The 114,071-nt window shown below is 68.6% G+C and carries 103 protein-coding genes, 1 tRNA gene and 3 riboswitches (2 of these 107 only partly in view); of the genes, 76 read left to right on the plus strand and 28 right to left on the minus strand.

Features of this window, described 5'->3' with window-relative positions; translation table 11 throughout:
- A riboswitch (cobalamin riboswitch) is annotated at positions 1–236 on the plus strand (it extends 8 nt beyond the left edge of the window).
- A 76-nt stretch (positions 237–312) separates the two neighbouring features.
- From ASC76_RS16230 to ASC76_RS16245, 4 genes are read left to right on the plus strand one after another with little or no spacing between them, the layout of a single operon-like run.
- The gene (locus ASC76_RS16230; protein WP_056468515.1) at positions 313–2,190 is read left to right on the plus strand and encodes a TonB-dependent receptor domain-containing protein; all 1,878 of its coding nucleotides are present in this window, start codon (positions 313–315) and stop codon (positions 2,188–2,190) included.
- A gap of 13 nt (positions 2,191–2,203) precedes the next feature.
- Positions 2,204–3,100 carry an ABC transporter substrate-binding protein gene (locus ASC76_RS16235; RefSeq protein WP_056468518.1) on the plus strand — a complete coding sequence of 299 codons (897 nt, stop codon included), beginning with the start codon at positions 2,204–2,206 and terminating at the stop codon, positions 3,098–3,100.
- A complete protein-coding gene (locus ASC76_RS25440; protein WP_056468521.1) occupies positions 3,100–4,119 on the plus strand; it encodes an iron ABC transporter permease in 1,020 nt (339 codons plus the stop codon). The genes ASC76_RS16235 and ASC76_RS25440 overlap by 1 nt, the downstream gene beginning before the upstream one ends.
- Positions 4,116–4,886: an ABC transporter ATP-binding protein gene (locus ASC76_RS16245; RefSeq protein WP_056468524.1), complete on the plus strand. Its 771-nt coding sequence runs from the start codon at positions 4,116–4,118 to the stop codon at positions 4,884–4,886. The genes ASC76_RS25440 and ASC76_RS16245 overlap by 4 nt, the downstream gene beginning before the upstream one ends.
- A 21-nt stretch (positions 4,887–4,907) precedes the next feature.
- Here the strand turns inward: ASC76_RS16245 and ASC76_RS16250 are convergent, their stop codons facing one another.
- The 5 genes from ASC76_RS16250 to ASC76_RS16270 all read right to left on the minus strand — a co-directional run bounded on the left by ASC76_RS16250 (position 4,908) and on the right by ASC76_RS16270 (position 9,505).
- Complete coding sequence (locus ASC76_RS16250; RefSeq protein WP_056468527.1) at positions 4,908–5,513, minus strand: GAF domain-containing protein; 606 nt, start codon at positions 5,511–5,513, stop codon at positions 4,908–4,910.
- A gap of 7 nt (positions 5,514–5,520) precedes the next feature.
- The gene (gene nth / locus ASC76_RS16255; protein WP_082549226.1) at positions 5,521–6,216 is read right to left on the minus strand and encodes an endonuclease III; all 696 of its coding nucleotides are present in this window, start codon (positions 6,214–6,216) and stop codon (positions 5,521–5,523) included.
- Complete coding sequence (locus tag ASC76_RS16260; RefSeq protein WP_082549227.1) at positions 6,213–6,794, minus strand: RnfABCDGE type electron transport complex subunit B; 582 nt, start codon at positions 6,792–6,794, stop codon at positions 6,213–6,215. The genes nth and ASC76_RS16260 overlap by 4 nt, the downstream gene beginning before the upstream one ends.
- The gene (locus tag ASC76_RS16265) at positions 6,791–8,146 is read right to left on the minus strand and encodes a polyhydroxyalkanoate depolymerase (protein WP_056468530.1); all 1,356 of its coding nucleotides are present in this window, start codon (positions 8,144–8,146) and stop codon (positions 6,791–6,793) included. Before ASC76_RS16265 ends, ASC76_RS16260 begins: the two co-directional genes overlap by 4 nt.
- A gap of 156 nt (positions 8,147–8,302) precedes the next feature.
- The gene (locus ASC76_RS16270; protein WP_056468533.1) at positions 8,303–9,505 is read right to left on the minus strand and encodes an amino acid aminotransferase; all 1,203 of its coding nucleotides are present in this window, start codon (positions 9,503–9,505) and stop codon (positions 8,303–8,305) included.
- Positions 9,506–9,592: 87 nt separating this feature from the next.
- On the opposite strand from ASC76_RS16270, the gene uvrB reads away from it, so the two are divergent.
- The 13 genes from uvrB to kdpE all read left to right on the plus strand — a co-directional run bounded on the left by uvrB (position 9,593) and on the right by kdpE (position 25,205).
- On the plus strand, positions 9,593–11,704 hold the full coding sequence (gene uvrB, locus ASC76_RS16275; protein WP_157615757.1) for an excinuclease ABC subunit UvrB: 2,112 nt from the start codon (positions 9,593–9,595) through the stop codon (positions 11,702–11,704).
- A gap of 198 nt (positions 11,705–11,902) precedes the next feature.
- Entirely contained in the window at positions 11,903–12,436 is a 534-nt protein-coding gene (iscR, locus tag ASC76_RS16280; RefSeq protein ID WP_056468539.1) for a Fe-S cluster assembly transcriptional regulator IscR, read from the plus strand.
- A 58-nt stretch (positions 12,437–12,494) separates the two neighbouring features.
- On the plus strand, positions 12,495–13,709 hold the full coding sequence (locus tag ASC76_RS16285) for an IscS subfamily cysteine desulfurase (protein ID WP_371262158.1): 1,215 nt from the start codon (positions 12,495–12,497) through the stop codon (positions 13,707–13,709).
- 9 nt (positions 13,710–13,718) lie between these two features.
- On the plus strand, positions 13,719–14,105 hold the full coding sequence (iscU, locus tag ASC76_RS16290) for a Fe-S cluster assembly scaffold IscU (RefSeq protein WP_056468544.1): 387 nt from the start codon (positions 13,719–13,721) through the stop codon (positions 14,103–14,105).
- A 5-nt stretch (positions 14,106–14,110) separates the two neighbouring features.
- Positions 14,111–14,434 carry an iron-sulfur cluster assembly protein IscA gene (gene iscA, locus ASC76_RS16295; protein WP_056468547.1) on the plus strand — a complete coding sequence of 108 codons (324 nt, stop codon included), beginning with the start codon at positions 14,111–14,113 and terminating at the stop codon, positions 14,432–14,434.
- A gap of 55 nt (positions 14,435–14,489) precedes the next feature.
- A complete protein-coding gene (gene hscB, locus ASC76_RS16300; RefSeq protein ID WP_056468550.1) occupies positions 14,490–15,008 on the plus strand; it encodes a Fe-S protein assembly co-chaperone HscB in 519 nt (172 codons plus the stop codon).
- A gap of 4 nt (positions 15,009–15,012) precedes the next feature.
- Complete coding sequence (gene hscA, locus ASC76_RS16305) at positions 15,013–16,869, plus strand: Fe-S protein assembly chaperone HscA (protein WP_056468553.1); 1,857 nt, start codon at positions 15,013–15,015, stop codon at positions 16,867–16,869.
- Between the two features lie 14 nt (positions 16,870–16,883).
- Entirely contained in the window at positions 16,884–17,222 is a 339-nt protein-coding gene (gene fdx / locus ASC76_RS16310) for an ISC system 2Fe-2S type ferredoxin (protein WP_056468556.1), read from the plus strand.
- A 124-nt stretch (positions 17,223–17,346) separates the two neighbouring features.
- A complete protein-coding gene (gene kdpA, locus ASC76_RS16315) occupies positions 17,347–19,068 on the plus strand; it encodes a potassium-transporting ATPase subunit KdpA (protein WP_056468559.1) in 1,722 nt (573 codons plus the stop codon).
- Entirely contained in the window at positions 19,065–21,191 is a 2,127-nt protein-coding gene (kdpB, locus tag ASC76_RS16320) for a potassium-transporting ATPase subunit KdpB (protein WP_371262141.1), read from the plus strand. The genes kdpA and kdpB overlap by 4 nt, the downstream gene beginning before the upstream one ends.
- Positions 21,192–21,206: 15 nt before the next feature.
- Positions 21,207–21,782, plus strand: a complete 576-nt coding sequence (gene kdpC, locus ASC76_RS16325) for a potassium-transporting ATPase subunit KdpC (protein ID WP_056468562.1) — start codon at positions 21,207–21,209, stop codon at positions 21,780–21,782.
- Positions 21,783–21,795: 13 nt separating this feature from the next.
- Positions 21,796–24,513 (plus strand): DUF4118 domain-containing protein, encoded by a 2,718-nt coding sequence (locus ASC76_RS16330; protein WP_056468565.1) that lies wholly within the window; start codon positions 21,796–21,798, stop codon positions 24,511–24,513.
- Complete coding sequence (gene kdpE, locus ASC76_RS16335) at positions 24,510–25,205, plus strand: two-component system response regulator KdpE (protein WP_056468568.1); 696 nt, start codon at positions 24,510–24,512, stop codon at positions 25,203–25,205. The genes ASC76_RS16330 and kdpE overlap by 4 nt, the downstream gene beginning before the upstream one ends.
- A gap of 12 nt (positions 25,206–25,217) precedes the next feature.
- Here kdpE and ASC76_RS16340 read toward each other — a convergent pair whose 3' ends face one another.
- A complete protein-coding gene (locus tag ASC76_RS16340) occupies positions 25,218–25,415 on the minus strand; it encodes a hypothetical protein (protein ID WP_235580490.1) in 198 nt (65 codons plus the stop codon).
- A 265-nt stretch (positions 25,416–25,680) separates the two neighbouring features.
- Entirely contained in the window at positions 25,681–26,145 is a 465-nt protein-coding gene (locus tag ASC76_RS16345) for a hypothetical protein (RefSeq protein WP_157615759.1), read from the minus strand.
- A gap of 76 nt (positions 26,146–26,221) precedes the next feature.
- On the opposite strand from ASC76_RS16345, the gene ASC76_RS16350 reads away from it, so the two are divergent.
- The 5 genes from ASC76_RS16350 to tsaD all read left to right on the plus strand — a co-directional run bounded on the left by ASC76_RS16350 (position 26,222) and on the right by tsaD (position 31,796).
- Entirely contained in the window at positions 26,222–26,935 is a 714-nt protein-coding gene (locus ASC76_RS16350) for an autoinducer binding domain-containing protein (protein ID WP_056468577.1), read from the plus strand.
- Positions 26,936–27,091: 156 nt separating this feature from the next.
- Positions 27,092–27,304, plus strand: coding sequence for a hypothetical protein (locus ASC76_RS16355; protein WP_056468581.1), 213 nt, complete (start codon positions 27,092–27,094; stop codon positions 27,302–27,304).
- Between the two features lie 9 nt (positions 27,305–27,313).
- Complete coding sequence (locus tag ASC76_RS16360; protein ID WP_056468584.1) at positions 27,314–28,573, plus strand: HlyD family efflux transporter periplasmic adaptor subunit; 1,260 nt, start codon at positions 27,314–27,316, stop codon at positions 28,571–28,573.
- Between the two features lie 2 nt (positions 28,574–28,575).
- Positions 28,576–30,726: a peptidase domain-containing ABC transporter gene (locus ASC76_RS16365; RefSeq protein WP_056468587.1), complete on the plus strand. Its 2,151-nt coding sequence runs from the start codon at positions 28,576–28,578 to the stop codon at positions 30,724–30,726.
- Between the two features lie 41 nt (positions 30,727–30,767).
- Complete coding sequence (gene tsaD / locus ASC76_RS16370) at positions 30,768–31,796, plus strand: tRNA (adenosine(37)-N6)-threonylcarbamoyltransferase complex transferase subunit TsaD (RefSeq protein ID WP_056468590.1); 1,029 nt, start codon at positions 30,768–30,770, stop codon at positions 31,794–31,796.
- A gap of 10 nt (positions 31,797–31,806) precedes the next feature.
- Here tsaD and ASC76_RS16375 read toward each other — a convergent pair whose 3' ends face one another.
- Entirely contained in the window at positions 31,807–32,271 is a 465-nt protein-coding gene (locus ASC76_RS16375; protein ID WP_056468593.1) for an Hsp20/alpha crystallin family protein, read from the minus strand.
- Positions 32,272–32,400: 129 nt separating this feature from the next.
- On the opposite strand from ASC76_RS16375, the gene ASC76_RS16380 reads away from it, so the two are divergent.
- The 25 genes from ASC76_RS16380 (at position 32,401) to ASC76_RS16500 (ending at position 56,110) form a co-directional block, all read left to right on the plus strand.
- Positions 32,401–33,648 carry a branched-chain amino acid ABC transporter substrate-binding protein gene (locus tag ASC76_RS16380; protein ID WP_256364463.1) on the plus strand — a complete coding sequence of 416 codons (1,248 nt, stop codon included), beginning with the start codon at positions 32,401–32,403 and terminating at the stop codon, positions 33,646–33,648.
- Positions 33,648–34,799 (plus strand): pyridoxal phosphate-dependent aminotransferase, encoded by a 1,152-nt coding sequence (locus ASC76_RS16385; RefSeq protein WP_056468598.1) that lies wholly within the window; start codon positions 33,648–33,650, stop codon positions 34,797–34,799. The genes ASC76_RS16380 and ASC76_RS16385 overlap by 1 nt, the downstream gene beginning before the upstream one ends.
- Before the next feature lie 193 nt (positions 34,800–34,992).
- Entirely contained in the window at positions 34,993–35,262 is a 270-nt protein-coding gene (gene rpsO, locus ASC76_RS16390) for a 30S ribosomal protein S15 (protein WP_056468601.1), read from the plus strand.
- A gap of 203 nt (positions 35,263–35,465) precedes the next feature.
- Positions 35,466–37,598: a polyribonucleotide nucleotidyltransferase gene (gene pnp / locus ASC76_RS16395; protein ID WP_056468605.1), complete on the plus strand. Its 2,133-nt coding sequence runs from the start codon at positions 35,466–35,468 to the stop codon at positions 37,596–37,598.
- Positions 37,599–37,608: 10 nt separating this feature from the next.
- Complete coding sequence (locus ASC76_RS16400; RefSeq protein ID WP_056468608.1) at positions 37,609–38,595, plus strand: NAD(P)H-quinone oxidoreductase; 987 nt, start codon at positions 37,609–37,611, stop codon at positions 38,593–38,595.
- A gap of 26 nt (positions 38,596–38,621) precedes the next feature.
- Entirely contained in the window at positions 38,622–39,362 is a 741-nt protein-coding gene (gene tpiA, locus ASC76_RS16405) for a triose-phosphate isomerase (protein ID WP_056470976.1), read from the plus strand.
- A gap of 43 nt (positions 39,363–39,405) precedes the next feature.
- Positions 39,406–39,834, plus strand: coding sequence for a preprotein translocase subunit SecG (gene secG, locus ASC76_RS16410; protein ID WP_056468612.1), 429 nt, complete (start codon positions 39,406–39,408; stop codon positions 39,832–39,834).
- 171 nt (positions 39,835–40,005) lie between these two features.
- A tRNA-Leu gene (locus ASC76_RS16415) sits at positions 40,006–40,090 on the plus strand.
- A gap of 93 nt (positions 40,091–40,183) precedes the next feature.
- Complete coding sequence (locus ASC76_RS16420) at positions 40,184–40,543, plus strand: NADH-quinone oxidoreductase subunit A (protein WP_056468614.1); 360 nt, start codon at positions 40,184–40,186, stop codon at positions 40,541–40,543.
- Between the two features lie 27 nt (positions 40,544–40,570).
- Positions 40,571–41,050, plus strand: a complete 480-nt coding sequence (locus tag ASC76_RS16425; RefSeq protein ID WP_056468617.1) for an NADH-quinone oxidoreductase subunit B family protein — start codon at positions 40,571–40,573, stop codon at positions 41,048–41,050.
- Complete coding sequence (locus ASC76_RS16430) at positions 41,047–41,640, plus strand: NADH-quinone oxidoreductase subunit C (protein ID WP_056468620.1); 594 nt, start codon at positions 41,047–41,049, stop codon at positions 41,638–41,640. Before ASC76_RS16425 ends, ASC76_RS16430 begins: the two co-directional genes overlap by 4 nt.
- A gap of 25 nt (positions 41,641–41,665) precedes the next feature.
- Complete coding sequence (locus ASC76_RS16435; protein WP_056468624.1) at positions 41,666–42,919, plus strand: NADH-quinone oxidoreductase subunit D; 1,254 nt, start codon at positions 41,666–41,668, stop codon at positions 42,917–42,919.
- Positions 42,916–43,401 (plus strand): NAD(P)H-dependent oxidoreductase subunit E, encoded by a 486-nt coding sequence (gene nuoE / locus ASC76_RS16440; RefSeq protein WP_056468627.1) that lies wholly within the window; start codon positions 42,916–42,918, stop codon positions 43,399–43,401. Before ASC76_RS16435 ends, nuoE begins: the two co-directional genes overlap by 4 nt.
- A complete protein-coding gene (nuoF, locus tag ASC76_RS16445) occupies positions 43,398–44,765 on the plus strand; it encodes an NADH-quinone oxidoreductase subunit NuoF (protein ID WP_056468629.1) in 1,368 nt (455 codons plus the stop codon). Before nuoE ends, nuoF begins: the two co-directional genes overlap by 4 nt.
- Before the next feature lie 4 nt (positions 44,766–44,769).
- Positions 44,770–47,085: an NADH-quinone oxidoreductase subunit NuoG gene (gene nuoG, locus ASC76_RS16450; RefSeq protein WP_056468631.1), complete on the plus strand. Its 2,316-nt coding sequence runs from the start codon at positions 44,770–44,772 to the stop codon at positions 47,083–47,085.
- A 2-nt stretch (positions 47,086–47,087) separates the two neighbouring features.
- A complete protein-coding gene (gene nuoH / locus ASC76_RS16455; RefSeq protein ID WP_056468634.1) occupies positions 47,088–48,185 on the plus strand; it encodes an NADH-quinone oxidoreductase subunit NuoH in 1,098 nt (365 codons plus the stop codon).
- Positions 48,186–48,208: 23 nt separating this feature from the next.
- The gene (gene nuoI / locus ASC76_RS16460) at positions 48,209–48,706 is read left to right on the plus strand and encodes an NADH-quinone oxidoreductase subunit NuoI (RefSeq protein ID WP_056468637.1); all 498 of its coding nucleotides are present in this window, start codon (positions 48,209–48,211) and stop codon (positions 48,704–48,706) included.
- Between the two features lie 42 nt (positions 48,707–48,748).
- Positions 48,749–49,387, plus strand: a complete 639-nt coding sequence (locus ASC76_RS16465) for an NADH-quinone oxidoreductase subunit J (protein ID WP_056468640.1) — start codon at positions 48,749–48,751, stop codon at positions 49,385–49,387.
- On the plus strand, positions 49,384–49,701 hold the full coding sequence (gene nuoK, locus ASC76_RS16470) for an NADH-quinone oxidoreductase subunit NuoK (RefSeq protein WP_056468642.1): 318 nt from the start codon (positions 49,384–49,386) through the stop codon (positions 49,699–49,701). The genes ASC76_RS16465 and nuoK overlap by 4 nt, the downstream gene beginning before the upstream one ends.
- A 6-nt stretch (positions 49,702–49,707) precedes the next feature.
- Positions 49,708–51,744 (plus strand): NADH-quinone oxidoreductase subunit L, encoded by a 2,037-nt coding sequence (gene nuoL, locus ASC76_RS16475; RefSeq protein ID WP_056468645.1) that lies wholly within the window; start codon positions 49,708–49,710, stop codon positions 51,742–51,744.
- A gap of 20 nt (positions 51,745–51,764) precedes the next feature.
- Positions 51,765–53,246 carry an NADH-quinone oxidoreductase subunit M gene (locus ASC76_RS16480; protein ID WP_056468648.1) on the plus strand — a complete coding sequence of 494 codons (1,482 nt, stop codon included), beginning with the start codon at positions 51,765–51,767 and terminating at the stop codon, positions 53,244–53,246.
- Positions 53,247–53,262: 16 nt separating this feature from the next.
- On the plus strand, positions 53,263–54,744 hold the full coding sequence (nuoN, locus tag ASC76_RS16485) for an NADH-quinone oxidoreductase subunit NuoN (RefSeq protein ID WP_056468651.1): 1,482 nt from the start codon (positions 53,263–53,265) through the stop codon (positions 54,742–54,744).
- A 4-nt stretch (positions 54,745–54,748) separates the two neighbouring features.
- The gene (locus ASC76_RS16490; protein WP_056468654.1) at positions 54,749–55,048 is read left to right on the plus strand and encodes a DUF2818 family protein; all 300 of its coding nucleotides are present in this window, start codon (positions 54,749–54,751) and stop codon (positions 55,046–55,048) included.
- Positions 55,045–55,638 (plus strand): NUDIX domain-containing protein, encoded by a 594-nt coding sequence (locus ASC76_RS16495; protein WP_056468659.1) that lies wholly within the window; start codon positions 55,045–55,047, stop codon positions 55,636–55,638. Before ASC76_RS16490 ends, ASC76_RS16495 begins: the two co-directional genes overlap by 4 nt.
- A 25-nt stretch (positions 55,639–55,663) precedes the next feature.
- Positions 55,664–56,110, plus strand: a complete 447-nt coding sequence (locus ASC76_RS16500; RefSeq protein WP_056468663.1) for a DUF1178 family protein — start codon at positions 55,664–55,666, stop codon at positions 56,108–56,110.
- Between the two features lie 9 nt (positions 56,111–56,119).
- On the opposite strand, the gene ASC76_RS16505 is transcribed toward ASC76_RS16500, so the two are convergent.
- On the minus strand, positions 56,120–56,359 hold the full coding sequence (locus ASC76_RS16505; protein ID WP_056468666.1) for a DUF2917 domain-containing protein: 240 nt from the start codon (positions 56,357–56,359) through the stop codon (positions 56,120–56,122).
- A 138-nt stretch (positions 56,360–56,497) separates the two neighbouring features.
- On the opposite strand from ASC76_RS16505, the gene gcvA reads away from it, so the two are divergent.
- Positions 56,498–57,430, plus strand: a complete 933-nt coding sequence (gene gcvA, locus ASC76_RS16510; protein WP_056468669.1) for a transcriptional regulator GcvA — start codon at positions 56,498–56,500, stop codon at positions 57,428–57,430.
- An 18-nt stretch (positions 57,431–57,448) separates the two neighbouring features.
- Here gcvA and ASC76_RS16515 read toward each other — a convergent pair whose 3' ends face one another.
- On the minus strand, positions 57,449–58,849 hold the full coding sequence (locus ASC76_RS16515; protein ID WP_056468673.1) for an FAD-binding oxidoreductase: 1,401 nt from the start codon (positions 58,847–58,849) through the stop codon (positions 57,449–57,451).
- The gene (locus ASC76_RS16520; protein WP_056468675.1) at positions 58,846–59,247 is read right to left on the minus strand and encodes a DUF2069 domain-containing protein; all 402 of its coding nucleotides are present in this window, start codon (positions 59,245–59,247) and stop codon (positions 58,846–58,848) included. The genes ASC76_RS16515 and ASC76_RS16520 overlap by 4 nt, the downstream gene beginning before the upstream one ends.
- Positions 59,248–59,266: 19 nt before the next feature.
- On the opposite strand from ASC76_RS16520, the gene ASC76_RS16525 reads away from it, so the two are divergent.
- The gene (locus ASC76_RS16525; protein WP_056468678.1) at positions 59,267–60,520 is read left to right on the plus strand and encodes a YihY family inner membrane protein; all 1,254 of its coding nucleotides are present in this window, start codon (positions 59,267–59,269) and stop codon (positions 60,518–60,520) included.
- A gap of 15 nt (positions 60,521–60,535) precedes the next feature.
- Here ASC76_RS16525 and ASC76_RS16530 read toward each other — a convergent pair whose 3' ends face one another.
- From ASC76_RS16530 to ASC76_RS16540, 3 genes are all read right to left on the minus strand, one after another.
- Positions 60,536–61,816, minus strand: a complete 1,281-nt coding sequence (locus ASC76_RS16530) for a GGDEF domain-containing protein (RefSeq protein WP_056468681.1) — start codon at positions 61,814–61,816, stop codon at positions 60,536–60,538.
- A gap of 102 nt (positions 61,817–61,918) precedes the next feature.
- Positions 61,919–62,731, minus strand: a complete 813-nt coding sequence (locus ASC76_RS16535; RefSeq protein ID WP_056468683.1) for an alpha/beta fold hydrolase — start codon at positions 62,729–62,731, stop codon at positions 61,919–61,921.
- Complete coding sequence (locus ASC76_RS16540) at positions 62,731–64,044, minus strand: O-acetylhomoserine aminocarboxypropyltransferase (RefSeq protein WP_056468685.1); 1,314 nt, start codon at positions 64,042–64,044, stop codon at positions 62,731–62,733. The genes ASC76_RS16535 and ASC76_RS16540 overlap by 1 nt, the downstream gene beginning before the upstream one ends.
- Before the next feature lie 95 nt (positions 64,045–64,139).
- Here ASC76_RS16540 and ASC76_RS16545 point away from each other — a divergent pair, with 95 nt between their 5' ends.
- The 5 genes from ASC76_RS16545 to ASC76_RS16565 all read left to right on the plus strand — a co-directional run bounded on the left by ASC76_RS16545 (position 64,140) and on the right by ASC76_RS16565 (position 71,503).
- The gene (locus ASC76_RS16545) at positions 64,140–64,604 is read left to right on the plus strand and encodes a CBS domain-containing protein (RefSeq protein ID WP_056468687.1); all 465 of its coding nucleotides are present in this window, start codon (positions 64,140–64,142) and stop codon (positions 64,602–64,604) included.
- A 77-nt stretch (positions 64,605–64,681) separates the two neighbouring features.
- Positions 64,682–65,794, plus strand: a complete 1,113-nt coding sequence (gene aroC, locus ASC76_RS16550) for a chorismate synthase (RefSeq protein WP_056470979.1) — start codon at positions 64,682–64,684, stop codon at positions 65,792–65,794.
- Entirely contained in the window at positions 65,791–66,999 is a 1,209-nt protein-coding gene (locus tag ASC76_RS16555) for an MFS transporter (RefSeq protein ID WP_157615761.1), read from the plus strand. The genes aroC and ASC76_RS16555 overlap by 4 nt, the downstream gene beginning before the upstream one ends.
- A 99-nt stretch (positions 67,000–67,098) precedes the next feature.
- A complete protein-coding gene (locus ASC76_RS16560; RefSeq protein WP_056468690.1) occupies positions 67,099–68,271 on the plus strand; it encodes an efflux RND transporter periplasmic adaptor subunit in 1,173 nt (390 codons plus the stop codon).
- A 1-nt stretch (position 68,272) separates the two neighbouring features.
- On the plus strand, positions 68,273–71,503 hold the full coding sequence (locus ASC76_RS16565; RefSeq protein ID WP_056468692.1) for an efflux RND transporter permease subunit: 3,231 nt from the start codon (positions 68,273–68,275) through the stop codon (positions 71,501–71,503).
- A 12-nt stretch (positions 71,504–71,515) separates the two neighbouring features.
- On the opposite strand, the gene ASC76_RS16570 is transcribed toward ASC76_RS16565, so the two are convergent.
- Positions 71,516–72,733, minus strand: coding sequence for a polyhydroxyalkanoate depolymerase (locus ASC76_RS16570; protein WP_056468698.1), 1,218 nt, complete (start codon positions 72,731–72,733; stop codon positions 71,516–71,518).
- Between the two features lie 104 nt (positions 72,734–72,837).
- Here ASC76_RS16570 and ASC76_RS16575 point away from each other — a divergent pair, with 104 nt between their 5' ends.
- Positions 72,838–73,578, plus strand: a complete 741-nt coding sequence (locus tag ASC76_RS16575) for a glutathione S-transferase family protein (protein WP_082549228.1) — start codon at positions 72,838–72,840, stop codon at positions 73,576–73,578.
- A gap of 4 nt (positions 73,579–73,582) precedes the next feature.
- Here ASC76_RS16575 and ASC76_RS16580 read toward each other — a convergent pair whose 3' ends face one another.
- From ASC76_RS16580 to gcvT, 5 genes are all read right to left on the minus strand, one after another.
- A complete protein-coding gene (locus tag ASC76_RS16580; RefSeq protein WP_056468703.1) occupies positions 73,583–74,002 on the minus strand; it encodes a cupin domain-containing protein in 420 nt (139 codons plus the stop codon).
- Between the two features lie 84 nt (positions 74,003–74,086).
- Complete coding sequence (locus tag ASC76_RS16585) at positions 74,087–75,478, minus strand: L-serine ammonia-lyase (protein WP_056468708.1); 1,392 nt, start codon at positions 75,476–75,478, stop codon at positions 74,087–74,089.
- A gap of 12 nt (positions 75,479–75,490) precedes the next feature.
- A complete protein-coding gene (gcvP, locus tag ASC76_RS16590; protein ID WP_056468711.1) occupies positions 75,491–78,400 on the minus strand; it encodes an aminomethyl-transferring glycine dehydrogenase in 2,910 nt (969 codons plus the stop codon).
- A 22-nt stretch (positions 78,401–78,422) separates the two neighbouring features.
- A complete protein-coding gene (gene gcvH / locus ASC76_RS16595; protein WP_056468714.1) occupies positions 78,423–78,797 on the minus strand; it encodes a glycine cleavage system protein GcvH in 375 nt (124 codons plus the stop codon).
- Between the two features lie 48 nt (positions 78,798–78,845).
- Entirely contained in the window at positions 78,846–79,961 is a 1,116-nt protein-coding gene (gene gcvT, locus ASC76_RS16600) for a glycine cleavage system aminomethyltransferase GcvT (protein WP_056468718.1), read from the minus strand.
- A 51-nt stretch (positions 79,962–80,012) separates the two neighbouring features.
- Positions 80,013–80,124: riboswitch (glycine riboswitch) on the minus strand.
- Between the two features lie 8 nt (positions 80,125–80,132).
- Positions 80,133–80,235: riboswitch (glycine riboswitch) on the minus strand.
- 30 nt (positions 80,236–80,265) lie between these two features.
- On the opposite strand from gcvT, the gene rlmD reads away from it, so the two are divergent.
- A complete protein-coding gene (rlmD, locus tag ASC76_RS16605; protein WP_056468721.1) occupies positions 80,266–81,624 on the plus strand; it encodes a 23S rRNA (uracil(1939)-C(5))-methyltransferase RlmD in 1,359 nt (452 codons plus the stop codon).
- Between the two features lie 43 nt (positions 81,625–81,667).
- Here rlmD and ASC76_RS16610 read toward each other — a convergent pair whose 3' ends face one another.
- The gene (locus ASC76_RS16610; protein ID WP_056468724.1) at positions 81,668–82,369 is read right to left on the minus strand and encodes a Bax inhibitor-1/YccA family protein; all 702 of its coding nucleotides are present in this window, start codon (positions 82,367–82,369) and stop codon (positions 81,668–81,670) included.
- A 166-nt stretch (positions 82,370–82,535) separates the two neighbouring features.
- Here ASC76_RS16610 and ASC76_RS16615 point away from each other — a divergent pair, with 166 nt between their 5' ends.
- Entirely contained in the window at positions 82,536–82,943 is a 408-nt protein-coding gene (locus ASC76_RS16615) for a heme-binding protein (RefSeq protein ID WP_056468727.1), read from the plus strand.
- Positions 82,944–82,949: 6 nt separating this feature from the next.
- On the opposite strand, the gene ASC76_RS16620 is transcribed toward ASC76_RS16615, so the two are convergent.
- Complete coding sequence (locus ASC76_RS16620; RefSeq protein WP_056468730.1) at positions 82,950–83,861, minus strand: DMT family transporter; 912 nt, start codon at positions 83,859–83,861, stop codon at positions 82,950–82,952.
- Positions 83,862–84,093: 232 nt separating this feature from the next.
- Between ASC76_RS16620 and carA the strand changes: the two genes are divergently transcribed.
- The 4 genes from carA to ASC76_RS16640 all read left to right on the plus strand — a co-directional run bounded on the left by carA (position 84,094) and on the right by ASC76_RS16640 (position 89,545).
- Positions 84,094–85,290: a glutamine-hydrolyzing carbamoyl-phosphate synthase small subunit gene (gene carA / locus ASC76_RS16625; protein ID WP_056470984.1), complete on the plus strand. Its 1,197-nt coding sequence runs from the start codon at positions 84,094–84,096 to the stop codon at positions 85,288–85,290.
- On the plus strand, positions 85,283–88,537 hold the full coding sequence (gene carB, locus ASC76_RS16630; protein WP_056468733.1) for a carbamoyl-phosphate synthase large subunit: 3,255 nt from the start codon (positions 85,283–85,285) through the stop codon (positions 88,535–88,537). The genes carA and carB overlap by 8 nt, the downstream gene beginning before the upstream one ends.
- Before the next feature lie 73 nt (positions 88,538–88,610).
- A complete protein-coding gene (greA, locus tag ASC76_RS16635; RefSeq protein WP_056468736.1) occupies positions 88,611–89,087 on the plus strand; it encodes a transcription elongation factor GreA in 477 nt (158 codons plus the stop codon).
- Positions 89,087–89,545 carry a DUF4149 domain-containing protein gene (locus ASC76_RS16640; protein WP_056468739.1) on the plus strand — a complete coding sequence of 153 codons (459 nt, stop codon included), beginning with the start codon at positions 89,087–89,089 and terminating at the stop codon, positions 89,543–89,545. The genes greA and ASC76_RS16640 overlap by 1 nt, the downstream gene beginning before the upstream one ends.
- Here the strand turns inward: ASC76_RS16640 and ASC76_RS16645 are convergent.
- The gene (locus ASC76_RS16645; RefSeq protein ID WP_056468742.1) at positions 89,520–89,996 is read right to left on the minus strand and encodes a YhbY family RNA-binding protein; all 477 of its coding nucleotides are present in this window, start codon (positions 89,994–89,996) and stop codon (positions 89,520–89,522) included. The two genes, ASC76_RS16640 and ASC76_RS16645, sit on opposite strands and share 26 nt — an antisense overlap.
- Positions 89,997–90,016: 20 nt before the next feature.
- Between ASC76_RS16645 and ASC76_RS16650 the strand changes: the two genes are divergently transcribed.
- From ASC76_RS16650 to phoR, 11 genes are all read left to right on the plus strand, one after another.
- On the plus strand, positions 90,017–90,733 hold the full coding sequence (locus ASC76_RS16650) for an RlmE family RNA methyltransferase (protein ID WP_056468745.1): 717 nt from the start codon (positions 90,017–90,019) through the stop codon (positions 90,731–90,733).
- A gap of 153 nt (positions 90,734–90,886) precedes the next feature.
- A complete protein-coding gene (gene ftsH / locus ASC76_RS16655) occupies positions 90,887–92,794 on the plus strand; it encodes an ATP-dependent zinc metalloprotease FtsH (protein ID WP_056468748.1) in 1,908 nt (635 codons plus the stop codon).
- Between the two features lie 69 nt (positions 92,795–92,863).
- The gene (folP, locus tag ASC76_RS16660; RefSeq protein WP_235580491.1) at positions 92,864–93,700 is read left to right on the plus strand and encodes a dihydropteroate synthase; all 837 of its coding nucleotides are present in this window, start codon (positions 92,864–92,866) and stop codon (positions 93,698–93,700) included.
- 37 nt (positions 93,701–93,737) lie between these two features.
- Positions 93,738–95,069, plus strand: coding sequence for a phosphoglucosamine mutase (glmM, locus tag ASC76_RS16665; RefSeq protein WP_056468750.1), 1,332 nt, complete (start codon positions 93,738–93,740; stop codon positions 95,067–95,069).
- A gap of 128 nt (positions 95,070–95,197) precedes the next feature.
- On the plus strand, positions 95,198–96,238 hold the full coding sequence (gene pstS / locus ASC76_RS16670) for a phosphate ABC transporter substrate-binding protein PstS (RefSeq protein WP_056468754.1): 1,041 nt from the start codon (positions 95,198–95,200) through the stop codon (positions 96,236–96,238).
- A 111-nt stretch (positions 96,239–96,349) separates the two neighbouring features.
- Complete coding sequence (gene pstC / locus ASC76_RS16675; RefSeq protein WP_056468757.1) at positions 96,350–97,327, plus strand: phosphate ABC transporter permease PstC; 978 nt, start codon at positions 96,350–96,352, stop codon at positions 97,325–97,327.
- Positions 97,324–98,214, plus strand: a complete 891-nt coding sequence (gene pstA, locus ASC76_RS16680) for a phosphate ABC transporter permease PstA (protein ID WP_056468760.1) — start codon at positions 97,324–97,326, stop codon at positions 98,212–98,214. The genes pstC and pstA overlap by 4 nt, the downstream gene beginning before the upstream one ends.
- Positions 98,215–98,223: 9 nt before the next feature.
- A complete protein-coding gene (gene pstB / locus ASC76_RS16685) occupies positions 98,224–99,009 on the plus strand; it encodes a phosphate ABC transporter ATP-binding protein PstB (protein WP_056468763.1) in 786 nt (261 codons plus the stop codon).
- Positions 99,010–99,028: 19 nt separating this feature from the next.
- Complete coding sequence (gene phoU, locus ASC76_RS16690) at positions 99,029–99,736, plus strand: phosphate signaling complex protein PhoU (protein WP_056468767.1); 708 nt, start codon at positions 99,029–99,031, stop codon at positions 99,734–99,736.
- Between the two features lie 11 nt (positions 99,737–99,747).
- Complete coding sequence (gene phoB, locus ASC76_RS16695) at positions 99,748–100,485, plus strand: phosphate regulon transcriptional regulator PhoB (protein ID WP_056468771.1); 738 nt, start codon at positions 99,748–99,750, stop codon at positions 100,483–100,485.
- Positions 100,486–100,501: 16 nt separating this feature from the next.
- The gene (gene phoR, locus ASC76_RS16700) at positions 100,502–101,848 is read left to right on the plus strand and encodes a phosphate regulon sensor histidine kinase PhoR (RefSeq protein WP_056468774.1); all 1,347 of its coding nucleotides are present in this window, start codon (positions 100,502–100,504) and stop codon (positions 101,846–101,848) included.
- On the opposite strand, the gene ASC76_RS16705 is transcribed toward phoR, so the two are convergent.
- The gene (locus ASC76_RS16705) at positions 101,829–102,719 is read right to left on the minus strand and encodes a LysR family transcriptional regulator (RefSeq protein WP_056468777.1); all 891 of its coding nucleotides are present in this window, start codon (positions 102,717–102,719) and stop codon (positions 101,829–101,831) included. The two genes, phoR and ASC76_RS16705, sit on opposite strands and share 20 nt — an antisense overlap.
- A 100-nt stretch (positions 102,720–102,819) precedes the next feature.
- On the opposite strand from ASC76_RS16705, the gene ASC76_RS16710 reads away from it, so the two are divergent.
- Positions 102,820–103,689: an MBL fold metallo-hydrolase gene (locus tag ASC76_RS16710; protein WP_056468780.1), complete on the plus strand. Its 870-nt coding sequence runs from the start codon at positions 102,820–102,822 to the stop codon at positions 103,687–103,689.
- Positions 103,690–103,702: 13 nt separating this feature from the next.
- Here ASC76_RS16710 and ASC76_RS16715 read toward each other — a convergent pair whose 3' ends face one another.
- The 4 genes from ASC76_RS16715 to trxA form a co-directional block, all read right to left on the minus strand.
- The gene (locus tag ASC76_RS16715; protein ID WP_056468783.1) at positions 103,703–105,391 is read right to left on the minus strand and encodes a hypothetical protein; all 1,689 of its coding nucleotides are present in this window, start codon (positions 105,389–105,391) and stop codon (positions 103,703–103,705) included.
- Between the two features lie 75 nt (positions 105,392–105,466).
- The gene (locus tag ASC76_RS16720; RefSeq protein WP_056468786.1) at positions 105,467–105,727 is read right to left on the minus strand and encodes a type B 50S ribosomal protein L31; all 261 of its coding nucleotides are present in this window, start codon (positions 105,725–105,727) and stop codon (positions 105,467–105,469) included.
- Between the two features lie 97 nt (positions 105,728–105,824).
- Complete coding sequence (rho, locus tag ASC76_RS16725; RefSeq protein WP_056468796.1) at positions 105,825–107,087, minus strand: transcription termination factor Rho; 1,263 nt, start codon at positions 107,085–107,087, stop codon at positions 105,825–105,827.
- A gap of 245 nt (positions 107,088–107,332) precedes the next feature.
- The gene (gene trxA, locus ASC76_RS16730; RefSeq protein WP_056468802.1) at positions 107,333–107,662 is read right to left on the minus strand and encodes a thioredoxin TrxA; all 330 of its coding nucleotides are present in this window, start codon (positions 107,660–107,662) and stop codon (positions 107,333–107,335) included.
- 111 nt (positions 107,663–107,773) lie between these two features.
- On the opposite strand from trxA, the gene ASC76_RS16735 reads away from it, so the two are divergent.
- The 3 genes from ASC76_RS16735 to ASC76_RS16745 all read left to right on the plus strand — a co-directional run.
- A complete protein-coding gene (locus ASC76_RS16735; RefSeq protein WP_056468806.1) occupies positions 107,774–110,440 on the plus strand; it encodes a PD-(D/E)XK nuclease family protein in 2,667 nt (888 codons plus the stop codon).
- The gene (locus ASC76_RS16740; RefSeq protein ID WP_056468808.1) at positions 110,437–113,697 is read left to right on the plus strand and encodes an exodeoxyribonuclease V subunit beta; all 3,261 of its coding nucleotides are present in this window, start codon (positions 110,437–110,439) and stop codon (positions 113,695–113,697) included. The genes ASC76_RS16735 and ASC76_RS16740 overlap by 4 nt, the downstream gene beginning before the upstream one ends.
- 81 nt (positions 113,698–113,778) lie before the next feature.
- Positions 113,779–114,071, plus strand: partial view of an HDOD domain-containing protein gene (locus tag ASC76_RS16745; RefSeq protein ID WP_056468810.1) — the start only. Its footprint extends 1,612 nt past the window's final position; the window shows 293 of its 1,905 coding nt (coding positions 1–293); it begins with the start codon at positions 113,779–113,781; its stop codon lies off the right edge, out of view.

Below are 114,071 nucleotides of genomic sequence, written 5' to 3' on the forward strand. Positions count from 1 at the left end.
GCACGCTGTTGGTGCCCGTGCCGGCGTTCAGTCGGCACAGTTAAACGGGAAGCAGAAGAGCGTCCTCGACGCTCGAATCTGCGCTGCCCCCGCAACGGTACGGCGGACGAAGTCGATGGGGTCAGCCTCGTCGCTTCCGCTCTCGCGCACATGCCACTGAAGGCCGGTCCGGCTTCGGGAAGGTCGCGAGGGTCGCTCCGCCAGCCCGGATACCGGCCAACGAGCGGACGCGTGTCTCACCGAGGCGCGCGGCCATGTCGCAAGTGCCCGCGGGGAAGCGGGTCGCCTGCCATTCGTCAGAGCTTGTCCATCATGACCTTTCGACCCCCGGCGCTGCGTGCGCCGCTCGCCGCCCTTAGCGGCTTCCTCGTGCTCGCGTCGTTCGCGACACCCTCGTCGGCCCAGGGCCGGCTCGATCCGATCGTCGTCACCGCGACGCGCGAGCCGCAGGCCCTGGCCAGCGTGACCGCCGACGTCGTCGTGATCGACGCCGAGCGCATCCGCGGGAGCACGGCCGATTCCATCGAGGACCTGCTGCGCCGCGAGGCCGGCGTGCAGGTCGTGCGCAATGGCGGCCCGGGCCAGAACGCGAGCGTGCTGATCCGCGGCGCGAGCGCCGGCAGCACGGTGGTGCTGATCGACGGCGTGCGCGTCGGCTCGGCGACGGTGGGACAGGTCGAATTCGAGTCGATCAGCCTGGCGCAGATCGAACGCATCGAAGTGCTGCGCGGGCCCGGCTCCAGCCTGTACGGCGCGGATGCCGTGGGCGGCGTGGTGCAGATCTTCACCAAGCGCGGCGACGGCGCGCCGCGCTTCACCGCGAGCGGCGCGATCGGTGAGGAGCGATCGCGCCAGGGCAGCCTCGCCGTGAGCGGCGCCAGCGGCAGCATCGACTACGCGGCCGCGCTGGGGCGCGAGAGCAGCCGCGGCGTCTCCGCCCTGAAGCCGGGCGACCAGTTCGGCAGCTTCAACCCGGACCGCGACGGCTTCACGCGCGACACCGCGCAGCTGCAACTCGGCGTCACGCCCGTGGCGGGCCACCGCATCGGGCTGAACGTCGTCGAGAGCCGCCTGAACGCGCAGTACGACGCGAGCGACTACTCGGTGGCCGATCCGGCATCGCCGGATTTCCGCAACAAGCTGCGCAGCAGCGTCGCGGCGCTCGACTACCGTGGCGTGCTGAATCCCGCATGGACCACCAGCGCGCAGCTGTCGCGCAACGAGGACGACCTGAAGAGCGGCGGCAGCACGATCGACCGCTTCCGCACCCGGCGCGAGCAGTTCACCGGGCAGGCCGCGTGGACGCCACGAACCGGCCAGCAGTTCGTCGTCGCGTACGAGCGGCGCGACGAACGTGCCGAGACGGCCGTGTACGACCAGAAGCGCACCAACGATGCGCTCGTGCTGGGCTACAGCGGACAGTTCGGCCGGCAGAGCCTCCAGGCCGACCTGCGCCGCGACCAGAACTCGGTCTACGGGGGCGAGACCACCGGGCGCCTGGGTTGGGGCATGCAGATTGCCGCGGGCTGGCGCGTGCGCGCGCTCGCCGGCACGACCTTCCGCGCGCCCAGCTTCAATGAGTTGTTCTACCCGGACTTCGGTGTCACGTCGATCACGCCGGAGCGCGGTCGCAGCATCGAACTCGGTCTCGACTGGCGCGCCGGCGACAGCGCGGCCGCGGTCACGGTCTACCAGAATCGCGTCCGCGATCTGATCGCCTATCAGCCCGATCAGGCCGCGTGCTCGTCCGATCCGGCGCTGTACCCGTACGGCTGCGCCGCGAACATCGGTCGGGCCCGACTGCAGGGCGTCACGCTGTCCGGCTCGCAGCGCTGGGGGGCGTGGCGCATCGGCGCGACGATCGATTTCCTCGACGCCAAGGATCTGGACACCGGCAGCCGCCTCGCACGCCGCGCCGCGCATCAGGAAAGCCTGACCGCCGCGTACGACCTCGGCGCGTGGCGCTTCGGCGCCGCGCTGCTCGCGGTCGGGGCGCGACCGGAAGGCAGCGCGACGCTCGCGGCCTACACCACACTCGATCTCAGCGCCCGCTGGCGCTTCGCGCCGCAGTGGCAGCTCGAGGCGAAGCTGCTGAACGCGACCGACCGCCAATACGAGCCGGCCCGCGACTACCAGGGCGTCGGCCGGCAGGCGTGGATCGGCGTGCGCTACGACAGCCAGGGTCTCTGAGCGAGCGCTCGCGATGACGAACCGCCTCACGCCCGCCCGCGCGCTGCTGGCCGGCATCGCGCTGGTGCTCGCCGCACCGGTGCAGGCTCAGCTGGAAGCGCGCGACGACCGCGGCGTGACGGTGCAGCTGGCGGCGCCACCCCAGCGCATCGTCAGTCTGTTGCCCTCGGCGACCGAGAGCGTCTGCGCGCTAGGGGCGTGCGCGCGGCTGGTCGGCACCGACCGGTTCTCGAATTGGCCGGCGTCGGTGCGCGTGTTGCCGAAGCTCGGTGGCCTGGAGGACGCGCAAATCGAGCGGATTGCGGCGCTGCGGCCGGATCTGGTGCTTGTCGCCAGCGCCGCACGCGTGGTTGACCGGCTCGAGGCCCTGGGCATGCGCGTCGTGGTTCTGGAGTCGCGCGATCACGCCGACGTGAAACGCAGCCTGACGACGATCGCGCGCCTGCTCGGCACGCCGGCGCAGGCCGGGCAGGTCTGGGCCGCGATCGAGGCCGACACACGCGCCGCCGCGGCGCGCGTGCCGCCCGCATGGCGTGGCCGGCGCGTCTACTTCGAGGTGGATTCGACACCTTATGCAGCCGGCGCGAGCTCGTTCATCGGCGAGACGCTCGCCCGACTCGGCCTGGTCAACGCCTTGCCGGCCGAGCTCGGTCCGTTCCCGAAGCTGAATCCCGAGACCCTGTTGCGCCTGCAGCCCGACATCGTGATGGCCGATCGGGTGGCCCTCGCGTCGATGCCGTCACGCCCGGGCTGGGCGGTGCTGCAGGCGTTGCGCGACGGCCGCAGCTGCGGCTTTCCGGGTCCGCGCTACGAGCTGCTGCTGCGGCCCGGCCCGCGCATGGGCGAGGCTGCCGGCGTGATTGCCGATTGCCTGGTTGCTCTGGCGGCGCGCGCGCCGCAGGCGCGTTGATGGCTGCCAGCGACGCGCAGCGCAGGCGCAGGCTCGCCGTCGGGCTGGCGCTGGCCAGCGTGGTGCTGATGGTCGGCGGGCTGGCGGCGGGCAGCGAAGGCTGGTCGCTCAGCGCGCTGGCCCGACTCGGGTCGGGGCCGGACGGCGCGTTGATCGTCGGCCAGATCCGCGCGCCGCGCACGCTCGGTGCCTGGCTGACCGGGGCGCTGCTCGGGCTCGCCGGTGCCACCGCGCAGGGACTGTTCCGCAACCCGCTGGCCGACCCGTATCTGCTGGGTTCCGCGGCTGGCGCGTCGCTCGGCGTGGTGCTGGTGCTCGCCGCGGCCGCCCTCGGCGGCCACGCGGTCGGCCTGGCGACGGCGGACGCGCTGGCGCGGGTCGGGCTGGTCGGCGCGGCGTTCGGCGGCGCCTTGCTCGGCGTGCTGCTGACGGTGCTGCTCGCGCGTGGCGCGCAGCAGACGACGCGGCTGCTGCTCGCGGGCGTCGTGGTCGGCGTGGTGCTGGCGGCCGTCAGCGACCTCGTCACCAGCGTCGCGCCCGAAGCGCTGCGCGGCCGCCAGGCCTTCATGCTGGGCAGCACCGGCTACCTCGGCTGGGCCAGCTGCGCGGCATTGGCGATCGGACTCGGGCTGAGCCTGCCGCCCGCATGGCGGCTCGCCCGCGCGCTCGACGCGTTGACCCTCGGCGCCGACAGCGCCAGCAGCCTCGGTCTGGCGTTGCCGCGCCTGCGCTTCGCACTCGTCGTCGTGCTGGCGCTGGCGACCGGCGTGGCGGTCTCGCAGGCCGGACTGATCGCGTTCGTCGGGCTGGTCTCGCCGCACCTGGTGCGGCGCTTCGCACCGGCGCCCTACGGCTACACGCTGGTTGCGAGCGCGGTCGCGGGTGGCGTGCTGCTGCTGGGCGCCGACGTGCTGGCGCGCGTGCTGATCGCCCCGCAGGAGGTGCCGGTCGGCGTGCTGACCGCCTTGCTCGGTGGGGGCTACCTGATCTGGTTGCTGCATCGGGGGCGGGCGCGGTGAGCGGGCTGCACGCCGAGCGGATCAGCGTCACGCTGGGCAGTACCGTGGCCTTGCGCGACGTCAGCTTTGCCGCGCCGCGGGGCTGGACGGCGATCGTCGGGCCGAACGGGGCCGGCAAATCGACGCTGCTGCGTGCGCTGGCCGGCCTGCAGCGCGTCGACGCGGGTCTGGTGCGGCTCGGCGATCGGCCGCTCGCCGCGATCCCGGCACGCGTGCGCGCCCAGCGCATCGCGTGGCTGGCGCAGCAAGGCGAGGCCGGCGGCGAACTGACGGTGCGCGAGGTCGTGCAACTCGGGCGATTGCCGGCGCTCGGTCTGTTCGGCGCACCCGGTGCCGACGACGAGGCGCGTGTGGATCGCGCGATGGCGGATGCCGAATGCAGCGCGTGGCAGCAGCGCCGGCTGCATGAACTGTCGGGCGGCGAGCGCCAGCGCGTGCTCGTCGCGCGGGCGCTCGCGGTCGATGCGCCGTGGCTGCTGCTCGACGAGCCCACGACGCACCTCGATCCGCCGCATCAGGTCGCGCTGGTCCGCCTGATGCGGCGCCAGGCGGCCGCCGGCACGGCGGTGCTGAGCGTGTTGCACGACCTCACGCTCGCGCTGCTCGCCGACACCTTGGTGGTGATGGCCGGCGGGGCGATCGTCGCGCAGGCTCGCAGCGACGATCCCGGTCTGCAGGCAGCCTTGGTGGAGGTATTCGACCGCGCCATCCGCATCGAGCGTGCCGGCCGGCACTGGATCGCGGTGCCGGACCTCGGCGACGAGTGACGCGGGATCGCCGCGGCGCGCTTACTCGGGCGGCAGGTCCAGCGGCATCGGCATCGTCGCCAGCCGATTCGGCGTGCTCGTCTCCCACAGCGCGCCGGGGGTCGTGTCGACCGATGCGTTGACGACGTGCATCAGCGTCAGGCTGGCGCGCGAGGCGATCTTGCGCAGCGACTGGAGCTGGCGCTGGGTCCATTCCACGCGCTTGTCGAGCTGCTCGCAACTGAAGGTGCCGAACAGCACGCCGTTGACCGAGAAGCTCATGTCCATCAGCGAGACGATGGCGTTGTCCGCCACGTACTCGCGCAGCACGCCGGCCGTGACGGGGTCGATCGCCGCGTCGCTGGCGGTGACGTTGCCTTCGTGCTGCAGACGCTCGAGGTAGGGGTCGCTTCCGGCGTGCACGATGTCCGCCGCGCCGACCATGCGGTCCTGCGCGGCGTCGTACATCGCCACGCTGCGCAGCGCGCGGCCTGCGGGCGTGTCGATGAACAGGCGCAAGCCGGCGCGGGTGCAGCCGATCTGCGCGGCGACGAAGCGCATCAGCTGTTCCAGGTACTGCGCACTGTCGATCTCGCCGCGTTCGAGGCGGCCCGAGATGGTCTGCAGGTCGGCAGGTTGGTCCGGCATGCGCCGATTATCGATCGCGAACCGCGCTCGGCGCGGGCGATCTCTGTGCGCCTGTCGCGGCGACGCGACCCTGGGCGATCGCCGGGAACGCGTCGCACCAGCGCGTGACCGCGCACTGCTCGCACAGCGGTCGGCGGGCCTGGCAGACGTAGCGTCCGTGCAGGATCAGCCAGTGGTGCGCGTCGACCAGGTAAGCCGGTGGCACGCGCCGCAACAGCTGGTCCTCCACTTCACGCGGGTTGCGACCTGGGGCCAGCCCGGTGCGGTTCGAGACCCGGAAGATGTGGGTGTCGACCGCCATCGTCGGCAGGCCGAACGCGACGTTCAGCACCACGTTGGCCGTCTTGCGCCCGACGCCGGGCAGCGCTTCCAGTGCCTCGCGATCGCCCGGCACACGGCCGCCATGACGCTCGATCAGCAGCCGGCAGGTTTCGAGCAGGTTCTTCGCCTTGGTGCGGTACAGGCCGATCGTGCGGATGTGCTCGGTCAGCCCGTCGAGGCCGAGCGCGAGCACCTTCGCGGGCGTGTTGGCGACAGCGAACAGCCGTCGCGTCGCCTTGTTGACGCCGACGTCGGTGGCCTGCGCCGACAGCAGCACCGCGGCGAGCAATTCGAACACGTTGGTGTATTCGAGCTCGGTCTCGGGCTCGGGGTTCGTGGCCTTCAGGGTCGCGAAGAACGGCTCGATGTCGGCGACTTTCATGGCCGTGCGGCGCCGCGGTTCGGCGCCCGCGCCGCCAGTTGCCGGGCGCGCTCGCGCTCGTCACGCTCCAGCCGCTCGGCATGCCACGCATAGCGCTGCCGCGCGGTCTGTGCCTGCGCGTCGCTCCAGGCCTGCCAGCCGGTGCGCGCGCCGCTGGCCGGCGCGAGCGCGATGCAGTCCACCGGGCAGGCGGGCACGCACAGCTCGCAGCCGGTGCACAGCGCATCGATCACGGTGTGCATCGACTTGGGCCCGCCGACGATGCAGTCGACCGGGCAGGCTTCGAGGCACAAGGTGCAGCCGATGCACCAGTCCTCGTCGATCACGGCCAGCAGTCGCGGTGCCTCGGCGCCATGAGCGGCCGACAGGGGGAGCATCGCGCGTCCGGTGAGTCGGGCCAGCCGCTCGATGCCTTCCGTCCCGCCCGGCGGGCACTGGTTGATCGGCGCGTCGCCCGCGGCCATCGCCGCGGCATAGCCGCGGCAATCCGGGTAGTCGCAACGCGTGCACTGCGTCTGCGGCAACGCGTCGTCCAGGGCGTGCGCGAGCTGGTCGAGCGTGCCGGCCGGCATGCTCATCGTGCTGAGCGCGCCACCTTCTTGCTGACCGGCTTGCGGGCGGCCGGCTTGGCGGCAGCGGCGCGCGCCACAGGCTTCGCGGCCAGGGTCTTGGCGGCCGGCCTGGCGTCGGCGGCCTGGTGGCCGGCGATGAAATCGCGTACGCGCGGGTAGATCTTCTCGCGCCAGCGGCGGCCGGAGAAGATACCGTAGTGGCCGGCGCCGACCGCGTCGTAGTGGAACTGTCGGGTCTTCGGGATGCCGGTGCACAGGTCGTGCGCGGCGCGGGTCTGGCCGGCGCCGGAGATGTCGTCGAGCTCGCCTTCGATCGTCAGCAGCGCGGTGGTCTCGATGTCCTGCGGCTTGACCGGTTCGCCCGCGACCTTCCAGGTGCCGTTGACGAGCGCGAAATCCTGGAACACGGTCTTGATCGTGTCGAGGTAGTACTCGGCGGGCATGTCGAGCACGGCGTTGTACTCGTCGTAGAAGTCGCGGTGGAATTCGACGCTGTCGTCGTCACCGCGGACCAGGTCGAGGAAGTAGTCGTAGTGCGAGCTGAGGTGGCGGTCCGGGTTCATCGCGACGAAACCGGTGTGCTGCAGGAAGCCCGGGTACACCGCGCGCCCGGCGCCGGGGAAGTTGGTCGGCACCCGGTAGATCACGTTGTTCTGGAACCATTCGTACGGCTTGTTGGTCGCCAGGTTGTTGACGGCCGTCGGGCTCTTGCGGGCGTCGATCGGGCCGCCCATCATCGTCATCGTGCGCGGCGTGGCTTCGCCGCGGCTGGCCATCAGCGAGATCGCCGCGAGCACCGGCACGGTGGGCTGGCAGACCGACATGACGTTGACGTCCGGACCGATATGGCGGATGAACTCCTGCACGTACGCGATGTAGTCGTCGAGGTGGAACGGGCCGACGTCCTTCGGCACCATGCGGGCGTCGGTCCAGTCGGTGATGAACACCTTGTGGTCCTTCAGCAGTTCGCGCACGGTCTCGCGCAGAAGCGTGGAATGGTGGCCGGACAGGGGCGCCACCACCAGCACGGTCGGCTGGTCCTTCAGCCGCGTCAGCACGCCGACGTTGTCGGTGAAGCGCTTGAAGCGCAGCAGGCGACAGAACGGCTTCTCGATCGCCACCTGCTGCTGCACCGCCACGTCGACGCCGTCGACCTTGACCGAGTTGATGCCGAACTCGGGCTTCTCGTATTCCTTGGACAGCCGGTGCATCAGGTCGAGCCCGGCCGAGACGCGTTGCGCACCGGGCGTGTGCGCGAACGGCGACAGCGGATGGTTGTAGAGCTTCGACGTCGCGCTGGCGAACTCGGCGAAGGGGCTCAGCAGCGCGCGCTGCGTTTCATAGAGCTGATACAGCATCTCGTGGCCTGGTGAGTGATTCGGCGCACGCCCGCGGGCATGCGGCAAAAAGCATTTGTGCAACGCAGCATTCTAGGCGCGCACGCACGATCTTGCAGCATCCGCTCGCGGGGTGAAACCCGAATCAGCGCCCCATTCAGGGGCGTTCTCCACGCTTCAGGCCGAGACTTGGGCGATCGCCGCCACAGTGGCGTCGATGTTTCGCGAATTGAGTGCCGCCACGCAGATCCGTCCGGAATCGACGCCGTAGATGCCGAACTCGTTCCGCAGCCGCTCCATCTGTGGCTTGGCCAGCCCGGAGTAGCTGAACATGCCTTTCTGACGCGTGATAAAGCTGAAATCCTGCTTCAGGCCCGCGGCCTCGAGCTTCGCGCGCAACGCCACCCGCATTTCCTTGATGCGCACGCGCATCGCGGCGAGTTCGCCCTCCCACATCTCGCGCAGCGCCGGCGTGTTCAGCACGAGGGCGACCACCTGGGCGCCGTGGGTCGGCGGGTTGGAGTAGTTGGTGCGGATCACGCGCTTGAGCTGGCTCAGCACCCGGGTGGCCTCTTCCCTGGAGTCGCATACCACGCTGAGGGCGCCGACGCGCTCGCCGTAGAGCGAGAAGCTCTTCGAGAAGCTGGTCGCGACGAAGAACGCGATCCCGGCGGCCATGAACAGGTCGACCGCCGCGCCGTCCTCCTTGATGCCCTCGCCGAAGCCCTGATAGGCCATGTCGAGGAACGGCACCAGGCCGCGCGCCTTGACCGCGGCGATCACTTGCGACCACTGCGCGGTGGTGATGTCGTAGCCGGTCGGGTTGTGGCAGCAGGCGTGCAGCACGACGATCGTGCCGGCCGGGGCCGCGTTCAGGGCCGCGAGCATGCCGTCGAAGTTGATCCCGCGGCTGACGGCGTCGTAGTACGGATACTGCTCGACGACGAAGCCGGCACCCTCGAACAGCGCCCGATGGTTCTCCCAGCTCGGGTCGCTGATCAGCACCTTGGCAGCCGGGTTCATGCGCTTGAGCAGGTCGGCGCCGACCTTCAGGCCGCCGGTACCGCCGAGCGCCTGGATGGTTGCGATCCGGCCGGCCTTGACGGCCTCGCTGTCGGCGCCGAACACCAGGCCCTGGACCGCCTTGTCGTACGCGGCGATGCCGTCGATCGGCAGGTAACCCCTTGCCTTCGGCGCTTCCATCATCATCTTCTCCGCAGCCTGCACGCATTCGAGCAGCGGAAGCTTGCCGTTGTCGTCGAAGTAGACGCCGACGCCCAGGTTGACCTTGGCCGGGTTCGGGTCGGCGTTGAACTGCTCGTTCAGGCCCAGGATCGGGTCGCGGGGCGCCATTTCAACGGCGGCGAAGAGGGTAGACATGGTCCGTCCTTGTCAGTAGAGAAGCGTTTGCGTTTCCGTTAACCTGTCTGGTTGCCCGACAGGGAAAACCACGAGATTTTATCTGCCATGGCCGAGTTGTCCGAAGTCGTCGATCCCGCCGCCGCCGCTGCCGAGCCCGAAGGCCGGTTCGTCACCTACCCCGATTCGCCGTTCCAGCTGTTCCAGCCGTACCCGCCGGCGGGCGACCAGCCGACCGCAATCGCGGGCCTGGTCGAGGGGCTGAACGACGGCCTGAGCTTCCAGACGCTGCTCGGCGTGACCGGCTCGGGCAAGACCTTCACGATGGCCAACGTGATTGCGCAGATGGGCCGGCCGGCGATCGTGTTCGCACCCAACAAGACGCTCGCCGCGCAGCTGTACGCGGAGTTCCGCGAGTTCTTCCCGAAGAATGCGGTCGAGTATTTCGTCAGCTACTACGACTACTACCAGCCCGAGGCCTACGTGCCCCAGCGCGACCTGTTCATCGAGAAGGACTCGTCGATCAACGAGCACATCGAGCAGATGCGCCTGTCCGCCACCAAGAGCCTGATGGAGCGGCGCGACGTGGTGATCGTCGCCAGCGTCTCGGCGATCTACGGCATCGGCGACCCGAGCGCCTATCACCAGATGGTGATGACGCTGCGCGTGCACGACAAGCTCGGTCAGCGCGACGTGATCGCGCACCTGATCCGCATGCAGTACACCCGCAACGAGGTCGACTTCTCGCGCGGCACCTTCCGCGTGCGTGGCGACACGATCGACGTGTTCCCGGCGGAGCATTCCGAGCTCGCCATTCGAATCGAGCTGTTCGACGACGAGATCGAGTCGCTGCAGCTGTTCGACCCGCTGACCGGCCGCATCCGCCAGAAGATCCCGCGCTTCACGGTCTACCCGAGCAGCCATTACGTGACGCCACGCGAGCGGGTGGTGAGCGCGATCGACACGATCAAGGCCGAGTTGCGCGAGCGGCTCGACGAGCTGGTGAAGAACGGCAAGCTGGTCGAGGCGCAGCGGCTGGAGCAGCGCACCCGCTTCGACCTGGAGATGCTGCAGGAGGTGGGCCACTGCAAGGGCATCGAGAACTACACGCGGCACCTGTCGGGCGCGAAGCCGGGCGACCCGCCGCCGACGCTGGTCGATTACCTGCCGGCCGACGCGCTGATGTTCCTCGACGAGAGCCACGTGCTGATCGGCCAGTTCGGCGGCATGTACAACGGCGACCGCGCGCGCAAGACCACGCTGGTCGAGTACGGCTTCCGGCTGCCGAGCGCGCTCGACAACCGGCCGCTGAAGTTCGAGGAGTTCGAGAAGAAGATGCGCCAGGTGATGTACGTCTCGGCGACACCCGCGGCCTACGAGAAGGAGACGTCGGGCCAGACCGTCGAGCAGCTAGTGCGGCCGACCGGCCTGATCGACCCGCAGGTCGAGGTGCGCCCCGCAACCAACCAGGTCGACGACGTGCTGCAGGAGATCCGGGACCGGGTGGAGATCAACGAGCGGGTGCTGATCACGACGCTGACCAAGCGCATGGCCGAGCAGCTGACCGACTACCTCGCCGACAACGGCGTGAAGGTGCGTTACCTGCACAGCGACGTCGACACGGTCGAGCGTGTCGAGATCCTGCGTGACCTGCGGCTCGGCACCTTCGACGTGCTGGTCGGCATCAACCTGCTGCGCGAGGGCCTCGATATTCCCGAGGTGTCTCTGGTCGCGATCCTCGACGCCGACAAGGAAGGCTTCCTGCGCTCGGAACGCAGCCTGATCCAGACCATCGGCCGCGCAGCGCGCAACCTGAACGGCCGCGCGATCCTGTACGCCGACAAGGTGACCGAGTCGATGCGCAAGGCACTCGACGAGACCGAGCGCCGTCGCGCCAAGCAGATCGCCCACAACACGGCCGAGGGCATCACGCCGCGCAGCGTCGTCAAGAAGGTGCGCGATCTGATCGACGGCGTCTACAGCGAAAAGGGCGCGAAGGACGACCTGAAGTCGGTCACCGAAGCGGCCGCGATCGAGGCCTTGAGCGAGAAGGACTTGAGCAAGCGCATCAAGCTGCTCGAGAAGCAGATGCTCGACCACGCCCGCAACCTCGAGTTCGAGAAGGCCGCGCGTGTGCGGGACCAGCTGGCGCACCTGCGCGAACAGGCGTTCGGCGCCCCCGGCACCGACAACGTGGTGCCCCTGGCCGGCGGGCGCTGACCGGGGTGCTCCCGGGTGCGCCAAATCCGCACCTGCGTCAAGGGAACTTCCGCGGCCAATCCAGACCGAATTTGTCAGCTTCGGCTATACTTGACGAAACTACTCGGAATCAGCGGTTGCCCCGCCGAGACCGGGCGTCGAGCGAGTCGGAGAGGCCATTTTGCAGCCCAACCGCCGACACAGGCTAAGGAGAATTCAATGCGTCTGACCACCAAGGGCCGTTTTGCGGTGACCGCCATGATCGACCTCGCGTTGCGCGAGCACACCGGCCCCGTCGCATTGGCCGCGATCAGTGGCCGGCAACAGATTTCGCTGTCTTACCTGGAGCAGCTGTTCGGCAAGCTGCGCCGCCATGAGCTCGTGGAGAGCACGCGCGGCCCGGGTGGCGGTTACTCGCTCGGCCGCAAGGCCGAGGAGATCACGGTCGCCGACATCATCGTCGCGGTCGACGAGCCGATCGACGCCACCGGTTGTGCGGGCAAGGAAAACTGCATGGGCGAAGACTCGGGCCGCTGCATGACGCACGACCTGTGGGCGAGCCTCAATTCCAAGATGATCGAGTTCCTCGACTCGGTCTCGCTGCGCAAGCTGGTCGACGAGCAGCTCGCGAAGGGCGTGTCGATCGAGGAGCACCCGGTGAAGCGCGCGATCTCGACGCAACCGGTCGTCAAGCCGATCAAGATCACTGCGCCGAACAGCGTCTTCGCCCTCGGCGCGGCGTTCAACAAGTAATTTCGAAGGCAGGGCAGCGCGGTCTCGGACCGCGCCGCCGGGACGAACTCGCATGGACATGACCCCGCACTTCCCGATCTACATGGACTACGGCGCCACGACGCCTGTGGACCAGCGCGTCGTCGACGCGATGATCCCGTGGCTGCGCGAGCACTTCGGCAACCCGGCGTCGCGCAGCCATGCGTGGGGCTGGGAGGCGGAAGCCGCGGTCGAGAAGGCGCGAGAGCAGGTGGCGGCGCTGGTCGGAGCCGATCCGCGCGAGATCGTCTGGACTTCGGGCGCGACCGAATCGATCAACCTCGCGCTGAAAGGCGCGGCGCAGTTCTACAAGACCCGCGGCAAGCACCTCATCACGCTGAAGACCGAGCACAAGGCCGTGCTCGACACGATGCGCGAGTTGGAGCGCCAGGGCTTCGAGGTCACCTACCTCGATGTGCAGGAAGACGGCCTGGTCGACCTGGCGAAGCTGGAGGCGGCGATCCGTCCCGACACGATCCTGATCTCGGTGCTGTTCGTCAACAACGAGATCGGCGTGATCCAGGACATCCCGACGATCGGCAAGATGTGCCGCGAGCGCGGGATCATCTTCCACGTCGACGCGGCGCAGGCCACCGGCAAGGTCGACATCGACCTGGCCAACCTGCCGGTCGACCTGATGAGCCTGGCCTCGCACAAGACGTATGGCCCGAAGGGCATCGGCGCGCTGTTCGTGCGGCGCAAGCCGCGCGTGCGGATCGAGGCGCAGATGCACGGCGGCGGCCACGAGCGCGGCATGCGCTCGGGCACGCTGGCGACGCACCAGATCGTCGGCATGGGCGAGGCTTATCGGCTCGCCAAGCTCGAGATGGGCGCGGAGCGCGAGCGAATCCGAATGCTGTCGCAGCGGCTGATCGACGGCCTGTCGGACATCGAGCAGGTGTTCCTGAACGGCCACCCGACGCAGCGGGTGCCGCACAACGTCAACATGAGCTTCAACTTCGTCGAAGGCGAGTCGCTGATCATGGGCATCAAGGGGATCGCGGTGTCGTCGGGCTCGGCCTGCACGTCGGCGAGCCTGGAGCCGAGCTACGTGCTGCGCGCGCTCGGCCGCAGCGACGAACTCGCGCACAGCAGCCTGCGCATGACGATCGGCCGGTTCACGACGGTCGAGGAAATCGATTACGTGATCACGACCTTGAAGGACCGCGTGGCCAAGCTGCGCGAACTGTCCCCGCTGTGGGACATGTTCAAGGAAGGCATCGACATCAGCACCATCCAGTGGGCTGAGCACTAGGAGTACGACATGGCATACAGCGAAAAAGTGGTCGAGCATTACGAGAATCCCCGCAACGTCGGCTCGTTCGACAAGGGCGACGACTCGGTCGGCACCGGCATGGTCGGCGCGCCGGCCTGCGGCGACGTGATGAAGCTGCAGATCAAGGTGAACCCGGTGACGGGCCTGATCGAAGACGCCAAGTTCAAGACCTACGGCTGCGGCTCGGCGATCGCGTCGAGCTCGCTCGTCACCGAGTGGGTCAAGGGCAAGTCGCTCGACGAGGCACTGACGATCAAGAACACCCACATCGCCGAGGAACTGGCGCTGCCGCCGGTCAAGATCCACTGCTCGATCCTGGCGGAAGACGCGATCAAGGCGGCGGTGAACGACTACAAGGCCAAGAAAGCGCACTGATCGTCATGGCAGTCACCCTCACCGAAGCCGCGGCTCGCCATGTCTCGCGCTACATCACGAAGCGTGGCAAGGGCGTGGGCGTGCGGCTGGGCGTCAAGACGACTGGCTGCTCGGGCCTGGCCTACAAGCTCGAGTACGCCGACGACTTCGCGCCCGAAGACACGGTGTTCGAAGGCCACGGCGTCAAGGTGCTGGTCGATCCGAAGAGCCTGCCCTACATCGACGGCACCGAGCTTGATTTCGTCCGCGAGGGGCTGAACGAGGGCTTCAAGTTCCACAACCCGCGCGAGAAGGACCGCTGCGGCTGCGGCGAATCGTTCCGCGTGTGAGCCGTCGATTCGCTTGCAAAGGCGCGGCCGTGGTCGCGCCTTTTTGTTGATGCCCATGAACCTCGCCAGCACCGACTTCGAACTGTTCGACATCGCACCGCGCTTCGCGCTGGATCGCGCCGCGCTGGATGCGCGCTGGCGTGCGCTGCAGGGCGAGGTCCATCCCGACAGGTTCGCGGCCGAGGGCGCCGCCGCGCAGCGCGTGGCGATGCAGTGGGCGGTGCGCGTCAACGAGGCCTATCAGCGCCTGAAGGACCCCGTCAAGCGCGCCGCGTACCTGTGCGAACTGAACGGCGCGCCGATCGAGGCCGAGAACAACACCGCGATGCCAGCCGCGTTCCTGATGCAGCAGATGGAATGGCGCGAGGCGCTCGACGACGCGGCGACGTTGGCGCAGGTCGAGGCGCTGGCCGACGAGGTGTCGTCGCATGGCAAGTCGGCCCTGGCGACGCTGCAGGCCACGCTCGACGAACGGCACGACTACGCCGCCGCCGCACAGCAGGTCAGAGCCCTCATGTTCAGCGAGCGCTTTGCGCACGACATCGATAAGCGCCTGGAAGCGCTGGGACAATAACGCGATGGCTCTCCTGCAAATCTCCGAACCCGGTGGCGCACCCGATCCGCACCAGCGCCGCATCGCGATCGGCATCGACCTCGGCACCACGCACTCGCTGGTCGCGGCGGTGCGTCACGGCGTCGCCGAATGCCTGCCCGATGAACACGGCCGCGTGATCCTGCCGTCCGCGGTGCGCTACCTCGCCGACGGCAAGCGCCAGATCGGCGCGGCCGCGCTGGCCGAAGCGGCTGTCGACCCGCGCAACACGCTGGTCTCGGTGAAGCGATTCATGGGCCGCGGGATCAACGACATCGAGGGCCGCGACAAGCTGCCATACGAGTTCGTCGACGCGCCGGGCATGGTGCAGATGCGCACCGTCGCCGGCATCAAGTCGCCGGTCGAGGTCTCGGCCGAGATCCTCGCGACGCTGCGATACCGTGCCGAGGACACCTTCGACGACGAGGTGTTCGGCGCGGTCGTCACCGTACCCGCCTACTTCGACGACGCGCAGCGCCAGGCGACGAAGGACGCCGCGCAGCTCGCCGGCCTGAACGTGCTGCGGCTGATCAGCGAGCCCACCGCCGCCGCGATCGCCTATGGCCTCGAGAATGGCTCGGAAGGCCTGTACGCGGTCTACGACCTCGGCGGCGGCACCTTCGACATCTCGCTTCTGCGGCTGACTGCCGGCGTGTTCGAGGTGGTCGCGACCGGCGGCGACTCGGCCCTCGGCGGCGACGACTTCGACGCCGCGCTCGCCGCGTGGGCGCTGACCGAGGCGAAGCTCGACGCGCAGACGCCGCAGGACAAGCGCGCCGTGCTCGTCGCCGCGCGTGCTGCGAAGGAGAAGCTCTCGGCCGCCGACCATGCGACGCTGGCGTGCCCGCTGGCCAGCGGCGAGCTCGCGGCGCGGGTCACCCGCGCGCAGTTCGAGTCCATCGCGCAGCCGCTGCTCGCGAAGACGCTCGCCGCGGTGCGCAAGGTGCTGCGCGACGCGAAGACCGACAGGTCCGAGGTCAAGGGCGTCGTGATGGTCGGCGGCTCCACCCGCATGCCGATGGTGCAGGCGGCGGTCGGCGAGTTCTTCGGCCAGACGCCGCTGACCAACCTGAACCCGGACGAAGTCGTCGCGCTCGGCGCCGCCATCCAGGCCAACGCGCTGGCGGGCAACGCCGGCGCCGACGAACTGCTGCTGCTCGACGTGATCGCGCTGTCGCTCGGCCTCGAGACCATGGGCGGCCTCGTCGAACGCATCATCCCGCGCAACAGCACGATCCCGACCGCCCGCGCGCAGGATTTCACCACCTTCAAGGACGGCCAGACCGCGATCGCGATCCACGTCGTGCAGGGTGAGCGCGAGGTCGTCAGCGACTGCCGCTCGCTGGCGAGATTCGAGCTGCGCGGCATCCCGCCGATGGTCGCCGGCGCCGCCCGGGTGCGCGTCAGTTTTGCGGTCGATGCCGATGGTCTGCTGAACGTCACCGCACGCGAAGAGACCTCCGGCGTCGAGGCCGCGATCACCGTGAAGCCGAGCTACGGCCTGGCCGACGAGGAGATCGCGCGCATGCTGACCGAGAGCTTCAGCACGGCCGAGGCCGACATGGTCGAGCGCAGCCTGCGCGAGTCCCGGGTCGAAGCCGAGCGCATGCTGCTCGCGACCCGTGCGGCGCTCGCGGTCGATGGCGATCTGCAGTCGGCCGCCGAACGCGACGAGGTCGAGGCGCTGCTTGTCGCGTTGCAGGCCAGCCGCGAAGGCACCGACCACCACGCGATCGACGCGGCCGTCGAGGCGCTCGCCAAGGGCACCGAAGCCTTCGCGGCGGAGCGCATGAACCGCAGCATCCGCGTCGCGCTCGCCGGCAAGCGCGTCGACCAGCTCTGAAGAGAATCGTCCCCATGCCCATCATCAAGATCCTGCCGCACGCCGAGTACTGTCCCGACGGCGCGCAGATCGAGGCGCCGAGCGGCACGTCGATCTGCGAGGCGCTGCTCGACCATCACATCAACATCGAGCACGCCTGCGAGCTGAGCTGCGCCTGCACCACCTGCCACGTCGTCGTGCGCCAGGGCCTGGCGTCGCTCGGCGAGATGGACGAGGCCGAGGAAGACCTGCTCGACCGCGCGTGGGGCCTGGAGCCGAATTCACGTCTGTCGTGCCAGGCGATCCTGTCGAACCAGGACGTGACGATCGAGATTCCGAAGTACACGATCAACCACGCCAAGGAAGGGCACTGACCGACGCGCGAGCGCGGCCGGTCTTGATGCTTTCTTGACGCGCCTCGGCGCAGTCTCTACACCGATTTGACGCGGCCCTCGCCACCATTCGAGGCATGAAAGTGTCTCGAAAGGTCGGTGTCGAATGAACGCCTCGGCGTGGACCCAGCTGGTGGTCTTTCTCGCTGTGCTCGCGGCGATTGCGTGGCCGCTCGGCCGCTGGATTGCTCTGCTCGCGGACGGGCGAATGCCGACGTGGCTCGCGCCGCTGGTGCGCGCCGAGCACGTCCTTTATCGGCTCGCGGGCGTGGACGTCGCGGCGCCGTCGGGGTGGAAGCCGTATGCCATCGGCCTGCTCGCGTTCAATGCGCTCGGCGTGGTCGTCGTCTTCGCGCTGCAACTGCTGCAGGGTGCCTTGCCGCTGAACCCGCAGGCGCTGCCCGGCATCGGCGTCGATTCGGCGTTCAACACCGCGATCAGCTTCGTCACCAACACGAACTGGCAGGGCTACGCCGGCGAAACGACGATGAGCTACCTGACCCAGATGCTCGCGCTGACCGTGCAGAATTTCCTGTCCGCGGCGAGCGGCATCGCGGTCGCGTTCGCATTGATCCGCGGCTTTGCTGCGCGCTCGACCGGCGCCGTCGGCAACGTGTGGGCCGACCTGACACGCGTCACGCTCTACCTGCTGCTGCCGCTTTCGCTGGTGTTCGCGCTGGTGCTGGCCGGCCAGGGCGTGATCCAGAACTTCGACGCCTACCGCGACGTCAGGACGCTGGAAGGCGGCATGCAACAGATCGCGATGGGCCCGGTCGCCTCGCAGGAAGCGATCAAGATGCTCGGCACCAACGGCGGCGGGTTCTTCAACGCCAACTCGGCGCATCCTTTCGAGAACCCGACGGCGCTCGCCAATGCATTGCAGATGCTGGCGATCTTCCTGATCCCGGCGGCGCTGGTCTTCGCGTTCGGCCGGCTGGTCGGCGACATGCGGCAGGGCTGGGCGGTGCTCGCGGCGATGACAGTCCTGTTCGTCGCCGCGGTGCTGATCGCCACACCCGCCGAGCAGGCAGGCAACCTGCAGTTCACGGGGCTCGGCATCGATCAGTCGGCCTCCGTGTTTCAGCCGGGCGGCAACATGGAGGGCAAGGAGGCGCGCTTCGGCATCAATGCGAGCACGCTGTTCGCCGTCGTCACCACGGCGGCATCCTGCGGTGCCGTGAATGCGATGCACGACTCCTTCACCGCGCTGGGCGGCGCGGTGCCGCTCGCACTGATCCAGCTCGGCGAGGTCGTGTTCGGCGGCGTCGGCTCGGGCCTGTACGGGATGCTAGTGTTCGCGATTCTCGCGGTCTTCATCGCCGGGCTGATGATCGGCCGCACGCCCGAGTACCTGGGCAAGAAGATCGAGTCCTTCGAGATGAAGATGACCTCGGTCGCGATCCTGGTCACGCCGATCCTCGTGCTCGGCTGCACGGCGCTGGCGGTCAGCGTCGAGGCAGGCCGGGCCGGCATCGCGAACCCCGGGCCGCACGGCTTCTCCGAAATCCTCTACGCGTTCAGCTCGGCCGCCAACAACAACGGCAGCGCGTTCGCCGGGCTGTCCGCGAACACGCCGTTCTACAACCTCTTGCTGGCCGTCGCGATGGCGGTCGGTCGCTTCGCAGTGATCGTGCCCGTGCTCGCCATCGCGGGCAGCCTGGCGGCAAAGCAGCGGCTGCCCGTCACGGCCGGCACGCTGCCGACGCATGGCCCGCTGTTCGTCGCGCTGCTGATCGGTGCGGTTCTGCTGGTCGGCTTGTTGAATTACGTGCCGGCGCTCGCGCTCGGCCCGGTCGTCGAGCACGTCATGCAGGGAGCGCCGCGATGAGCCGCCATCAATCAGGCATGCATGCGATGAACCCGTCCCGTTCGTTCGCGCTGTTCGACCCGGCGCTGGTGAGGCCGGCGCTCGGCGATGCGCTGAGCAAGCTGAGTCCGCGCGTCCAATGGCGCAACCCGGTCATGTTCGTCGTCTACCTCGGCAGCATCGTCACCACGCTGATCGGCGCCCAGGCGCTGGTCTGGCCGGGCGCCGCCTCCGAAGGCGCAGCCCCGGCCGGCTTCGTGCTCGCGATCGCCGCGTGGTTGTGGATCACGGTGCTGTTCGCGAACTTCGCGGAGGCACTGGCCGAGGGTCGCAGCAAGGCGCAGGCGGCATCGCTGCGCGGCATGAAGCGCAGCGTGATCGCCAAGAAGCTGCTCGAGCCGCGTCATGGGTCCGCATGGATTCCGTTGCAGGCGGACGAGTTGCGCGCCGGGGTCGTCGTGCTGGTCGAGGCGGGCGACGTGATCCCGCTCGATGGCGAGGTGATCGAGGGGGTCGCCTCGGTCGACGAGAGCGCGATCACCGGCGAATCGGCCCCGGTGATCCGCGAGTCGGGCGGCGACTTCTCGTCCGTCACCGGCGGCACGCGCGTGCTGTCGGACTGGCTGGTGGTGCGCACCGCCGTCAACCCGGGCGAATCGTTCGTGGACCGGATGATCGCGATGGTGGAGGGCGCGCGCCGCCAGAAGACACCGAACGAGATCGCGCTCGACATCCTGTTGGTCGCCCTGACCCTCGTGTTCCTGGTCGTCGTCGTGACGCTGCTGCCGATGTCGATCTTCAGCGTGGAGACGGCGAGGCAAGGGTCGGCCGTGACGGTCACGGCGCTGATCGCGCTGCTGGTGTGCCTGATCCCGACCACCATCGGTGCGCTGCTCTCGGCCATCGGCGTTGCCGGCATGAGCCGCATGATGCAAGCCAACGTGATCGCGACCTCGGGCCGCGCGGTGGAGGCCGCCGGCGACGTCGACGTGCTGCTGATGGACAAGACCGGCACGATCACGCTCGGCAACCGCCAGGCGTCGGCGTTCGTCGCCGCGCCGGGCGTGACCGATGCGGCGCTCGCCGACGCCGCCCAGCTCGCGTCGCTGGCCGACGAGACGCCCGAGGGCCGCAGCATCGTCGTCCTCGCGAAGCAGCTGTTCGGCCTGCGCGAGCGCGAGATGGCGAGCCTGGGGGCGAGCTTCGTGCCCTTCACGGCGCAGACGCGGATGAGCGGCGTCGACCTCGCCACGACCGATGGGCCGCGCCAGATCCGCAAGGGCGCCGGCGACGCGATCCGCCGCCACGTCGAGGCGCTGGGCGGCCGCTGGCCGGCGCCGGTGCAGGTCGCCGCGGACGACATCGCCCGGCGCGGCAGCACCCCGCTGGTGGTGTCCGACGGCGCCCGCGCGCTCGGCGTGGTCGAGCTCAAGGACATCGTCAAGGGCGGCATCAAGGAGCGCTTCGCCGAACTCCGGCGCATGGGCATCCGCACCATCATGATCACCGGCGACAACCGGCTCACGGCCGCCGCGATCGCGGCCGAAGCCGGGGTCGACGACTTTCTTGCCGAGGCGACGCCCGAGGCCAAGCTCGCGCTGATCCGCAAGTACCAGGGCGAGGGCCGCCTGGTCGCGATGACCGGCGACGGCACCAACGACGCCCCGGCACTCGCGCAGGCCGATGTCGCGGTGGCGATGAACACCGGCACGCAGGCCGCGAAGGAGGCCGGCAACATGGTCGACCTCGACTCCAACCCGACCAAGCTGCTGGAGATCGTCGAGACCGGCAAGCAGCTGCTGATGACCCGCGGCGCGTTGACCACCTTCTCGATCGCAAACGACGTGGCGAAGTATTTCGCGATCATCCCGGCCGCGTTCGCAACGACCTACCCGCAGCTCGAGGCGCTGGACGTGATGCGCCTGCACAGCCCGTCGTCGGCCATCCTCGCGGCCGTGATCTTCAATGCGGTCGTCATCGTCTTCCTGATCCCGCTGGCGTTGAAGGGCGTGCGCTACCGCGCGATCGGAGCGTCGGCGCTGCTGCGTCGCAACGTGCTGGTGTACGGCCTGGGCGGCCTGGTCGTGCCGTTCATCGGCATCAAGCTGATCGACCTCGCGCTCGCCGCGACCCACCTGTTCTGAGATCGGAGATCCACCATGTCCGCCATCGTTCGCCCGGTCCTCGTGCTCTTCTTCGTGCTCAGTGTCGTGACCGGGGTGGCCTATCCGTTGGTCGTCACCGCGCTGGCGCAGGGCGTGTTTCCGGCGCAGGCGGCCGGCAGTCTCGTCGCGCGCGACGGGCGGGTCGTCGGCTCGGCGCTGCTGGGGCAGCCGTTTGCCGATCCCCGCAACTTCTGGCCTCGCCCCTCCGCCACGTCGCCGACGCCCTACAACGCGGCGAACAGCGGCGGCTCGAACCTGGGACCGACGAACCCGGCGCTGCTGGACGCCGTCAAGGCGCGCATCGCCGTGCTGCGGGCCGCCGATCCGCAGAACGCGCAGGCGGTGCCCGTCGACCTGGTCACCGCCTCGGCCAGCGGGCTGGACCCGGACATCAGCGTCGCCGCGGCGCGCTACCAGGCGGCGCGTGTGGCGCGCGCGCGCGGATGGCCGCCGGCACAGGTCGAGGCGCTGATCGCGGCGCATGCCGAGTCGTCCCGGCTCGGCTTCCTGGGCGAGCCGCGCGTCAATGTGCTGGCGCTGAACCTGGCGCTCGCCGCAGCAAAACGCTGAGCGCAGGCCGACAATGGACGGGATGCGGCCCGATCCCGACCACCTCCTGCAGCAGCTTCAGGCGCGGGAAGTGCGTGCGGAGCGCGGCCGGCTGCGCATCTACTTCGGCGCCTCTGCGGGCGTGGGCAAGACCTTCGCGATGCTGGCGGCCGGCCGCCAGCTCAGGGCCGGCGGGGTCGACGTGGTGGCCGGGGTGGTGGAGACGCACGGCCGCGCCGAGACGGCGGCGCAGCTCGCAGGGACCGACGTGCTGCCGCCGATGCTGCGTGCCTGGCGTGGGCGCGAGCTGCCCGAGTTCGATCTCGACGCCGCGTTGCGGCGCCGACCGGCACTGATCCTGATCGACGAACTGGCCCACAGCAACGTCGCCGGCTCGCGCCACCCGAAGCGCTGGCAGGATGTCGACGAGCTGCTCGCCGCCGGCATCGATGTGTACACCACCCTGAACGTGCAGCACCTTGAGAGCCTGAACGACGTGGTTGGCGGCATCACCGGCATCCGTGTCCACGAGACGCTGCCCGACAAGGTGTTCGACCGGGCCGACGAAGTGGTGCTGGTCGACACGCCGGCCGAGGAGCTGATCGGCCGGCTGCGCGCCGGCAAGATCTACCTTCCGCCGCAGGCCGAACGCGCGGCGCAGAACTTCTTCCGCAAGGGCAACCTGATGGCGTTGCGCGAGCTGGCGCTGCGTCGCACGGCCGATCGCGTCGAGGGCGACGTGCAGGCCTACCGGGTCGAGGCGTCGATCGCGCCGGTCTGGAAGACCGAGGCGGCATTGCTGTGCTGCATCGGCCCGCGCGACGGGGACGATCATGTCGTGCGCAGCGCGGCCCGATTGGCGCAACAGCTCGCGGTCAGCTGGCATGCGGTGTACGTGGAGACCCCGGCGCTGCAAGGCCTGCCTGCGGCCGACCGCGAACGCATCCTGCGCACCGTCCAGCTGGCCGAGGAGCTCGGTGCGACCACGGCCGTGCTGTCGGCGCAGAACGTGCCGGAGGCATTGGCCGCGCATGCGCGCCATCACAACCTGTCCAAGCTGGTGATGGGCCACAACGCGCCGCGCCGCTGGTGGCAGCGCGAGGCGCTGGGGCGTCGGCTGGCGGCGCTGGCGCCGGAATTCGATCTGGTCGAGGTCGGTGCCGGCCGCGGAGCCGCCGCTCGGCGCGCGCCGAGCGAGGCACGCGGCGACGAATCGGTCACGCCACGATCCGTCGCGGGCTACCTCTGGGCGGCTGCGGCCTGCGGCGCGACCACCTTGATCGCGACGCCGCTCGCGCCGGTCTTCGATCTCGCCAACATCGTGATGCTGTTCCTGCTCGCGGTCGTCGGCGTCGCGGTCAGGTTCGGCCGCGGGCCGGCGGTGCTGGCGGCGTTCCTGAACGTGGCGGCATTCGACTACTTCTTCGTGTCGCCGCGCCTGTCGTTCGCGGTCAGCGATGTCCAGTACCTGCTCACGTTCGGCGTGATGCTCGTCGTCGGCCTGGTCACCGGCCAGCTCACGGCCGGGCTGCGTGCGCAGGCCCGCGTGGCCACGCTGCGCGAGTCGCGCTCACGAGCCCTGTTCGAGGTGGCGCGCGATCTGTCCAGCGTGCTGGTGACCGAGCAGTGCGTGGAGATCGCCGAGCGCGCGGTGGCCCGCGAGTTCCGCGGCCCGGCGCACGTGTTCCTGCTCGACGCCGCGGACCGCCTGCAGATGCCGGCGTCCGCGACGACCGACGCGGCGCTCGACCTCGGCACCGCGCAGTGGGCGCTCGACCATGGCGAGCCGGCCGGGCTGGGCACGGACACCTTGCCCGGCAGCGCCTGGCGTTATCTGCCGTTGCAGGCACCGATGCGGGCGCGGGGCGTGCTGGCGCTGCGTCCCGCGCAAGCGCGCGTGCTGCTGGTTCCCGAGCAGCGGCGCCAGCTCGAGACCCTCGCGGTGCTGACGGCGATCGCACTGGAGCGGGTTCACTACGTCGAGGTCGCGCAGCAGGCGACGCTGCAGATCGAGACCGAGCGGCTGCGCAACTCGCTGCTGTCCGCGCTCTCGCACGACCTGCGCACGCCGCTGGCCGCGCTGTACGGCCTGGCCGACACGCTGGCCGCCAGCACTCCGCCGCTGCCGCCGCAGCCGCGCGAGATCGCGCAGGCGCTGAGCATCGAGGCGCGGCGCATGAATGCGATGGTCGACAAGCTGCTCGACATGGCGCGCCTCCAGAGTGGCACGGTGCAGCTCAAGCGCGAGTGGCTGCCGATCGAGGAGGTCGTCGGCACCGCGGTGCAGTCGGTCGAGAGCGCGCTGGCGGGCCACCTCGTGCGGGTGGAGCTCGCGCCCGGCCTGCCGCTGGTCGAGATCGACGCGGTGCTGATCGAGCGCGTCATTGCCAACCTGCTGGAGAACGCCGCGAAGTACACGCCGGCCGGCAGCACGGTGACCATCGCGGCGCACGTGGCCGCGCCCGATTTCGTCGTCACGGTGAGCGACGACGGTCCCGGGCTCCCGGCCGGCGCAGCGGACCGGTTGTTCGACAAGTTCACCCGCGGCGTGCGGGAGTCGCACACGCCGGGTGTCGGGCTCGGCCTGGCGATCTGTCGCGCGATCGTCGAGGCGCACGGCGGGCGCATCGACGTCGAGCAGCCGCCGGATTCCGCGCCGGGCACGGCCCGCCCCGGCGCGCACTTCCGCTTCACGCTGCCGCTCGGTGCGGCGCCCGAAGCGCCGCCGGGCGAGGAGGGCGAGCCCGCATGAACCCGACCCGGCCCGTGGCCGTGATCGTCGAGGACGAGCCGCAGATCCGCCGTTTCGTGCGGGCCGCGCTCGAGGCGCAGGACTGGCAGGTCTTCGAGGCGGATGCGCTCGGGCGCGGCCTGAGCGAGGCCGGCACGCGGCGGCCCGATCTGATCGTTCTGGACCTCGGCCTGCCCGACGGCGACGGCGTCGATTTCCTGCGGGACCTGCGCGCCTGGTCGCAGGTGCCGGTGATCGTGCTGTCCGCGCGCACCGACGAGGCCGACAAGATCGCGGCGCTCGATGCCGGGGCCGACGACTACCTGACCAAGCCCTTCGGCGTCGGCGAGATGATGGCGCGGGTCCGGGTGGCGTTGCGCCGTCAGCGGCAGGTGGCCGATGCGAGTGAATCGACATTCGTGTTCGGCGATGTGACGGTCGAGTTCACGACTCGTCGCGTGCGGCGCGGCGACAATGTCGTCCACCTGACGCCGATCGAGTACCGGCTGCTCGCGGTGCTGATCGCGAATGCGGGGCGGGTGCTGACGCACCGGACGCTGTTGCGCGAGACCTGGGGCCCGGCGCATGGGGATCGCACGCACTACCTGCGGGTCTACATGGCCAATTTGCGCCAGAAGCTCGAGGCCGATCCGGCCCGGCCGCGCCACCTGATCACCGAAACCGGCGTCGGATACCGATTGCTGGTCGACTGAGGGGTTGCGTGGTCAGCGCTCCGGGGGCGGCTGAGTTGCCGCCAACGCCCGGCGCAACCAGCCGCCCAGCGGGCGCAGCGAGCCGAACAGCGAATCGGGCACGAGCGCCTCACGCGTGGCGATCAGGTCGCGGCCTTCCAGCATCTCGAGGAACGCACGCACCTCGTGGCGGCGGATGCCGCTGCACTCGGCGAGCTGGGCGAGCGTCATGTGGCGATGCGACATGTCGCTCAACATGCGCCGATAGGCGATGCGATCGAATGGCGGCCGCAACTGCGGCCAGGCGACAAGGCGGTATTCCTTCATGGCTCCAACGACGGTTCGTATCGAAAACGACGTCTGCGCGCCGCTGCTCGAACTGAGCCCGCAGGGTAGTCGGTTCTGGCCATTCGCGGGCGGGAAGTTGCGGGAATGTCGGGTAAATACTGATGGCAATTCGCGTCACTTTCATTTCGATCGGTGACGCGAATCGCGCTCAGGACGGCTTTCCCAGGGCGCGCTGAACTTCGGTCTGCCATGGCAACCCATGCACCAGGGGATGCAGGTGGACGGCCACCTGGGTCTGGGTCATGACGTCGCCCTGCGCGTCGAGCAGCCGCAGGTTGGTGATCATCCCCAGGGGGTCGGACATCGCGACGACGCCATGCCGCACCTCGATCCAGTCCCATGCCACGCCGGCGGCATGGCGCTCGTTCTGGTCGCCCCACAGCGTCTGGCCACTGCAGGGGCAGTCGTCGTCGCCAAATGTCAACACGCGGGTGCCCAGGTGCACCAGATGAAGCTGGGGTGCCGAGGCGGCCTGCCACAATACGGGTGTCCAAGAGTAGACAATCCAAGCGGGAGTCATGGCCGCGGACAGCGTGGTCGGGTCGATGATCGAACCTCTTCGAGAGTGATTGAATGATGTCCAGAGTGTGGCAACAGATTCGTTGCCTGCCATCTGTCAACGTTTACAGGTTGCGCACCGGTGTTTTGCCGGTGTGTGACTTGACGCGCGTGCGGGCCTGAGTGTCGTCATGCTCCAGGGCGGCTTCTCCGAAGTTCTGAAAAGTCGAGATCGCGACGAGTTCAAGGATGAGCTCGTGTCGTTCACCCGGCGGCTCGGCTTCGAAACTGTTTCCGCCACGCTGGTGCTGGACCACATGCTGGGCGAGGCCGAGTTCATCACGGTCGACAACACGCCCGGCGCCTACCGCGAATCGTTCGAGGACCCGGACAGCTGGCGCCGCGATCCGGTCATGCAGCACTGCAAGCGCCAGAGCGTGCCGATCATCTGGGACCAGGCCACCTACGTGGGCAAGGGCGCCGGCGAGCTGTGGGAGGAGATGGCCCGCTTCGGCTATTGCAACGGCATCAGCCTGGCACTGCACATGCCGGAAGGGCGCCATTTCCTGCTCGGCGTCGACCGGGACCGACCGGTGCCGGAAGATCCGGCCGAACTGACCCGCATGGTGGCCGACCTGCAACTCTTCGCGGTGCATGCGCAGGATGCCGCCGCCCGCATCCTGATCCCGGCATCAGCCGATCCGGCGCTGCCTTCGCTGACGCCGCGCGAACTCGAATCGCTCCGCTGGACGATGGAAGGCAAGACCGCGTGGGAAGTCGGCCACGTGCTCGGAATCACCGAGCGGACGGCGTCGCTGCACGTCAACAACGCGACCCACAAGCTGGGGTGCGTCAACAAGCACCAGGCGGTGCTGAAGGCGTTGCGGCTGGGCCTGCTGCGCTGACGCGGTAGCGCCCGGGCGGCCGGGTCCCCATGCCGGCGGGCGCCTGTGGCGTCAAGCCCCACCCTGTAAGACTTGACAGTTACCCGTTTCACGGCGCTCTGCTGCAATGGTCTCCGTGCGCGTTGAGCGCATCAGCCAACCTCTCGGAGTCCTGTCATGCAAACCAAAACTCACGCCGATCTGACCCTCAACACGGCCGCCCGCCGCAGTGCCGACAAGCCCGGCCTGGCCGCACCGGTCGAGCTCGCGCCGGCCGACCTGCGCCTCGTCGGCGGCGGTCTCGCGCCACGTGGCGGCTGGTCGGCGACCGCCGATTCGACGCTGACGACGACCGACACGTCCGTGCAGGCGCCGCGCGGCGGCTGGTAAGACGCGGCGGTGGCCGGCCTGTTCCGCACCGAGGTCCTCGAACACCGCGAACGCGACTGGCTCGGCAGCATCCAGCTGATCCGGCCGGTCTCGCTCGCGGCGCTGACCACGCTCGCGCTCGTCGCGGCGCTGGCTGTGGGCGCTTATCTGGTGCTGGGCGAGTACACGCGCAAGGCGCGCGTGACGGGCTATCTCGTGCCCGATCGCGGGCTGATCCGACTGATGGCGCCACAGGCGGCGATGGTGATCGAGAGCCACGTCGCCGAGGGCCGATCGGTGCGCCGCGGCGACGTGCTGTTCGTTCTCGACGTCAGCCAGGCCACGCCCAGTGGCGACACGCAGGGCGCCGTGCAATCGAGCATCGCGGCGCGCAGCGCGAGCCTGCGCGGCACCGCGCACCAGCGCGATCTGCTGCAGCAGAACCAGGCCGCCGCGCTCGATCGCCAGGTCGAGGACATGCAGCGGGAGCTGGCCTCGATGAAGCTGGAGACCGAGCTGCAAATGCAGCGGCTGGCGCTCGCGCAGCAGGCGCAAATCCAGTTCGAATCGCTGCGCAACGACAACTTCGTCTCCTCCGCGCAGGTCCGCACCAAGGCCGAGGAGGTGCTGAACGTCAGGGCCCAGCTGCAGGCGCTCGAGCGCCAGCGCAGCACGCGCCTGCGCGAGATCGCCGCCTTGCAGGCGCAGCGCCGCGAGCTCCCGCTGCAGGCGCAGGCCGCGCGCGGCGCGATCGACCGTGACCTGGAGGCCCTGGCGCAACAGGCCGCGGAAACGGAAGCCCGCCGTCGCATCGTCGTGCGCGCGCCGCAGGACGGCATGGTCAGCGCCGTGCTGGCCGAACCGGGGCAGACGGTCACGCCCGGGGTCGCGCTCGCCAGCTTGCTGCCGGCCGGCGCCAGGCTGCAGGCCTACCTGTACGCCCCGTCGAGCGCAGTCGGCTTCGTGCGCGCGAACCAGCCGGTGCAACTGCGCTACCAGGCCTTCCCGTACCAGAAGTTCGGGCAGCAGGCCGGCGAGGTGGTGCAGGTGTCGCGCTCGCCGCTGCAGGCCGCCGAGCTGGCCGGGCTGGCGTTGCCGGGCGCACTCAGCCACGGCGGCGAGCCGCTCTACCGCATCACCGTGACGCTCGCGGCGCAGAGCGTGTCGGCGTATGGCCAGGCGCAGGCACTCGCGCCGGGCATGCAGCTCGAGGCCGACGTGCTGCTCGACCGGCGCCGCCTGATCGAGTGGTTGTTCGAACCGGTGCTCGGCATCGCCGGGCGGGTCTGACGATGTCGCCGCCCCGCTGGCTCGAAGGACTGCGCATCGGCATCGGTGCCAGCCGCCTGCCGATGGTGCTGCAGACCGAGGCCGCCGAATGCGGACTGGCCTGCATCGCGATGGTCGCCGCGCACCACGGGCTGGACAGCGATCTGCCGAGCCTGCGCCAGCGTTTCCCGATGTCGCTGAAGGGCTCGACGATGGCCGACCTGGTGCGCCTGGCCGGGAGCCTGCAGTTCAACTCGCGCGCGCTGCGGGCCGAGATGGCACACCTGCCCGGTCTGGTGCTGCCGTGCATCCTGCACTGGGACCTGAATCACTTCGTGGTGTTGAAAGAGGTGCACCGCGGCGTCGCGGTGATCCACGATCCGGCGCGCGGGGTGCGGCGCCTGTCGCTCGCCGAGGTGTCGAAGCACTTCACCGGCGTGGTGCTCGAGCTGACGCCGCAGGCCGAATTCAAGCCGCACACCGAGCGCCAGACCGTGACGCTGCGCCAGCTGCTCGGCCGCGTCACCGGGCTGCGGCGCTCGCTGCTGCAGATCTTCGCGCTCGCGCTGGCGCTCGAGGCGTTCCTGCTGCTGACGCCGTTCTTCATGCAGTGGGTGGTCGACAGCGTGCTCGTCAGCCTCGACCGCGACCTGCTCGTCACGCTCGGGGTGGGTTTCGGGCTGCTGGTGCTGTTCCAGGTGGCCACTGGCGCGATCCGCTCGTGGGCCGTGCTGCACCTGTCGACGACGCTGAACCTGCAGTGGCTCGCGAACGTGTTCGCGCACCTGATGCGGCTGCCGGTTTCCTGGTTCGAGAAGCGCCACACCGGCGACGTGATGTCGCGCTTCGGCGCGATCCAGAAGATCCAGCAGACGCTCACCACCAGCTTCATCGAAGCCGTGCTCGACGGGTTGCTGGTGGTCGTGACGCTGGCGATGATGGCGGTCTACAGCACCACGCTGACCGCGATCGCCGTCGTCGCCGTCCTCGTCTACGCCGCATTGCGCTGGGCGTTCTTCCGCCCGCTGCGCGATGCGACCGAGGAATCGATCATCTTCGAGGCAAAGCGCGCCAGCCACTTCCTCGAATCGCTGCGCGGCGTGCAGTCCATCAAGCTGTTCAACCGCCAGGAAGACCGCCAGGCGAGGTTCATGAACCTGGTCGTCGATTCGATGAATGCGAACATCGCGACGCGCAAGCTCGACCTGGCATTCAGCGTCGGCCACAAGCTGGTGTTCGGCATCGAGCGGGTCGCGATCGTCTGGGTCGGTGCGCTGCTCGTGATGGACCGCAGCTTCTCGATCGGCATGCTGTTCGCGTTCATCGCCTACAAGGAGCAGTTCGCCACTCGCATCAGCGGCCTGATCGACAAGTGGGTCGAGGTCCGCATGCTGAAGCTGCAGGGCGAGCGCCTGGCCGACATCGTGCTCACCGCGCCCGAGCCGCAGCTCGAGTTCGGCGCGCCGCTCGACGACGCGCCGGTCCGCCTGGAGTTGCGCGGCGTCCAGTTCGCGTACGCCGAATCCGAGCCGGCGGTGCTGCGCGGTCTGAGCCTGCAGATCGAGCCGGGCGAATCGGTCGCGATCGTCGGACCGTCGGGCTGCGGCAAGACGACGCTGCTGAAGCTGATGCTGGGCGTGCACACGCCGCAGGCCGGCGAGATCCGCGTCGGCGGTGTGCCGCTGGCGCGGGTCGGGCTGCGCGCCTGGCGCGACATGATCGGCACCGTGATGCAGGACGACCAGCTGTTCGCCGGCTCGATCGGCGACAACATCAGCTTCTTCGACCCGCAGGCCGATCCGCACTGGATCGCCGAATGCGCCCGCACCGCCGCGGTGATCGACGAGATCGAGGCGATGCCGATGGGCTTCCACACCTTGATCGGCGACATGGGCGCCAGCATCTCGGGTGGCCAGCGGCAGCGCATCCTGCTCGCCCGGGCGCTCTACAAGCGGCCGAAGATCCTGTTCCTCGACGAGGCAACCAGCGCGCTCGACGTCGAGCGCGAGCGCGAAGTGAACCAGGGCATTCGGCGCCTGCAGCTCACGCGCATCATCGTCGCGCACCGCCCGGAGACGATCGCCTCCGCGAGCCGCGTGATCGTGCTGAACGACGGCAAGGTCGCGCAGGACCTGCGCAGCGTGCCCGGCGGCGGCAACACCCACGCGAGGTGACGGTCGGGCGGCACCGGACCGTGCCACCTAAACTCCCGCTCATGAACATCCTGGGAATCGAATCGTCCTGCGACGAGACCGGCGTGGCGCTGGTCGAGGCGGCGGGCGAGGGCACGCCGCGACTGCGCGCCCATGCGCTGCACAGCCAGATCGACATGCACCAGGCCTATGGCGGCGTGGTGCCCGAACTGGCCTCGCGGGACCACATCCGGCGCGTGCTGCCGCTGGCCCGTCAGGTGATGAGCGAAGCGGGTGCGACCCTGGGCGATGTGGACTATGTCGCGTTCACGCGCGGTCCGGGTCTGGCCGGCGCACTGCTGGTGGGCGCCGGCGTGGCCAGCGCACTCGCGGCGGCGCTGCAACGGCCGGCAATCGGCGTGCACCACCTCGAAGGGCACCTGCTCTCGCCGTTCCTGTCGGTGGACCCGCCGCAGTTCCCGTTCGTCGCGCTGCTTGTTTCCGGCGGCCACACGCAATTGATGCGGGTCGACGATGTCGGCCGGTACGCGCTGCTCGGCGAGACGATCGACGATGCAGCCGGTGAGGCCTTCGACAAGTCCGCCAAGTTGCTGGGACTCGGCTACCCCGGTGGACCGGCGCTGGCGCGGCTGGCGGAATTCGGCGATGCGAGTGGGTTCGAGTTGCCGCGGCCGCTGCTGCACAGCGGCAACCTGGATTTCTCGTTCGCTGGATTGAAGACAGCGGTGCGCACGCAGGTCATGAAGCTCGGCAATGTCTGCGAGCAGGACAAGGCCAATCTCGCCGCGGCGACGCAGCAGGCCATCGTCGACGTGCTGGTGCGCAAATCGCTGCAGGCGCTGCGCGCGACGGGGTGCGCGCGGATCGTCGTGGCCGGTGGCGTCGGTGCCAATGCACGCTTGCGTGAGCAACTGGATGCCGAATGCGCGAAGGGCCAGATCCGGGTCCATTACCCGGAACTGGCGCTGTGCACCGACAACGGGGCGATGATCGCGCTCGCTGCGGCGATGCGGTTGCAACGCGGCAGCGCCGCCGAGTCGACCGACTACGCGTTCAACGTGTTGCCGCGCTGGCCGCTGATGGCGGCCTGAGGGTCGGCCCTCAGTTGATCGCGATCTGGGTGGCGCCGGCCTTCACCTTCTTCGCGAGCGTCAGCGTCAGCACGCCGTTCTCGACTTTCGCCTGAGAGGCAGCCTGGTCGACCTCGGCCGGCAGGCTCACGGTACGAGCATAGCGCGCGACGCTGCGTTCGCGGTAGAGCGAGCGCGATGCCGCGTCGGCCTGAGGAGCGTCGGCAGCGCCCTCGGCGGCGGCATCGGCCTTCGGGACATCGACGGTCTCGATGCTGACGCGACGACCTTCGACCGAGACCTTCAGCTGCTCGCGGGTGACGCCGGGCACGTCGAACGCGACGATGTAGGCGGCGTCGGTCTCGCTGACGTCGAGTGCCGGCGTGCGCGAAGTCTCGGCGACGACGGCGTTGCGGAAGAAGCGGTCGAACGAGTCGTCGACGACGCGGCCGAAGGCAGCGCGCGAGTGGGTGCGGGACAGGGGCAGAACGAACATGAGAGGCTCCTACAATCGGGTTTCGAAGCTGCACCGTGCAGCCGCCATGCCGCTGAATTTGGAGCGGCATTTTTGTTTTCAAGGGCCTTGAAATTGCTGAAGCTGCGAAGAGTGTTGGGCGCCTGCGCGCTGTTGTCGAGCTTGTTCTTCGGGGGCGCACACGCCGCACCCGAGCCGATCCGCATCGCGATGATCGAGGGCCTGTCGGGCCCGTTCGGCAACGCCGGCGAGGCGGTCCATCGCAACCTGCTGATCGCGGTGGAGCGCGTCAACGCTCGCGGCGGCGTCAGGTTGTCGGGCGGTGCGCGGCCGCTCGAACTGCTGCGCTTCGACAGCAAGGGCAGCAACGAGGAGACGCTGGCGATGCTGAAGTCGGCGCTCGATCGGCGCGTCGCTTTCGTGATGCAGGGCAACAGCTCGGCCGCCGCGGCGGTGCTCATCGATGCGCTGAACAAGCACAACGCGCGCGAGCCGGAGCGGCGCGCGCTGTTCCTCAACTACTCGGCGGTCGACCCGGCGCTGACGAACGAGAAGTGCAGCTTCTGGCATTTCCGCTTCGATGCGCATGCCGACATGCGGCTGGCCGCGCTGACCGACGTGCTGCGCGACGATCGGCGCATCGACAAGGTGTACCTGATCGGCCAGGACTACAGCTTCGGTCAGCAGGTGGCCAAGCAGGCGCGTGCGAGCCTGCTGGCCAAGCGGCCGGACATCCGGATCGTCGGCGACGAACTGCACCCGCTCGGTCGGGTGAAGGACTTCCTGCCTTACGCCGCGAAGATCAAGGCCAGTGGCGCGCAGGCGGTGCTGACCGGCAACTGGGGCAACGACCTGACGCTGCTGATCAAGGCGGCGCGCGAGGCAGGCGTCGACGCGCGCTTCTATACCTTCTACGGCAACGCGCTCGGCGCGCCGGCTGCGATCGGCGACGCCGGAGTCGACCGCGTGCTGGCGGTGGCCGAGTGGCACCCGAACGTCGGCGGCGCGGCGTCTGAGCGGTTCTACGCCCGCTTCCGCGAACGCTTCCCGAAGCCGGCTGACGACTACGTGCATGCGCGGATGCAGGTGATGGTCGAGATGCTGGCCGGCGCGATCGAGCGCGCGCGCAGCACCGATGCGGTCGCGGTCGCGCAGGCGCTCGAAGGCATGAGCGTCGATCGGGCCACCCTGGGTGGGCTGCACGAGGGCACGATGCGGGCGGCCGATCATCAGTTCATCCAGCCGCTGTACGTCAGCGTGATGGAGCGGGCCGGTAGCGCCGACGTGCCGCACGACAATGAGGGCTCCGGCTTCGGCTTCCGCACGGTGCGGCGCTTCGAGCCGCGCCAGACCGAGCAGGCGACCACCTGCCAGATGCAACGCCCCGAAGGACCTTGATGCGCGACGTGATCGAACAACTCCCTGCCTCGAAGATCCGCGAGGTCGCGAACGCGGGCCTCGGCCGCGCCGACGTGCTGCCGTTCTGGTTCGGCGAGAGCGACGAACCGACGCCGGCCTTCATCCGCGACGCCGCGATCCGCTCGCTGAACGACGGCGAGACCTTCTACGCGCACAACCTCGGCTTGCCCGAGTTGCGCGAGGCGCTGGCGGCCTACGCATCGGCGTTGCACGGGCCGATCGATGCCGGCCGCATCGCAGTCACCTCGTCGGGCGTGAACGCGCTGATGCTGGCGATGCAGGCGCTCGCCGGCGCGGGCGACGAGGTGGTCGTCGTCGTCCCGGTGTGGCCGAACCTGACCGCGCAGCCGGCGATCCTCGGCGCGAACGTCAAGCGCGTGTCGTTGACGGTGAGGGCGGGCGCCTGGCAGCTCGACCTGGCCCAGCTGCTCGACGCGGTGACGCCGCAGACCAGGGTGCTGCTGGTCAACGCCCCCAACAACCCGACCGGCTGGACGCTGACCCGCGCCGAGCAGCAAGCGATCCTCGCGCATTGCCGGCGCACCGGCACCTGGATCATCGCGGACGAGGTGTACGAGCGCGTCTACTTCGCGCCCGGGGCCGCCTGCGCGCCGAGCTTCCGCGACGTGGCGCAGCCCGACGACCGGCTGGTCGTCGCGCACAGCTTTTCGAAGAGCTTCCTGATGACCGGCTGGCGGCTCGGCTGGCTGGTGTTGCCGCCGGCACTGGTGCCGGCGATGGGCAAGCTGATCGAGTTCAACACCTCCTGTGCGCCGGTGTTCGTGCAGCGCGCGGGGCTGGCCGGGCTGGCCGGCGCGGCGGATTTCGTTCCCGGCCTGATCGGGCGGCTCAAGCACTGCCGCGACACGCTGCTGCCGCAGCTCCAGGCGCTGCCGGGCGTGCAGGTCGCGACGCCGGACGGCGGCATGTACGCGTTCTTCCGCATCGACGGCCACGACGACTCGCTGGCCCTGGCCAAGCGCCTGGTCGTCGAGGCCGGCTTGGGCCTGGCGCCCGGCGCGGCGTTCGGCGACGAGGCCGAGGGCTGGCTGCGCTGGTGCTTCGCCTCGCGCGACCCGTTACGTCTGACGCAGGGGGTGGGGCGCCTGAAGTCCTTCCTCGGGCTATAATCCGCAGGTTTTGCGTTCGCACCATGGTGTGGATGCGAAACAAAGGCACGCCACTGGTCGGTTTCACCGGTGTGCGCAAGTGGAGCTCCCGGACTCGCCAAGAGAAGGGGGCGCAACCGAAACCGTGGCATTCCGCAATGGCGCTTGAACTGGCGTTTGGGGTGACTCGGTTTCATGAACTGGAAACGAGAAAATGTCCAACGCCACCATCGACAAGGCCGCCATCGTCGCGGAACACGCCCGCGGCACCGGCGACACCGGATCGCCCGAAGTGCAGGTCGCCATCCTGACGGCCCGCATCAACGACCTGACTCCGCACTTCAAGACCCACATGAAGGACCACCACGGTCGCCGGGGTCTGCTGAAGATGGTCAACCAGCGCAAGAGCCTGCTGGCCTACCTGAAGGACCGTGACGCTCCGCGTTACACCGCCCTGATCCAGAAGCTGGGTCTGCGCAAGTAAGTCAAGCGGTAGCAAGAGAGCCTGTCTGGAATTCGCCAGCACAGGCTCTTCGTTTTTCTGTCGACCCACCGTCAGGGGCAGGAACTGCTGGCGCTGCTGTGTCATTCCACCGATGTTCTCCGCAGAGAGCACCCCTGGAATGGCATCCCGCCCGAGGTTCCGCGTTCAGGGTCCGACACGACACCACAACCGGAGAGACACGCATGAGCATGTTCAACAAAGTCACCAAGACCTTCCAATGGGGTCAGCACACCGTCATTCTCGAAACCGGTGAGATCTCCCGCCAGGCGGGCGGTGCGGTCATCGTCAACATCGAGGACACGGTGGTGCTCGCGACCGTCGTCGCCGCCAAGAACCCGAAGCCGGGCCAGGACTTCTTCCCGCTGACCGTCGACTACATCGAGAAGACCTACGCCGCCGGCAAGATTCCGGGCAGCTTCTTCAAGCGCGAAGGCCGCCCGAGCGAGCTCGAGACGCTGACCTCGCGCCTGATCGACCGCCCGCTGCGCCCGCTGTTCCCGGAAGGCTTCTACAACGAGGTGCAGGTCGTCGTGCACGTGCTGTCGCTGAACCCGGAAGTTTCGGCCGACATCGCCGCGCTGATTGGTTCGTCGGCCGCGCTGGCGATCTCGGGCATCCCGTTCAGCGGCCCGGTCGGTGCCGCACGCGTCGGCTACGTCAATGGCCAGTACGTGCTGAACCCGGGCAAGACCCAGCTGCTCGACTCGAAAATGGACCTGATCGTCGCCGGCACCGAGACGGCCGTGCTGATGGTCGAATCCGAAGCGCAGCAGCTGTCCGAAGAGATCATGCTCGGCGGCGTGGTGTTCGGCCACGAGCAGAGCGTGATCGCGATCAACGCGATCCACGAGCTGGTGCGTGACGCCGGCAAACCGGCCTGGGACTGGGCCGCGCCGGCCAAGGACGAGCCGTTCATTGCCAAGGTCAAGGCCCTGGCGGACGCGCCGCTGCGCGAGGCCTACCAGATCCGCTCGAAGCAGGCCCGCACCCAGGCCACGCGCGCCGTGACCGCCGCGACCATCGCGTCGCTGCAGGGCGAAGGCGTCACGTTCGACAAGGTCGACCTCGACAACGTGCTGTTCGAGATCGAGGCCGGCATCGTGCGCAGCCAGATCCTGAACGGCGAGCCGCGCATCGACGGCCGCGACACCCGCACCGTGCGCGCGATCGAGATCCGCAACGGCGTGCTGCCGCGCGCCCACGGCTCGGCGCTGTTCACCCGCGGCGAGACGCAGGCGCTGGTCGCCGCCACGCTCGGCACCGCGCGCGACGCGCAGAAGATCGATGCACTCGCCGGCGAGTACACCGAGCACTTCATGCTGCACTACAACATGCCGCCGTTCGCCACCGGCGAGACCGGCCGCGTCGGCACGCCGAAGCGTCGCGAGATCGGCCACGGCCGTCTGGCCAAGCGCGCGCTGGTCGCGGTGCTGCCGAGCCAGGCCGACTTCCCGTACTCGATGCGCGTGGTCTCCGAGATCACCGAGTCGAACGGTTCGTCGTCGATGGCCTCGGTCTGCGGCGGCTGCCTGGCGCTGATGGACGCGGGCGTGCCGCTGAAGGCGCACGTCGCCGGCATCGCGATGGGCCTGATCAAGGACGGCAACCGCTTCGCGGTGCTGACCGATATCCTGGGCGACGAGGATCACCTCGGCGACATGGACTTCAAGGTCGCCGGCACCACCGCCGGCATCACCGCGCTGCAGATGGACATCAAGATCCAGGGCATCACCAAGGAGATCATGCAGGTCGCGCTGGCGCAGGCCAAGGAAGCACGCCTGCACATCCTCGGCAAGATGACCGAAGCGATGAGCGGTGCCAACACCGAGGTCTCGCAGTTCGCTCCGCGCCTGTACTCGATGAAGATCAACCCGGAGAAGATCCGCGACATCATCGGCAAGGGCGGCGCGACCATCCGCGCGCTGACGGAAGAAACCGGCTGCACGATCGACATCGGCGAAGACGGCACGATCACGATCGCCTCGACCGATGCCGACAAGGCCGCGTTCGCGAAGAAGCGCATCGAGGAGATCACCGCGGAAGTCGAGATCGGCAAGGTCTACGAGGGCCCGATCACGAAGATCCTGGACTTCGGCGCGCTCGTGAACCTGATGCCGGGCAAGGACGGCCTGCTGCACATCAGTCAGATCGCGCACCAGCGCGTCGAGAAGGTCACCGACTTCCTGAAGGAAGGCCAGATCGTCAAGGTCAAGGTGCTCGAGACCGACGAGAAGGGCCGCGTCAAGCTGTCGATGAAGGCGCTGATCGACCGCGACGCGCAGCCGCAGTTCGCGCCGGCGCCTGTCCAAGAGTAATCGGCGCCCCATGAGAGCCATCGAGATCGCGTCGTTCGGCGGGCCCGAGGTGCTTCGTGAGGTGACTCGCCCGGACCCGGTCGCGGGTGCGGGCGAGGCGCTGATCCGCGTCGCGGCGTCGGGCGTCAACCGGCCCGACGTGCTGCAGCGCAAGGGCCTGTATCCGGTGCCGCCGGGTGCGTCCGATCTGCCGGGCCTGGAGATCGCGGGCGTGATCGAGGCCGGCGACGCGCAGGCGCTCGCGGCTGCGGGCCTGAAGGTCGGCGACCGCGTGTGTGCGCTGGTGGCCGGTGGTGGCTATGCGGAACGCTGCGTCGCGCCGGTCGGGCAGTGCCTGCCGGTGCCGAAGGGGCTGAGCGACATCGAGGCCGCCAGCATGCCGGAGACCTTCTTCACCGTCTGGTCGAACGTGTTCGACCGCGCGAAGCTGAAGGCCGGTGAGACCCTGCTGATCCAGGGTGGCTCCAGCGGCATCGGCGTCACTGCGATCCAGATCGCGAAGGCTGCGGGAGCGACCGTGATCGTCACCGCGGGCAGCGACGACAAGTGCGCAGCCTGCATGCAACTTGGCGCCGATCAAGCGATCAACTATCGACAGACCGACTTCGTCGCGGAGGCAATGCGCCTCACGGCGGGCCGCGGCGTCGATGTGGTGCTCGACATGGTGGCGGGCGACTACGTCGCGCGTGAGCTGAAGTGCCTGGCCGAGGATGGCCGGGTGGTGATCATCGCCGTGCAGGGCGGGGTGGATGCACAGATCGATGCCGGCGTCGTGCTGCGCAAACGGCTGACGATCACCGGCTCGACGCTGCGGCCCCGGCCGATCGCGTTCAAGGCGGCGATCGCCGCGGCGCTGCGCGCGACGGTGTGGCCGTGGCTCGAATCCGGCGCGATCAAGCCGGTGATCTTCAAGGTGTTTCCGGCCGCGCAGGCGGCCGCGGCGCACACGCTGATGGAATCGAACGAGCACATCGGCAAGCTGGTGCTGGAGTGGTGATGGTGCAAATTTCGGAGGCTTCGGCCATGCGTCGCAAACTCGTCGTCGGCAACTGGAAGATGAACGGCAACCGCGCCACCAACGCGGAGCTGCTGGCCGGCCTGAAGGCCGCCGGGCCGTGGGTCGCCGAGGTGGCGGTCTGCGTGCCGAGTCCGTACCTGGGCGACGTCGCGCTGTCGCTGCAAGGCGAAGCGATCGGCTGGGGCGCGCAGGACGTGTCGGCGTACGAATCGGGCGCCTACACCGGCGAGGTCTCGGCCGCGATGCTGGCCGAGTTCGGCTGCCGCTACGCGTTGGCCGGTCACTCCGAGCGCCGTGCCTATCACGCCGAGAGCGACCAGGCTGTGGCCGACAAGGCCAAGGCCGCACTGGCGCACCGCATCACGCCGATCGTCTGCGTCGGCGAGACGCTGGCCGAGCGCGAGGCCGACCAAACCGCTGCGGTCGTCAAGCGTCAGCTCTCGGCGGTGATCCACACGCTCGGCCATTGCATCTCGCAGATCGTCGTCGCCTACGAGCCGGTCTGGGCGATCGGCACCGGCAAGACGGCGTCGCCCGAGCAGGCGCAGGCGGTGCATGCGCTGCTGCGTGCGCAGCTGAAGGCGGCCACCGAGCATGCCGACACGATGAAGATCCTCTATGGCGGCAGCGTCAAGGCCGACAACGCGGCCACGCTGTTCGCGCAGCCCGACATCGATGGCGGCCTGATCGGCGGCGCCTCGCTGAAGGCGGGCGATTTCGCCGCGATCTGTCGCGCAGCCGGTTGACCTCGGGGTCACCGGCGCGCCGAAGAATTTTGGAGTCAGAAGAATGAACCTGTTGTTGAACCTGGTGGTGGCGTTGCAGATCATTGCGGCGCTGGTGATGATCGGCCTGGTGCTGATCCAGCATGGCAAGGGCGCCGACATGGGCGCATCGTTCGGCAGCGGCGCGTCTGGCAGCCTGTTCGGCGCGACCGGCAGCGCGAACTTCATGTCGCGGTCGACGGCGGTCTGTGCGGCGGTGTTCTTCGCCTGCACGCTGGCGCTGGCGTTCTACTCGAACGACCGCGCCCGCCCGTCGACCGGCAGCGTGCTGGACCGCCCGGCCAGCGCCGCGCCCGCCGCGAGCGTGCCGCTGACCGGCGCCGCCCAGGTGCCCGGCGCCGCAAGTGCCCCGGCTGCCATCGCGCCTGCCGCTTCGGCCGCCGTGGCGCCAGCCCCGCAGGCATCGGGTGCGGGCGCGGTGCCGACCAAGTAAAGCCCATCACCCGCATGCCCCGCACGGGGCGTCGCCTGGTTGCTGCAGTGCAGCGCGCCCGGCGAAATTGCGGGTCTTTGAGGTTAGAATGCGAAGCTGTCCGGTGAGCGAGTCCTCATGCAATCCGGATGGTGATTCAGGCAAGAATTTCGCATCGGAAGTTCGAACTTGGCCGTCGTGGTGAAATTGGTAGACACGCTATCTTGAGGGGGTAGTGGCGAAAGCTGTGCGAGTTCGAGTCTCGCCGACGGCACCAAAATTGCTCGATCCCGAAGTGCCCCGCTCGCGCGGGTGCGTCGAGGTCGATCCGCTCCAGCTATAGCAGGCTCTCGCGGGCCTGCAGTGACCCATGAATCTGGAACCTTACCTGCCCGTCATCCTGTTCATCCTCATCGGTGCAGCAGTGGGCGTGGCGCCCCAGGTGCTCGGGTTCCTGATGGGTCCGAACCGGCCCGACAAGGCGAAGAACTCGCCGTACGAATGCGGCTTCGAGGCGTTCGAGGACGCGCGCATGAAGTTCGACGTGCGCTACTACCTCGTCGCGATCCTGTTCATCCTGTTCGACCTCGAGATCGCGTTCCTCTTCCCGTGGGCGGTGTCGCTGCGCGAGATCGGCAGCACGGGCTTCTGGGCCATGATGCTGTTCCTCGGCATCCTCGTCGTCGGCTTCGCGTACGAGTGGAAGAAGGGTGCGCTCGATTGGGAATGATCGGGCGACTGACCAGAGAGCAACAGCATGGGCATTGAAGGCGTACTCAAGGAAGGTTTCGTCACCACCAGTGTCGACACCCTGATCAACTGGTCCAAGACCGGTTCGCTGTGGCCGATGACCTTCGGCCTCGCGTGCTGCGCGGTCGAGATGATGCACGCCGGCGCGGCGCGCTACGACATCGACCGCTTCGGCATGCTGTTCCGGCCCAGTCCGCGTCAGAGCGACCTGATGATCGTCGCCGGCACGCTGTGCAACAAGATGGCGCCGGCGCTGCGCAAGGTCTACGACCAGATGGCCGAGCCGCGCTGGGTGATCTCGATGGGGTCGTGCGCCAACGGCGGCGGCTACTACCACTACAGCTACTCGGTCGTGCGCGGCTGCGATCGCATCGTGCCGGTCGACGTCTACGTGCCCGGCTGCCCGCCGACGGCCGAAGCGCTGCTCTACGGCGTGCTGCAACTGCAGGCGAAGATCCGCCGCGAGAACACGATCGCCCGCGCATGAAGATCGAAATCCTCGAGGCCGCGCTGGCGGCCGTGCTCGGCGAGCGCGCCAAGAAGCTGGTGCGCGACCGCGGCGAGCTGACCCTGACCGTAGCCGCTGCCGACTACCTGGGCGTCGCGCAGACCCTGCGCGACCATGCCGATCTGAAGTTCGAGCAGCTGATCGACCTGTGCGGCGTCGACTATTCGAGCTACCGCGACCAGGACTGGGAAGGGCCGCGCTTCTGCGTCGTCTCGCACCTGCTGTCGGTCTCGAAGAACTGGCGCGTGCGCCTGAAGGTGTTCTGTGCCGATGACGACGTGCCGATGGTCGCCTCGCTCACCGAGGTCTGGAGTTCGTGCAACTGGTTCGAGCGCGAAGCGTTCGACCTCTACGGCATCATCTTCGAAGGCCACAGCGACCTGCGCCGCATCCTGACCGACTACGGCTTCATCGGCCACCCGTTCCGCAAGGACTTCCCGGTGTCCGGTCACGTCGAGATGCGCTATGACGACGAGCAGAAGCGCGTGATCTACCAGCCGGTGACGATCGAGCCGCGCGAGATCACGCCGCGCATCATCCGCGAAGACAACTACGGCGGACTGCACTGAGCGCGCAGCGCGAGTCAGAACACTCATGGCAGACATCAAGAACTACACCCTGAACTTCGGCCCGCAGCACCCGGCCGCGCACGGTGTGCTGCGCCTCGTTCTCGAGCTCGACGGCGAGGTGATCCAGCGCGCCGACCCGCACATCGGCCTGCTGCATCGCGCGACCGAGAAGCTGGCCGAGAGCAAGACCTTCATCCAGTCGCTGCCGTACATGGACCGCCTCGACTATGTGTCGATGATGTCCAACGAGCACGCCTACTGCCTCGCGATCGAGCGGTTGCTCGGCATCGACGTCCCCATTCGCGCGCAGTACATCCGCGTGATGTTCGACGAGATCACGAGGCTGCTGAACCACCTGATGTGGCTGGGCGCGCACGGGCTGGACTGCGGTGCGATGAACATGCTCATCTACTGCTTTCGCGAGCGCGAAGATCTGTTCGACATGTACGAGGCGGTTTCCGGCGCGCGCATGCACGCCGCCTACTACCGCCCGGGGGGTGTCTACCGCGACCTGCCGGACTCGATGCCGCAGTACAAGGCGTCGAAGATCCGCAACGCCAAGTCGCTGGCGCGGATGAACGACAACCGCCAGGGCTCGCTGCTCGATTTCATCGACGACTTCTGCAGGCGCTTCCCGAAGAACGTCGACGACTACGAGACGCTGCTGACCGACAACCGCATCTGGAAGCAGCGCACCGTCGGCATCGGCGTCGTCACGCCCGAGCGCGCGTTGAACCTCGGCTTCACCGGCCCGATGCTGCGAGGCTCCGGCGTGCTGTGGGACCTGCGCAAGCACCAGCCGTACGACGTCTACGACAAGATGGATTTCGACGTGGCGCTCGGCGTCAACGGCGACACCTACGACCGCTACCTGGTGCGCGTCGAGGAGATGCGCCAGGCGAACCGCATCATCCAGCAGTGCGTGACCTGGCTGCGGGCGAACCCGGGCCCGGTCATCACCGACAACCACAAGGTGGCGCCACCGTCGCGGCTCGACATGAAGTCGGGCATGGAAGACCTGATCCATCACTTCAAGCTGTTCACCGAGGGCTTCCACGTGCCCGAGGGCGAGGCCTATGCGGCGGTCGAGCATCCGAAGGGCGAGTTCGGCATCTACATCGTCAGCGACGGCGCCAACAAGCCGTACCGGCTGAAGATTCGCCCGCCGGGCTTCCCGCACCTGGCCTCGCTCGACGAGTTGTCGCGCGGCCACATGATTGCCGACGCGGTCGCGCTGATCGGCACGATGGACATCGTTTTCGGAGAGATCGACCGATGATCGGCGACACGACCCGCGCACGCTTCGCCAAGGAAGTCGCGAAGTACCCGGCCGACCAGGCGCAGTCGGCGGTGATGGCCTGCCTGGCGATCGTCCAGCAGGAGCAGGGCCACGTGTCGCCCGAGAGCGAGAAGGCCATCGCCGAGTATCTCGGCATGCCGCCGATCGCGGTGCACGAGGTCACGACCTTCTACAACATGTACAACCAGCAGCCGCTGGGGCAGTTCAAGCTGAATGTCTGCACCAACTTGCCGTGCCAGTTGCGCGATGGCCAGCAGGCGCTCGATCACCTGTGCCACAGGCTCGGCGTCGAAGAAGGCGGCACCACGGCCGACGGCCTGTTCACGGTGCAGAAGAGCGAATGCCTGGGCGCCTGCGCCGACGCGCCGGTGATGCTGGTCAACGATCGGCAGATGGTCAGTTTCATGAGCAACGCGCGGCTGGACGAGCTCGTTGAGACACTGAAGGCGGCCAAGGCATGAAGAACGCAACGGTCGACCTCTCGAAGTTCCAGGCCACGGGCGCAGAGACTTGCTTCCACGGCAAGCACATCGGCGCGCAAATCTATGACGGCCTCGACGGCAAGAACTGGCGTCTGAAGGACTACGAGGCGCGCGGCGGCTACCAGGCGCTGCGCAAGATCCTCGAAGCCGGTGAGGGCAAGGGCATGACGCCCGAGCAGGTCATCGCCGAGGTCAAGGCCTCGGGCCTGCGCGGCCGCGGCGGCGCCGGCTTCCCGACCGGCCTGAAGTGGAGCTTCATGCCGCGCATGTACCCGGGGCCGAAGTACCTCGTCTGCAACTCGGACGAAGGCGAGCCCGGCACCTGCAAGGACCGCGACATCCTGATGTTCAACCCGCATATCGTCATCGAAGGCATGGCGATCGCGGCGTACGCGATGGGCATCAAGACAGCGTACAACTACATCCACGGCGAGATCTTCGAGGTCTACGACCGCTTCGAAGAGGCCCTCGAGGAGGCGCGCGCCGCCGGCTACCTCGGCGACAACATCGTCGGCTCGAACTTCAGCTTCCAGCTGCACGCCGCGCACGGCTTCGGCGCCTATATCTGCGGCGAGGAGACCGCGCTGCTCGAATCGCTCGAAGGCAAGAAGGGCCAGCCGCGCTTCAAGCCGCCGTTCCCGGCCAGCTACGGCCTCTACGGCAAGCCGACGACGATCAACAACACCGAGACCTTCGCGGCGGTGCCGTGGATCATCCGAAATGGCGGTGAACCGTACCTCGCGATCGGCAAGCCGAACAACGGCGGCACCAAGATCTTCTCGGTCGTCGGTGACGTCCGCAACCCTGGCAACTTTGAAGTTCCGCTCGGCACGCCGTTCAGCAAGCTGCTCGAGCTCGCCGGCGGCGTGCGCGAAGGTCGGACGCTGAAGGCGGTGATCCCGGGCGGCTCGTCGGCGCCGGTGCTGCCGGCGGCAATCATGAACGAGCTGACCATGGACTACGACGCCATCGCCAAGGCCGGCTCGATGCTCGGCTCCGGCGCGGTGATCGTGATGGACGACACCCGCTGCATGGTCAAGAGCCTGCTGCGCCTGAGCTACTTCTACATGCACGAGAGCTGCGGCCAGTGCACGCCGTGCCGCGAGGGCACCGGCTGGCTCTACCGCATGGTCGACCGCATCGCCAAGGGCGAGGGCCGCATGCAGGACATCGACCTGCTGAACTCCGTGTCCGACAACATCCAGGGCCGCACGATCTGCGCATTGGGCGACGCCGCGGCGATGCCGGTGCGCGCGATGATCAAGCACTTCCGCGACGAGTTCGTCCACCTCATCGAGCACAAGACCCCGAAGGTCGCGGCACCGGTCGCGGTCACCGCGTAAACACATGATCGAAATCGAACTCGACGGCAAGAAGGTGGAGGTTGCGGAAGGCAGCATGATCATGCATGCCGCCGACAACGCCGGCACCTACATCCCGCACTTCTGCTATCACAAGAAGCTCAGCATCGCGGCCAACTGTCGCATGTGCCTGGTCGACGTCGAGAAGGCCCCGAAGCCGATGCCGGCCTGCGCCACGCCGGTGACGCAGGGCATGATCGTGCGCACCAAGAGCCCCAAGGCGCTCCAGGCCCAGAAGGGCGTGATGGAGTTCCTGCTGATCAACCACCCGCTCGACTGCCCGATCTGCGATCAGGGCGGCGAGTGCCAGTTGCAGGACCTGGCGGTCGGCTACGGCGCGTCGAGCACGCGCTACGACGAAGAAAAGCGCGTCGTCTTTCACAAGAACGTCGGCCCGCTGATCTCGATGGAAGAGATGAGCCGCTGCATCCACTGCACCCGCTGCGTGCGCTTCGGCCAGGAAGTGGCTGGCGTGATGGAGCTGGGCATGATCCATCGCGGCGAACACTCCGAGATCACGACGATCGCCGGCGAGACGATCGACTCGGAACTGTCGGGCAACATGATCGACGTCTGCCCGGTCGGCGCGCTGACCAGCAAGCCGTTCCGCTACAGCGCCCGCACCTGGGAGCTGTCGCGCCGCAAGAGCGTGAGCCCGCACGACAGCACCGGCACCAACCTGATCGTCCAGGTCAAGGCCAACCAGGTTATGCGCGTGCTGCCGCTCGAGAACGAAGACGTCAACGAGTGCTGGATTGCCGACCGGGATCGCTTCTCGTACGAGGCGCTGAACGGCACCGACCGCCTGACCGCGCCGATGATCAAGCAGGGCGGCGCCTGGAAGACGGTCGACTGGTCGACCGCGCTCGAGTACGTGAGCCGCGGCCTGACGCAGATCAGCGTCGACCACGGCGCGCGCAGCATCGGCGCGCTCGCGTCGGCGACCAGTACCGTGGAGGAATTGCACCTGCTGGCGAAGCTGGTGCGCGGCCTGGGCAGCGACAACATCGATCATCGGCTGCGCCACGCCGACTTCACCGCAACGAAGGGCGTGCGCTGGCTCGGCACGACGATCGCGTCGCTCAGCAACCTGCAGCGCGTGCTGGTCGTCGGCTCGTTCCTGCGCAAGGACCATCCGCTGTTCGCGCAACGCATTCGCCAGGCCGCCCGCAAGGGGGCCCAGGTGCACAGCCTGAACGCGGCGCACGACGACTGGCTGATGCCGATGGCGTCGCAGACCTCGGTCGCGCCGAGCGGCTGGCTCCAGGCCTTGGCCGACATCGCTGCGGCGATCGGCGCGACGACCGGCGCGTCGGCACCGCTGGCGGGTGAGGCCACCGACACGGCCAAGTCGATCGCCGCATCCCTGCTCGGCGGCGAGCGCAAGGCCGTACTGCTCGGCAACGCTGCCGCGCAGCATCCGCAGGCCGAGGCCTTGCTGGCGGTCGCCCACTGGATCGGCGCGCAGACCGGCGCGAGCGTCGGCCACCTGACCGAAGCCGCCAACACGGTTGGCGCCCAACTCGTCGGCGCATGGCCCGAGAACGGCGGCATGAACGCCGCGGCGATGCTCGACGGCCCCGCGCTCAAGGCCTGCCTGCTGCTGAACGTCGAGCCGGCGCTGGACGCTGCGAACGCCGCGGCTGCCAACGCGGCGATGCAGGCCGCCGAGATGGTGGTCGTGATGACGCCGTTCAAGAACGTCGCGCACGACGTGGCCGACGTGCTGCTGCCGGTCGCGCCGTTCACCGAGACCTCCGGCACCTTCGTCAACGCCGAGGGTCGCGTGCAGGGCTTTCACGGCGTCGTGCGGGGCCTGGGCGAAACGCGCCCGGCCTGGAAAGTGTTGCGCGTGCTCGGCAACCTGCTGGAGCTCGAAGGCTTCGACTTCGAGACCTCGGAAGAAGTGCGTGCCGAGGCGCTGGGCGACGTGACCACGATCGCCGCGCGCCTGGGCGCCAAGGGCGCGTCGAACGCCACGGCGAAGCCGGCGCCCGCCGGTTTCGAGCGCATCGCCGACGTGTCGATCTATTCGACCGATGCGCTGGTGCGCCGCGCGACCTCGCTGCAGCTGACGGCCGACGCGCGTGCGCCGCAAGCCAGCCTGCCGACTGCCTTGTGGGCGCAGCTGGGGCTGAGCGACGGCGACAAGGTGCGGATCTCGCAAGGCAGCGCCTCGGCGATCCTGCCGGCGCGCGTCGATGCCACGCTGGCGCCCACGGCCGTGCGCGTGCCCGCCGGCCATCCGGACACCGCCGCGCTCGGCGCGATGTTCGGCGCGTTGACGGTCGAGAGGGCCTGAGCATGATCGACAGCATCACCAGCTTCGGCAGCACGCACCTCGGGGCGCTGTGGCCGACCGTGTGGACCATCGTCAAGATCATCGCGCTGGTCGCGCCGCTGATGATCTGCGTCGCCTACCTGACGCTCTGGGAGCGCAAGGCCATCGGCTGGACGCAGGTCCGTCCCGGCCCCAACCGCGTCGGCCCGCTCGGCCTGCTGACGCCGATCGCCGATGCGGTCAAGCTGATCTTCAAGGAGATCATCGTCCCGACGGCGGCGAACAAGCGCCTGTTCTTCCTCGGCCCGGTGATGACGATCATGCCGGCGCTCGCCGCCTGGGTCGTGATGCCGTTCGGGCCCGACGCCGCGCTGTCCAACCTGAACGCCGGCCTGCTGCTGCTGATGGCGATCACCTCGGTCGAGGTCTACGGCGTGATCATCGCCGGCTGGGCGTCGAACTCGAAGTACGCGTTCCTGGGCGCGCTGCGCGCATCGGCGCAGATGGTCAGCTACGAGATCGCGATCGGGTTCTGCCTGGTCGTCGTGCTGATGGTCAGCGGCAGCCTGAACATGACCGAGATCGTGCTCGGCCAGGGCAAGGGCATGCTGGCCGATCGCGGCCTGACCTTCCTGTCGTGGAACTGGCTGCCGCTGCTGCCGATCGCGGTCGTCTACTTCATCTCCGGCCTGGCCGAGACCAACCGGCACCCGTTCGACGTGGTCGAGGGCGAGTCCGAGATCGTCGCCGGCCACATGGTCGAGTACTCGGGCATGGCGTTCGCGATGTTCTTCCTGGCCGAATACGCCAACATGATCCTGATCTCCGCGATCGCGGTGATCATGTTCCTGGGCGGCTGGTACGCGCCGGTGTCGTTCGCGCTGTTCGGCATGGAGACGCCGGCCTGGATCCAACAGACCTCGTGGTTCTGGAACTGGTTCTGGCTGTTCGGCAAGACCTTCTGCGTGGTCACCGTGTTCCTGTGGGTGCGCGCCACGTTCCCGCGCTTCCGCTACGACCAGATCATGCGTCTGGGCTGGAAGATCTTCATCCCGATCACGCTGGTCTGGCTGCTGGTCGTGGGTCTGTGGATCCAGTCGCCGCTGAACATCTGGCGTTGAAGAGAGGCGAATCGAGAATCACCATGTCTGCTGTCGCATCCATCAAGGAGCTGTTCTCGAGCCTGATGCTCACCGAACTGCTCAAGGGCCTGGCCCTGACCGGACGCCACTTCCTGTCGCCCGCGATCACCGTGCAGTTCCCGGAAGAGAAGACGCCGCTCAGCCCGCGATTTCGCGGCCTGCACGCGCTGCGCCGCTACGAGAACGGCGAAGAGCGCTGCATCGCCTGCAAGCTGTGCGAGGCAGTGTGCCCGGCCATGGCCATCACGATCGAGTCCGACGTGCGCGACGACGGTTCGCGCCGCACGACCCGATACGACATCGACCTGACCAAGTGCATCTTCTGCGGCTTCTGCGAGGAGAGCTGCCCGGTCGACTCGATCGTCGAGACCCACATCTTCGAATACCACGGCGAGAAGCGCGGCGACCTGTACTTCACCAAGGACATGCTGCTGGCCGTCGGTGACCGCTACGAGCCCGAAATCGCCAAGGCCAAGGAGGCGGACGCCCGCTACCGCTGACTCCGGCCACGGGGCGGGGAGCCCTGTGCAAACAACAACACCATGATCGATACCGCGCTCTTCTACGTCTTCTCAGCCGTGCTGCTGTTCGCCGCGTTCCGTGTCATCACGGCACGCAGCCCGGTGTATGCCGCGCTCTATCTCGTGCTGGCGTTCTTCAACGCGGCCTGCGTGTGGATGCTGCTGCGCGCCGAGTTCCTGGCCATCGTGCTGGTGCTCGTCTATGTCGGCGCGGTGATGGTGCTGTTCCTGTTCGTCGTGATGATGCTCGACGTGGGCTCCGAGGCCTTGCGCGAGGGCTTCTGGACGCACTTTCCGGCGGCTGCGGTCGTCGGCGTCGTGATCGCGCTCGAGATGGCCGCGGTACTGATCCCGGGCTTCCGCCTCACCGACGCGCCGTTGGCCGATGCCGCCGCGCTGAAGCTGGGCAACACCAAGCTCCTCGGCATCGAGGTGTACACCAAGTACCTGTACCCGCTGCAGATCGCTGCGGTGCTGCTGCTGGTGGCGATCATCGCGGCGATCGCGCTGACGCTGCGCCGCCGCAAGGATTCGAAATACCAGAACCCGTCGGACCAGGTCCGCGTGAAGGCCGCTGACCGCGTGCGCATCGTCAAGATGAAGGCCGAGGTCGAGCTGCCGCCCCCGCCGCCCGCCATGCCGGAAGGAGAGAAGAAATGAGCCTCGGCACCCTGACGCTCGGCCACTACCTGTCGCTCGGCGCGATCCTGTTCGCGCTGTCGGTGATCGGCATCTTCCTGAACCGCAAGAACCTGATCGTGCTGCTGATGGCGATCGAGCTGATGCTGCTGGCGGTCAACCTGAACTTCGTCGCGTTCTCGCACTACCTCGGCGACATGGCCGGGCAGGTGTTCGTGTTCTTCATCCTCACCGTCGCGGCCGCCGAATCGGCGATCGGCCTGGCGATCCTGGTCGTGCTGTTCCGCAACCGCGCCACGATCAATGTCGACGAACTCGACACCCTGAAAGGCTGATCGAGCATGTCGGCAACCCTGTCCCAAAACATGCTGCTGGCCGTGCCGTTGGCGCCGCTGGTCGGCGCCATCGCCGCGGGCTTGTTCGGCAAGCAGATCGGCCGCAAGGGCGCGCACTGGATCACCTGCATCGGCGTGGCGATCTCGCTCGCCATCTCGGTGCAGACGCTGCTGGCCGTGATCGACGGCGCGCGCTTCAACGCCACCATCTACGAGTGGATGAACCTCGGCGGCCTGAAGATGGAGATCGGCTTCCTGGTCGATGGGCTGACCGCGATGATGATGGTCGTCGTCACCTTCGTCTCGCTGATGGTCCACATTTACACCATCGGCTACATGGCCGAGGACCCGGGCTACCAACGCTTCTTCAGCTACATCTCGCTGTTCACGTTCTCGATGCTGATGCTCGTGATGAGCAACAACTTCCTTCAGCTGTTCTTCGGCTGGGAAGCGGTGGGGCTGGTCTCGTACCTGCTGATCGGCTTCTGGTTCACGCGCCCGACCGCGATCTTCGCGAACATGAAGGCGTTCCTGGTGAACCGGGTCGGCGACTTCGGCTTCATCCTCGGCATCGGCCTGATCGTGGCGTATGGCGGCACGCTGAACTACGGCGAGGCGTTCGCCAAGGGCCCGGAGATTGCCAAGCTGGCGTTCCCCGGCACCGAATGGATGCTGATCACCGTGACCTGCATCTGCCTGTTCATCGGCGCGATGGGCAAGAGCGCGCAGTTCCCGTTGCACGTCTGGCTGCCCGATTCGATGGAAGGCCCGACGCCGATCTCCGCGCTGATCCACGCCGCGACGATGGTGACCGCCGGCATCTTCATGGTTGCGCGCATGTCGCCGCTGTTCGAGCTGTCGGACACCGCGTTGTCGTTCGTGATGGTCATCGGCGCGATCACCGCACTGTTCATGGGCTTCCTCGGCATCATCCAGAACGACATCAAGCGCGTCGTCGCGTACTCCACGCTGTCCCAGCTCGGCTACATGACGGTCGCGCTCGGCGCCTCGGCCTACTCGGTCGCAGTGTTCCACCTGATGACGCACGCGTTCTTCAAGGCGCTCCTGTTCCTCGGTGCCGGCTCGGTGATCATCGGCATGCACCATGACCAGGACATCCGCAACATGGGCGGCCTGCGCAAGTACATGCCGATCACCTGGATCACCTCGCTGCTCGGATCGCTGGCGCTGATCGGCACGCCGTTCTTCGCCGGCTTCTACTCGAAAGACAGCATCATCGAGGCGGTGCACGCGAGCCACCTGTGGGGCTCGGGCTTCGCGTACTTCGCGGTCGCCGCGGGCGTGTTCGTCACCGCGTTCTACTCGTTCCGGATGTACTTCCTGGTGTTCCACGGCGAGGAGCGCTTCCGCCACAAGCCGTTCCCCGGCGAGCACGATCACCATGACGACGACCACGCTGACGACGGACACGCGCACGAGCCGCACATCCCGCACGAGTCGCCGGCCGTCGTCACGCTGCCGCTGATCGCGCTGGCGATCCCGTCGGTGATCATCGGCTTCCTGACGATCGGCCCGATGCTGTACGGCGAATTCTTCAAGGGCGCGATCGTCGTCAACGCCGAAGCGCATCCGGCGATGGAGGAACTCGTGAAGGAATTCCACGGCGCGGTCGCGATGGGCATCCACTCGCTGACGTCGCTGCCGCTGTGGCTGGCGATCGCCGGCGTCGTCACGGCGTATGTGTTCTATCTCGTGAAGCCGTCGATCCCGGCGGCGATCCAGGCGCGCTTCGGCTTCATCCAGCGTCTGCTCGAGAACAAGTACTACCTCGACTGGATCAACGAGAACGTCTTCGCCCGCCTGGCGCGCATGACCGGCACCGGCCTGTGGAAAGGCGGCGACGAGGCCGTCATCGACGGGGCCATCAACGGTTCGGCCCGCATGATGGGCGGCCTGGCCGCCATCGGTCGCCGGCTGCAGACCGGCTACCTGTATTTCTACGCGCTGGTGATGATCGTGGGCGTGATCGGTTTGATGACCTGGCAGCTGTGGCCGTTCCTGCTCGGCTCTGCCGGCAAGTAGCCCACACGGAGAACAAGAACATGGGTTTGTTGAGTCTGGCGATCTGGTTGCCGATCCTCGCGGGGGTGGTGCTGCTCGCCATCGGGCGCGACCAGAATGCGCCGCAGGTGCGCTGGATTGCGTTGATCGCGGCGTTCGCGAGCTTCGTCGTCACGCTGCCGCTGATCGGCGGGTTCAGGAACGACACCGCGGCGATGCAGTTCGTCGAGAAGTTCGACTGGATCGAGCGCTTCAACGTGCACTACCACCTCGGGGTCGACGGCCTGTCGATGTGGTTCGTGCCGCTGACGGCATTCATCACCGTGATCGTCGTGATCGCCGCGTGGCAGGTGATCACCGACCGCGTCAACCAGTACATGGGCGCGTTCCTGATCCTGTCGGGCCTGATGGTCGGGGTGTTCGCGGCGCTCGACGGGCTGCTGTTCTACGTGTTCTTCGAGGCCACGCTGATCCCGATGTACCTGATCATCGGCGTGTGGGGCGGGCCGCGGCGCGTCTACGCGGCGTTCAAGTTCTTCCTGTACACGCTGGCCGGCTCCTTGCTGATGCTGGTGGCGCTGATCTTCCTGTACTACAAGTCGGGCGGCAGCTTCGACATCCTGACCTGGCACAAGCTGCCGCTGGGCATGTCGGCGCAGAGCTACCTGTTCTTCGCGTTCTTCCTCGCCTTCGCGGTCAAGGTGCCAATGTGGCCGGTTCACACCTGGCTGCCCGACGCTCACGTCGAGGCGCCGACCGGCGGCTCCGTGGTGCTGGCCGCGATCATGCTGAAGCTTGGCTGCTACGGCTTCCTGCGGTTCTCGCTGCCGATCACGCCCGACGCCTCGCACCACTTCGCGCCGTTCATCATTGCGCTGTCGCTGATCGCGGTGGTCTACATCGGCTTCGTCGCGCTGGTGCAGCAGGACATGAAGAAGCTGGTCGCGTATTCGTCGATCGCGCACATGGGCTTCGTGACGCTCGGCTTCTTCATCTTCAACGAGCTCGGCATGTCCGGCGGCATCGTGCAGATGATCTCGCACGGCTTCGTGTCCGGCGCGATGTTCCTGTGCATCGGCGTGCTCTACGACCGGGTGCATTCGCGCGAGATCGCGGCGTACGGTGGCGTCGCCAACACGATGCCGAAGTTCGCGGCGTTCGCGGTGCTGTTCGCGATGGCCAACTGCGGCCTGCCGGGCACCGCCGGTTTCGTCGGCGAGTGGATGGTGATCCTCGGCACGGTCAAGGCCAACTTCTGGCTCGGCTTCATCGCCGCGACCACGCTGGTGTTCGGCGCGGCCTACACGCTGTGGATGGTCAAGCGGGTCTACTTCGGCCCGATCGCGAACGACCACGTCCGTGAGCTCGTCGACATCGACGCGCGCGAATTCGCGATGCTCGCGATCCTCGCCGCCGCGGTGCTGTTCATGGGCCTGTACCCCAAGCCCTTCACCGACTCGATGCACGCGTCGGTCGACAACCTGCTGAAGCACGCCGCGGTCAGCAAGATCCCCTCACCCTGAGCGTGCCCCAAGAGCCATGAATCAAATGAACTGGCCTGCCGTCTACCCGGAGATCGTGCTGCTCGCGATGGCCTGCGTCGTCGCGATGGTCGACCTGTGGGTCACTCACCCGAAGCGCCTGCCGACCTACCTGCTGACCCAGGCCTCGCTGGCCGTCGTCGCGGTGATGCAACTCGCGGCGTTCAATGCCGGCGACACCGTCTACGCCATGCAGCGCATGGTCGTGGCGGATCCGATGGGGCACCTGCTCGGATTCTTCGCGACCGTGGCGGTGATGATCTCGCTGGTCTATGCGCGCCCCTACGCCGCCGAGCGCGACATGCTGAAGGGCGAACTGTTCACGCTGAGCCTGTTCTCGCTGCTGGGCATCGCGGTGATGCTGTCGGCGAACAACTTCCTGGTGATCTACCTCGGCCTGGAGCTGATGTCGCTGAGCCTGTACGCGCTGGTCGCGATGCGCCGTGATCATGCCGACGCCACCGAGGCGGCGATGAAGTACTTCGTGCTGGGCGCGCTGGCGAGCGGCTTCCTGCTGTACGGCCTGTCGATGATGTACGGCGCCACCGGTTCGCTCGAGATCCCCGAGGTCTACAAGGCGATCGGCACCGGCCAGATCAACAAGTCGGTGATGATCCTCGGCGTCGTGTTCCTGGTCGCGGGGCTGGGCTTCAAGCTCGGCGCGGTGCCGTTCCACATGTGGGTGCCCGACGTCTATCAAGGCGCGCCGACCGCCGCGACGTTGCTGCTGGGCGGCGCGCCCAAGCTGGCCGCGTTCGCGATCACGCTGCGCCTGCTGGTCGAGGGCATGATCGGCCTGGCCTACGACTGGCAGCAGATGCTGGTCGTGCTGTCGGTCGGCTCGATGCTGCTGGGCAACATCGTCGCGATCGCGCAGACCAACCTGAAGCGCATGCTGGCGTACTCGAGCATCGCGCAGATGGGCTTCATGCTGCTCGGCCTGTGCTCGGGCGTCGTCTACAACAACACGATCTCGGCAGCCAATTCGTACGCGTCGTCGATGTTCTACATCGTCACCTACGTGCTGACGACACTCGGCAGCTTCGGCATGATCATGCTGCTGTCGCGCCAGGGCTTCGAGTCCGAAGAAGTGTCCGACCTTGCCGGCCTGGCGAAGCGCAGCCCGTGGTTCGCGCTGGTGATGACGATCTTCATGCTGTCGCTGGCCGGCCTGCCGCCGACCGTGGGCTTCTACGCCAAGCTGTCGGTGCTGCAGTCGCTCGTCTCCACCAACGTCACCGGCTATCTGGTGCTGGCGGTGGCGGCGGTGGTGCTGTCGCTGGTCGGTGCGTTCTACTACCTGCGGGTCATCAAGGTCATGTACTTCGACGAACCCGCCGATGCCAGCCCGCTCGAGAGCAGCGGTGACGTGCGCGCGGTGATGTCCCTGAACGGCGCGGCGGTGCTGTTCTTCGGCATCCTCCCGGGCGGCCTGATGACGCTGTGCGTGCAGGCGATCGTCAAGGCGCTGGCGACCTGACGGGATGGCTTCGACGCCGGCGGTCTGGCTGGTGCTGCTGATCGCGCTGGTCGCGGCGAACCTGCCGTTCGTCAACGAGCGGCTGTTCGTCGTCGGTCCGGCACATGCGCCCAAGTCGATCGGGTGGCGGCTGCTGGAACTCGTCGTGTTCTGGGGTCTGACGCTGGCGATCGGGTTCGCGCTCGAGGCGCGTGCCGGTCAGCGCCAGCCGCAGGGCTGGGAGTTCTACGCGGCCCTGGGCTTCACATTCCTCACGTTCGCCTTCCCCGGCTTCGTGTGGCGCTACCTGCGGCGGGGACGATGAGCGCATCGCCGACACCCGGGGATGTCCACCTGCGCGAGGAGACGCTGCTCTCCGAGCGGGCCTACCGCGGCAAGTTCCTGCATGTTCGCCGCGACGATGTCCGCCTGCCCGACGGCAGCAATGCCGAGCGCGAATACATCGTCCACCCCGGGGCCGTGATGGTCGTGCCGCTGCTGCCGGACGGGCGCCTCGTCGTCGAGCGCCAGTGGCGCCACCCGCTGGCCCGCGTGATGCTGGAATTCCCGGCCGGCAAGCTCGACGCCGGCGAGGCGCCGCTGATCTGCGGCATCCGCGAGCTGGCCGAGGAGACCGGTTATCGCGCCGCCGAATGGGCCCGCGCGGGGATCCTGCACAACGCGATCGCCTATTCGAACGAGGGCATCGAGGTCTGGTTCGCGCGCGGCCTCAGGCTCGGCGAGCGCCGGCTCGATGTCGGCGAATTCCTCGACGTCACCGATATGAGCGCGGAGCAGCTCGACGAGGCCGCCCGGCGCGGCGAACTGACCGACGCCAAGACGCTGATCGGCTTGCTCTGGTTGCAGAATTGGCGCGCCGGCCGCTGGCCTCTCGACTGGTCGCCCGCGCCGTGAGCGGCGCGGTCCGATAATCCGGGCGATGAAGGTCCTGAACCTGCGCTGCGCGCGCGAACATCGATTCGAAGGCTGGTTCGCGTCCGACGCCGATTTCGTTGCGCAGGGTGAACGCGGCCTGATCGCGTGCCCGTTGTGCGAGGACAAGGCCATCGTGCGGCTGCCCAGCGCGCCGCGCCTGAACGTGTCCACGCCGCGCGGCGATGCGGTCGGCCCGCCGCCTGCCGCCAGCGAGATCGCACAGGCCCGCGCCCAGGGGCGCTGGCTGCGCGCGGTGCGCGACGCCATCGCGTCCACCGAAGACGTCGGGGACCGCTTCCCGGAGGAGGCGCGACGCATCCACTACGGAGAGGCACAGGAGCGCGGCATCCGCGGTCGCGCGTCGGCGGAGGATGCCGAGGCGCTTCGCGACGAGGGCATCGAGATCGTCACCGTGGCACTGCCCGAGTCGCTCAAGAATCCGGTCCAGTAGACCGGCGGCTCAAAGCGGCTCGAGCACCACGAAGCTCGAATCGGCCATTGCGCTGACCAGCGTGTCGGCATCCCGGTCGATGCTGAAGCCTTCGCCGGGCGAGACGAACACGTCGCGCAGGTCGTTGTCGATCGTCACCCACAGGCAGCCGTTCAGCGCCTCGATGCGCTGCCCCGTGCCGTGGCGGATGCGATGGATCTGGCCCTTGCGCAAGCTGATGGCGGCGGGGTGCAGGTCGGTGGTGTTCATGGTGCTGGTCCTTCACATGAGGCACCGTCATGCGGTGCGTGAAAGCAGTTTCGTTCGTGCGCGCCGTTCGCTCAAACGGTTTGTTTGAATGTCTCGCATGCGGTTCTAGAATGCGAATACCGCTGTCCAGGAGCCTTGATGCGCCACTACGACCTGCCGCCGCTCGATCAGCTCGAAGCCTTCGAGGCGTCGGCGCGCCACCTGAGCTTCACCAAGGCGGCCGACGAGCTGGCGCTGACGCAATCGGCCGTGAGCCGCCAGATCGCCGCGCTCGAGGAGCACTACGGATTGCCGCTGTTCCGCCGACTGCACCGTGCCTTGCGCCTGACCGACGAAGGCCAGGCGCTGGCGCAGGTCGTGTCCGATGTGCTGGGTCGGCTGCACCAGATCGGCGGTGCACTGCAGCGCGACCGCCGTGCGAAGACCGTGGTCGTGACCACCACGCCCGGGTTCGCGGGCCTGTGGTTGATCCCCCGGCTGGCCAGCTTCACAGCGTCGCGCCCCGATGTCGACGTCCGCATCTCGGCCGGCTATGCGCTGGTGAACCTGAACCGCGACGGCGTGGACCTCGCGATCCGCTACCAGTCGGAGGACGCGATCGATGCCGGGGCCGAGCTGCTGTTCGGCGATGTGGTGCTGCCGGTGTGCAGTCCGAAGCTGTTGCGGGACAAGTCGCGACCGTTGAAGACGCCCGAGGACCTGCGCCACCACGTGCTGATGTACCTCGATTCCGGCCCCGGCGCCGACATGCAGGACTGGCCGATCTGGCTGCGCGCGATGAAGCTCGACACGCTGAAGCCCGCCAGCGTGCTGCACTTCTCGCAGTTCGACCAGCTGATCAACGCGGCCGTGGCAGGGCAGGGGGTGGCCCTGGGCCGCAGCCCGCTGCTGAAGCAGCTGCTTGCGGAACGCAAGCTGGTCGCGCCGTTCAAGAAGACGGTCGCGTCGCCGCGCAGCTACTACCTCGTGCAGTCGGCCGGCGCGCCGCGCAAGCCGGAGGTGCTCGATTTCGCAGCCTGGCTGCTGGCGCAGGCGCGCTCCGGCGCGGCGCAGGCGGAAGCGTCGAGCTGAACGTGCGGAGGCGACGTTTCAGAGCACGCGTCCCGGGTTCAGCATTCCGTTCGGATCGAGCGCCTGCTTGATCGCGCGCATCATCCCCAGCGCCACCGGCGATTTGCGCTGTGCCAGTTCGTCCCGCTTCAGCGCGCCCACGCCGTGCTCCGCGGAGATCGAGCCCGCGAAGCGGCCGACCGCGTCGTACACCAGCGTGTTGACCGCGTGCTCGTGGTCGCGCAGGAATACGGTCGCATCGACGCCCTCGGGGGCCTGCACGTTGTAGTGCAGGTTGCCGTCGCCGAGGTGGCCGAAGTTGACGAGGCGCACACCCGGGAAGCCGGCCGAGAGCGCGGCGTCGGTGGTCGCCACGAACTCGGCGATGGCCGAGACCGGCAGCGCGATGTCGTGCTTGATGTTCGCGCCTTCCTGGGCCTGAGCCATCGGGATCGACTCCCGCAGGTGCCACATTGCGTTCGACTGCTCGAGGCTGCTCGCCACCGCCGCGTCGGCGATCAGGCCGCGGTCCAGCGCCGTCTCGAGCAGTGCCTCGAACAGCGCCTGCGCGTGGGCCTCGCCCTCGTTGTCCGATTGCTCGAGCAGGACCGTCCAGTCGGCCGGCGGCAGCGGCTGCGCGAGCTGCGGCATGTGCGTGCGGACGAGGCTTAGCGCGTAGCGGCCCATCACCTCGAAGCCGGTGAGGCCGGCGCCCAGCCGCGACTGGGCGAGCTGCAGCAGCTGGACGGCGGCTTCCAGTGTCGCGAGAGAAGCCAGCGCGGTGGTCACCGCTGCCGGCTGCGGATGCAGTTTCAACGTCGCGCCGGTGATGATGCCGAGCGTGCCCTCGCTGCCGATGAACAGATCGCGCAGGTCGTAGCCGGTGTTGTCCTTGCGCAGGCCGGTGAGTCCGTTCCAGATCTCGCCCGACGCGGTCACGACCTCCAGGCCTAGGCACAGCTCGCGCGTGTTGCCGTAGCGAAGCACCTGGGTGCCGCCGGCGTTGGTCGCGAGGTTGCCGCCGATCGTGCAGCTGCCCTCGGCGGCCAGGCTGAGCGGGAACAGCAGGCCGCGTGCCGCCGCAGCCTCCTGCACGCTCTGCAGCACGCAGCCGGCGTCGACCGTCATCGCGAGGTTCGCGGCGTCGATCTCGCGCACGCGGTTCATGCGGGTCAGACTCAGCAGCACCTGCGTGCCGCTGTCGTCCGGGATCGATGCACCGACCAGGCCGGTGTTGCCGCCTTGCGGGACGATCGCGGTGCCGTGTGCCGCGCACGCGCGGAGGACGGCGGCCACCTCGGCTGTCGAACCCGGGCGGACGACGGCGCGCGCGCGGCCGCGGTAGCGCTTGCGCCAGTCGACTTCGTAGCCCGAGAGGTCGCCGTCCACCAGCACGTGGGCCGCGCCGACGGCAGCACGGAGATCGTCGATCAGCGTCATGCGTTCTGTTCCTTCGCGTTGCGCAGCCGCCAGCGCACGTGCGCCGCGCAGGCCGCGAACAGCAGCAGGCACAGCAGCACCTCCAGCGTGCCGAGCCACACGCCGGCGCCGCGCTCGCTCGTCGCGCGCACCACGCCCTCGGTGAAATACAGCCACACCATCAGGCTGAGCCAGCGGTAGGTGTACATGCGGTTGCGCAGCAGCCCGCCGAGCGGGATCAGCAGCGGCAGCACCTTCAGCGCGAGCGTCCGGTTGCCGGTCGGGGCGAGCCACAGCTCCCATGCGAGACCGAGAGCGATCAGCGCGATGACGCTGCCGACGGCCGCGGCGCGGGTCCAGGCGATGGGGGCGGGCAGCGGCGGCGCGGCGCCGGCGCTTGCGGAGGGGGAGGCTTGCATCACTGGCATGATGCCAGCAATGAAGCTCACGACCACGATCAAGACGGCAGTTCACGACGAGCTGCCGGACCTGGTCCAGACCCTGCAGACCTGGCCGTGGCGCGACACCCTTCGCACGCTGCGCGCCCGCTTCCGCGAGGACCGCCTGGGCCTCACCGCGAGCAGCCTGACCTTCACGACGCTGATCTCGCTCGTGCCGCTGCTGACCGTGATGCTCGCGGTGTTCTCGGCGTTCCCGATGTTCGCGCGTTTCCAGGAGGCGCTGCAGAAGTACTTTCTGCAGACCCTGGTCCCGCAGGACATCGCCAGCCAGGTGCTCAAGGCGCTGAACCAGTTTGCCGGCAAGGCCCAGGGTGTCGGCAGTGTCGGTCTGGTGTTCCTGGTGTTTGCCGCGCTGGCCCTGATGCTGACGATCGATCGCACGCTCAACAACATCTGGCGCGTGCGCGCGATGCGGCCGATCACGCAGCGCGTGCTCGTGTACTGGTCGGCGGCGACCCTCGGCCCGCTCGTGCTCGGCGTCAGCCTGAGCCTGACGTCGTACGCGATTTCGGCGTCGAAGGGGCTGGTCGCGGTGCTGCCGGGCGGCGTCGCGCTGCTGCTCGCGGTGCTGGAGTTCCTGTTGCTCGTCGTGGCGTTCGCCGGCCTGTTCCACTATGTGCCGAACACCCACGTCCGCTGGCGCCACGCGATCGCCGGCGGCGCGTTCACCGCGGTCGGCATCGAAGTCGCGAAGAAGCTGCTGGGCTGGTACTTGCAGACGGTGCCGACCTACACCGTGATCTACGGCACCCTGGCGGCCGTGCCGATCCTGCTGATCTGGATCTACCTGGGCTGGGTCATGGTGCTGCTCGGCGCCGTGATCGCGGCTTACGCACCGAGCCTGCAGTTGCGCGTGAAGCGCTGGCCGGACGGCCCCGGCGCCAAGCTGCAGCTCGCGCTGGCGGTGCTGCGCGAACTGGCAGTCGCGCGCGAGGCCGGCGAGCGCGGCCTGAGCGTCGGCCAGCTCGGCGAGACGCTGCGGATCGATCCGTTGCAGACCGAGCCGATCCTCGAGACCCTGATGCAGTTCGACTGGATCGGCCAGCTCGACGAAGCCGACGACCCGCGCTTCGTGCTGCTGTGCGACCCGGTGCGCACGCCGGCGCAGCCCCTGATCGCGCTGATGTTGCTGGCCCCCGGCACATCGGCGCGCGGCCTGTGGCGGCGCGCCGGATTCGACACCATGACCTTGCAGGAACTGCTCGAGACCGACGAGTCGGCACCTCCCTGAGGGCGCTCGACGCGACTAACGCGTCGACTCGAACGCGATCGCCGCGCAGTGCATCGCGCAGTTCTTGCCGCTGCGCTTGGCCGCGTACATCGCGTCGTCGGCCAACTGCAGCAGCGTCAGCGGGTGGCGTGCGTCGCGCGGCGCCAGCGCGTAGCCGATGCTCGCGCTGACGACGCCGCCGAGCGGCCCGTTGCCGGTGACCGACCCGACGGCAGCCAGCATGTGGACCGCGAGCGCCTGGGCGCCGTCGTGGTCACGCACCGGGGCGAGCACGAGGAACTCGTCGCCGCCGAAACGGCCGACCGCGTCGTCGGCACGCACCGCCTCCTGCAGCGCGCGTCCCACCGCCACCAGCAGCGCGTCACCCTCGGCGTGCCCGAGACGGTCGTTCACGGCCTTGAAGCCGTCGAGGTCGACGAAGTACAGCGCGACCGGCTGGCGCTCGGCCTCGACCAGGGCCGCCTCGACGTGGTCCATCATCGTGCGCCGGCTCAGCACGTCGGTCAGGCCGTCGCGTTCGACGCGGCGCTTGAGCTTTTCCTGCGAGACGGTGAGTTCGTGCACGTCGACCGTGACGGTGTACAGGCCGAGCACCTGGCCGTCCTCTGCGAGGTCGGGCACGTAGCTCGTGCGCATCCAGCGCGGGCCTTGCGGCAGCGCGTCGACCAGGCGCGTGTACTGCACCGCGCGCCCCTGCAGCGCGCGCTCGAAATACGGCGCATGCTCCGCCCACCGGCGGGCGCCCCGCGCATCGCCGATGTGGCGGCCGAGCAATTCCTCGCGCCGCGTGCCCGTCGCCTCGCAATACGCCTTGTTGACGAAGCGCAGCACGAACTGGTGGTCGACGTACGTGAGCGGGTAGGGGATGTTCTCGGTGAACCGGTCGAGCCGCTTCTGCGTCGCCGTCAGGGTCTCGCGCGCGATCACGTCGTCGTGGATGTCGGTCGCGATCGTGAACACCGCTTCGACGGTGCCGTTCGCGTCGGCATCGGGGAACACCTGGATGCGCGCCCAGCGGCCCGGCGTGGGGCCGTGCATCAGCTGTCGCTGGTAGGTGAGGGTGTGGCCTTCGAACGCCTGCATGAAGGCGGGCGCTGCCGCGGCCCAGGCGATCTCGCCGAACAATTCCTGCAGCGTGCGGCCGAGCAACTGATCGCGCGGCCGGCCGGCCCACGCCAGGTAGTGATCATTGCAGAAGACCAGCCGCGCGTCGCGATCCCAGCGGCCGATCGGCAGATCGATCGCCGTGACGAGGCGCTCGATGTGCGTGATGCGCGGATCGGCGGCAGCAACCATGGGCGGATGGTAGCGAGCCGCCCGGTCAGAATGTCAAACTGGTTCCAATTCGCCGTGAAGTCCGTTGCGAGTTACCGACGTGCGTCGCCGTGCGCCGCGCCATCAGGCCAGCGCGCGGCGCAGGGCGGCGAGTACCGCGTCCGGCGCCTCGGACATCAGCGCATGCCCGGCCGGCACCGTCTGGACCGCGGCGCGCAGCGCCTGCGCGAGCTCGCGCGACTGCTTCGGGCTGGTCATCTGGTCGCGGTCGCCCAGGATCAGATGCGCGGGGCAGCTCACGCGGGCGGCCGCGTCGAGGCCGCCGCCGTATCGATCACAGGCCTGGAAGTCGTTGTGGAACAGGTTGACGCCGGTCTGGCCGGCCTGCACCCGGCGCATCAGCGCGCGGTTCGCACCGTGCAGCCAGGTGCCGGGGCCGGGCGCCGAGGGCTTGGCGGCCAAGCCGGCGTGCGAGAACGCGTTGACCATGTCGATCGCTGCCCGTGGCGCATCGCGCGCCGTGTCGAGCAGCGCAGGCGAGACCTTCATCGGGTACGCGGTGCCGATCATCACGAGCCTGCTGGCGCGCTCCGGCGCACGGCTGGCGGCTTCCAGGGCGATCAGCGATCCCATGCTGTGGCCGACGAATGCGGCCCGCGCCACACCGGCGGCGGCCAGCAACTCGAGCAGCCAGTCCGCCAGGCTCTCGACATCCGCCAGCGGTGCGCCGCGGCTGCGGCCGTGGCCCGGCAGGTCCACCGCAAGCACGGCATGGCCGTGGTGCGCGAACCAGCGCGCGAGCAGCGTCCAGACGCTGTGATCGTGCAACGCGCCGTGCACGAACACGACGCAGGGGAGCGTCGGGTCGAACGGCTTTCCGCCTGTGTAGGCGTAGGCGGGCGCGGTTCCTGCCGAGGTGGTGACGTCCAGTTCCATCACGCGCCCGCTTTCTCGGCGGCCTTCAACGCACGCTTCAGGTCGTCGATCAGGTCGTCCGCATCCTCCAGGCCGATCGACAGGCGGATCGTTCCCGCGCCGATGCCGGCCTGCGCGAGCGCCGCGTCGTCCATGCGGAAGTGCGTGGTCGACGCCGGGTGGATCACCAACGAGCGGCAGTCGCCCACGTTGGCCAGGTGCGAGAACAGCTTCAGCGCCTCGATGAACGCGACGCCCTGGGCACGCGAGCCGCGCAGGTCGAAGCTGAAGATCGAGCCGCAGCCGCGCGGCAGCAGGCGCTTGGCGAGCGCGTGGTCGGGGTGCGATTCGAGCTCGGGGTAGCCGATGCGGGCGACCATCTTCTGGCCGGCGAGGAACTGCACCACCTTGCGCGTGTTCTCGATGTGCCGCGCCATGCGCAACGGCAGCGTCTCGACGCCCTGCAGGATCAGCCATGCGGTGTGCGGACTCATGCACGCGCCGAAGTCGCGCAGCCCTTCGCGACGCGCCCGCAGCAGGAACGCGCCGACGCTGCTCTCCTCGGTGAACACCATGCCGTGGAAGCCGTCGTAGGGCTGCGCCAGTTCGGCAAAGCCGCCGTGGCGGTTGTGCGCCGCGGCCCAGTCGAACTGGCCGCTGTCGACCAGCACGCCGCCGATCACGGTGCCGTGGCCGGAGAGGAACTTGGTCGCCGAGTGGAACAGCAGGTCGGCGCCGTGTTCGAACGGCTTCATCAGCCACGGCGTCGTGAAGGTGGAGTCGACCATCAACGGCAGGCCATGGTCGTGGGCGAGGGCGGCGACGGTCGGGATGTCGAGCACGTCGAGGCCGGGGTTGCCGAGCGTCTCGCCGAACAGCAGCTTGGTGTTCGGGCGGATCGCGGCGCGCCAGCCGTCGATGTCGCCCGGGCGCACGAAGGTGGTCGCGATGCCGAAACGCGACAGCGTGTAATGCAACAGGTTGTGCGAGCCGCCGTACAGCGCGCTCGACGCGACGATGTGCGAACCGGCGCCGGCGATCGTCGCGATGCCCAGGTGCATTGCAGCCTGGCCGCTCGCGGTGGCGATCGCGCCGGTCCCGCCTTCAAGCGCGGCGACGCGCTCCTCCAGCACCGCGTTGGTCGGGTTCGAGATGCGGCTGTAGACGTGGCCGGAACGCTCCATGTTGAACAGCGACGCCGCGTGCTCGCTGTTCTCGAACACGAACGAGGTGGTCAGGTGGATCGGCACGGCACGCGCGCCGGTCGCAGGGTCGGGTGCGGCGCCGGCGTGCAGCGCCAGGGTGTCGAAGCCGGGATCGGAAGGGCCGGGCATGAGAGGTCTCCCGTGGCGTGCGCTGGGTTGCGAGGGTGTTCTGGCGCGGCATTGTGGGCTATATTGACTTCAACACCACGCCTCGGGAGTGCCACATGAAAGTCAGCGACATTCTCCGCGTCAAGGGCGGAACCCTGTTCACCGTCTCGCCCGATCAGGCGCTGCACGAGGCGGTCAGCGCGATGTCCGAGCGCGACATCGGCTCGCTGGTGGTGATGGACCACGGCGAATTGACCGGCATGCTGACCTTTCGGGAAGTGATCCAGGCGATCGTCAAGAACGGCGGTGCGCTGGGCGGAACGCTGGTGCGCAGCGTGATGGACGACCACCCGCTGACCTGCACGCCGGAGACCGAGATCGACGAAGTGCGCCGCATGATGCTCGGCCGCCATGCGCGCTACATGCCAGTGATGAGCCAGCGCACGCTGATGGGCGTGATCTCGTTCTACGACGTGGCCAAGGCGGTCGTCGACGGCCAGGACTTCGAGAACCGCATGTTGAAGGCCTACATCCGCGACTGGCCGGTCGAGAACGAGCCCCGCGACGAGCAGACCTCCTGAACTCTTAGAATCGAGCCCCGTGCCAACACCGCCTTCGGGCGGTGTTGGCGTTCTGGCACCCTGAAAGCGCGCAACGCATGTCCGGCAGCACCCTCGGCGAACTCTTCCGCGTCACCAATTTCGGCGAGAGCCACGGCCCCGCGATCGGCTGCGTGATCGACGGGTGCCCGCCCGGCATGGCGTTGAGCGAGGCCGACATCCAGCCCGATCTCGACCGTCGCCGCCCCGGCACCTCGCGCCACGTGACCCAGCGCAACGAGCCCGATGCGGTCGAGATCCTGTCGGGCGTCTACGAGGGCCTGACCACCGGCACGCCGATCTGCCTCCTGATCCGCAACACCGACCAGCGCAGCAAGGACTACGGCAACATCCTCAACACCTTCCGCCCCGGCCACGCCGACTACGCTTACCTGCACAAGTACGGGCTGCGCGACCCGCGCGGCGGCGGCCGCGCCTCGGCGCGCATGACCGCGCCGATGGTCGGCGCCGGTGCGGTGGCGCGCAAATGGCTGAAGGAGAAGTTCGGCACGACGTTCTTCGGTCACATGACGCAGATCGGCGAGATCGAGATCCCGTTCGAGTCGCTCGATCACATCCCGGACAACCCGTTCTTCGCCGCCAACGCGAGCGACATCCCGCGCCTCGAGGCCTACATGGACGAGCTGCGCAAGGCCGGCGACTCGTGCGGCGCGCGCATCTTCGTGGGCGCGCGCAACGTGCCGGTCGGGCTGGGCGAGCCGCTGTTCGACAAGCTCGATGCCGACATCGCCAAGGTGATGATGGGCATCAACGCGGTCAAGGGCGTCGAGATCGGCGCCGGATTCGCCAGCGTGGCGCAGCGCGGCACGACGCACGGTGACGAGATGACGCCGCAGGGCTTCCTGAGCAACAACGCGGGCGGCCTCTCCGGTGGCATCTCGACCGGGCAGGACATCGCCGTCAGCATCGCGATCAAGCCGACCAGTTCGATCCGCAGCCCGCGGCAATCGATCGACCTGGCGGGCCAGCCGGCCACAGTCGAGACCTTCGGCCGCCACGACCCGTGCGTCGGCATCCGCGCCACGCCGATCGCCGAGGCGATGCTGGCGCTGGTGCTGATGGACCACGCACTGCGCCAGCGCGCGCAGTGCGGCGATGTGGTCGTGGCCACCCGGCCGATTCCCGCGCAGGCCCCGACCCGCGCCGGATGACCGCCGCCACCGCGTTGGCGGCAGCGCCGCCGCGGCGCACGCTGTTCGCTTTCGGCGCCGTGTCGTTCACGTACTTCTCGTACGCGGGCCTGTTCGGCACCTACGCGCCGCTGTGGTTCCAGCAACTCGGCTACAGCACGCTGGCGATCGGTGCGCTCGCCTCCCTGCAGAGCTCGACCCGGCTGTTCAGCCCGTACGCCTGGGGTTGGCTGGCCGACCACACCGGCCGCCGCATCCAGCTGCTGCGCATCGCGGTGCTGTTGGCGCTGCTCAGCGCCTGCGGCTTCTTCGTGCCGGCCGGCTACGGGTGGGTCGCGGGCGTCACGGTGCTGCTGTTCGTCTGCACGGCCGGCGTGATCCCGATCAGCGAGGCGGCGCTTGCGCATTTCGTGAGCCACGGCAGCACGCTCGACGCGGCGCGCTACGGGCGGGTGCGGGTGTGGGGGTCGATCGGCTTCATCGTCACGGTGGTCGGCAGCGGGGCGCTGCTGCAGGCGATCGGCGTCGGCGCGTTCCCGTGGCTGGTGATCCTGTTGCTGGCTGCGCTGCTGGTCGCGGCGGCCCGGTTGCCGACGTTGAAGGACGCGCCGCACGGCGGCGAGGCGGCACCCGGCGCGCTCGCGGTGCTGCGCGAGCCGGTCGTCGCGTGGTTCTTCGCCGGCGTGTTCTTCACGGTGCTGGCGCACACCAGCCTGTATGCGTTCTTCTCGCTGTACCTGGCGTCGCTCGGCTACGGCAAGACGGCCATCGGGCTGATCTGGGCGATCGGTGTGGCCGCGGAGGTGGCGTGGTTCTGGTTCCAGGGCGCCTGGCTGGCGCGGCGCACGCCGCACGGCTGGCTGACCATCGCCGGCGCGGTGTCGGCGCTGCGCTTCGCTGCCATCGCCGCGTTCGGCTCGGTACCTGCCGCGCTCGTGCTGGTGCAGTTCACCCATGCGGTCACGTTCGCGGCGCAGCACAGCTCGTGCATCGGCGTCATCAACCGGCACTTTCCGGGGCGCTTGCGCGGCCGTGGACAGGCGCTCTACACGCTGCTGGGCTATGGTGCCTCGGGCGTGATCGGCGGGGTCGCGGGTGGGGCGGTCAGCCAGGCCTGGGGCTTCCCGGCGGTGTTCTGGTGTGCCAGCGGCGCGGCGGCGTTGGCAACGGGCTGCTCGGCCCGCGCCGGCGTGCTCGACCGACGGGCGCGCGCCGCGGCAGCCTGACCCCTTCAATCTGCAGTTTGTCGCAACAAGGGGTTGTACCGCGACCGGGCGTGCCTACACTCTCGCCCGGAATCAGGACAACAACAGGAAGGAAGCCCGATGCGCAAGCCGTGGCTGGTAGGCGGAAGCGTCGCGATCATCGTCGCGCTCGTCGCCGTGGGGGTGGTGCAGTCGCGTGCCAAAAGCGCCGACGGCAACAAGGACAAGAAGCCCGATGTGACGCTCGAATTCACCCCCGGTGAAGTCGTCAAGCCGCTGCTCGCGGCGATGCCCGAGCGGATCGAGTTCTCCGGCCCGCTGATGGCGCCGCGGACGGCGGTGGTTCGGGCCAAGGCGGCGGGCACGTTGCTGACGCTGTCGGTCGCCGAAGGCAGCCGGGTCAAGGCCGGACAGTCGCTGGGCACGATCGATTTGTCCGATCTGCAGAGCCGCAATGCCGAGCGCGCCGCCGGCGTCGATTCGGCGCGGGCGCGCATGGCCGAGGCCGAGCGCATCCACAAGTCGAACGAAGACCTGGCGAACCAGAAGTTCATCTCGGCGAACGCGCTGGAGAGCTCGCGTGCGTCGCTCGAGGCGGCGCGCGCGCAGCTCAAGTCGGCGCAGGCGCAGCTCGCGACCTCGGCGCTGGGCATCCGCGAGGCGGCGCTGGTCGCGCCGATCAGCGGCGTGATCGGCCGGCGCAACGTGGTGCCGGGCGAGAAGGTCAGCGCCGAGCAGGAGCTGATGACGGTCGTCGACCTGAAGGAGCTGGAGCTCGGCGGCGTCGTCGGCACGCACCAGGTCTCGATGCTGCGGCCCGGGCAGAAGCTCGCGGTGCGGGTCGAAGGTGCGACCGAGCCGGTCGAAGGGCGGATCGACCGCATTGCGCCGATGGCCGAGGCGGGCACGCGCGGGATTCGCGTCGTCGTGCTGCTGCCGAATGCCGACGAGCGATTTCGCGCCGGGCAGTACGCCAGCGCCCTCGTCTCGCTGGACGATCCGGCGCCGCGGCTGACGGTCCCCGTCACGTCGGTGGGCCAGTCCTCGGGTCAGGACTTCGTCTGGACGGTCGAGAACGGCGCGCTGGTGCGCCGGCTCGTGATCACCGGTCGGCGCGATGCGTCGAACGGGCGGGTCGAGGTGACCAAGGGCCTGGCGGCCGACGCCCAGGTGCTGGCCGCGCGCTTCGACACGCTGAAGGAGGGCGCGCCGGCCAAGGTCGTCGCAAAGGGCGCCGGCTCCGGCATGCCCGCGGCGAGCGCGAGTTCCGCCGCCCCCGGCAAGGCATCCTGACATGTGGTTCACCCGCGTCTCGATCAACAACCCCGTCTTCGCGACGATGGTGATGGCCGCGCTGTGCGTGCTCGGCCTGTTCTCGTACAACCAGTTGCGCGTCGAGCGCATGCCGGACGTGTCGATCCCGGTCGTGTTCGTCAGCGTCGCCTACCCGGGCGCTTCGCCGGAGGCGATCGAGACCGAACTGACCCGGCCGATCGAGCTCGGCCTCAACGGCATCGCCGGCGTCAAGATGATCCGCTCGAACAGCGTCGAAGGGCGCAGCGAGACGGTCGTCGAGTTCCTGCTCGGCGCCGACATGAGCCGCGCGGTGCAGGACGTACGCGACAAGGTCTCGGCGCTGCAGCCCGGCTTCCCGCGCGACGCCAAGGCGCCCTACATCTCGCGCTTCGACGGTGACAACGCGCAGCCGACGGTGCAGCTCGCGCTGATCGCCCCGACGCGCAGCGCGCGCGAGCTGTCGCTGCTGGCCGACCAGACCGTGCGCAAGCGCATCGAGCGCGTGGCGGGCGTGGCGCGCGTGGATGTGGGCGGCATGACGACGCGCCAGGTGCGCGTCGACCTCGATCCGCAGCGCCTGCGCGCCTACCAGCTGACGCCGGCCGACGTGTCCGCGGCGCTGCAGAAGGTCAACGCCGACGTACCGGTCGGGCTGCTCAGCAGCGCGAAGGAAGACGCGCTGGTGCGGGTCGAGGGGCGGGTGCGCGACGCCAAGGCGTTCGGCGATCTCGTGATCGCGAACCGCGGCAACCTCGTCGTGCGGCTGGGCGACCTGGGCGAACTGGTCGAGCGCGAGCGCGAGCCCGATTCGCTGGCGCGGGTCGACGGCGTTCCGGCCATCGCGTTCTACGTCTACAAGCAGCAGGAAGCGAACATCGTCGAGACCGGCGACGGCATCAAGGCCGCGACCGAGGAGATGCGCAAGTCGCTGCCGCCCGGCGTCGAATTGCGGTTGGTCTACGCCGACAGCGACTGGGTCAAGGACTCGCTGAAGGGTGTGAAGCGCACGCTGATCGAGGGCGCGTTGCTGACGATCGCGATCGTGTTCCTGTTCCTGCACAGCTGGCGCAGCACGATCATCACCGGCCTGACCCTGCCGATCGCGGTGATCTCGGCCTTCATCGCGATCTACGCGTTCGGCTTCACGCTGAACTTCATGACGATGATGGCGCTCAGCCTGTGCATCGGCCTGCTGATCGACGACGCGATCGTAGTGCGCGAGAACATCGTGCGCCATGTCCACATGGGCAAGAGCCACTTGGCCGCGGCGCGCGAGGGGACCGAGGAAATCGGCCTGGCGGTGATGGCGACGACCTTCGCGATCTGCGCGGTGTTCGTGCCGGTCGCGTTCATGAAGGGGATCGTCGGCAAGTTCTTCTTCCCGTTCGGCATCACGGTCGTCACGGCGGTGCTGGTCAGCCTGTTCGTCAGCTTCACGCTCGACCCGATGCTGTCCAGCATCTGGCGCGAGCCGCCGACCAACCGGCTGCTGAAGATGCCGGTCATCGGCCACCTGATGCGTGCGACCGACCGTCTGCTCGACATGATGCATGGCATCTACGAGCGGTTGATCCATTGGGTGTTCGGCGGGCGTCGGCACCGGATGTGGTTCCCGCCGATCCCGGCGTGGGGACACCCGTTCGACGCGCAGGGACGCCGGTTGATGGCTGAGCCGCGCCGGCTGCGCTTCGCGACGATCACCTCGCGCGGGTTGGTCGTCTGGGCCGCGATCGGCAGCTTTGTTGCCGCGATCGGGCTGTCCACCGTCGTCGGCACGGAGTTCATCCCCGACACCGACGACAGCTACATCCGCATGAACGTGCGCATGCCGGTGGGCACCAGCCTGACCCGCGGCAGCGAGAAGATGCGCCAGGTCGAGGACGTGGTGCGCGCGATGCCGGAGGTGCGCATGGTCTCCACCAGCGTCGGCGACACGGGCAACGGCTCGCGCAACACCGGCGACCTCACGATCCAGCTGGTCAAGCCGCACGAGCGCAAACGGACGCAGAAACAGGTCGAGGAGGCGATCCGCAAGGGTCTGGCACCGATCCCCGGCGCCGACGTGGCGCTCGGCCAGCGGCCGATCTTCATCTCGCTGCTCGGCCCCGACCCGGCCGTGCTCGACAGCGAGGTGCTGAAGCTGCAGGACAAGATGGCGAAGATCAAGGGCATCACCGACCTCGAAACCTCGGTCAAGCCCGGATTGCCGGCCTACGCGGTGCGCATCCGCGCCGACGCCGCGCGCGAACTGGGCCTGACGCCGACCCAGCTGGCGGCCAGCCTGCGCAGCTTCGTCAATGGCGATGTCGCGACTTACTGGACGGCGCCGGACGGCGAGCAGGTCGAGGTCGAGCTGCGGCTGCCGCAGCCGATGCGCGAGAACGTCGCGCAGCTCGACAACCTGCCGATCGCCTACGCGAAGGACGGCACGCCGATCGCGCTGTCGCGCGTGGCCGACGTGGTGCCGGTCGTCAACCCCGAGGTGATCAAGCGCCAGGACCTGCAGCGCCGCCAGGCGGTGTATGCCGGCGTCACCGGCCGGCCCAGCGGCGACGTGAGCGCCGAGGTGAAGAAGCTGGTCGACTCGACCGTGCTGCCGCCCGGGTACCGCTTCGACATGGGCGGCCAGTCGCGCGACCAGGCCGAGGCCTTCCAGGGCATCGTGCTGGCGCTGGGCGCGGCGGTGCTGTTCATCTACATCGTGCTGGCGTCGCAGTTCGGCAGCTTCCTGCAGCCCTTCGCGATCATGGCGTCGCTGCCGCTGGCGCTGATCGGCGTGATGCTGGCGTTGCTGTTGACCCGCTCGACGCTGAACCTGTTCTCGATGATCGGCCTGGTGATGCTGATGGGGCTGGTGACGAAGAACGCCATCCTGCTGGTCGACTACGCCAACCACGTGCGCAAGACCGGCTTGAGCGTGGCCGAAGCGCTGCTGCAGGCCGGGCTGGTGCGGATGCGGCCGATCATGATGACGACCGCGGCGATGATCTTCGGCATGCTGCCGATGGCGCTCGCACTGGACGACGGTGGCGAGATCCAGGCGCCGATGGGTCGCGCGATCATCGGCGGCGTGATCACCTCGACGCTGCTGACGCTGATCGTCGTGCCGGTGCTCTACAGCTATGTCGACCAGCTGGCCGCGTGGGCGAAGCGGCGTTTCGCGTCGAGCCACGATGCCCCGACCGCGGGAGGATCGATGCCGGCGCACATGCCGGCCTCGAAGGAGTGACCCCGGCGCGGCCTACTGCGAGATGTGGATCACGTCCCGCACCAGGGGGTAGATCGCGTTCTGCCAGCGCTTGCCGCTGAACACGCCGTAGTGGCCGACGTTCGGCTGCACGTAGTGGGTGCGCATGTAGGGCCGCAGGCTGCTCGCGAGATCCTGGGCGGCCAGGGTCTGGCCGATCGCGCAGATGTCGTCGCGCTCGCCCTCGATCGTGACCAGCGCGGTGCGGCGGATCGCGGCCGGGTTCACGGTGCGCCCGCGGAACGTCAGTTCGCCCTTCGGCAGCGCGTACTTCTGGAACACCAGGTCGACCGTCTCGATGTAGAAGTCGGCCGAGAGATCGGCCACCGCCATGTACTCCTCGTAGAAGGTGCGCGTGACCTCGGCCTTGTCGAATTCGTCGTCAACGAGGTGCTTGTAGTACTCCTTGAACGCGTTGACGTGCCGGTCCTTGTTCATGCTCATGAACGCGGACAGCTGCACGAAGCCCGGATACACCCGCCGCCCGCCGCCACCGTGCCGCCACGGCACGGTGCTGATCAGGTTCTTCTCGAACCACGCGATCGGCTTGGTCGTCGCGAGCCTGTTGACCTCGGTGGGGCTGATGCGGCAATCGATCGGGCCGGCCATCAGGGTCAGGCTTGCCGGTGTCGCGGCATGCTGGTCCTCCGACATGATCGAGACCGCCGACAGCGCCGCGACCGTGGGCTGGCAGACGGCGAGCACGTGCGCGTTCGGGCCGAGCGCGGCGATGAAGTCGATGAGGTGCTGGGTGTATTCGTCGAGCCCGAAGCGGCCGGCGGCAAGCGGGACGTCGCGCACGTTGTGCCAGTCGGTGACGTAGACGTCGTGGTCCTGCAGCATCGTGCGCACGGTGTCGCGCAGCAGGGTGGCGAAGTGGCCGCTCATCGGCGCGACGACCAGCACCTTCGGCTGCGATGCCGCGCCGGGCTTGCGAAAACGCAGCAGCGTGGCGAATGGGGTGGTCGCCACCACCTCCTCGACCACCGGCACCGACTCCCCCTTCGACATCACGCTGTCGATGCGCCAGGGCGGCCGCTTGTGGGTGACCTCGGCCAGTTCGAGCACGCGGCACGCCGCGGCCATCTGGCGCGACGTCGACTGCGCGGCGAAGCCGAACGTCGAGTCCTGCAGCATCGGTACCGACAGCTTGGCCAGGGTGCGCAGCGGCCACATCAGATCGGACTGAGCCTGGTAGGCCTGGTACATCATGCGTTCTCCGGGTCGCTTCTGTGAGAGCGTCAATGCAACTCCTGCGCCAGCGTGGCACATCCCTTGCAACCCGCTGACGGCCCACCAGCGCCGGAGAGCCCGCCATGCCCGTAGCGTCCCCCTCGAAGCCGAAGTCCAAGGTGGCGGCCAACAAGCCCGCCGCCAAACCCGCCGCACGGGCCAAGGCGCCGCCGACCGCCTCGTTGACGCTGAGCAGCAAGAACTACTCGTCGTGGTCGCTGCGCGGCTGGCTGATGGCGCGCTTTGCCGGGCTGGAATTCACCGAGGTGATGGTCTCGCCGGACGACGCCGACGCCCGCAAGGAACTGCTGCTGCTCGCGCCGTCGATCCGCGTGCCGTGCCTGACGCACGATGGCGCCAAGGTCTGGAACACGCTGGCGATCGCCCAGTACCTGAACGAGATCAAGCCCGACGCCGGGCTGATGCCGGCCGACCGGATCGCCCGCGCGCACTGCCGCTCGGTCAGCGGCGAGATGAATTCGGGTTTCGCGAACCTGCGCGCGTCGCTGCCGATGAACCTGAAGGGCAGGTTCCCGGGTCACAAGGTGTGGGCCGGCGCGCAGCCGGACATCGACCGCATCGTCGAGATCTGGACCGAGTGCCTGGCCACCTACGGCGGGCCGTACCTGTTCGGCAAGCAGCGCGGCATGGCCGACGCGATGTTCGCGCCCGTCGTCACGCGCTTCCTGACCTACGACGTCAAGCTGACCAAGCCCTGCATCCTGTACTGCCAGACCATCATGGCGATGCCCGAGATGAAGGAGTGGATCGCCGCCGCCAAGCTCGAGCCCGACGACATCGAAGAGTTGGACATGGACTTCTAGCGGGTCACCAGGGCGTGGGCGACGGCACGTCGCAGACGGCCGGCACGTCGATCGACTTGAAGTCGGCCGGGCCGACGATCTCCAGGTACTCCATGTCCGGCGAGTAGTCGAACAGGTAGTGCGCGATGCCCGGGCGTTGATGCACGCAGTCGCCGGCCTCGACCAGGGTCACCTTGTCCTCGTACATGAACTTGGCCCAGCCTTTGGTCATGATCACAATCTGGAAGTCCGCTTCATGGCGGTGCCAGCCCGTGCCCTTTTCAGGTGCCATGTTGGCCTTGACCAGGTGCGCGATGACCTTGCCGTGGGTGGCGTCCGCCACCCCCAGGTCCTTGTAGAGGAAGAAGTCCCGCAGCCCGTCGCTGCGCCACGCGGTGTCGGCCGGCTTGACGTGGGAGAAGGTCGTGCTCGTCTTGTCCAACATGGGGCGGCTCCTGCAGCGGGTTGAAATGTGCAGGTGCAGCATGCATAAGGTGTTCCAGCGGCGATGCACCGCCACGGGCGCCGATCAACATTCGACGATGTTCACCGCCAGGCCGCCGCGCGCGGTTTCCTTGTACTTCGTCATCATGTCCGCGCCGGTCTCGCGCATCGTCTTGATGACCTGGTCGAGGCTGACGTGGTGGGTGCCGTCGCCGCGCAGCGCCATGCGCGCGGCGTTGATCGCCTTGACCGAGGCGATGGCGTTGCGCTCGATGCAGGGGATCTGCACCAGCCCGCCGACCGGATCGCAGGTGAGGCCCAGATGGTGCTCCATGCCGATTTCGGCTGCGTTCTCGACCTGCTCCGGCGTGCCGCCGAGCACCGCGCACAGCGCGCCAGCGGCCATCGAGCACGCGACGCCGACCTCGCCCTGGCAGCCGACCTCGGCGCCGGAGATCGACGCGTTCTCCTTGTAGAGCATGCCGATCGCCGCCGCGGTCAGCAGGAAGTCGATCACGCCGCGGTCGCTGGCGCCGGGGGTGAAGCGCGCGTAGTAGTGCAGCACGGCCGGCACGATGCCGGCGGCGCCGTTGGTCGGCGCGGTGACGACGCGACCGCCGGCGGCGTTCTCCTCGTTGACGGCCAACGCGTACAGGTTGACCCAGTCGAGCACCTGCAAGGGATCGCGCAGCGCCGCCTCCGGGTTGGCGCACAGCTGGCGGTGCAGGTCGGCGGCGCGCCGCTTGACCTTGAAGCCGCCGGGCAGCACGCCATCGGTCTGGCAGCCGCGCGCCACGCAGGCCTGCATCACGGCCCAGATCTTCAGCAGGCCGGCGTCGATCTCGGCATCGGTGCGCCAGTGACGTTCATTGCGCCGCATCAGCTCGGCGATGCTGCAGCGGTGCTGCTTCGCCAGCACGAGCAGATCGGCGCCGCTGTGGAACGGATGGGCGAGCACGGTGGTGTCGGGCGCGATCGTCTTCTGCCGGCTGCCGTCCTGCGCGATCTCGTCGCTGACGACGAAGCCGCCACCGACCGAGTAGTAGACGCGCGTCAGCAGTTCGCCGCCATCGGCGTCAGAGGCGGTGAAGCGCATGCCGTTGGCATGGAACGGCAGCGTCTCGCGCCGGTAGAACACCAGATCGGTCTTCTCGTTGAACGCCACCTCGTGCGTCCCGAACAGCGCAATGCGCTTCGAATCGCGCACCTGCTTGAGCGCAGCGCCGATGCGCTCGACATCGACGGTGTCCGGCTCGTGTCCGAGCAACCCGAGCAGCACCGCCTTGTCCGTGCCGTGACCCTTGCCGGTCGCGCCGAGCGAGCCGTACATCTGTGCGCAGATGCGCCGTGTGGCGTCGAGATGCCCGTCGTGCTGCAGCCGCGCGACGAACAGCCGGGCCGCGCGCATCGGCCCGACCGTGTGCGAGCTGCTGGGGCCGATGCCGATCTTGAACAGGTCGAAGACCGAGACGGCCATGGCGCTGCGTCTTCAGTCTTCGTAGGCGGACAGCGGCGGGCAGGCGCAGAACAGATTGCGGTCGCCGTAGACGTTGTCGACCCGGCCCACCGGCGACCAGTACTTGCTGCGGCGCAGGCTTGCGAGCGGGTAGGCCGCCTCTTCGCGCGAGTACGCGTGCGGCCAATCGGCCTTGAGCAGCGCGCCGGCGGTGTGCGGCGCCGCCTTCAGCGGGTTGTCGTCGCGCGGCCAGGCGCCCGACTCGACCTTCGCGATCTCGCCGCGGATCGCGATCATGGCGTCGCAGAAGCGGTCCAGCTCCTCGAGCGATTCGCTCTCGGTCGGTTCGACCATCAGCGTGCCGGCGACCGGGAAGCTCAGCGTCGGCGCGTGGAAGCCGTAGTCGATCAGGCGCTTGGCGACGTCTTCGGCGCTGACGCCGTTGGCACCGCCCGTGGCGTCTTTCAACGGGCGCAGGTCGAGGATGCACTCGTGCGCGACGCCGCCGCCCTTGATGCCGTCGATGTTGCCGCTGAAGTGGATGTCGTAGTGATCGGCCAGCCGCGCGGCGATGTAGTTGGCCGACAGGATCGCCGTCTCGGTCGCGGCGGTCAGCCCCTCGCTGCCCATCATCCGCATGTACATCCAGCTGATCGGCAGCACCGCGGCGTTGCCGAGCGGGGCGGCCGAGACCGCACCGACCTGTGCATCGGTGCCGATGCCCGCGGCGCGATGCGCCGGCAGGTAGGGCACCAGATCGGCCACCACGCAGGTCGGCCCCACGCCGGGCCCGCCGCCGCCGTGCGGGATGCAGAAGGTCTTGTGCAGGTTCAGGTGGCTGACGTCGCCGCCGAACTCGCCGGGCGCAGCCACGCCGACCAGCGCGTTCATGTTCGCACCGTCCACGTACACCCGGCCGCCGTGCCGGTGCACCAGCGCGCAGATTTCCTTCACGTGCGTGTCGAACACGCCGTAGGTGGACGGGTAGGTGATCATGATGCAGGCCAGCTTCGCGCTGTGCTGCTCGCACTTCGCGCGCAGGTCGGCCAGGTCGATGTTGCCGTCGGCATCGCACTTCGTGACGACCACCTGCAGGCCCGCCATCTGTGCGCTGGCCGGGTTGGTGCCGTGCGCCGATTCGGGAATGAGGCAGATCGTGCGGTGGGCCTCGTTGCGCGCCGCGTGGAACGCGCGGATGACCAGCAGCCCCGCGTACTCGCCCTGCGAGCCCGCGTTCGGTTGCAGGCTGACGCCGCTGTAGCCGGTGGCCTGGCACAGCCAGTCCTCGAGCTGCACGCGCAGCTGTTCGTAGCCGGCCAGCTGGTCCTGCGGCGCGAACGGGTGGATGTTGGCGAACTCGGGCCAGGTGATCGGGATCATCTCGCTGGTCGCGTTCAGCTTCATCGTGCAGGAGCCGAGCGGGATCATCGAGCGGTCGAGCGCGAGGTCCTTGTCGGACAGGCTGCGGATGTAGCGCAGCATCTCGGTCTCGCTGTGGTGGCGGTTGAACACCGGGTGGGTCATGAAGGCGCTGGCGCGTTGCAGCGCCGGCGGGATCAGCGAAGCGACGCCTTTCTCGAACGGCTCGAACTCGGGCAGCCGGTGGCCGACCGCGAAGAGCGACCACAGCGCGGTGATGTCGTCGCGCGTGGTGGTCTCGTTGAGGGTGATGCCGATGCTGCAGGCCGAGCTCCGGCGCAGGTTGAAGCCGGCATCGCGCGCGGCCTGCAGCAGCGCGTCGGTGTGATCGCCGGTGTTGACGGCGAGCGTGTCGAAGGCGGACTCGCTGAGCAGCGTGCGGCCCATGTCCTTGAGCCCTGCGGCCAGGATCGCGGTGTAGCTCGCGACCCGGCGGGCGATGCGTTTCAGTCCGTCGGGCCCGTGGTAGACCGCGTACATGCTCGCGACCACCGCTGGCAGCACTTGGGCGGTGCAGATGTTCGACGTCGCCTTCTCGCGGCGGATGTGCTGCTCGCGGGTCTGCAGCGCGAGGCGGTAGGCCGGTGCGCCGTGTGCGTCGATGCTGACGCCGACCAGGCGACCGGGCATCGAGCGCTTGAACTCGTCGCGCGTGGCGAGGTAGGCTGCGTGGGGTCCGCCGTTGCCCATCGGCATGCCGAAGCGCTGGGTGTTGCCGACGACGATGTCGGCGCCTATCTCACCGGGCGCAGCAAGCAGCGTCAGCGCCAGCAGATCGGCGGCGACGATCGCAAGGCCCCCGCGGGCGTGCACGGCGTCGATGATCGGCTTCAGCTCGCGCACGACGCCGTCCACGCCCGGATATTGCAGCAGCACGGCAAACGCCTGCGCGTGCGCCGCGTCCTCGGCGGCGCCGACGACCACCTCGACTCCGATCGGCGTGGCGCGCGTGCGGATGACCTCGAGCGTCTGCGGCAGCACGTCGTCGGCGACGAACAGGGTCGTCGACTTCGACTTGCCGACGCGCATCGCCAGCGTCATCGCCTCGGCCGCGGCCGTGGCCTCGTCGAGCATCGACGAGCCGGCGATTGCCATGCCGGTCAGGTCGCAGACCAGGGTCTGGAAGTTGACGAGCGCTTCCATGCGCCCCTGCGAGATCTCGGCCTGGTACGGCGTGTAGGCCGTGTACCAGGCGGGGTTCTCGAGGATGTTGCGCAAGATGACGCCCGGCGTGTGGGTGCCATGGTAGCCCTGGCCGATGAAGCTCTTCAGCAGCCGGTTCTGGCCCGCGATCGCCTTCAGCTCGGCCAGCGCCTGCGCCTCGGTCAGGGGCTCGGGCAGCGCCATCGGCGCGCCGCGCACGATGCCGCGCGGCACGATCGCCTCGATCAGCGCGCGCCGCGACGCGGCGCCGATCACCGAGAGCATGTGGCGTTCGTCGTCGGCCTCGATGCCGATGTGGCGGGCGACGAATTCCGACGCGTTCTCGAGCTCGCGCAGGGGCTTGGTGGCAGACATCAACATCGCGGGGCCTTCTTGGGTCGGTTCAGCTGTTCTTGACGAGCAGGTCGTAGGCGGGGGCGTCGAGCAACTGCTCGAACTCGGCCATGTCGGCCACGTGGACCTTGAAGAACCAGCCGTTGCCCAGCGGGTCGGTGTTGGCGAGCGACGGGTCGGCGCGCAGGGCCTCGTTGACCTCGACCACGTCGCCGCTGACCGGCATGTACAGGTCCGCCGCGGCCTTGACCGACTCGACGACACCGGCGACATCGCCCTTCTTGAACGTGCTGCCGACGGCCGGCAGATCGACGAACACCACGTCACCCAGCGCGTCCTGTGCGTGGTGGGTGATGCCGACGGTGGCGGCTTCGTGATCCTCGATGTTGATCCACTCGTGGTCGTTGGTGTACATCGTCGTCATGGGGTGCTCCTGTGGGTCGTGACGGTGGGAATTGGGCAGGGGGCTGGGTCAGCCGCGGAAGTAGCGGTGCGGCGTGAACGGCATCGCACTCACGCGCATCGGCTGGCGCTTGCCGCGGACCTCGGCGTAGACCTCGTGATGCGGCAGTGCGTGGTTGGCGGCGAGGTAGGCCATCGCGATCGGCTCGTTGACTGTCGGCGCCAGCGTGCCGCTGGTGACGTGGCCGAGCTTGCGGCCGTGCGCGTCGACGATCAGGGCGCCTTCGCGCACCGGTACGCGCTCCAGGCCGACCAGGCCGACGCGCTTGGTGCTGGCGCCGGCCGCGAGTTGCGCGTCGATCGCCGTCGCGCCCGGGTAGCCGCCGTGGCGCGCACCGCCCGCGCGCCGAATTTTCTGGATCGCCCAGGTCAGGCCGGCCTCGACCGGCGTGGTGGTCTCGTTGATGTCGTGGCCGTACAGGCACAGGCCGGCTTCGAGGCGCAGGGTGTCGCGGGCGCCGAGGCCCGCCGGCTTCACCTCGGGCAGGTCGAGGAGCGCGCGGGCGAGTGCCTCGGCCTGGTCGCCCGGAACCGAGATCTCGAAGCCGTCCTCGCCGGTGTAGCCCGAGCGGGTGACGAAGCAGTCGGCGCCTGCCAGCGCGGCGTGGCGGCCGGTCATGAAGGTGAGGGCCGCGACTTCGGCGTTCAGCCGCGTCAGCGCCTGGACCGCCTTCGGTCCCTGCAGCGCCAGCAGCGCCCGGTCGGGCAGCGGCTGCACGGTGCAACGGTGGCCGATGTTCGTCACCAGGTGCGCGATGTCGGCGGCCTTGCAGGCCGCGTTGACGACGAGGAACAGGTCACCGTCGCGGCGGGTGATCATCAGGTCGTCGAGGAGGCCACCGGCGCTGTTGGTGAAGAACGCGTAGCGCTGCTTGCCGATGCCGAGATCGATCACGTCCATCGGCACCAGCGATTCGAGCGCACGGGCCGCGTCGTCGCCGATCAGGCGCAGCTGCCCCATGTGCGAGACGTCGAACAGCGCGGCCGACTCGCGGCAGTGGCGGTGCTCGGCCAGGATACCGGCGGGGTACGAGACCGGCATGTCGTAGCCGGCGAAAGGCACCATCTTGGCGCCGAGTTCGAGGTGCAGCGCGTGCAGCGGGGTCGTGGAAAGCGCGTTGGACATGACAGTCTCCGAGGGCAAGTCTTTTGGACCGACGCGACATGATCGCACCGGCTTGCCCTGGCTGTCCGCTTTACCTGAGAGATTGGCGACACGCCCTTGCGGATGCGCCGCTTGCCCCTTCGGTGGGCCCGCTCGGGGCGGGCCTCTCTCCAGCGAGGAACGCTTCGACTGAAGCGCTTGTCAGTCCTTTTGCCTGAGCGTTCGAGCGCGATGTTTCCAACTTCGCTCTGCGCCTTCGGCGGCAACCGGGGTTGCTCTCTCCTGACGGCAGCCAGTGTAGCAGCGGCCCGGATAATGCCGGCCGATGAGAACCCCGAAGATTCAACAGACCGACGAGTGGCTGACCGTCGAATCGCTCGACCTGGACGCCCAGGGCGTGGCCCACAACCTCGAAGGCAAGGTCGTGTTCATCGAGGACGCGCTGCCCGGCGAGCAGGTGCAGGTCAACGTCAACCGCCGCAAGAACAACTGGGAGCAGGCGACGATGACCGCGCTGCGCCACGAGAGTTCGCAGCGCGTGCGGCCGCGCTGCCCGCACTTCGGCACCTGCGGCGGCTGCAAGATGCAGCATTTCCACATCGGCGCGCAGGTCGCGACCAAGCAGCGCGCGCTGGAAGACGCGCTGTGGCACCTCGGCAAGGTCAAGGCCGAGCGGATGCTGCGGCCGATCGAAGGGCCGGCGTGGGGCTACCGTTACCGGGCGCGGCTGTCGGTGCGGTATGTCGCCAAGAAGGACAAGGTGCTGGTCGGCTTCCACGAGCGCAAGTCCAGCTTCGTGGCCGACATGGAAAGCTGCGCGGTGCTGCCGCCGCACGTCAGTGCGCTGCTGATGCCGTTGCGCGCGCTGGTCGCCGGCATGGACCAGCGTGATCGCCTGCCGCAGATCGAACTGGCAGTCGGGGATGACGTGACCGCCCTGGTGCTGCGCCACCTCGAGCCGCTGACCGAGGGCGATCTCGCCCGCCTGCGTGCCTTCGGCACCGAACACGCCGTCCAGTGGTGGCTGCAGCCCAAAGGGCCGGACACGGTGCGGCGTCTCGACGACGGCGGGCCCGAGCTGGCCTACGCGTTGCCCGAGTTCGGCATCACGATGCCGTTCAAGCCGACCGACTTCACCCAGGTCAATCCGCACATCAACCGCGTACTGGTGACGCGCGCACTGCGCCTGCTCGATGCGCACGCCGACGAGCGGGTGATCGACTGGTTCTGCGGCCTGGGCAACTTCACGCTGCCGATCGCACGCGGTGCCCGCGAGGTGCTCGGCATCGAAGGCAGCGAGACGCTGGTGCAGCGCTCGCGCGAGAACGCCCTCGTCAATGGTCTGGCCGGGACCACCAGCTTCGCGGCCCGCAACCTGTTCGAGCTGACACCGGCCGACCTGGCGGCGTACGGCACGGCGGACAAGTGGCTGGTCGACCCGCCGCGCGAAGGCGCTTTCGCGCTCGCGAAAGCGCTGGCCGACCTGCATGCCGACGCCGCGCTCGCCCCCGGCTACACGCCCCCGCGCCGGATCGTCTACGTCAGCTGCAATCCGGCGACGCTGGCGCGCGACGCCGGCTTGCTGGTGCACCAGGCCGGCTACCGCTGCGCGCTGGCGGGGGCGGTGAACATGTTCCCGCACACCGCCCACGTCGAGAGCATGGCGGTATTCGAGCGCGCATGAGAAACGGGGCCCGCAGGCCCCGTTCGATTCGATTCGAACCGCGTCAGTCGCGGTTGCCGCCGAAGATGCCGAGGATCGACAGCAGCGACTGGAAGATGTTGTACAGGTCGAGGTAGACCGACAACGTGGCGCTGATGTAGTTGGTTTCCTCGCCGTCGCGCACGCGCTTCAGGTCATAGATGATGAAGGCACTGAAGATGCCGATCGCGACAACCGACAGCGTGACCATCAGCGCGCTCGACTGCAGGAAGATGTTCGCGATGCCCGCCACCAGCAGCATGATCACGCCGATGAACAGGAACTTGCCCATCGAGGACAGGTCCCGCTTGATCACGCTCGACAGCGTGGCCATGCCGAGGAAGATCACCGCGGTCCCCGAGAAGGCCGTCATGATCAACCCGGCGCCATTGCTCATGCCGAGCACCAGGCCGATCAGGCGCGAGAGCATCAGCCCCATGAAGAACGTGAAGCCGAGCAGCACCGGCACGCCGGCGCCCGAGTTCTTGGTCTTCTCGATCGCGAAGATGAATCCGAACGCGCCGACCAGGAACACGATGGCGCTCATGCCCGGGCCCATGGCGCGGGTGAAGCCGGTCGTCACGCCGATCCAGGCGCCGAGCACCGTGGGGATCATCGACAGCGCCAGCAACCAGTAGGTGTTGCGCAACACGCGGTTGCGCTGCTCCTCGGACGTCACCGGGCCGGTGTAGCCGGTGAAGCCAGTGGTTTGCAGGGGTTGATTCATGAAGCCTCCTTGTGGGTAACCCGGGCTGTGACCCGTTCGATCGATTCTAGTTCCGCAGTTACAGCGTGGCGCATGCCCTTAGGGTCCGTGGCAAATTGGCCCGCACCGCCGCGGCGCGATGCGCCGGCTACAGTTGCGCCCGGTTCCACCATCTTTCAAGCCCACCATGAACAGCAAGCCGATCCTTTCCCTCGACGATCTCAAGCGCATCGCAGCCGCCGCGGAAGCCGAGGCCCAAGCCAACAAATGGGCGGTGACGATCGCGATCGTCGACGACGGGGGCCACCTGCTGTGGCTGCAGCGCCTGGACGGCGCAGCGCCGGTGTCGGCCCACATCGCCCCGGCCAAGGCCCGCACCGCGGCGATGGGCCGGCGCGAGACCAAGGTCTACGAAGACATGATCAACCAGGGCCGCACCTCGTTCCTGAGCGTGCCGGCGGTCGAGGGCCTGCTGGAGGGCGGCGTGCCGATCATGGCGGACGGCCACTGCATCGGGGCGATCGGCGTCAGCGGCGTCAAGTCGACCGAGGATGCGCAGGTCTGCAAAGCCGGCATCGCTGCGCTCGGGCTCTGAGCGCTGCTATTTGCGCAACAGCAGCAGGCAGCCGCCGATGATCAGCGTCGCTGAGACGGCTGTCGTCGTCGTCGGCAACTCGCCGAACAGCAGATAGCCCAGCAGTGCGGCCCAGACAAAGCTGGTGTATTCCATCGGCGCCAGGCGGCTCGCCTCGAGCTTCGTGAACGCCCAGGTGATGCACAGCAGACCGAGCGTGCCCAGGCCGCCGGCCAGCAGGATGAGCGCGATGTCGCCAGCGGGCACTGGTTTCCAGGTCACGGCGGCGGGCAGGGCGAGCAGCAGCAGCGGCAGCAGGCTCTGGACCAGCAGGATCGTCCAGATCGAGTCGCGGTTGGCCATGCGCCGCGCCAGCAGCAGCACGCCCGCGAACGACAGCGCCGCGGCGGCGGCGCTCGCCATCCCGATCAGGCGCGCGCCCGAGACGGCGCCGAGTCCGGCCGCCAGTTCCGGCCAGACCGAGACGCTGACGCCGGCGAGCCCGGCGGTCAGGGCCAGCCAGATCGCGCTCGACGGCCGCTCCTTCAGCACCGGGACCGACAGCACCGCGACAAAAATTGGCGCCAGGTACGAGATGGTCACCGCCAGCGCGAGCGGCAACTGCGTCAGCGCGTGGAAGTAGCCGACCAGCGAGAACAGCAGGCAGACGCTGCGCAGCGCGTGCAGGCGCCAGGTGGGGCGCGACGGCAGCGGCGTGCGTCGCCACAGCCATAGCGGTACCGCGAACGCGCAGCCGCCGGCGAAGCGGAAGAAGCTCAGTTGGAGGGTGTCGTAGCGGGCCGCGAGCAGCTTGATCACGCTGTCCATGCTGACGAAACTCGCGGCGGCGAAGGCCACGACCAACAGCGGCAGCACGTGGCTCGGCGAGACGGTGAGGCCGGTCGGATCCGCAGCGGCGAGAGGTTCGGTTCGATCCACCCGGCGAGTCTACGGGGCGGGCGCGACGGACCCGGACGATCGAGGCGCGTGGTCTATAATTCGAAGGTTTACCCTTAACCCACCCGCCCAGCGAAAACCGGTTCCCAGAGGTGTTCCTCAGGAATTGCACCGGCACTCGCCAACGAAAACTCCTGCGGTTTTCTCGACTGTTCCACGCTTGACGAGCCCGGCTCGGAAGGCAGAGCTGGGCGCGCACAGAACGGAGAATCCGGTGCCCGCGCAACTGCTGTTCCCCCAAGCCCAGGCCGTCCTGGCACTCGCAGACGGCACGGTGTTCCGCGGCATCTCGATCGGCGCCACCGGCCACACGGTCGGCGAAGTGGTGTTCAACACCGCGATGAGCGGCTACCAGGAAATCCTGACCGACCCGAGCTACTGCCGCCAGATCGTCACGCTGACCTACCCGCACATCGGCAACTACGGCATCAGCGCGGAGGATGTCGAGGCCAAGAAGGTCTTCGCAGCGGGCTTGATCATCAAGGACCTGCCGCTGCGGGCGTCGAACTTCCGCAGCGACATGACGCTGGCGCAGTACCTCCAGCGCGAAGGCACCGTGGCGATCGCGAACATCGACACCCGCCGCCTCACGCGCGTGCTGCGCACCCGCGGCGCGCAGAACGGGTGCATCTTCGCGCTGCCGCTCGGCGAGGCGATCACCCCGGCCCATGTCGACGACGCGATCGCGAGGGCGAAGGCAGCGCCCAGCATGAGCGGGCTCGATCTGGCCAAGGTGGTCAGCGAAACCGCGGCCTACGAATGGACCGAGACCGAGTGGCGGCTGGGCGCCGGCTACGGCGCGCTGAAGTCGCCGCAATTCCACGTCGTCGCCTACGACTACGGCGTCAAGCGCAACATCCTGCGCATGCTGGCGAGCCGCGGCTGCCGCGTCACCGTGGTGCCGGCGCAAACGCCCGCCGCCGCCGTGCTCGCGATGAAGCCGGACGGCATCTTCCTGAGCAACGGCCCCGGCGACCCGGAGCCCTGCGACTACGCGATCGCGGCGACCCGCGAGCTGATCGAGACCGGCATCCCGACCTTCGGCATCTGCCTGGGCCACCAGATCATGGCGCTGGCCTCGGGTGCGAAGACCTTCAAGATGAAGTTCGGCCACCACGGCGCGAACCACCCGGTGAAGGACCTGGACGATGGCCGCGTCAGCATCACCAGCCAGAACCACGGCTTCGCGGTCGACGAGAGCACGCTGCCCGCCACCCTGCGGCCGACGCACGTCTCGCTGTTCGACGGCACGTTGCAGGGCCTGATGCGCACCGACAAGCCGGCGTTCTGCTTCCAGGGACACCCGGAAGCCTCGCCCGGCCCGCACGACATTTCCTACCTGTTCGACCGCTTCACGGCGCTGATGACCCAGGCGAAGGCCGACAAGCAAGCGGAGAAGAAGAATGCCTAAGCGCACCGACCTGAAAACCATCCTCATCATCGGCGCCGGTCCGATCATCATCGGCCAGGCCTGCGAGTTCGACTACTCCGGCGCGCAGGCGTGCAAGGCGCTGCGCGAAGAGGGCTACAAAGTCGTCCTCGTCAACAGCAACCCGGCGACGATCATGACCGACCCGGAGATGGCCGACGTCACCTACATCGAGCCGATCACCTGGCAGGTCGTCGAGAAGATCATCGCCAAGGAGCGCCCGGACGCGGTGCTGCCGACCATGGGCGGCCAGACCGCGCTGAACTGCGCGCTCGACCTGCACAAGCACGGCGTGCTGGCGAAGTACGGCGTCGAGATGATCGGCGCCAACGAGCATGCGATCGAGAAGGCCGAGGACCGGCTTAAGTTCAAGGACGCGATGACCGGCATCGGCCTGGGCTCGGCGCGCTCCGGCATCGCGCACTCGATGGACGACGCGCTCGCGGTGCAGAAGCGCATCGCGATCGAGACCGGCGGCAACGGGTTCCCGATGGTGATCCGCCCGAGCTTCACGCTCGGCGGATCGGGCGGCGGCATCGCCTACAACCCGCAGGAGTTCGAGGAGATCTGCAAGCGCGGCCTCGACCTCTCGCCGACCAAGGAGCTCCTGATCGAGGAATCGCTGATCGGCTGGAAAGAGTACGAGATGGAAGTCGTCCGCGACAAGGCGGACAACTGCATCATCGTCTGCTCGATCGAGAACCTCGACCCGATGGGCATCCACACCGGCGACTCGATCACGGTGGCGCCGGCGCAGACGCTCTCCGACAAGGAATACCAGCTGCTGCGCAACGCCTCGATCGCGATCCTGCGCGAGATCGGCGTCGACACCGGTGGCTCGAACGTGCAGTTCTCGATCAACCCGAAGGACGGCCGGATGGTCGTGATCGAGATGAACCCGCGCGTCTCGCGCTCCTCGGCCCTGGCCTCGAAGGCGACCGGCTTTCCGATCGCCAAGGTCGCGGCCAAGCTGGCGGTCGGCTACACGCTCGACGAGCTGCGCAACGACATCACCGGTGGCGCGACACCCGCGTCGTTCGAGCCGTCGATCGACTATGTGGTCACGAAGATTCCGCGCTTCGCGTTCGAGAAGTTCCCGGCTGCTGACTCCAAGCTGACCACGCAGATGAAGTCGGTCGGCGAGGTGATGGCGATGGGCCGCACCTTCCAGGAAAGCTTCCAGAAGGCGCTGCGCGGCCTGGAGACCGGCATCGACGGCCTGAGCGAACGCAGCACCGACCGCGAGGAGATCGTCCAGGAGATCGGCGAGGCCGGCCCCGAGCGCATCCTGTACGTCGGCGACGCCTTCCGGATCGGCATGAGTCTGCAGGAAGTGTTCGAGGAGACGGCGATCGACCCGTGGTTCCTCGCGCAGATCGAGCAACTCGTGCAGCACGAGCAGGCGCTCGCCGGACGCACGCTGGCCGACCTGTCGACCGACGAATTGCGTTTCCTGAAGCAGAAGGGCTTCTCCGACCGCCGCCTCGCCAAGCTGCTCGGCACCCACCAGCATGAAGTGCGCAAGACCCGCCACGCGCTGAACGTGCGGCCGGTCTACAAGCGCGTCGACACCTGCGCCGCCGAGTTCGCGACGCAGACGGCCTACATGTACTCGACCTACGACGAGGAATGCGAGGCTGCGCCGACCGACCGCAAGAAGATCATGGTGCTCGGTGGCGGCCCGAACCGTATTGGCCAGGGCATCGAGTTCGACTATTGCTGCGTGCACGCCGCCCTCGCGATGCGCGAGGACGGCTACGAGACCATCATGGTCAACTGCAACCCCGAGACCGTGTCGACCGACTACGATACCTCGGACCGCCTGTACTTCGAGCCGGTCACGCTGGAAGACGTGCTGGAGATCGTCGACAAGGAAAAGCCGGTCGGCGTGATCGTGCAGTACGGCGGCCAGACGCCGCTGAAGCTCGCGCTCGACCTGGAGCGTGCCGGCGTACCCATCGTCGGCACCACGCCCGACAGCATCGACATCGCCGAGGACCGCGAGCGCTTCCAGGCGCTGCTGCACGAGATCGGCCTGAAGCAGCCGCCCAACCGCACCGCGCGCACCGAGGAGGCCGCGCTCGCGCTGGCTCAGGAGATCGGCTACCCGCTGGTCGTGCGGCCGAGCTACGTGCTCGGCGGTCGCGCGATGGAGATCGTGCATGGCGACAAGGATCTGGAGCGCTACATGCGCGAGGCGGTGCGCGTCAGCGAGAAATCGCCGGTGCTGCTGGACCGCTTCCTCGACGATGCGATCGAGGTCGATGTCGACTGCATCAGCGACGGCACCGAGGTGATGATCGGCGGGATCATGGAGCACGTCGAGCAGGCCGGCATCCACTCCGGCGACTCGGCCTGTTCGCTGCCGCCGTACTCGCTGCCGAAGGCGCTGCAGGACGAGATGCGCCGCCAGACCATCGCGATGGCGAAGGCGTTGCGCGTCGTCGGCCTGATGAACGTGCAGTTCGCGATCCAGGGCGAGGGCGACGACGCCGTCGTCTACGTGCTCGAAGTGAACCCGCGCGCCTCGCGCACCGTGCCGTTCGTGTCCAAGGCGACCGGCCAGCCGCTGGCGAAGATCGCGGCGCGCTGCATGGTCGGGCAGAGCCTGGCGAGCCAGCAGGACAAGGACGGCAAGGCGCCGCGCGAGGTGATCCCGCCGTACTTCTCGGTCAAGGAAGCGGTGTTCCCGTTCAACAAGTTCCCCGGCGTCGACCCGATCCTCGGGCCCGAGATGCGCTCGACCGGCGAGGTCATGGGGGCCGGGCGCACGTTCGGCGAAGCGATGCTGAAGAGCCAGCTCGGCGCGGGGTCGAAACTGCCGACCAGGGGCACCGTCTGCATCACCGTGAAGAACAGCGACAAGGCGCGCGCGGTCGTCGTCGCACGCGACTTGCACGCACTGGGTTTCGCGATCGTCGCGACCAAGGGCACGGCCGCGGCGATTGCCGCGGAAGGGGTACCGGTCAAGGCGGTCAACAAGGTCAAGGACGGCCGCCCGCACATCGTCGACATGGTCAAGGCCGGCGAGATCCAGCTGGTCTTCACGACCGTGGACGAGACCCGCACCGCGATCGCCGATTCGCGCCACATCCGCCAGGCGGCGCTGGCCAACCGCATCACCTACTACACCAGCATGGCCGGCTGCGAGGCCGCGGTGGAAGGCATGAAGCACGAAGACGACCTGGTCGTGTTGTCTCTCCAAGAGCTGCACCGCGAACTGCACTAAACTGGCGTTTATCCATTCCGCCGCCGGTGCGCCCGGCGGCGGACTCATTTTTGCCCCAGGGTTTCGATACATCATGGCCACCATTCCGCTGACCGTTCGCGGTGCCGAAAAGCTCAAGGAAGAACTCGCGCGCCTGAAAGGCGTCGAGCGTCACGCCGTCATCCAGGCCATCTCCGAGGCGCGCGCCCAGGGCGATCTGTCCGAAAACGCCGAGTACGAGGCCGCCAAGGACAAGCAGGGCTTCATCGAGGGCCGGATTCTCGAGATCGAGAGCAAGCTTGCGGCCGCGCAGATCATCGACCCGAAGACGCTGAACGCCGAAGGGCGCGTGGTGTTCGGCGCGACCGTCGACCTCGAGGACGAGGACAGCGGCGCCGCCGTGACCTACCAGATCGTCGGCGACGACGAGGCCGACCTGAAGAAGGGACTGATCTCGATCAGCTCGCCGATCGCGCGCGCGCTGATCGGCAAGTCCTCGGGCGACGTGGCCGAGGTGCAGGCGCCGGGCGGCGTGCGGCACTACGAAATCATCGCCGTGCGCTACGCCTGATGCGTTTGGCGGCTCGGTTCGCGGCGCTGATCGCCGGCGTCTGGGCCGGCATCCTGGTGTGCATCGCCGCGATCGCCGCACCGTCGGCCTTCGCCGTGCTGGCGCGGCCGGATGCGGGGCGGTTCGTCGGGCGCCTGTTCGAGCAGGAGGCCTACCTGAGCCTGGCGCTGGCGGTCGTGCTGCTGGTCCTCGAGCGCAGCCGGCGCACCGGCGAGCCCGGCGTGGCCGGGCAGCCCTCGCTGTTCACCGCCAACCTGATGCTGCTGCTGGGCACGCTGTTCTGCACCGTCGCCGGGCACTTCGCGCTGCTGCCCATGATGGACGCAGCGCGGGCCGGGCAGGGCAGCCTGTCGTTCGGCGCGCTGCACGGCATCTCGGCCGGCTTCTTCGCCCTGAAGGGGCTGCTGGTGCTGGCGCTGGCGTGGCGCCTGCTCAGGACGACTGCGACGACTTCTTGACGCTGGTCTTGCGCTTGGCCGCGCGCTTCAGCTCGCCGCCGGCGGCGATCCGCATGTTGCCGGCCACGGTGATCTTCTTGACCTGGGCGCGGTGGTTGCCGCTCTTCGAGAACTTCAGGATCTTGACGACCCGCGGACCGGCGCCGCGGCCCTCGCGCTCGACCTTCTCCTTCGGCGGCATCGGCCGCCACAGCACCAGCAGTTTGCCGATGTGCTGGATCGGCGCCGCGCCGAGCACGTCGGCCAGCGTCGTGAAAATGGTTTCGCGCGTCGCGCGTTCGTCGGAGAACACCCGCACCTTGATCAGGCCGTGGGCGTTCAGGGCCGCGTCCACTTCCTTCTCGACCGCCGGCGTCAGCCCGTCGGAACCGATCATCACCACCGGGTCGAGGTGATGGGCAGCGGCGCGGTGGTCCTTGCGCTGGGCGGGTGTCAGTTGGATCGCAGTCATCGTCCTATTATCTCTTCCAGATGAAAACCCAGACCAAAAGCAAGAAGGTGAACAAGCAGTGGTTGCACGACCACGTGAATGACACCTACGTCAAGCTGGCGCAGCGCGAGGGCTACCGCGCCCGCGCGGCGTACAAGCTGAAGGAGATCGACGAGGAGATGCACCTGATCAAGCCGGGGCAACTGGTGGTCGACCTCGGCTCGGTGCCGGGTGCCTGGAGCCAGTACGTGCGGCGGCGATTCGCGCCGAAGGAGGTCGGCGCCGGTGGCGCGGCCGCCGGTGCATTGAACGGCACGATCATCGCGATGGACGTGCTGCCGATGGAGCCGATCGAGGGCGTCACGTTCCTGCAGGGCGACATCCGCGAGGACGAGGTTCTGGCGCAGCTCGAGGCGCTGGTCGGCGGTCGGCCGGTCGACGTGGTCGTCTCCGACATGGCGCCCAATCTCTCCGGCATCGAAAGTGCCGACTCCGCCCGCATCTCCCACCTGGTCGAGCTCGCGGTCGAGTTCGCCCAGGCCCATCTGACGCCGCAGGGCGCGCTGGTCTGCAAGGTGTTCCACGGCAGCGGCTACAACGACCTGGTCCGGTTGTTCAAGAGCACGTTCCGGATCGTCAAGCCGGTCAAGCCGAAGGCATCGCGTGACAAGTCCTCGGAGACCTTCCTGGTCGGAATCGGGCTCAAGGTGCTGGCTCAAGGTCGATTTCCGAAGGCCGATATGGACGCCAAGGGGTGAGGTCCGCCCGGCGAACAGCCTGATACACGCCCGCCAGCCGGGGAGAATGAGTCGGGCTGCGGCCCTTGACTGGACTAAAATCGTCCACAAATGGCTGGAATGGCGGCTCGCGGAGCCCTGCCTCTGTGGTCATGCCCCGAAAATGGAGTCGCGGTGAACAATCAATGGTTCTCTAAAGTTGCGGTCTGGTTGGTCATCGCACTCGTGCTGTTCACGGTGTTCAAGCAGTTCGATCGAACCGCGGCCCAGGGCAGCGCGATGGGCTACTCGGAGTTCCTCGAGGAGGTCCGCGCCAAGCACATCAAGAGCGTCGTCCTGCAGGACGTGGGCGGCGGCAGCACCGAGATCCGCGCCAAGACCACCGACGACAAGGACGTCCGCACCACCGCCACGCAACTCGATCGCGGCCTGGTCGGCGACCTGATCAACAACAACGTCAAGTTCGACGTCAAGCAGCGCGAAGAACCGTCGCTTCTGCTGGGCATCCTCGCGTCGTGGGGCCCGATCCTGCTGCTGATCGGCGTGTGGATCTACTTCATGCGCCAGATGCAGGGCGGCGGCAAGGGCGGGGCGTTCAGCTTCGGCAAGAGCAAGGCCCGCATGCTGGACGAGGCCAACAACACGACCACCTTCGCCGACGTCGCCGGTTGCGACGAGGCCAAGGAAGAAGTCAAGGAACTGGTCGACTTCCTGAAGGACCCGCAGAAGTTCCAGAAGCTCGGCGGGCGCATCCCGCGCGGCGTGCTGCTGGTCGGCCCTCCGGGGACCGGCAAGACGCTGCTCGCCAAGGCGATCGCAGGTGAAGCCAAGGTGCCGTTCTTCTCGATCTCGGGTTCCGACTTCGTCGAGATGTTCGTCGGCGTCGGCGCGGCGCGCGTTCGCGACATGTTCGAGCAGGCCAAGAAGAGCGCCCCCTGCATCATCTTCGTCGACGAAATCGACGCTGTGGGTCGCCACCGCGGTGCCGGCTTGGGCGGCGGCAACGACGAACGCGAGCAGACGCTGAACCAGATGCTGGTCGAGATGGACGGCTTCGAGACCAACCTCGGCGTGATCGTGATGGCCGCGACCAACCGGCCGGACATCCTCGACCCGGCGCTGCTGCGCCCGGGCCGCTTCGACCGACAGGTCTACGTGACGCTGCCCGACGTGCGCGGCCGCGAGCAGATCCTCAACGTGCACATGCGCAAGGTGCCGGTCGGTCAGGACATCCGCGCCGATATCCTCGCGCGCGGCACGCCGGGCTTCTCGGGTGCCGATCTGGCCAACCTGGTCAACGAGGCCGCGCTGTTCGCAGCGCGCCGCAGCGGCCGCGTCGTCGAGATGAACGACTTCGAGAAGGCCAAGGACAAGATCATGATGGGGCCGGAGCGCAAGTCCATGATCATGGCCGAGGAGGAGCGCAAGAACACCGCGTACCACGAGTCGGGCCACGCGCTGGTGGCGCGCCTGATGCCGAAGGCCGATCCGGTGCACAAGGTCACCGTGATCCCGCGCGGCCGGGCGTTGGGCGTGACGATGCAGTTGCCCGAAGGCGACCGCTACAGCACCGACAAGATCCGCATGCTCAGCACGATCGCGATCCTGTTCGGCGGCCGCATCGCCGAAGAGGTGTTCATGGGCGAGATGACCACCGGTGCCAGCAACGACTTCGAGCGCGCCACCCACATCGCCCGCGACATGGTCACCCGCTACGGCATGACCGACGCGCTGGGCACGATGGTCTACGCCGAGAACGAGGGCGAGGTGTTCCTGGGCCGTTCGGTCACCAAGACCACGACGATGAGCGAGCAGACGATGCAGGCCGTGGACCGCGAGATCCGCCGCATCATCGACGAGCAGTACGGCGTCGCGCGCAAGCTGATCGAAGACAACAAGGACAAGATGCACGCGATGGCGAACGCGCTGCTCGAGTACGAGACGATCGACACCGAGCAGATCGACGACATCATGGAGGGCCGCCCGCCGCGCCCGCCGAAGGACTGGACGCCGTCGATGAGCAAGACGGTGCCGCCGACGCAACCGCCGGCGGCGCCGGGCACGGCGACCGCCACGGCCTGATCGGCGAACGCGACTACCAGACACGGGGCTTCGGCCCCGTTTCTCATGATGAATCAGGATCGACCGGCGATGACGTTCTGGCAGACCACCCGCTACCGCATCGACCTGGCGCGCCCGCAGGTCATGGGCATCGTCAACGTGACGCCCGATTCCTTTTCCGACGGCGGCGCGCATGCCAGCACGGCAGCGGCGATCGCGCATTGCCGGCAATTGCTCGACGAAGGGGCGGACGTCCTGGACATCGGCGGCGAGTCGACGCGGCCGGGCTCGCACCCGGTCTCGGTGGACGAGGAACTGGCGCGCGTGCTGCCGGTGCTCGACGCTGCACTCACGCTCGGCTGCCCCGTCTCGGTCGACACCAGCAAGGCCGCGGTGATGGCCGCGGTGCTGGCCCGCGGCGCCGACATCATCAACGACATCAACGCCCTGCAGGCGCCGGGCGCGCTCGACGCAGTCGCCGCGCACTCGGACTGCGGCGTCTGCCTGATGCACATGCGCGGTACGCCCGAGTCGATGCAACTCCGACCGCAGTACGCCGACGTGGTCGAGGAGGTTGCGGCCTTCCTGCGCGAGCGCATGGCGGCGCTTCGGGGGCGCGGCATCGCCGCCGAACGCATCACGCTGGATCCCGGCATCGGCTTCGGCAAGAGCGTCGCGCACAACCTCGACCTGCTTCGGCGACAGCGCGAACTGCTGGCCCTCGGCCGGCCGCTGCTGGTCGGGTGGTCGCGCAAGTCGACGCTGGGCGCGATCACCGGGCGTGACGTGGACCAGCGCGTGACGGCGAGCGTCGTCGCGGCGCTGGCGGCGGTGGAGTCGGGTGCGGCGATCGTGCGCGTGCACGACGTGGCGGCCACCGTCGATGCGCTGAAGGTCTGGCGGGCCGCCGGCCTGGCGCGCGGATAATCCGCGCTCCGGGAGCGAGACAAGAGCAGGCAGATTCATGACGAGCAGAGCATTCTTCGGCACCGACGGCATCCGTGGCACGGTCGGCCAGGCGCCCATCACGCCCGACTTCATGCTGCGCCTGGGCCACGCGGTCGGCCGCGTGCTGAAGGCCAGCGAGGCGCGGCCGACCGTGCTGATCGGCAAGGACACGCGCATCTCCGGCTACATGATCGAATCGGCGCTCGAAGCCGGCTTCGCCTCGGCCGGCGTCGACGTGCTGCTGACCGGCCCGCTGCCCACGCCGGGCATCGCCTACATGACGCGCGCACTGCGCCTGAGCCTCGGCGTGGTGATCAGTGCGTCGCACAACCCGTTCGGCGACAACGGCATCAAGTTCTTCTCGGCCCGCGGCGAGAAGCTGCCGGACGCGTGGGAGCAGCAGGTCGAATCGGCACTGGAACAGCCGCCGCAATGGGTCGATTCGGCGAACCTCGGCAAGGCCAGGCGAATCGACGACGCGCGCGGCCGCTACATCGAATTCTGCAAGGGCACGTTCAGCAGTGAACTGTCGCTGAAGGGTCTGAAGATCGTCGTCGACGCGGCCAACGGTGCGGCCTATCACGTCGCGCCGGACGTCTTTCACGAGCTCGGCGCCGAAGTCGTCGCGATCGGCTGCAGCCCGAACGGCACCAACATCAACGCCGGCTTCGGCGCCACTTCCCCGGCGGCGCTGGTCGCGGCGGTCCAGGCGCAAGGGGCCGACTACGGCGTGGCGCTCGATGGCGATGCCGACCGGCTCCAGCTGGTGGATCGGGCCGGCCGCCTCTACAACGGCGACGAGCTGTTGTATCTGATGGTGACCGACCGCCTGGCCCAGCACCTGCCGGTGCCCGGCGCCGTCGGCACGCTGATGACCAACATGGCGGTCGAGGTGGCGCTGCGCGAACGCGGCGTGGCCTTCGTCCGCGCCAAGGTCGGCGACCGCTACGTGCTCGAGGAACTGGTGGCGCGCGGCTGGCAGCTCGGTGGCGAGGGCTCGGGCCACTTGCTGGCGCTCGACAAGCACACGACCGGTGACGGCATCGTCAGCGCGCTGATGGTGTTGCAGGCGGTGTCTCGCAGTGGCCGCTCGCTGGCCGAACTGCTGGCCGACGTCACGTTGTTCCCGCAGACCTTGATCAATGTCCGGCTGCAGCCGGGCACCGACTGGGCCTCGAACCCGCGCCTGGCCCGGGCGCAGGCTGCCGTCAGCGGCGAGCTCGGCAACGCCGGGCGCGTGCTGATCCGGCCGTCCGGCACCGAGCCGCTGGTCCGTGTGATGGTCGAGGCACGCGACGCCGCAGTCGCGCAACGAAGCGCCGAGCGCATTGCCGACACCCTGCGCTGACCCTAAAAAACGCGGCGACGCCCGGTAAAGGACGTTTGTGACAGGCGCTTCGCGGCACTGTCACAGAGCTGTCACACGGCGCTCATAGAGTTCACGGCATCGATCCATCACCGCAGAAAGGTGTGCCCGTGAAGCTCTCCAAGATTCGTACTTCCCTCCTGATCGCCGCGTTCGGCGTCGCCAGTTCCGCGGTCTTTGCGCAAGACGTGACCGGGGCCGGCGCGTCGTTCCCGGCGCCGGTGTATGCCAAGTGGGCCGATGCCTACAACAAGGCCACCGGTGCGCGCATCAACTACCAGTCGGTCGGCTCCGGCGCCGGCATGAAGCAGATCGTCGCCAAGACGGTCGACTTCGGTGCGTCGGACGCACCCCTGAAGGACGAGGAACTGGCCAAGGACGGCCTGATCCAGTTCCCGATGGTCATCGGCGGCGTCGTGCCGGTCGTCAACATCAAGGGCATCGCCCCGGGCCAGTTGAAGCTCAACGGCCAGGTGCTGGGCGACATCTATCTCGGCAAGATCACCAAGTGGAACGACCCGGCCATCACCGCGCTGAACGCCGGTGTGGCGCTGCCGGACGCCGCGATCGCGCCGGTGCGTCGCGCCGATGGCTCGGGCACCACCTTCAACTTCACGAATTACCTGTCCAAGGTCAACGCCGAGTGGAAGACCAAGGTCGGTGAAGGCACGGCCGTGAACTGGCCGACGGGCGCCGGCGGCAAGGGCAACGAGGGCGTCTCGGCGTTCGTGCAGCGCCTGCCGAACTCGATCGGCTACGTCGAATACGCGTACGCGAAGCAAAACAAGATGGCGTTCACGCTGCTGCAGAACCAGTCCGGCGCGTTCGTGGCGCCCGACGACGACACCTTCAAGGCCGCTGCCGCCAACGCCGACTGGAACAAGTCGTTCTACCAGGTGCTGACCGGGCAGCCGGGCAAGGACTCGTGGCCGATCACTGCCGCCACGTTCATCATGATGCACAAGGTGCAGGACAAGCCGGTCAACGCCACCAACGCGCTCAAGTTCTTCAGCTGGGCCTACGCCGACGGCGACAAGATGGCCGCCGACCTCGACTACGTGCCGATGCCTGATTCCGTCAAGGTGCTGGTGCGCAAGCTCTGGGCCGACAGCATCAAGGACGCTTCGGGCAAGACCGTCGCCGCGAAGTAAACGACTAACCCTCGAAGGCCGCGCTTTGCGCGGCCTTGCCGTGTCCGATCGAATCGAGGAAGCAACGTGGCCGCTACACTCCCCGCGACACCGTACAACGAGCCCCTGAAGATGGACCGTACCCGCTCGTCAGGCCGCCCGCCGGCACCGCGGCGCGCGGCTCCCTGGGCCGACACCCTGTTCTCGATCCTCGCCCATGGCGCGGCGTGGGTGACGCTGCTGCTGCTTGCCGGGATCATCGTCTCGCTGGTCATCGGCGCGGCACCGGCGATCAAGGAATACGGCCTGTCGTTCCTCTGGACCAGCGACTGGGATCCGGTGCAGAACAAGTACGGCGGCCTGGTGATGATCTACGGCACGCTGATGACCTCGCTGATCGCGCTGGTCATCGCGGTGCCGGTCAGCTTCGGCATCGCGCTGTTCCTGACCGAACTCTCGCCGGCCTGGCTCAAGCGCCCGCTCGGCACCGCGATCGAGCTGCTCGCCGCGATCCCGTCGATCGTCTATGGCATGTGGGGCCTGCTGGTGTTCAGCCCGCTGCTGTCCGAATACGTGCAGCAGCCGCTGCAAGCCGTGTTCAGCGGCGTGCCGTACATCGGCGCGCTGTTTTCCGGGCCGCCGGTCGGCATCGGTCTGCTCTCCGCCGGCATCATCCTGGCGATCATGATCATCCCGTTCATCGCCTCGGTCATGCGCGACGTGTTCGAGGTCACGCCGCCGTTGCTGAAGGAATCGGCCTACGGGCTGGGTTCGACAACCTGGGAGGTGATGTTCAAGGTCGTGCTGCCGTACACCAAGACCGGTGTGGTCGGCGGCATCATGCTCGGCCTCGGGCGCGCCCTCGGCGAGACGATGGCGGTCACGTTCGTGATCGGCAACCAGAACCAGCTCAACTCGGCGTCGTTGTTCGAGGCGGCCAACTCGATCACCTCGGCCCTGGCGAACGAATTCGCCGAGGCCGGCGCCGGCCTGCACCAGGCCTCGCTGATCTACCTCGGGCTCGTGCTGTTCTTCATCACCTTCGTCGTGCTGGCCTGCTCGAAGCTGCTGCTGTCACAGCTCAAGAAGAGCGAAGGGGCGCGCGCATGAACACGTTGACCACCCCGGCGCCGCGCGACACGGCGCTGCACGCCGCGCGCATCGGCAAGTACCAGCGCCGCAAACGCGTCAACGCGATCGCGTTGACGCTCTCGCTGGCGGCAATGGCCTTCGGGCTGGTCTGGCTGCTGTGGATCCTGATCGAGACCGTGCGGCTCGGCCTGGGCGGGCTGACGCTGTCGCTGTTCACCGAGATGACGCCGCCGCCGCAATCGGACACCGGCGGCCTGGCGAACGCGATCTTCGGCTCGGTCACGATGGTGTCGCTCGCGACGCTGCTGGGCACGCCGATCGGCATCCTGGCCGGCATCTACCTGGCCGAGTACGGACAGAAGACCTGGCTCGGCAGCGTGACCCGCTTCATCAACGACATCCTGCTGGCCGCGCCGTCCATCGTGATCGGCCTGTTCATCTACTCGGTCGTCGTCGCGCGCATGAAGAGCTTCTCCGGCTGGGCCGGGGTGCTCGCGCTCGCGTTGATCGTGATCCCGGTGGTGATCCGCACGACCGAAAACATGCTGTCGCTGATTCCGAACGCGCTGCGCGAGGCGGCCTATGCGCTCGGCACGCCGAAGTGGCGGGTCATCATGACCGTGACGCTCAAGTCGGCCCGCGCCGGCGTGCTGACCGGCATCCTGCTGGCGCTGGCGCGGATCGCCGGAGAAACCGCGCCGCTGTTGTTCACCGCCTTGTCGAACCAGTTCTGGACCAGCGACCTCGGCTCGCCGATGGCGAGCCTGCCGGTCACGATCTTCAAGTTCGCGATGAGCCCGTACGAGAACTGGCAGAAGCTGGCGTGGGCCGGCGTGTTCCTGATCACTATCGGCGTGCTGGTGCTGAACATCCTGGCGCGCACGTTCCTGCGCAACAAACACTGAGGCCATCCCATGGACATCAAGGTCAACTTGCCCGTCACCGAGAAGCCCAAGCTCTCCGTGCGCAATCTGAACTTCTACTACGGCAGCTTCCAGGCGCTGAAGAACATCAACCTGGACATCCCCGAGCACAAGGTGACCGCATTCATCGGGCCGTCGGGCTGCGGCAAGTCGACGCTGCTGCGCACCTTCAACCGGATGTTCGAGCTGTACCCCGACCAGCGCGCCGAGGGCGAGATCCTGATCGACGGCGAGAACATCCTGACCTCGAAGGATGACGTCTCGCTGATCCGCGCCAAGGTCGGCATGGTGTTCCAGAAGCCGACCCCGTTCCCGATGTCGATCTACGACAACATCGCGTTCGGCGTGAAGCTGTTCGAGACCTTGCCGCGCATCGAGATGGACGAGCGCGTCGAGTGGGCGCTGAAGAAGGCCGCGCTCTGGAACGAGGTGAAGGACAAGCTGAACCAGAGCGGTTCGGGCCTGTCCGGCGGCCAGCAGCAGCGGCTGTGCATCGCGCGCGGCATTGCGATCAAGCCCGAGGTGCTGCTGCTCGACGAGCCGTGCTCGGCGCTGGATCCGATCTCGACCGGCAAGATCGAGGAGCTGATCCACGAACTGAAGAGCGACTACACCGTCGTGATCGTCACGCACAACATGCAGCAGGCGGCGCGCTCGTCGGACTACACGGCCTACATGTACCTCGGCGACCTGATCGAGTTCGGCCCGACCAACGAGGTCTTCATGAAGCCGAAGAAGAAGGACACCGAGGACTACATCACCGGGCGCTTCGGTTGAAGCGCCAAGGAGACTTCACATGAGCGACAAACACCTCTCGACCCAGTTCGATGCCGAACTCAGCGGCATCTCCACGCGCGTGCTCGAAATGGGCGGCATGGTCGAATCCCAGGTCGCGCGTTCGGTCTACGCGCTGACCAACTTCAGCGCCGAGATCGCTTCCGAAGTGCTGGCGACCGAAGAACGCGTGAACCAGACCGAGATGGAGATCGACCGCGACCTCTCGACCATCATCGCCCGGCGCCAGCCCACCGCGCGCGACCTGCGCCTGCTGATCGCGATCTCGAAGACGATCGCCAACCTCGAGCGGGTCGGCGACGAGGCGGCACGCATCGCACGCACGGTGCAACGGCTGCTGAACAGCGGCGTCTCGAGCCGTTTGCGGCTGCCGGTGAAGGACCTCGCGTACGAATCGGAGCTGGCGGTCTCGCAGCTGCGCAAGGCGCTCGACGCGTTCGCGCGGCTCGACGTGGACAAGGCCGTCGAGGTGCTCAAGCAGGACGACCTGATCGACCAGGAGTTCGAGGGCCTGATGCGCAAGCTGATCACCTTCATGATGGAGGACCCGCGCACGATCTCGTCGAGCATCGACCTGGTCTTCGTCGCCAAGGCGATCGAGCGCGTCGGCGACCACGCGAAGAACCTGGCGGAGCAGATCATCTACATCGTCAAGGGCACCGACGTGCGCCACAACTCGGTGGGCGACGTGGAATCCCTGGTTCGTTGAAAGTCCACGCCATGAGCCGCATCCTCGTCGTCGAAGACGAATCCGCGATCGCCGAACTGATCTCGATCAACCTGCGACACGCGGGGTTCGAGGTCACCATTGCCGCCACCGCCGAGCAGGCGCAGGCCGCCGTCGATGGCGTCTTGCCGGACCTGATCATCCTCGACTGGATGCTGCCCGGGCAGTCGGGCCTGGCACTGGCCAAGCGCTGGCGCAGCGAGGCGCGCACGCGCGAGCTGCCGGTCATCATGCTCACCGCGCGCGCCGACGAGGCCGACAAGATCCAGGGCCTGGACGCCGGTGCAGACGACTACCTCACCAAGCCGTTCTCGACCAACGAGCTGATGGCCCGCATCCGCGCGGTGCTGCGCCGCAAGGCACCGGAAGCGCTGGACAGCGTGGTCGCCGTCGGTCCACTGAAGATCGACCCGGCGACGCGCCGCGTCAGCGGCGAGCTGAACGGCGAGCCGCGCGAAGTCAAGGTGGGTGCGACCGAGTTCCGCCTGCTGCACTTCTTCATGACCCACCCGGAGCGCGTGCACAGCCGCGCGCAGCTGCTCGACCGGGTCTGGGGCGACCATGTGTTCATCGAGGAACGCACCGTCGACGTCCACGTCAAGCGCCTGCGCGAGGCGCTCGGCCCGGTGCAGTGTGCGCCGATGATCGAGACGGTGCGCGGTGCCGGCTACCGCCTGACCCAGCAGGGCGTGGCCGGCGCGACCGGCGCGGCCGCCGCGCTGTCGGCTTGATTCGACTGTCCGCGCGATGACCTGGTTGCTGCCGCGGCTGGTCGCGGTGCTGATCGCCACGGTGCTCGGCGGCGTCGCCGGGCTGATGATCCCGGGGCACTCGGTCCCGCTGTTCGGCGCGCTGCTCGGCTTCGCGTTCGCGCTCGGCGTGATCGGGGTGCGCGACACGCTGAACGGCTACCGCCTGATCACCTGGCTGCGCGGCTCGCAGGAGACGCAGGCGCCGCGCGACGCCGGCCTGTGGGGCGAGCTCGGCTACCGCATCGAACGCTCGATCCGCCAGCGCGAGCAGTCGGCCGTGGCCGAGCGGGTGCGGCTCACCCAGTTCCTGTCCGCGATCGAGGCCTCGCCGAACGGCGTGATGCTGCTCGACGCCGGCGACCAGATCGACTGGTGCAACTCGCTCGCCGCCGACCACTTCGGGCTGGATCCGCAGCGCGATCGGCGCCAGCGCGTGACGAACCTGGTGCGTGCGCCGGCCTTCGTCGCCTACTTGCAAGGCGGTCGCTTCGACGAGCCGATCCGCATGCCCGACCCGCGCGGCCGCCGCACGCTCTCGGTGCTGGTGCGCGGCTACGGCGAGGGCCTGCGGATCGTGCTCTCTCAGGACATCACCGAACGGGAGAACTCCGACGCGATGCGCCGCGACTTCGTCGCCAACGTCTCGCACGAGATCCGCACGCCGCTGACGGTGCTGGCCGGCTTCATCGAGACGATGACGAACCTGCCGCTGACCGAGGTCGAGCGCAAGCGCGTGCTGGTGCTGATGACGCAGCAGGCCGACCGCATGGGCACGCTGGTCAGTGACCTGCTGACGCTGGCGCAGCTCGAAGGCAGTCCGCGTCCGCACGCCGATCGCTGGGTCGCGCTCGGGCCGCTGCTGGCGCAGGTGGCGGCCGACGCGGCCGTGCTCTCCGCCGGCCGACACACGCTGAAGTTCCCGACGCCGCCGGTCGAAGCGCAGATCGCCGGCGCGCAAACCGAGTTGCTCAGCGCGATCACCAACCTGGTTAACAACGCGGTGCGCTACACGCCGGAGGGCGGGCGCGTCGAGCTGAGCTGGCGCGTGCTGGCCGATGGCTCGGGCGAGATCGCGGTCATCGACACGGGCCTGGGCATCGCGCGCGAGCACATTCCGCGCCTCACAGAGCGCTTCTACCGTGTCGACGGCAGCCGTTCGCGCGACACGGGTGGCACCGGGCTTGGGCTGTCGATCGTCAAGCACGTCGCGCAACGGCATGGCGGCGAGCTGCACATCCAGAGCGAGGTTGGGCAGGGCTCGACCTTCCGGCTGGTGTTCCCGGCGGCGCGGGTGCGTGCGGCCGTGGCGCCAGTGGCCGCGCTCACCATGGCGGCGAACTGAAACGTTCGACCAGGAAGTCGAGCAGGGCGCGTACCGCCGGCGAGAGGTGCCGGCGCGACGCGTAGAGCGCGTAGATCGTCATCGGAGGCAGGCGCCAGTCCGCCAGCACCACCTGCAATTCGCCGCGTGCCACCGCGGCGTTCGCGAGGTAGGTGGGCAGCAGCGCGATGCCGCCTCCGGCGAGCGCGGCATGCAGCAGCACGGTCGACTCGTTCGCGGTGCAGTGGCTGCTGACATCGACGTCGAGCGCCTGCGCGTCGCGCGACAGCGTCCAGGTGCTCTTGCCGAAATGGGTGTGGCTCAGGCACCGATGCGCCGCGAGCTCGGCCGGCTGCTGCGGCGTGCCGCGCAGCGCGAGGTAGGCCGGCGCCGCCACCAGCACGGAATCGCACGGCGCGAGCGGGCGGGCGATCAGCAGCGGCGCCGGGTCGCGGCTGATGCGGATCGCCAGGTCGATGCGGGCCTCGACCAGATCGAGCGCGCTGTCGCCGACGTTCAGGTCGATCCTCAGCCTCGGATGCAGCGCCAGGAACGCGGCGATCGCGGCGGCGAGGTGGGCGTGGGCGAAGGACATGCTGCAGGTCAGGCGCAACTGGCCGCGCAGGGTGTCGGCGCCGGCCGCGGTTTCCTCCTCGACGGTTGCGGCCAGTTCGAGCATCTGCTGGCTGCGGCGCAGCGCCTGCTCGCCGGCATCGGTGAGCGTCACGCGGCGCGTGGTCCGGTGCAGCAGGCGCGCCTGGAGCCAGTCCTCCATCTCGGCGACATGGCGCGTGACCATCGCGCGCGACATCTCGAGCTTGTCCGCGGTCGCTGTGAAGCTGCCACTGAGCGCGACTTCGCAGAACACCCGCATCGCGGTGAGTCGGTCCATATTTGATCGGATTTCGAAACAGATCTGCGCGGATTTTGCCGTTTATTGATTCGAAAAGTGAAATCAAACTGCTGTCATCGCAACTTGACCGAGAGATCCCATGATCCGCACCACGCTTTCCGCCGCGACCCTGCTGTTCGCCCTGGGCACCACTGCTGCCGGCGCCGCCCAGCCGCTCCAGCTGACGGTCTACACGGCCGGGCCGACCAGCTTCAACGTCGATTCCGCCCTGGTCTATGGCGCCAAGGAGGCCCTGGTGATCGATGCGGGCTTCAGCCGCGCCGACGCGTTGCGCATCGCCGCCAACGTGCTCGACAGCGGCAGGCAGCTCAAGACGATCTACGTCAGCCAGGCCGACCCGGACTACTACTTCGGCGTCGAGGTGTTGAAGGAGTTCTTCCCCGACGCCGAGGTGGTCACCACGCCGGCCGTGCTCGCCAAGCTCAGCGCCAAGCACGCCGGCAAGGTCGCGTTCTGGGGCCCGAAAATGGGCGCGAACGCGCCGCGCAGGCCGGTGCTGCCGAAGGCGCTGGAGGGCCACACGCTGACGGTCGATGGCGAGACGATCGAGATCCGCGGCACGACCGGCCTGCTGGCGCACCGCCCGTATGCCTGGATTCCGTCGCTGCGCGCGATCGTCGGCAACATCGCGGTGTTCGGCCAGTTGCACGTGTGGACCGCGGACACGCGCGCACCGGCCGAGCGCGCTGCCTGGGTCGCACAGCTGGACGAGATGGCCGCGCTGCAGCCCGCGATCGTCGTGCCCGGCCACATGGTGCCCGGCACGAAGACCGATGCCACGGCAATCGCGTTCACGAAGGACTACCTGCTGACCTTCGAGAAGAACCTGGCGACGGCACCCAACGGCGCGGCGCTGATCGATGCGATGACCCGCGCCTATCCGACGGCGGGCGGCGCGCTGTCGCTCGACATCGGCGCCAAGGTCAACAAGGGCGAGATGCCCTGGTAGGCAACGCGTCGCCTCAGCGGTTCGCCGTTGCGGCGGGCCGAGTCGCCGCGCGGCGGTAGATCGCGGTGATCTCGTCCTCGCTGGTGTTGCGTCGCTCGCGGGCAAGCAGTCTCCAGCTTGCGCCCGGCGCCGCCGGGCGCGCACGCGTCTCGGTCAGCAACAGGTAATCGCAGCGGGTCGCTTCGGGCGTTTCCCGCGCATCGACCCGGTAGCCGCCGAGGTGCTCCAGCGCGACGAGTTGGGCGCGCGCCATGTTCGGCGCTGCGACGCAGGCGGAGGTCGGCACGCGGTGCGCGATGCGCTGGATCAACGAGCGGTAGCTGCGGGCCTGATCGAGCGGCGCGAGCAGGAGCGTCATCACCAGCAGCCAGCAGAGCGAGACGCCGCTGGCCGGAAGCACCAGACTCTTCCACAGCGGATGTCGGTTGCGCCCGGTGCGCCACTTGACGAGCCACAGCCAGGCCAGCGTCCCGGCCGCGGCCAGGGCCAGCGTCACCACGGAGAAGCTGGGCACGTACCCCGGAGCGACGCGCTCGATGCTGGCCGCCGCCTTGGCTGGCACGCCGGTCTGGATCGCGACGTAGTACAGCCAGATCGCCGCCGCGGCGAGGGTGAAGAAGCACACCGAGAACCAGTCGATCGCCGCGGCAGTGCTGCGCTGGAGCGTCGGCAGCGCAAATGCCGCGAGCACGGCCAGCGGCGGCAGACCGAGCATCAGTGCGCGTTCCGACCCGCCCATTGCCAGGCACGCGATCAGGCTGACAAGCACGCCGATCAACGGGATCGCGATGTGCCGGTCCGACAGTTGGCCGCGCCAGCGCCACAGCGTCCACAGCGCGAGCGGCCAGGCCGGCCACGTGAACCAGGCGAGCAGCCGCAGGATCTCCCAGACGCCTGCGAGCGACCAGGCGCCGGCGCCGATTCGCCAGGCCCAGGCCCCGAGCGCGAGCGCGGCGCCTGCCGACAGTACGGTGGCCGCCGCGATCCACGGCACGAAGCGTCGCGCCGGCTCGTAGCCCGAGGCGCGGCACACGAATCCGCCGGCGACACCGAGCGCCACCGCGATCGCCGGCGCGCCGCTGGCCGCGAGCGCGGGCAGGGCGACCAGCACCGCCACGCGCGCCGCGAGCACGCGGAACGGGCTCGCGGCGAGCGCGTAGACGAACAGCGACACGCTGGCCAGCTGCGCCAGCTCCGGCGTGGTCTCGTGCCCGAGCTGCAGCAGACCGAGCGACGCGATCAGCGCCAGCAGCGCGCCGTCGGCGATCGCGCGCGCATAGTCGATCGGGTTCGCCTCGCCGCCGAACGCGAAGGGCAGCGGCTGTGCCGCTTCGGTGCGTGCGAGGTGGTAGGTGCTGTACCAGGTCAGCACCAGCACCAGCACGAGCAGCAACGCGAACGGAATGCGCGCGGCCAGGGCGGGCTCGACCCACGGGCCGAGCAGCTTGATGAAGCCGGCACCGATCCAGTAGGGCAGCAGCGCGGCGTCGGCCGGCAGGCCGCCGACGGTCGGCGCGAGCCAGCCGGTGCGGCCCTGCGCGATGTTCACCATGTAGCCGAACGCGGTGATGTCGGCGCTCTTCCACGGGTCCCGCCCGAACACGCCGGGGATCACGTAGGCCGCGCAGAACAGCAGCAGAGCCAGGCGCGGCATGCGCTGTGCGGCGCGCTGGGTGACGAGGGCAGGGTTCGGCGAGTTCAAGGCGCGAATGATGCAGCAACTCGGGCAACAAAAAAGGCAGCCGGAGCTGCCTTTTCTTCGGGGCAAGAAGGGGAATTACTTCTTCGCGCCCAGGTGCGCAAACTTGTTGCGGAACTTCTCGACGCGGCCGCCGAGCGAGTCGACGCTCTTTTGCGTGCCGGTGTAGAACGGGTGCGATTCGCTGGTGCTCTCAAGCTTGAACAGCGGCAGCTCGCGGCCATCTTCCATCTTGATGGTTTCCTTGCTGGTCGCGCACGAGCGCGTCACGAACTTGAAACCGTTGGACAGGTCCACGAAGCAGACTTCGCGGTACGTGGGGTGAATGCCTTCTTTCATGGGAGCCTCGTCGCTGATTGATCGGTAGCCACGCCGAACCGTTCGGCGCACTTTCCGGATTGCGGAAAACCCGAGATTATAGCCCGGGTCGAGCGCGTTACCCGCCGCGCCGCATCATGTCGAAGAAGTCGTGGTTGTTCTTGGTCGACTTCATCTTGTCGAGGATGAACTCCATCGCCTCGATCTCGTCCATCGGATACAGCAGTTTGCGCAGGATCCAGGTCTTCTGCAGGATCTCGGGCTGCAGCAGCAGTTCCTCGCGCCGCGTGCCGCTCTTGTTCAGCAGGATCGACGGGTAGACGCGCTTCTCGGCCATGCGGCGATCGAGGTGGATCTCGCAATTGCCGGTGCCCTTGAATTCCTCGTAGATCACCTCGTCCATGCGCGAGCCGGTGTCGACCAGCGCGGTGCCGATGATGGTCAGCGAGCCGCCTTCCTCGACGTTGCGTGCGGCGCCGAAGAAGCGCTTGGGGCGCTGCAGCGCGTTCGAGTCCATGCCGCCGGTCAGCACCTTGCCGGAGGACGGCAGCACGTTGTTGTAGGCACGGGCCAGGCGGGTGATCGAGTCGAGCAGGATCACCACGTCCTTCTTCATCTCGACCAGGCGCTTGGCGCGCTCGATCACCATCTCGGCGACCTGCACGTGGCGGGCGGCAGGTTCGTCGAACGTCGAGCTGATCACTTCACCGCGCACGGTGCGGACCATCTCGGTCACTTCTTCGGGCCGCTCGTCGACCAGCAGCACGATGAGGTGCACGTCGGGGTGGTTGGCCACCAGCGCGTGCGCCATCTGCTGCATCATCACCGTCTTGCCGGTCTTGGGCTGGGCAACGAGCAAGGCGCGCTGACCTTTGCCGATCGGCGCGATCAGGTCGATGATGCGGCTGGTGATGTTCTCGTCCGACTTGATCTCGCGCTCGAGCTTGAACTGCTCTTTCGGGAAGAGCGGCGTCAAGTTCTCGAACATGATCTTGTGCTTGCTCTCCTCCGGCGCGACGCCGTTGACGCGGTCGACCTTGACCAGCGCGAAGTAGCGTTCACCGTCCTTCGGCACCCGCACTTCGCCTTCGATCGCGTCGCCGGTGTGCAGGTTGAAGCGCCGGATCTGGCTCGGGCTGAGGTAGATGTCGTCGGTGCTCGCCATGTAGCTCGCGTCCGGCGAGCGCAGGAAGCCGAAGCCGTCCGGCAGCACCTCGAGCACGCCGTCACCGAATACCTGCTCGCCGGCCTTCGCGCGCTTCTTCATGATCGCGAACATCAGTTCCTGCTTGCGCAGGCGGGCGACGTTCTCGATCTCCAGTGCCTCGCCCATCGTGATGAGCTCGGAGACGTGGATCAGTTTCAGTTCGGACAGATGCATGGGCGAGTGACCCCGGGGTGAGTGGCGGCGCCGACGCCCCGGCAAGGGTGCGCAGGCTCGCGAAGCGAACAACGAGCGACAACGGGAGTGGGGTGCCGATTCCACGCGCCGCCGGTTCGGGCGTCGTGGCCGCCGAAACCGCTTCGGCAGCCCTCAGGGCGTGGGGGCGAAAATCTTGGCGGCAGGTCTACAAAGAACAACCGGCGGCTTGGGTAAAGCGCCGGCTCCCGCCGCGTTGAGCAGAATTATAGATGACCGTCGAGGAACGCGGTCAACTGGGCTTTCGACAGGGCGCCGACCTTGGTCGCCGCGAGCTGGCCGTCCTTGAACAGCATCAGCGTCGGGATGCCGCGGATGCCGAACTTGGCGGGCACGTCACGGTTCTCGTCGACGTTCATCTTCGCGATCTGCAGGCGACCGTCGTAGTCCTTCGAGACCTCGTCGAGGATCGGGGCAATCATCTTGCACGGGCCACACCACTCGGCCCAATAGTCGACCAGCACGGGCTTGGTCGACTTCAACACGTCGGTGTCGAACGACGCGTCGGAGGTGTGTTTGATCAGTTCGCTGCTCATGGTTTGTCCTCGAGGCTGCACCGCAAGAAGTGGGTGGCAAGGCACAATGATTCTGACACAAAGCCCCGACTTTCGCGGTGCACGGCGCCCTCGGCGACCCTCTTCATTCCTATGGCAACGATAGTCCGGCGGGCTCTTGAAATCGGCGATGCGCGCGCGCCGCGCTGGGATGCGATCGCGGCCGACGTGGCGGCCTGGGCGGCCGTCGAACGCGTCGCGTTGATCGATGCGGTGCTGCTGGTCCCGTTCGCGCAGTTGCTTCCCGAAGCGCGCGGGGCATTCGCCCGGCACGGCGGATGGATGCCGCGGATCGAGACCACGCGCACGTTCGCGCAGGGCCTGGGCCCTGCTGTGGCGCCGCGTGCCGGCGAGCTCAGCTTCGATCCGACGCTCGATGCGCTCAGCGCTTCCGCGCTGCTGCGCGCCCAGACGTGGGGTGCGGCGTGGGCGCGGCGCGATCAGCGTGGCTTCGAGCAGGCGGTGCGCATCGTCGTCGCGACGGCACAGGAGATGGCGCGCGCGGCGGCGGCCGTCCCGCCCGCGGCGCGCGGCGCCCACTGGGCCGCGGCGCGCGAGCTGATGATGCCGATCGGCGGCCCGGGCGCGAGCGAGCGACTGCTGACGCGTGTCGCGCTCGAGTGGGCGAGCGTCGCGCCGGCGCCGGCCACCGACCGGCTGTTCGAACGCGCCGCGTCGTCGGCATGGATCGCCGTGCAGGCCGGCGGGCCCGACACGCTCGTCGACCGGTTGATGCGGGAAGCGCGCGTGCCGTGCCTGCTGATCGACACCGATGCGCCTGAGGACGACCCGTTCCTTTCCATGGAGCACCATGCCACGCCGACGCACGCCTGCTGCGACGCCTTCGAGCACGAGGCGCAATGCGCGGCGGCTCAGGTGCTGTTGCACCTCGAGCGTGGCGAGAGCCCGGTCGCGCTGATCGCGCAGGACCGCGTGCTGGTGCGCCGCATCCGCGCGCTGCTCGAGCGCCATCGCGTCCGCCTGCTGGACGAGACCGGCTGGACCCTGTCGACGACCCGCGCCGCGGCGCAGGTGATGAGCCTGTTGCATGCCGCGCGGCCCGATGCCGGCACCGATGCACTGCTCGACTGGCTGAAAGCCGGCACCGCGTGGGGACGCACCGATGCCGACGACGCCGTCGCCGCGCTGGAATCGAATTGCCGCCGCCTGCAACTGGCGCGCACCGCTGCGCTCGATGCCGCTGCGCTCGATCCGCCGGCCACGCGACTGTGGGCCGCTGCGTCCGAGGTGCTCGCGGAACTGGCCGCGGTGCGCCGGCAGCCGCTCCCGGCGTGGCTCGCGGCGCTGGCGCAGGCGCTCAAGCGTTGCGGCGCGTTCGACCTGCTGCGCGACGACGACGCCGGTCGTCAGGTGCTGCTGGCACTTCGCCTGACGCCCGCGGCGACGGGCGCGCTGGCCTGGACGGCGGGTGCCGCGCAGGCGGTGATGACACTCCTCGAATTCCGTCACTGGGTCGACGGCGTGCTCGAGCAGGCCACCTTCCGGCCGACGGCCGAATTCGATGCGCCGCCCGAGGTGATCGTGACGCCGCTCGCACAAGCGATGCTGCGGACCTTCGCGGCCGCCGTCGTCCCCGGCGCCGACGACAGGCGTCTCGGCGCGATGCCGTCCGCGACGACGCCGGTCAGCGAGCCGATCGCGGCCGCGCTGGGCCTGCCGACCCCGGCGGCGCGCCGGCGTGCCGAATTGCTGGCGTTCGTGCAGCTGCTCGCGGTGCCGCGGGTGACCTTCATGCGCCGCCGCGTCGACGGCAGCGAGCCGCTGGCCGACAGCCCGCTGGTCGAACGCCTTGCGCTCGCGCTCGCCGAGCGGGGCCGCGCGCTGGCCGCGTGGCACGACCCGCGCGCCGCTGTCGCCCATCCGCCGACGCCGGTCCACATGACGGCGCCGGCCGCGCCCGAGCTGCTGCCGGCGCGCCTGTCCGCCAGCGCCAGCGAGGCGCTGCGCGCGTGTCCGTACCGCTTCTTCGCGCTCTCGATGCTGCGACTGCGGGAGGACGACGAGCTCGAACGCGAAGTCGAGAAGCGCGACTACGGCACCTGGCTGCACACGGTGCTGTACGACTTCCACCGCACGCGGGCGGCACCCGAGGCGAGCGCCGTCGAAACCGCTCGGCTGCTTGCGCTCGCGCGCACCAGCCAGGCCGCGCAGGGCATCGCCGATGCCGATTTCCTGCCGTTCGCCGCGTCGTTCGAGACCTTTGCGCCGCGCTACGTCGCCTGGCTGCATGCACGCGACGCGAAAGGCGCGCACTGGCTCGCCGGCGAAGAGGAGGCGACGCGGGCGCTGCCCGGCGTCACCGGCATCGAGCTGCGCGGCATCATCGACCGCATCGACGAGCGCCGCGCGCCCGGCGAAACCGTCCTCGAGCTGATCGACTACAAGACCGGCAGCGCGAGCAGCCTGCGCGAGAAGGTGCGCGACCCGCTCGAGGACACCCAGCTCGCCTTCTACGCCGCGCTGATGCGCGAGCGCGGCACGCAGCCGATCAGCGCCTGCTACCTCGCGCTCGACGGCACGCGCGGGATCGAGGAGGTGCCGCACCCGGAAGTCGAATTCAGCGCCGCCGCGCTCGTCGACGGGCTCGCGCACGACTTGCGCCGCCTGCAGGCCGGCGCGGGGCTGCCGGCGCTCGGTGTCGGCTCGACCTGCGAGCACTGCGCGGCGCGCGGCATCTGCCGTCGTGATCACTGGGCCGAGGCGCCCGCCGATGCCGCGACCGAGGCGGTCCCGCGATGACGACCCGGGCCGCCTACCTCGCCGACGGCCGGCCGATAGCCCGCGACGCCTTCTACGCGCTCGCCTGCGACCCGCGGCGCAGCGTCGTCGTCGAGGCCTGTGCCGGCGCCGGCAAGACCTGGATGCTGGTCTCGCGCATCCTGCGCGCCTTGCTCGACGGCGCGCAGCCTCACGAGATCCTGGCCATCACCTTCACCCGCAAGGCCGCCGGCGAGATGCGCGACCGGCTCAACGAATGGCTGCGCGCGTTCGGCGCCGGCGCGAGCGAGGCGGTCCGCGTGCGCGCCTTGGTGGAGCGCGGCCTGTCGCCGGCCGACGCCGAGCGCCTCGCGCCCCAGCTCGCCACCCTGCACGCGCGCCTGCTGGCGGGCGGGCGCACGGTCGAGATCCGCACCTTCCACGCCTGGTTCTCGCAGTTGCTGCGGGCGGCGCCGCTGGAATTGCTCGACGAGCTCGGCCTGCAGCAGGACATGGAGCTGATCGAGGACCCGGCCGACCACCGTGGCGAGGTGTTCCGCCGCTTCCATGCGGCCGTGCTGGCCGAGCCGGCGCTGCGCGCCGACCACGCGGCGCTGATCGCGCGGCGCGGGCGCTCCCAGACGCGCAAGTGGCTCGAGACGGCGTGGGACAAGCGCGTCGAGTTCGAGCTCGCCGACGCCGCCGGTGTGCTCGAGGAAAGCGTCCCGGCGCCGCAGGTCCACCTCGACGGCTCGCATCCGGCACAGGCGCTGCTCGGTGCCGCATGGGAGGCGACGTTGCGCGACCTGGAGCGTGCGCTCGGCCTCGGCGGCGCGCGCGCCAGGGATGCCGCCACCAGCCTTGCGCTCGCGCTCGCGGCGAGCGAAGCGCAGGCCCGCTTCGAGCACGCCTGGGCCGCGCTGTTCACCGAGAAGGGCACGCCGCGCAAGCAGCTCGGGCAAATCGCCGAACTGCTCGGCGTGCAGACCGAACTCGAAGCCATCGCGGCGCAGATCCACCAGCTCGACTGCCACGTCGAGCACCTGCGCATGGTGCGGCTCGGCCGCGTGCTGCTGGCCGAGTTCGCGCGCTACAAGCAGGGCCGGGGGCTGGCCGACATGTCCGACCTGGAGCGCTGCGGTCTCGCGCTGCTGCGCGACGCGACGCTCGCGGGCTGGGTGCAGGAGCGCCTCGATGCGCGCATCCGCCACGTCCTGATCGACGAGTTCCAGGACACCAGCCCGCTGCAGTGGCACGCACTGCATGCCTGGCTCGCGGCCTACGCCGGTGCCGGCGGCGGCGCGAGCGGGCAGCGGCCGCCGGGCGTGTTCATCGTCGGTGACCCGAAGCAGAGCATCTACCGCTTCCGCCGCGCCGAGCCGCGCGTGTTCGAGGCCGCGCGCCGCTTCGTCGTCGAGGCCCTCGGCGGCAGCATGCTCGCCTGCGACCACACGCGGCGCAACCGGCCCGAGGTGCTGGCGGCGTTGAATGCCGTGTTCGACCAGGCCCAGCGTGGCGGGGAGTTCGACGGCTTCCGGCCGCACACGACCGAGCTGGACGCCGACGCGGCTGCCGGCGTGGCGCTGCTGCCGCGCGTGCCCCGGCCACCGCGCGCGGCGCGCGCCGCGAGCGACGACGACCAGCCGATGCTGTGGCGCGACACGCTGAGCGTGCCGCGCCACGAGCCCGAGGAGGTGCTGCGCGAGCGCGAAGCCGCGCTCGTCGCCGACGCGATCGCTCGCCTGGTGGCGGACGAGGGCGTCGCGCCCGGCGACATCTTCGTGTTGAGCCGCAAGCGCGAGTCGCTGCGCTTCGTCGCGCAGGCGCTGCGTGCGCGCCGCGTGCCGTATGCCGCGGTGGAGGAGACGGCGCTGATGGACGCGCCCGAGGCCCGCGATCTGGTGGCGCTGCTGGACGCCCTGGCGTCGCCGCGGCACCGTCTCTCGCTCGCGCAGGCGCTGCGCAGCCCGCTCTTCGGCGCCAGCGACGCCGACCTGATCGCGCTGGCGCACCGTGCACTGGCCGAGCACCACGGCGACTGGTGGCAGGCGCTTCTCGGAGCGGAGGTGGACACCCGCCCCGCATTGCAACGCGCCCGCGCGCTGCTGCCGCGCTGGCGCGCGGCGGCGCGCACGCTGCCGCCACACGACCTGCTCGACCGCATCGTCCACGAGGGCGGGCTGCGCGAGCGCGTCGCGGCGACGGTGCCGCCGGTACAGCGGGCCGCGGCGCTGGACACGATCGACGCCGTGCTCGCGCAGGCGCTGACGCTCGATGGCGCGCGCTACGCCACGCCCTACAACTTCGTCCGCGCGCTGCGCCGCCGCGCGATCAAGGCGGCGTCGCCCAGCCATGCCGATGCGGTGCAGCTGCTGACGGTGCACGGCGCGAAGGGGCTGGAGGCGCGGGTGGTGTTCGTGATGGACGCCGACCCCGAGCCGAAGAACCCTGAGACCGCCACGCTGCTGATCGACTGGCCGGTCGAGGCCGAGGCGCCGCGGCGTTGCGCGTTCGTCTACGCCGAATCGCAGTGCCCCCAGTCGCTGAAGGGCGTGCTCGCGGCGGAGCTGGACGCGCGGCAACGCGAGGAGCTGAACGGGCTGTACGTCGCGATGTCCCGCGCCAAGCAGCGGTTGGTGTTCAGCGCGACCGAACCGTTCCGTCGCGCCGGCGCGGCGCCGTGGTGGGCACGGGTCGAGCCGCTGGGCGACGCCTGGCCGATCGAACCGGCGCACACCGAGGCGGACGATTCGACGCTGCCGCCCGCCACGCTGCTGACCCTGGCCTTCGCGCCGCGACCGGCACCCGAACGCCGCCCGCCGCGCGCGCCGGACACCGACGCCACGCGGCTGGGCAAGGCGGTCCACCGCGCGCTGGAATGGGCCGCCGCGACCGGCGCCCACGCCGCCGACGACACGACATGGACCGAGCTCGCCCACGCTGCCGCGACCGAATTCGAGGCGCCCCCCGCTGCCGTCGCGGCGCTCGCCCGCACGATCCTGCGCAGTCCCGACGCGGCCCGTTTCTTCATCGGCCCGCAGCTCGCCTGGGCGGGCAACGAGGTGCCGGTGAGCGTGGACGGCGAAGCGCTGCGCATCGACCGGCTGGTGCGGCTCGACGAGCCCGGCGGCGCCACCTGGTGGGTGCTCGACTACAAGCTGTCCCACGCCCCCGAGCAACTCGACGAGTACCGCGTCCAGCTGCTGCGCTACCGGGCGGCCGTCCGCGGCGCGCAGCCTGGCGCGGGCGTGCGCTGCGCCTTCATCACCGGCAGCGGCGCGGTGCTCGAGATCGATTGACGGTCGGGCGGCCAATCCAGTCATTTGGACGGTGTTGCGCCGCCTGATCGGTGCACTGGCACGGTGCGGCCCGGTTTCCAATTGGACAACTTCACGACCGTCCCGATGGCCGCCAACGCCTTGCCCCAATCCCCGGCTCACGCCAACCCGACCCGCGCGTTCGGCCGCTTCGAGCTGCGCCGCTTGCTCGGCAAGAGCGCCGGCACGATGGTCTGGCTCGCCCACGACCCCCGCAGCGGCGCCGAGACGATGCTCAGCCTGCCGCGCGTGCAGCCGACCGACGCGGCCGCGCTCGAACACTGGCAGCGCGACGTGCGCCTGGGCTCGCGCCTCGACCACCCGAACCTGGCGCTGGTCGCCGAGATCGGCGTGCA

The sequence above is a fragment of the Rhizobacter sp. Root404 genome (assembly GCF_001425865.1).
GTDB lineage: Bacteria > Pseudomonadota > Gammaproteobacteria > Burkholderiales > Burkholderiaceae_C > LMDS01.

Coding starts and splice junctions, on each gene's coding strand:
- ASC76_RS16265 (WP_056468530.1), bottom strand. CDS start 8,146: ATGCTGTATCAGCTCTATGAAACGCAGCGCGCGCTGCTGAGCCCCTTC.
- ASC76_RS16610 (WP_056468724.1), bottom strand. CDS start 82,369: ATGAATCAACCCCTGCAAACCACTGGCTTCACCGGCTACACCGGCCCG.
- ASC76_RS16525 (WP_056468678.1), top strand. CDS start 59,267: ATGAAGCTCACGACCACGATCAAGACGGCAGTTCACGACGAGCTGCCG.
- ASC76_RS16740 (WP_056468808.1), top strand. CDS start 110,437: ATGACGACCCGGGCCGCCTACCTCGCCGACGGCCGGCCGATAGCCCGC.
- folP (WP_235580491.1), top strand. CDS start 92,864: ATGACGTTCTGGCAGACCACCCGCTACCGCATCGACCTGGCGCGCCCG.
- ASC76_RS16505 (WP_056468666.1), bottom strand. CDS start 56,359: ATGAACACCACCGACCTGCACCCCGCCGCCATCAGCTTGCGCAAGGGC.
- ASC76_RS16520 (WP_056468675.1), bottom strand. CDS start 59,247: ATGCAAGCCTCCCCCTCCGCAAGCGCCGGCGCCGCGCCGCCGCTGCCC.
- kdpE (WP_056468568.1), top strand. CDS start 24,510: ATGAACCCGACCCGGCCCGTGGCCGTGATCGTCGAGGACGAGCCGCAG.
- ASC76_RS16560 (WP_056468690.1), top strand. CDS start 67,099: ATGCGCAAGCCGTGGCTGGTAGGCGGAAGCGTCGCGATCATCGTCGCG.
- ASC76_RS16540 (WP_056468685.1), bottom strand. CDS start 64,044: ATGCCCGGCCCTTCCGATCCCGGCTTCGACACCCTGGCGCTGCACGCC.
- ASC76_RS16615 (WP_056468727.1), top strand. CDS start 82,536: ATGAACAGCAAGCCGATCCTTTCCCTCGACGATCTCAAGCGCATCGCA.
- nuoH (WP_056468634.1), top strand. CDS start 47,088: ATGATCGACAGCATCACCAGCTTCGGCAGCACGCACCTCGGGGCGCTG.
- nth (WP_082549226.1), bottom strand. CDS start 6,216: ATGAAAGTCGCCGACATCGAGCCGTTCTTCGCGACCCTGAAGGCCACG.
- phoU (WP_056468767.1), top strand. CDS start 99,029: ATGAGCGACAAACACCTCTCGACCCAGTTCGATGCCGAACTCAGCGGC.
- ASC76_RS16355 (WP_056468581.1), top strand. CDS start 27,092: ATGCAAACCAAAACTCACGCCGATCTGACCCTCAACACGGCCGCCCGC.
- ASC76_RS16400 (WP_056468608.1), top strand. CDS start 37,609: ATGAGAGCCATCGAGATCGCGTCGTTCGGCGGGCCCGAGGTGCTTCGT.
- ASC76_RS16735 (WP_056468806.1), top strand. CDS start 107,774: ATGGCAACGATAGTCCGGCGGGCTCTTGAAATCGGCGATGCGCGCGCG.
- ASC76_RS16570 (WP_056468698.1), bottom strand. CDS start 72,733: ATGATGTACCAGGCCTACCAGGCTCAGTCCGATCTGATGTGGCCGCTG.
- ASC76_RS16465 (WP_056468640.1), top strand. CDS start 48,749: ATGATCGATACCGCGCTCTTCTACGTCTTCTCAGCCGTGCTGCTGTTC.
- ASC76_RS16720 (WP_056468786.1), bottom strand. CDS start 105,727: ATGAAAGAAGGCATTCACCCCACGTACCGCGAAGTCTGCTTCGTGGAC.
- ASC76_RS16350 (WP_056468577.1), top strand. CDS start 26,222: ATGCTCCAGGGCGGCTTCTCCGAAGTTCTGAAAAGTCGAGATCGCGAC.
- uvrB (WP_157615757.1), top strand. CDS start 9,593: ATGGCCGAGTTGTCCGAAGTCGTCGATCCCGCCGCCGCCGCTGCCGAG.
- ASC76_RS16385 (WP_056468598.1), top strand. CDS start 33,648: ATGCGCGACGTGATCGAACAACTCCCTGCCTCGAAGATCCGCGAGGTC.
- iscR (WP_056468539.1), top strand. CDS start 11,903: ATGCGTCTGACCACCAAGGGCCGTTTTGCGGTGACCGCCATGATCGAC.
- ASC76_RS16230 (WP_056468515.1), top strand. CDS start 313: ATGACCTTTCGACCCCCGGCGCTGCGTGCGCCGCTCGCCGCCCTTAGC.
- gcvT (WP_056468718.1), bottom strand. CDS start 79,961: ATGTCCAACGCGCTTTCCACGACCCCGCTGCACGCGCTGCACCTCGAA.
- hscA (WP_056468553.1), top strand. CDS start 15,013: ATGGCTCTCCTGCAAATCTCCGAACCCGGTGGCGCACCCGATCCGCAC.
- kdpB (WP_371262141.1), top strand. CDS start 19,065: ATGAGCCGCCATCAATCAGGCATGCATGCGATGAACCCGTCCCGTTCG.
- pstA (WP_056468760.1), top strand. CDS start 97,324: ATGAACACGTTGACCACCCCGGCGCCGCGCGACACGGCGCTGCACGCC.
- ASC76_RS16645 (WP_056468742.1), bottom strand. CDS start 89,996: ATGACTGCGATCCAACTGACACCCGCCCAGCGCAAGGACCACCGCGCC.
- ASC76_RS16585 (WP_056468708.1), bottom strand. CDS start 75,478: ATGGCCGTCTCGGTCTTCGACCTGTTCAAGATCGGCATCGGCCCCAGC.
- nuoL (WP_056468645.1), top strand. CDS start 49,708: ATGTCGGCAACCCTGTCCCAAAACATGCTGCTGGCCGTGCCGTTGGCG.
- ASC76_RS16260 (WP_082549227.1), bottom strand. CDS start 6,794: ATGAGCATGCCGGCCGGCACGCTCGACCAGCTCGCGCACGCCCTGGAC.
- nuoI (WP_056468637.1), top strand. CDS start 48,209: ATGTCTGCTGTCGCATCCATCAAGGAGCTGTTCTCGAGCCTGATGCTC.
- ASC76_RS16490 (WP_056468654.1), top strand. CDS start 54,749: ATGGCTTCGACGCCGGCGGTCTGGCTGGTGCTGCTGATCGCGCTGGTC.
- rlmD (WP_056468721.1), top strand. CDS start 80,266: ATGAGAACCCCGAAGATTCAACAGACCGACGAGTGGCTGACCGTCGAA.
- pstC (WP_056468757.1), top strand. CDS start 96,350: ATGGACCGTACCCGCTCGTCAGGCCGCCCGCCGGCACCGCGGCGCGCG.
- ASC76_RS16375 (WP_056468593.1), bottom strand. CDS start 32,271: ATGTTCGTTCTGCCCCTGTCCCGCACCCACTCGCGCGCTGCCTTCGGC.
- ASC76_RS16235 (WP_056468518.1), top strand. CDS start 2,204: ATGACGAACCGCCTCACGCCCGCCCGCGCGCTGCTGGCCGGCATCGCG.
- glmM (WP_056468750.1), top strand. CDS start 93,738: ATGACGAGCAGAGCATTCTTCGGCACCGACGGCATCCGTGGCACGGTC.
- ASC76_RS16285 (WP_371262158.1), top strand. CDS start 12,495: ATGACCCCGCACTTCCCGATCTACATGGACTACGGCGCCACGACGCCT.
- ASC76_RS16435 (WP_056468624.1), top strand. CDS start 41,666: ATGGCAGACATCAAGAACTACACCCTGAACTTCGGCCCGCAGCACCCG.
- ASC76_RS25440 (WP_056468521.1), top strand. CDS start 3,100: ATGGCTGCCAGCGACGCGCAGCGCAGGCGCAGGCTCGCCGTCGGGCTG.
- ASC76_RS16575 (WP_082549228.1), top strand. CDS start 72,838: ATGCCCGTAGCGTCCCCCTCGAAGCCGAAGTCCAAGGTGGCGGCCAAC.
- tpiA (WP_056470976.1), top strand. CDS start 38,622: ATGCGTCGCAAACTCGTCGTCGGCAACTGGAAGATGAACGGCAACCGC.
- ASC76_RS16425 (WP_056468617.1), top strand. CDS start 40,571: ATGGGCATTGAAGGCGTACTCAAGGAAGGTTTCGTCACCACCAGTGTC.
- nuoN (WP_056468651.1), top strand. CDS start 53,263: ATGAATCAAATGAACTGGCCTGCCGTCTACCCGGAGATCGTGCTGCTC.
- ASC76_RS16365 (WP_056468587.1), top strand. CDS start 28,576: ATGTCGCCGCCCCGCTGGCTCGAAGGACTGCGCATCGGCATCGGTGCC.
- rho (WP_056468796.1), bottom strand. CDS start 107,087: ATGCATCTGTCCGAACTGAAACTGATCCACGTCTCCGAGCTCATCACG.
- hscB (WP_056468550.1), top strand. CDS start 14,490: ATGAACCTCGCCAGCACCGACTTCGAACTGTTCGACATCGCACCGCGC.
- ASC76_RS16420 (WP_056468614.1), top strand. CDS start 40,184: ATGAATCTGGAACCTTACCTGCCCGTCATCCTGTTCATCCTCATCGGT.
- greA (WP_056468736.1), top strand. CDS start 88,611: ATGGCCACCATTCCGCTGACCGTTCGCGGTGCCGAAAAGCTCAAGGAA.
- nuoF (WP_056468629.1), top strand. CDS start 43,398: ATGAAGAACGCAACGGTCGACCTCTCGAAGTTCCAGGCCACGGGCGCA.
- ASC76_RS16535 (WP_056468683.1), bottom strand. CDS start 62,731: ATGGAACTGGACGTCACCACCTCGGCAGGAACCGCGCCCGCCTACGCC.
- ASC76_RS16495 (WP_056468659.1), top strand. CDS start 55,045: ATGAGCGCATCGCCGACACCCGGGGATGTCCACCTGCGCGAGGAGACG.
- ASC76_RS16565 (WP_056468692.1), top strand. CDS start 68,273: ATGTGGTTCACCCGCGTCTCGATCAACAACCCCGTCTTCGCGACGATG.
- ASC76_RS16545 (WP_056468687.1), top strand. CDS start 64,140: ATGAAAGTCAGCGACATTCTCCGCGTCAAGGGCGGAACCCTGTTCACC.
- gcvP (WP_056468711.1), bottom strand. CDS start 78,400: ATGTTGATGTCTGCCACCAAGCCCCTGCGCGAGCTCGAGAACGCGTCG.
- pnp (WP_056468605.1), top strand. CDS start 35,466: ATGAGCATGTTCAACAAAGTCACCAAGACCTTCCAATGGGGTCAGCAC.
- carB (WP_056468733.1), top strand. CDS start 85,283: ATGCCTAAGCGCACCGACCTGAAAACCATCCTCATCATCGGCGCCGGT.
- ASC76_RS16330 (WP_056468565.1), top strand. CDS start 21,796: ATGGACGGGATGCGGCCCGATCCCGACCACCTCCTGCAGCAGCTTCAG.
- phoR (WP_056468774.1), top strand. CDS start 100,502: ATGACCTGGTTGCTGCCGCGGCTGGTCGCGGTGCTGATCGCCACGGTG.
- ASC76_RS16430 (WP_056468620.1), top strand. CDS start 41,047: ATGAAGATCGAAATCCTCGAGGCCGCGCTGGCGGCCGTGCTCGGCGAG.
- ASC76_RS16345 (WP_157615759.1), bottom strand. CDS start 26,145: ATGGCAGGCAACGAATCTGTTGCCACACTCTGGACATCATTCAATCAC.
- ASC76_RS16270 (WP_056468533.1), bottom strand. CDS start 9,505: ATGTCTACCCTCTTCGCCGCCGTTGAAATGGCGCCCCGCGACCCGATC.
- ASC76_RS16515 (WP_056468673.1), bottom strand. CDS start 58,849: ATGACGCTGATCGACGATCTCCGTGCTGCCGTCGGCGCGGCCCACGTG.
- ASC76_RS16500 (WP_056468663.1), top strand. CDS start 55,664: ATGAAGGTCCTGAACCTGCGCTGCGCGCGCGAACATCGATTCGAAGGC.
- nuoK (WP_056468642.1), top strand. CDS start 49,384: ATGAGCCTCGGCACCCTGACGCTCGGCCACTACCTGTCGCTCGGCGCG.
- trxA (WP_056468802.1), bottom strand. CDS start 107,662: ATGAGCAGCGAACTGATCAAACACACCTCCGACGCGTCGTTCGACACC.
- ASC76_RS16480 (WP_056468648.1), top strand. CDS start 51,765: ATGGGTTTGTTGAGTCTGGCGATCTGGTTGCCGATCCTCGCGGGGGTG.
- ASC76_RS16705 (WP_056468777.1), bottom strand. CDS start 102,719: ATGGACCGACTCACCGCGATGCGGGTGTTCTGCGAAGTCGCGCTCAGT.
- ASC76_RS16340 (WP_235580490.1), bottom strand. CDS start 25,415: ATGACGCTCGCCCAGCTCGCCGAGTGCAGCGGCATCCGCCGCCACGAG.
- ASC76_RS16250 (WP_056468527.1), bottom strand. CDS start 5,513: ATGCCGGACCAACCTGCCGACCTGCAGACCATCTCGGGCCGCCTCGAA.
- ASC76_RS16530 (WP_056468681.1), bottom strand. CDS start 61,816: ATGGTTGCTGCCGCCGATCCGCGCATCACGCACATCGAGCGCCTCGTC.
- ASC76_RS16580 (WP_056468703.1), bottom strand. CDS start 74,002: ATGTTGGACAAGACGAGCACGACCTTCTCCCACGTCAAGCCGGCCGAC.
- kdpA (WP_056468559.1), top strand. CDS start 17,347: ATGAACGCCTCGGCGTGGACCCAGCTGGTGGTCTTTCTCGCTGTGCTC.
- iscA (WP_056468547.1), top strand. CDS start 14,111: ATGGCAGTCACCCTCACCGAAGCCGCGGCTCGCCATGTCTCGCGCTAC.
- ASC76_RS16555 (WP_157615761.1), top strand. CDS start 65,791: ATGACCGCCGCCACCGCGTTGGCGGCAGCGCCGCCGCGGCGCACGCTG.
- iscU (WP_056468544.1), top strand. CDS start 13,719: ATGGCATACAGCGAAAAAGTGGTCGAGCATTACGAGAATCCCCGCAAC.
- fdx (WP_056468556.1), top strand. CDS start 16,884: ATGCCCATCATCAAGATCCTGCCGCACGCCGAGTACTGTCCCGACGGC.
- nuoG (WP_056468631.1), top strand. CDS start 44,770: ATGATCGAAATCGAACTCGACGGCAAGAAGGTGGAGGTTGCGGAAGGC.
- ASC76_RS16710 (WP_056468780.1), top strand. CDS start 102,820: ATGATCCGCACCACGCTTTCCGCCGCGACCCTGCTGTTCGCCCTGGGC.
- ASC76_RS16650 (WP_056468745.1), top strand. CDS start 90,017: ATGAAAACCCAGACCAAAAGCAAGAAGGTGAACAAGCAGTGGTTGCAC.
- secG (WP_056468612.1), top strand. CDS start 39,406: ATGAACCTGTTGTTGAACCTGGTGGTGGCGTTGCAGATCATTGCGGCG.
- aroC (WP_056470979.1), top strand. CDS start 64,682: ATGTCCGGCAGCACCCTCGGCGAACTCTTCCGCGTCACCAATTTCGGC.
- gcvH (WP_056468714.1), bottom strand. CDS start 78,797: ATGACGACGATGTACACCAACGACCACGAGTGGATCAACATCGAGGAT.
- tsaD (WP_056468590.1), top strand. CDS start 30,768: ATGAACATCCTGGGAATCGAATCGTCCTGCGACGAGACCGGCGTGGCG.
- nuoE (WP_056468627.1), top strand. CDS start 42,916: ATGATCGGCGACACGACCCGCGCACGCTTCGCCAAGGAAGTCGCGAAG.
- gcvA (WP_056468669.1), top strand. CDS start 56,498: ATGCGCCACTACGACCTGCCGCCGCTCGATCAGCTCGAAGCCTTCGAG.
- ASC76_RS16640 (WP_056468739.1), top strand. CDS start 89,087: ATGCGTTTGGCGGCTCGGTTCGCGGCGCTGATCGCCGGCGTCTGGGCC.
- phoB (WP_056468771.1), top strand. CDS start 99,748: ATGAGCCGCATCCTCGTCGTCGAAGACGAATCCGCGATCGCCGAACTG.
- kdpC (WP_056468562.1), top strand. CDS start 21,207: ATGTCCGCCATCGTTCGCCCGGTCCTCGTGCTCTTCTTCGTGCTCAGT.
- rpsO (WP_056468601.1), top strand. CDS start 34,993: ATGTCCAACGCCACCATCGACAAGGCCGCCATCGTCGCGGAACACGCC.
- pstB (WP_056468763.1), top strand. CDS start 98,224: ATGGACATCAAGGTCAACTTGCCCGTCACCGAGAAGCCCAAGCTCTCC.